The sequence below is a fragment of the Streptomyces sp. M41 genome (assembly GCF_043673425.1).
In the GTDB taxonomy this organism is placed as follows: domain Bacteria; phylum Actinomycetota; class Actinomycetes; order Streptomycetales; family Streptomycetaceae; genus Streptomyces.
In genome coordinates this window covers 57672-159169 of sequence record NZ_JBIMKE010000020.1, presented here as the reverse complement: position 1 = coordinate 159169, position 101498 = coordinate 57672, and the positions used below count along the sequence as shown (strand labels likewise).

General features: G+C 70.7%; 86 protein-coding genes, 1 tRNA gene and 1 pseudogene (1 of these 88 only partly in view). 33 read left to right on the top strand and 55 right to left on the bottom strand.

Annotation, left to right across the window (positions count from 1 at the left end; all coding sequences use genetic code 11):
- Nucleotides 1-80: 80 nt before the first annotated feature.
- The 4 genes from ACHBTE_RS23795 to rpsA all read right to left on the bottom strand — a co-directional run bounded on the left by ACHBTE_RS23795 (nt 81) and on the right by rpsA (nt 3929).
- Nucleotides 81-461 carry a tetratricopeptide repeat protein gene (locus tag ACHBTE_RS23795; protein ID WP_394726074.1) on the bottom strand — a complete coding sequence of 127 codons (381 nt, stop codon included), beginning with the start codon at nt 459-461 and terminating at the stop codon, nt 81-83.
- Between the two features lie 82 nt (nt 462-543).
- Complete coding sequence (gene coaE / locus ACHBTE_RS23790; protein WP_394726073.1) at nt 544-1167, bottom strand: dephospho-CoA kinase; 624 nt, start codon at nt 1165-1167, stop codon at nt 544-546.
- 80 nt (nt 1168-1247) lie between these two features.
- Nucleotides 1248-2186: a PAC2 family protein gene (locus ACHBTE_RS23785; RefSeq protein WP_394726072.1), complete on the bottom strand. Its 939-nt coding sequence runs from the start codon at nt 2184-2186 to the stop codon at nt 1248-1250.
- Between the two features lie 249 nt (nt 2187-2435).
- Nucleotides 2436-3929, bottom strand: coding sequence for a 30S ribosomal protein S1 (gene rpsA, locus ACHBTE_RS23780; RefSeq protein ID WP_394726071.1), 1494 nt, complete (start codon nt 3927-3929; stop codon nt 2436-2438).
- A gap of 319 nt (nt 3930-4248) precedes the next feature.
- Between rpsA and ACHBTE_RS23775 the strand changes: the two genes are divergently transcribed.
- Both ACHBTE_RS23775 and hrpB read left to right on the top strand, forming a co-directional pair.
- Complete coding sequence (locus ACHBTE_RS23775) at nt 4249-5109, top strand: class I SAM-dependent methyltransferase (protein WP_394726070.1); 861 nt, start codon at nt 4249-4251, stop codon at nt 5107-5109.
- Nucleotides 5110-5185: 76 nt separating this feature from the next.
- The gene (hrpB, locus tag ACHBTE_RS23770) at nt 5186-7663 is read left to right on the top strand and encodes an ATP-dependent helicase HrpB (protein ID WP_394726069.1); all 2478 of its coding nucleotides are present in this window, start codon (nt 5186-5188) and stop codon (nt 7661-7663) included.
- On the opposite strand, the gene ACHBTE_RS23765 is transcribed toward hrpB, so the two are convergent.
- The 3 genes from ACHBTE_RS23765 to ACHBTE_RS23755 all read right to left on the bottom strand — a co-directional run bounded on the left by ACHBTE_RS23765 (nt 7653) and on the right by ACHBTE_RS23755 (nt 10735).
- The gene (locus ACHBTE_RS23765) at nt 7653-8645 is read right to left on the bottom strand and encodes a DUF3068 domain-containing protein (protein WP_394726068.1); all 993 of its coding nucleotides are present in this window, start codon (nt 8643-8645) and stop codon (nt 7653-7655) included. The genes hrpB and ACHBTE_RS23765 overlap by 11 nt on opposite strands.
- A 25-nt stretch (nt 8646-8670) precedes the next feature.
- Nucleotides 8671-8805 carry an SPW_0924 family protein gene (locus ACHBTE_RS23760; protein ID WP_394726067.1) on the bottom strand — a complete coding sequence of 45 codons (135 nt, stop codon included), beginning with the start codon at nt 8803-8805 and terminating at the stop codon, nt 8671-8673.
- Between the two features lie 163 nt (nt 8806-8968).
- A complete protein-coding gene (locus ACHBTE_RS23755; RefSeq protein WP_394726066.1) occupies nt 8969-10735 on the bottom strand; it encodes a lytic transglycosylase domain-containing protein in 1767 nt (588 codons plus the stop codon).
- Between the two features lie 319 nt (nt 10736-11054).
- Between ACHBTE_RS23755 and ACHBTE_RS23750 the strand changes: the two genes are divergently transcribed.
- A complete protein-coding gene (locus tag ACHBTE_RS23750) occupies nt 11055-11915 on the top strand; it encodes a DUF4184 family protein (RefSeq protein WP_394726065.1) in 861 nt (286 codons plus the stop codon).
- Here the strand turns inward: ACHBTE_RS23750 and ACHBTE_RS23745 are convergent.
- Together ACHBTE_RS23745 and polA are read right to left on the bottom strand one after the other, a co-directional pair.
- Nucleotides 11830-12267 carry a hypothetical protein gene (locus ACHBTE_RS23745; protein ID WP_394726064.1) on the bottom strand — a complete coding sequence of 146 codons (438 nt, stop codon included), beginning with the start codon at nt 12265-12267 and terminating at the stop codon, nt 11830-11832. The two genes, ACHBTE_RS23750 and ACHBTE_RS23745, sit on opposite strands and share 86 nt — an antisense overlap.
- Before the next feature lie 413 nt (nt 12268-12680).
- Entirely contained in the window at nt 12681-15407 is a 2727-nt protein-coding gene (polA, locus tag ACHBTE_RS23740; RefSeq protein WP_394726063.1) for a DNA polymerase I, read from the bottom strand.
- Nucleotides 15408-15578: 171 nt separating this feature from the next.
- Here polA and ACHBTE_RS23735 point away from each other — a divergent pair, with 171 nt between their 5' ends.
- The 7 genes from ACHBTE_RS23735 (at nt 15579) to ACHBTE_RS23705 (ending at nt 25219) form a co-directional block, all read left to right on the top strand.
- Nucleotides 15579-17858: an FdhF/YdeP family oxidoreductase gene (locus ACHBTE_RS23735; RefSeq protein ID WP_394726062.1), complete on the top strand. Its 2280-nt coding sequence runs from the start codon at nt 15579-15581 to the stop codon at nt 17856-17858.
- Between the two features lie 70 nt (nt 17859-17928).
- The gene (locus tag ACHBTE_RS23730; protein ID WP_394726061.1) at nt 17929-18417 is read left to right on the top strand and encodes a PaaI family thioesterase; all 489 of its coding nucleotides are present in this window, start codon (nt 17929-17931) and stop codon (nt 18415-18417) included.
- Between the two features lie 1100 nt (nt 18418-19517).
- A complete protein-coding gene (locus tag ACHBTE_RS23725; protein WP_394726060.1) occupies nt 19518-20747 on the top strand; it encodes a branched-chain amino acid ABC transporter substrate-binding protein in 1230 nt (409 codons plus the stop codon).
- A gap of 116 nt (nt 20748-20863) precedes the next feature.
- The gene (locus ACHBTE_RS23720) at nt 20864-21793 is read left to right on the top strand and encodes a branched-chain amino acid ABC transporter permease (RefSeq protein ID WP_394726059.1); all 930 of its coding nucleotides are present in this window, start codon (nt 20864-20866) and stop codon (nt 21791-21793) included.
- Between the two features lie 23 nt (nt 21794-21816).
- Entirely contained in the window at nt 21817-23628 is a 1812-nt protein-coding gene (locus ACHBTE_RS23715) for a branched-chain amino acid ABC transporter permease (protein ID WP_394726081.1), read from the top strand.
- A gap of 5 nt (nt 23629-23633) precedes the next feature.
- Nucleotides 23634-24506, top strand: a complete 873-nt coding sequence (locus tag ACHBTE_RS23710; protein ID WP_394726080.1) for an ABC transporter ATP-binding protein — start codon at nt 23634-23636, stop codon at nt 24504-24506.
- Nucleotides 24503-25219, top strand: coding sequence for an ABC transporter ATP-binding protein (locus ACHBTE_RS23705; RefSeq protein WP_394726058.1), 717 nt, complete (start codon nt 24503-24505; stop codon nt 25217-25219). The genes ACHBTE_RS23710 and ACHBTE_RS23705 overlap by 4 nt, the downstream gene beginning before the upstream one ends.
- A gap of 75 nt (nt 25220-25294) precedes the next feature.
- On the opposite strand, the gene ACHBTE_RS23700 is transcribed toward ACHBTE_RS23705, so the two are convergent.
- Nucleotides 25295-25951, bottom strand: a complete 657-nt coding sequence (locus ACHBTE_RS23700) for an ANTAR domain-containing response regulator (protein ID WP_394726057.1) — start codon at nt 25949-25951, stop codon at nt 25295-25297.
- A 97-nt stretch (nt 25952-26048) separates the two neighbouring features.
- Here ACHBTE_RS23700 and ACHBTE_RS23695 point away from each other — a divergent pair.
- Both ACHBTE_RS23695 and ACHBTE_RS23690 read left to right on the top strand, forming a co-directional pair.
- Nucleotides 26049-26135: transfer RNA gene (locus ACHBTE_RS23695), tRNA-Leu, on the top strand.
- Nucleotides 26136-26213: 78 nt separating this feature from the next.
- Nucleotides 26214-27002 (top strand): helix-turn-helix domain-containing protein, encoded by a 789-nt coding sequence (locus ACHBTE_RS23690; RefSeq protein ID WP_394726056.1) that lies wholly within the window; start codon nt 26214-26216, stop codon nt 27000-27002.
- A gap of 46 nt (nt 27003-27048) precedes the next feature.
- Here the strand turns inward: ACHBTE_RS23690 and pyk are convergent, their stop codons facing one another.
- Nucleotides 27049-28485: a pyruvate kinase gene (gene pyk / locus ACHBTE_RS23685; protein WP_394726055.1), complete on the bottom strand. Its 1437-nt coding sequence runs from the start codon at nt 28483-28485 to the stop codon at nt 27049-27051.
- A gap of 167 nt (nt 28486-28652) precedes the next feature.
- Nucleotides 28653-29360, bottom strand: coding sequence for an SIMPL domain-containing protein (locus tag ACHBTE_RS23680; RefSeq protein WP_394726054.1), 708 nt, complete (start codon nt 29358-29360; stop codon nt 28653-28655).
- Between the two features lie 137 nt (nt 29361-29497).
- Between ACHBTE_RS23680 and ACHBTE_RS23675 the strand changes: the two genes are divergently transcribed.
- Entirely contained in the window at nt 29498-31303 is a 1806-nt protein-coding gene (locus ACHBTE_RS23675; RefSeq protein WP_394726053.1) for a bifunctional metallophosphatase/5'-nucleotidase, read from the top strand.
- Nucleotides 31304-31324: 21 nt separating this feature from the next.
- On the opposite strand, the pseudogene ACHBTE_RS23670 reads toward ACHBTE_RS23675, so the two are convergent.
- The 13 genes and pseudogenes from ACHBTE_RS23670 to ACHBTE_RS23610 form a co-directional block, all read right to left on the bottom strand.
- Nucleotides 31325-32058 (bottom strand): annotated as a pseudogene (locus ACHBTE_RS23670) (IS630 family transposase).
- Between the two features lie 134 nt (nt 32059-32192).
- Nucleotides 32193-32567, bottom strand: coding sequence for a hypothetical protein (locus tag ACHBTE_RS23665; RefSeq protein ID WP_394726052.1), 375 nt, complete (start codon nt 32565-32567; stop codon nt 32193-32195).
- A 4-nt stretch (nt 32568-32571) separates the two neighbouring features.
- The gene (locus ACHBTE_RS23660; RefSeq protein ID WP_394726051.1) at nt 32572-34272 is read right to left on the bottom strand and encodes a hypothetical protein; all 1701 of its coding nucleotides are present in this window, start codon (nt 34270-34272) and stop codon (nt 32572-32574) included.
- Between the two features lie 69 nt (nt 34273-34341).
- Nucleotides 34342-34656: a hypothetical protein gene (locus ACHBTE_RS23655; RefSeq protein WP_394726050.1), complete on the bottom strand. Its 315-nt coding sequence runs from the start codon at nt 34654-34656 to the stop codon at nt 34342-34344.
- 5 nt (nt 34657-34661) lie between these two features.
- Complete coding sequence (locus ACHBTE_RS23650; RefSeq protein ID WP_394726049.1) at nt 34662-35387, bottom strand: VWA domain-containing protein; 726 nt, start codon at nt 35385-35387, stop codon at nt 34662-34664.
- Between the two features lie 78 nt (nt 35388-35465).
- Nucleotides 35466-36554 (bottom strand): hypothetical protein, encoded by a 1089-nt coding sequence (locus ACHBTE_RS23645; protein ID WP_394726048.1) that lies wholly within the window; start codon nt 36552-36554, stop codon nt 35466-35468.
- Complete coding sequence (locus ACHBTE_RS23640; RefSeq protein WP_394726047.1) at nt 36551-37807, bottom strand: protein phosphatase 2C domain-containing protein; 1257 nt, start codon at nt 37805-37807, stop codon at nt 36551-36553. The genes ACHBTE_RS23645 and ACHBTE_RS23640 overlap by 4 nt, the downstream gene beginning before the upstream one ends.
- Before the next feature lie 159 nt (nt 37808-37966).
- Nucleotides 37967-39547: a lysine N(6)-hydroxylase/L-ornithine N(5)-oxygenase family protein gene (locus tag ACHBTE_RS23635; RefSeq protein WP_394726046.1), complete on the bottom strand. Its 1581-nt coding sequence runs from the start codon at nt 39545-39547 to the stop codon at nt 37967-37969.
- Complete coding sequence (locus ACHBTE_RS23630) at nt 39544-41037, bottom strand: pyridoxal phosphate-dependent decarboxylase family protein (RefSeq protein WP_394726045.1); 1494 nt, start codon at nt 41035-41037, stop codon at nt 39544-39546. The genes ACHBTE_RS23635 and ACHBTE_RS23630 overlap by 4 nt, the downstream gene beginning before the upstream one ends.
- 240 nt (nt 41038-41277) lie before the next feature.
- Nucleotides 41278-43785, bottom strand: a complete 2508-nt coding sequence (gene pepN, locus ACHBTE_RS23625; protein WP_394726044.1) for an aminopeptidase N — start codon at nt 43783-43785, stop codon at nt 41278-41280.
- Between the two features lie 56 nt (nt 43786-43841).
- The gene (locus tag ACHBTE_RS23620) at nt 43842-44399 is read right to left on the bottom strand and encodes a two-component system response regulator (RefSeq protein ID WP_394726043.1); all 558 of its coding nucleotides are present in this window, start codon (nt 44397-44399) and stop codon (nt 43842-43844) included.
- Nucleotides 44400-44540: 141 nt separating this feature from the next.
- Complete coding sequence (locus ACHBTE_RS23615; RefSeq protein ID WP_394726042.1) at nt 44541-44891, bottom strand: chorismate mutase; 351 nt, start codon at nt 44889-44891, stop codon at nt 44541-44543.
- Nucleotides 44892-44917: 26 nt separating this feature from the next.
- Nucleotides 44918-45805, bottom strand: coding sequence for a helix-turn-helix domain-containing protein (locus ACHBTE_RS23610; RefSeq protein ID WP_394726079.1), 888 nt, complete (start codon nt 45803-45805; stop codon nt 44918-44920).
- Nucleotides 45806-46009: 204 nt separating this feature from the next.
- Here ACHBTE_RS23610 and ACHBTE_RS23605 point away from each other — a divergent pair, with 204 nt between their 5' ends.
- The gene (locus ACHBTE_RS23605) at nt 46010-47785 is read left to right on the top strand and encodes a beta-galactosidase family protein (protein WP_394726041.1); all 1776 of its coding nucleotides are present in this window, start codon (nt 46010-46012) and stop codon (nt 47783-47785) included.
- Between the two features lie 55 nt (nt 47786-47840).
- Here the strand turns inward: ACHBTE_RS23605 and ACHBTE_RS23600 are convergent, their stop codons facing one another.
- Nucleotides 47841-48638, bottom strand: a complete 798-nt coding sequence (locus ACHBTE_RS23600; protein ID WP_394726040.1) for a S1 family peptidase — start codon at nt 48636-48638, stop codon at nt 47841-47843.
- 162 nt (nt 48639-48800) lie between these two features.
- Here ACHBTE_RS23600 and ACHBTE_RS23595 point away from each other — a divergent pair, with 162 nt between their 5' ends.
- Nucleotides 48801-49694, top strand: a complete 894-nt coding sequence (locus ACHBTE_RS23595; protein WP_394726039.1) for a hypothetical protein — start codon at nt 48801-48803, stop codon at nt 49692-49694.
- Between the two features lie 84 nt (nt 49695-49778).
- On the opposite strand, the gene ACHBTE_RS23590 is transcribed toward ACHBTE_RS23595, so the two are convergent.
- The 5 genes from ACHBTE_RS23590 to ACHBTE_RS23570 all read right to left on the bottom strand — a co-directional run bounded on the left by ACHBTE_RS23590 (nt 49779) and on the right by ACHBTE_RS23570 (nt 59609).
- Nucleotides 49779-51425 carry a cytochrome bc complex cytochrome b subunit gene (locus ACHBTE_RS23590; protein ID WP_394726038.1) on the bottom strand — a complete coding sequence of 549 codons (1647 nt, stop codon included), beginning with the start codon at nt 51423-51425 and terminating at the stop codon, nt 49779-49781.
- A 108-nt stretch (nt 51426-51533) separates the two neighbouring features.
- The gene (locus ACHBTE_RS23585; RefSeq protein ID WP_394726037.1) at nt 51534-52256 is read right to left on the bottom strand and encodes a vWA domain-containing protein; all 723 of its coding nucleotides are present in this window, start codon (nt 52254-52256) and stop codon (nt 51534-51536) included.
- Nucleotides 52257-52455: 199 nt separating this feature from the next.
- Nucleotides 52456-53916 (bottom strand): glutamate synthase subunit beta, encoded by a 1461-nt coding sequence (locus tag ACHBTE_RS23580; RefSeq protein WP_394726036.1) that lies wholly within the window; start codon nt 53914-53916, stop codon nt 52456-52458.
- The gene (gene gltB / locus ACHBTE_RS23575) at nt 53909-58507 is read right to left on the bottom strand and encodes a glutamate synthase large subunit (RefSeq protein ID WP_394726078.1); all 4599 of its coding nucleotides are present in this window, start codon (nt 58505-58507) and stop codon (nt 53909-53911) included. Before gltB ends, ACHBTE_RS23580 begins: the two co-directional genes overlap by 8 nt.
- Nucleotides 58508-58877: 370 nt before the next feature.
- Nucleotides 58878-59609, bottom strand: a complete 732-nt coding sequence (locus ACHBTE_RS23570; protein WP_394726035.1) for a VIT1/CCC1 transporter family protein — start codon at nt 59607-59609, stop codon at nt 58878-58880.
- 273 nt (nt 59610-59882) lie between these two features.
- On the opposite strand from ACHBTE_RS23570, the gene ACHBTE_RS23565 reads away from it, so the two are divergent.
- The 7 genes from ACHBTE_RS23565 to ACHBTE_RS23535 are packed head-to-tail and all read left to right on the top strand — an operon-like array spanning nt 59883 to nt 67991.
- Nucleotides 59883-60974: an ADP-ribosylglycohydrolase family protein gene (locus ACHBTE_RS23565; protein ID WP_394726034.1), complete on the top strand. Its 1092-nt coding sequence runs from the start codon at nt 59883-59885 to the stop codon at nt 60972-60974.
- Complete coding sequence (locus tag ACHBTE_RS23560) at nt 60971-62482, top strand: ADP-ribosylglycohydrolase family protein (protein WP_394726033.1); 1512 nt, start codon at nt 60971-60973, stop codon at nt 62480-62482. The genes ACHBTE_RS23565 and ACHBTE_RS23560 overlap by 4 nt, the downstream gene beginning before the upstream one ends.
- A gap of 8 nt (nt 62483-62490) precedes the next feature.
- A complete protein-coding gene (locus ACHBTE_RS23555) occupies nt 62491-63666 on the top strand; it encodes an ADP-ribosylglycohydrolase family protein (protein WP_394726032.1) in 1176 nt (391 codons plus the stop codon).
- Nucleotides 63654-65057, top strand: coding sequence for an ADP-ribosylglycohydrolase family protein (locus ACHBTE_RS23550; protein ID WP_394726031.1), 1404 nt, complete (start codon nt 63654-63656; stop codon nt 65055-65057). The genes ACHBTE_RS23555 and ACHBTE_RS23550 overlap by 13 nt, the downstream gene beginning before the upstream one ends.
- A complete protein-coding gene (gene rbsK / locus ACHBTE_RS23545; protein WP_394726030.1) occupies nt 65054-65947 on the top strand; it encodes a ribokinase in 894 nt (297 codons plus the stop codon). Before ACHBTE_RS23550 ends, rbsK begins: the two co-directional genes overlap by 4 nt.
- Nucleotides 65944-67164 carry a CaiB/BaiF CoA transferase family protein gene (locus ACHBTE_RS23540; protein WP_394726029.1) on the top strand — a complete coding sequence of 407 codons (1221 nt, stop codon included), beginning with the start codon at nt 65944-65946 and terminating at the stop codon, nt 67162-67164. The genes rbsK and ACHBTE_RS23540 overlap by 4 nt, the downstream gene beginning before the upstream one ends.
- The gene (locus ACHBTE_RS23535) at nt 67161-67991 is read left to right on the top strand and encodes an HpcH/HpaI aldolase/citrate lyase family protein (protein ID WP_394726028.1); all 831 of its coding nucleotides are present in this window, start codon (nt 67161-67163) and stop codon (nt 67989-67991) included. The genes ACHBTE_RS23540 and ACHBTE_RS23535 overlap by 4 nt, the downstream gene beginning before the upstream one ends.
- Before the next feature lie 53 nt (nt 67992-68044).
- Here the strand turns inward: ACHBTE_RS23535 and lgt are convergent, their stop codons facing one another.
- The 11 genes from lgt to hisI form a co-directional block, all read right to left on the bottom strand.
- Nucleotides 68045-69058, bottom strand: coding sequence for a prolipoprotein diacylglyceryl transferase (gene lgt / locus ACHBTE_RS23530; protein WP_394726027.1), 1014 nt, complete (start codon nt 69056-69058; stop codon nt 68045-68047).
- A gap of 76 nt (nt 69059-69134) precedes the next feature.
- Nucleotides 69135-69911: a DsbA family protein gene (locus ACHBTE_RS23525; protein ID WP_394726026.1), complete on the bottom strand. Its 777-nt coding sequence runs from the start codon at nt 69909-69911 to the stop codon at nt 69135-69137.
- Between the two features lie 86 nt (nt 69912-69997).
- Nucleotides 69998-70816: a tryptophan synthase subunit alpha gene (gene trpA / locus ACHBTE_RS23520; protein WP_394726025.1), complete on the bottom strand. Its 819-nt coding sequence runs from the start codon at nt 70814-70816 to the stop codon at nt 69998-70000.
- Entirely contained in the window at nt 70813-72099 is a 1287-nt protein-coding gene (trpB, locus tag ACHBTE_RS23515) for a tryptophan synthase subunit beta (protein WP_394726024.1), read from the bottom strand. Before trpB ends, trpA begins: the two co-directional genes overlap by 4 nt.
- A 131-nt stretch (nt 72100-72230) precedes the next feature.
- Nucleotides 72231-72398, bottom strand: coding sequence for a tryptophan biosynthesis modulator TrpM (gene trpM / locus ACHBTE_RS23510; protein WP_164932276.1), 168 nt, complete (start codon nt 72396-72398; stop codon nt 72231-72233).
- 21 nt (nt 72399-72419) lie between these two features.
- The gene (gene trpC / locus ACHBTE_RS23505; protein WP_394726023.1) at nt 72420-73229 is read right to left on the bottom strand and encodes an indole-3-glycerol phosphate synthase TrpC; all 810 of its coding nucleotides are present in this window, start codon (nt 73227-73229) and stop codon (nt 72420-72422) included.
- A gap of 137 nt (nt 73230-73366) precedes the next feature.
- Nucleotides 73367-73813 carry a DUF2752 domain-containing protein gene (locus ACHBTE_RS23500; protein ID WP_394726022.1) on the bottom strand — a complete coding sequence of 149 codons (447 nt, stop codon included), beginning with the start codon at nt 73811-73813 and terminating at the stop codon, nt 73367-73369.
- Nucleotides 73814-73891: 78 nt separating this feature from the next.
- Entirely contained in the window at nt 73892-74143 is a 252-nt protein-coding gene (locus tag ACHBTE_RS23495) for an HGxxPAAW family protein (RefSeq protein WP_394726020.1), read from the bottom strand.
- Nucleotides 74144-74325: 182 nt separating this feature from the next.
- Entirely contained in the window at nt 74326-74967 is a 642-nt protein-coding gene (locus ACHBTE_RS23490) for a TIGR02234 family membrane protein (RefSeq protein WP_394726018.1), read from the bottom strand.
- A gap of 112 nt (nt 74968-75079) precedes the next feature.
- On the bottom strand, nt 75080-76567 hold the full coding sequence (locus ACHBTE_RS23485; RefSeq protein ID WP_394726017.1) for an anthranilate synthase component I: 1488 nt from the start codon (nt 76565-76567) through the stop codon (nt 75080-75082).
- Between the two features lie 11 nt (nt 76568-76578).
- Nucleotides 76579-76980 carry a phosphoribosyl-AMP cyclohydrolase gene (hisI, locus tag ACHBTE_RS23480; RefSeq protein ID WP_394726016.1) on the bottom strand — a complete coding sequence of 134 codons (402 nt, stop codon included), beginning with the start codon at nt 76978-76980 and terminating at the stop codon, nt 76579-76581.
- Nucleotides 76981-77062: 82 nt separating this feature from the next.
- Here hisI and ACHBTE_RS23475 point away from each other — a divergent pair, with 82 nt between their 5' ends.
- On the top strand, nt 77063-77698 hold the full coding sequence (locus tag ACHBTE_RS23475; protein ID WP_394726014.1) for a TIGR03085 family metal-binding protein: 636 nt from the start codon (nt 77063-77065) through the stop codon (nt 77696-77698).
- 31 nt (nt 77699-77729) lie between these two features.
- On the opposite strand, the gene hisF is transcribed toward ACHBTE_RS23475, so the two are convergent.
- The 8 genes from hisF to hisD are packed head-to-tail and all read right to left on the bottom strand — an operon-like array spanning nt 77730 to nt 83459.
- Nucleotides 77730-78485, bottom strand: coding sequence for an imidazole glycerol phosphate synthase subunit HisF (gene hisF / locus ACHBTE_RS23470; RefSeq protein WP_394726013.1), 756 nt, complete (start codon nt 78483-78485; stop codon nt 77730-77732).
- A complete protein-coding gene (locus ACHBTE_RS23465; protein ID WP_394726011.1) occupies nt 78482-78904 on the bottom strand; it encodes a RidA family protein in 423 nt (140 codons plus the stop codon). Before ACHBTE_RS23465 ends, hisF begins: the two co-directional genes overlap by 4 nt.
- Entirely contained in the window at nt 78901-79626 is a 726-nt protein-coding gene (priA, locus tag ACHBTE_RS23460) for a bifunctional 1-(5-phosphoribosyl)-5-((5-phosphoribosylamino)methylideneamino)imidazole-4-carboxamide isomerase/phosphoribosylanthranilate isomerase PriA (RefSeq protein ID WP_062719041.1), read from the bottom strand. The genes ACHBTE_RS23465 and priA overlap by 4 nt, the downstream gene beginning before the upstream one ends.
- 4 nt (nt 79627-79630) lie before the next feature.
- The gene (gene hisH / locus ACHBTE_RS23455) at nt 79631-80275 is read right to left on the bottom strand and encodes an imidazole glycerol phosphate synthase subunit HisH (RefSeq protein ID WP_394726009.1); all 645 of its coding nucleotides are present in this window, start codon (nt 80273-80275) and stop codon (nt 79631-79633) included.
- Nucleotides 80266-80430, bottom strand: coding sequence for a hypothetical protein (locus tag ACHBTE_RS23450; protein ID WP_394726007.1), 165 nt, complete (start codon nt 80428-80430; stop codon nt 80266-80268). Before ACHBTE_RS23450 ends, hisH begins: the two co-directional genes overlap by 10 nt.
- A gap of 4 nt (nt 80431-80434) precedes the next feature.
- The gene (hisB, locus tag ACHBTE_RS23445) at nt 80435-81028 is read right to left on the bottom strand and encodes an imidazoleglycerol-phosphate dehydratase HisB (protein ID WP_394726006.1); all 594 of its coding nucleotides are present in this window, start codon (nt 81026-81028) and stop codon (nt 80435-80437) included.
- The gene (locus ACHBTE_RS23440; protein WP_394726005.1) at nt 81025-82137 is read right to left on the bottom strand and encodes a histidinol-phosphate transaminase; all 1113 of its coding nucleotides are present in this window, start codon (nt 82135-82137) and stop codon (nt 81025-81027) included. The genes hisB and ACHBTE_RS23440 overlap by 4 nt, the downstream gene beginning before the upstream one ends.
- Nucleotides 82134-83459, bottom strand: coding sequence for a histidinol dehydrogenase (gene hisD / locus ACHBTE_RS23435; RefSeq protein WP_394726003.1), 1326 nt, complete (start codon nt 83457-83459; stop codon nt 82134-82136). Before hisD ends, ACHBTE_RS23440 begins: the two co-directional genes overlap by 4 nt.
- A 188-nt stretch (nt 83460-83647) precedes the next feature.
- Between hisD and ACHBTE_RS23430 the strand changes: the two genes are divergently transcribed.
- The 4 genes from ACHBTE_RS23430 (at nt 83648) to ybaK (ending at nt 87891) form a co-directional block, all read left to right on the top strand.
- A complete protein-coding gene (locus ACHBTE_RS23430; RefSeq protein WP_394726002.1) occupies nt 83648-85225 on the top strand; it encodes an oxidoreductase in 1578 nt (525 codons plus the stop codon).
- 218 nt (nt 85226-85443) lie between these two features.
- On the top strand, nt 85444-86487 hold the full coding sequence (locus ACHBTE_RS23425; RefSeq protein WP_394726000.1) for a hypothetical protein: 1044 nt from the start codon (nt 85444-85446) through the stop codon (nt 86485-86487).
- Nucleotides 86488-86498: 11 nt separating this feature from the next.
- A complete protein-coding gene (locus tag ACHBTE_RS23420) occupies nt 86499-87236 on the top strand; it encodes an LON peptidase substrate-binding domain-containing protein (protein WP_394725999.1) in 738 nt (245 codons plus the stop codon).
- 148 nt (nt 87237-87384) lie between these two features.
- The gene (gene ybaK / locus ACHBTE_RS23415) at nt 87385-87891 is read left to right on the top strand and encodes a Cys-tRNA(Pro) deacylase (protein WP_394725998.1); all 507 of its coding nucleotides are present in this window, start codon (nt 87385-87387) and stop codon (nt 87889-87891) included.
- 376 nt (nt 87892-88267) lie between these two features.
- On the opposite strand, the gene ACHBTE_RS23410 is transcribed toward ybaK, so the two are convergent.
- From ACHBTE_RS23410 to ACHBTE_RS23395, 4 genes are all read right to left on the bottom strand, one after another.
- A complete protein-coding gene (locus ACHBTE_RS23410; protein WP_394725996.1) occupies nt 88268-89047 on the bottom strand; it encodes an AAA family ATPase in 780 nt (259 codons plus the stop codon).
- A gap of 34 nt (nt 89048-89081) precedes the next feature.
- Nucleotides 89082-89906: an ABC transporter permease gene (locus tag ACHBTE_RS23405; RefSeq protein ID WP_394725994.1), complete on the bottom strand. Its 825-nt coding sequence runs from the start codon at nt 89904-89906 to the stop codon at nt 89082-89084.
- Nucleotides 89907-89967: 61 nt separating this feature from the next.
- Nucleotides 89968-90942 (bottom strand): ABC transporter ATP-binding protein, encoded by a 975-nt coding sequence (locus ACHBTE_RS23400; protein WP_394726077.1) that lies wholly within the window; start codon nt 90940-90942, stop codon nt 89968-89970.
- A gap of 214 nt (nt 90943-91156) precedes the next feature.
- Nucleotides 91157-92377 (bottom strand): NYN domain-containing protein, encoded by a 1221-nt coding sequence (locus tag ACHBTE_RS23395; protein ID WP_394725993.1) that lies wholly within the window; start codon nt 92375-92377, stop codon nt 91157-91159.
- Between the two features lie 245 nt (nt 92378-92622).
- Between ACHBTE_RS23395 and ACHBTE_RS23390 the strand changes: the two genes are divergently transcribed.
- The gene (locus ACHBTE_RS23390) at nt 92623-92790 is read left to right on the top strand and encodes a hypothetical protein (protein ID WP_394725992.1); all 168 of its coding nucleotides are present in this window, start codon (nt 92623-92625) and stop codon (nt 92788-92790) included.
- 103 nt (nt 92791-92893) lie between these two features.
- Here ACHBTE_RS23390 and dnaE read toward each other — a convergent pair whose 3' ends face one another.
- Nucleotides 92894-96433 carry a DNA polymerase III subunit alpha gene (gene dnaE / locus ACHBTE_RS23385; RefSeq protein ID WP_394725990.1) on the bottom strand — a complete coding sequence of 1180 codons (3540 nt, stop codon included), beginning with the start codon at nt 96431-96433 and terminating at the stop codon, nt 92894-92896.
- Between the two features lie 255 nt (nt 96434-96688).
- On the opposite strand from dnaE, the gene ACHBTE_RS23380 reads away from it, so the two are divergent.
- From ACHBTE_RS23380 to ACHBTE_RS23360, 5 genes are all read left to right on the top strand, one after another.
- Nucleotides 96689-98014, top strand: coding sequence for a DUF2252 domain-containing protein (locus ACHBTE_RS23380; protein WP_394725988.1), 1326 nt, complete (start codon nt 96689-96691; stop codon nt 98012-98014).
- 87 nt (nt 98015-98101) lie between these two features.
- Entirely contained in the window at nt 98102-98800 is a 699-nt protein-coding gene (locus tag ACHBTE_RS23375; protein WP_394725986.1) for a hypothetical protein, read from the top strand.
- 77 nt (nt 98801-98877) lie between these two features.
- Nucleotides 98878-99717 (top strand): thioredoxin domain-containing protein, encoded by an 840-nt coding sequence (locus ACHBTE_RS23370; protein WP_394726076.1) that lies wholly within the window; start codon nt 98878-98880, stop codon nt 99715-99717.
- 143 nt (nt 99718-99860) lie between these two features.
- Nucleotides 99861-100253, top strand: a complete 393-nt coding sequence (locus ACHBTE_RS23365) for a hypothetical protein (protein WP_394725985.1) — start codon at nt 99861-99863, stop codon at nt 100251-100253.
- A gap of 106 nt (nt 100254-100359) precedes the next feature.
- Nucleotides 100360-101498: the 5' portion of an alkaline phosphatase D family protein gene (locus tag ACHBTE_RS23360; RefSeq protein ID WP_394725984.1), read on the top strand. Its footprint extends 523 nt past the window's final position; only the first 1139 of its 1662 coding nucleotides appear in the window; it begins with the start codon at nt 100360-100362; its stop codon lies beyond the right edge, outside the window.

The following is a 101498-nucleotide window of genomic DNA, read 5'->3' as shown; positions in this document are numbered from 1 at the left end:
GGTCTGCGCCCGGTGCGGCGAGAGTGCGTGCATGGCGTCGCACGGCAGGCGGGAATTTGACGACAGGGCCTAGGCCCCGTTCACGTGTCGAACCGTGCCGCCTCGAGGTACTCCGGTTTCGGGTCGAGCGCGGCGGCCAGCCGGAAGTGCCGCTTGGCCTCGTCGGGTCTCGCCTGGCGCTCATAGGTCCGGGCGAGCGCGAAGTGCGCGAACGCGTTGTCCGGCTCACGCTCCAGGACGATGGTGAACTCCAGCTCGGCGGGCCGCAGTTGCGCGGCGGCGAAGAAGGCACGTGCGCGCAGCAGCCGGGCGGCGGTGTTCTCCGGGTGCGCGGCGATGACACCGTCCAGCAGCTTCACCGCGCCCCGGGGGTCCCGCGCGGCGAGCAGGTGTTCGGCCGCACGGAAGTCGATGACATGTGTCTGAGGAGTACGTCCGGTAGAACCGCTGGTGTCGGGCACGGCAAAGTCCTTCCCTCGCTGGGAGAGTTCAACGCGCGAACGCCGAGCCGCTATTCCTGGGACGGCCGGGGTGAGGAACCGGTCAGGGGCCCTCTTGGGTCCCCTGAGCACCCTGGGCCCGGCGCACGAGGTCCGCCCATACGTCCTTCACCCGGCGCTGAAGCACTTCCAGCGGGACGTCGTTGTCGATGACGATGTCCGCGATCTCCAGGCGCTTGTCACGGGTGGCCTGCGCGGCCATACGCGCGCGTGCGTCCTCCTCGGTCATGCCGCGCAGCCGGACCAGCCGGTCGAGCTGCGTCTCGGTACTGGTGTCGACGACGATCACGACGTCGTAGAACGGGGCCAGTCCGTTCTCCGTGAGGAGCGGGACGTCGTGGACGACCACGGCGTCCTCGGCGGCGGCCTCTTCGAGCGCGCGGGAGCGGGCTCCGACGAGGGGGTGCACGATCGAGTTCAGTACGGCGAGCCGGTCGGCGTCGGCGAAGACGATCGAGCCCAGTCTCGGCCGGTCCAGGCTGCCATCCTCGGCGAGCACGTCCGCGCCGAAGGCCTCCACGACGGCGGCGAGCCCGGGGGTGCCGGGCGCGACGACCTCGCGCGCGATGCGGTCCGCGTCGATCAGCACGGCCCCGCACTCTACGAGCAGCCGCGACACCTCGCTCTTGCCGGCACCGATGCCGCCGGTCAGGCCCACCTTCAACATGTGCCGAAGCTTAGGCCCTGCCACTGACAGCGGGCCCGGCAGGACCGGCCCGGCCCTTGCCCGGACCCTGTGCCCTGCCGTCAGGCGTCGCCCTCGCGTTCCGCCAGGAATCGCTCGAACTCCCGGCCGATCTCGTCCGCCGACGGAATGTCCACCGGCTCGGCGAGCATGTTGCCGCGGGTGTCGGCACCGGAGATCGCGTCGTACTGGTGCTCGAGACCTTCGACGAGGTTGGTGAGCTCCTCGTCGCCCTCGCGGATCTGGCGGTCGATCTCGTTCTGTGTGCGGTGGGCCTCGGCGCGCAGGGAGTGGGCGATGCCGGGCAGGACCAGTCCGGTGGCGGCGGTGACGGCCTCCAGGACGGTCAGCGCGGCGTCCGGGTACGCGGAGCGTGCGATGTAGTGCGGGACGTGCGCGGCGACGCCCAGGACGTCGTGCCCCGCCTCCATCAGCCGGTACTCGACGAGGGACTCGGCGCTGCCGGGCACCTGCGCCTCCTCGAAGGGGCTGCGATGGCCGGGGACGAGCTCGGTGCGGTTGCCGTGCGGGGTGAGGCCGACCGGGCGGGTGTGCGGGACGCCCATGGGGATGCCGTGGAAGTTCACCGCCAGGCGGACGCCGAGCCGCTCCACGACCTCCTTCACGGCCGCCGCGAAACGCTCCCACTCCACGTCCGGCTCGGGCCCGGACAGCAGCAGGAAGGGCGCCCCGGTGGCGTCCTGGACGAGTCGCACCTCGATGGCAGGGTCCTCGTAGGAGGCCCAGCGGTCCCGCTTGAAGGTCAGCAGCGGGCGGCGGGCGCGGTAGTCCACGAGCCGGTCGTGGTCGAAGCGGGCGACGACCTGGTGGGGCAGCGAGCCGAGGATGCCGTCGACGATCTGGTCGCCGGTCTCGCCCGCGTCGATGTATCCGTCGAAGTGGTAGAGCATGACAAGACCGGCCGACTCCTGGGCCAGCGCCATGTCGACGACGGCCAGTCCCTTCGGCTCCCACGCGTACAAACCCTGCGGATCAAGCACTGTGACCGCTCCTCCTCGTGTTCATACGTCTCAACACCCGTACGGGCGTGGGCATTCCCAGAGGGAGCTCCATGATCACGCCGGATGGACAACCCCCGGGGAGCGCGAGGAACTGCGCGACCAGCCCCCACCGGCCGGCAGCCGAAGGACAAGCCCTCCGGGCAGCACTGAGGGGCCGCACCTCGAAAGGTGCGGCCCCTCAGTCAACTACTAGGCCTCAGCGAGCTGGGGGTACCCCTCTGGGGGAGTTCAGCTCTGGCCGCCGGCCAGCTTCTCGCGGAGCGCGGCAAGCGCCTCGTCCGAGGCCAGCGCGCCGGAGTTGTCCGGGCCCTCGGAGGAGTACGAACCGCCACCCGAAGCGGCCGGAACGGCAGCCTCGCCACCCTCGGCGGCAGCGGCAGCGTCGGCCTCGCGGCTCTTGATGACCTGCTGCTGGTGCTGCTCGAAGCGGGTCTGCGCCTCGGCGTACTGGCGCTCCCACTCCTCGCGCTGCTTCTCGTAGCCCTCGAGCCAGTCGTTGGTCTCGGGGTCGAAGCCCTCGGGGTAGATGTAGTTGCCCTGGTCGTCGTAGGACGCGGCCATGCCGTACAGGGTCGGGTCGAACTCGACCGAGGCCGGGTCGGCACCGAAGGACTCGTTGGCCTGCTTCAGCGAGAGGCTGATGCGACGACGCTCGAGGTCGATGTCGATGACCTTGACGAAGATCTCGTCGTTGACCTGGACGACCTGCTCCGGGATCTCCACGTGACGCTCGGCCAGCTCGGAGATGTGGACCAGACCCTCGATGCCCTCGTCCACGCGGACGAACGCACCGAACGGAACCAGCTTGGTGACCTTACCCGGGACGACCTGACCGATCTGGTGGGTCCGGGCGAACTGCTGCCACGGGTCCTCCTGCGTCGCCTTCAGCGACAGGGAGACACGCTCGCGGTCCATGTCGACGTCGAGGACCTCGACGGTGACTTCCTGGCCGACCTCGACAACCTCGGACGGGTGGTCGATGTGCTTCCAGGACAGCTCGGAGACGTGGACCAGACCGTCGACGCCACCCAGGTCCACGAAGGCACCGAAGTTGACGATCGAGGAGACGACGCCGGAACGGACCTGACCCTTCTGGAGGGTGGTGAGGAACGTCTGGCGGACCTCGGACTGGGTCTGCTCCAGCCAGGCACGGCGGGACAGGACCACGTTGTTGCGGTTCTTGTCCAGCTCGATGATCTTGGCCTCGAGCTCCTTGCCCACGTAGGGCTGGAGGTCGCGAACGCGGCGCATCTCGACCAGGGAGGCCGGGAGGAAGCCACGGAGGCCGATGTCGAGGATGAGACCACCCTTGACGACCTCGATGACGGTACCGGTGACGATCCCGTCCTCTTCCTTGATCTTCTCGATGGTGCCCCAGGCACGCTCGTACTGGGCGCGCTTCTTCGAGAGGATCAGGCGGCCTTCCTTGTCCTCCTTCTGGAGGACCAGGGCCTCGATCTCGTCACCGACGGCGACGACCTCGTTGGGGTCGACGTCGTGCTTGATCGAGAGCTCGCGGCTCGGGATGACACCTTCGGTCTTGTAACCGATGTCGAGCAGGACCTCGTCCCGGTCGACCTTCACGATGACGCCGTCGACGATGTCGCCGTCGTTGAAGTACTTGATCGTCTCGTCGATCGCGGCGAGGAAGGCTTCCTCGTTACCGATGTCGTTGACCGCTACCTGCGGGGTGGTGGCGGTGGTCTCGGTGCTGCTCGTCATGTGGGAAAGGGCTCCGGTACGGACATTGAAGTCGTAGGTACTGCTACGCCGGGAGCCCGTATCGCTCTGAAGAAGCCGGACAGCCAAGGAAGCGCCCCACCGGAAATCCGGTGACGGCGCCTCGAGAACCGAGGGGACATACAACAGATGCGAGCGCAGCCTGCTACGTCTGAGGTGCGCAGGCCCGCAGCGCAACTTGTAGCATACGGGGGCAGCCGGACAGGGTCAATGCGCGAAGCCGCCCACGCGGGGCGGATCGCCGCATAACCGGCACAATTCCTGTCTACCGAGGCCACGCAGAGGCCAAGGCGCCCCTTTCGTGGCACCTCCGGGACGGGATGGACGGAAGAGTACGACGAGGGAGCCGATCATCCAAGAGCCCGAAGCGTCCGAACCCGAGGCCACCCGGCGCGGCGCCGGTGCCGTGGAGAGCTCCCGGGCGAACCGGGGCTGGTGGGACCGCAACGCGGACGAGTATCAGGTCGAGCACGGCACGTTCCTCGGCGACGACCGGTTCGTCTGGGGACCCGAAGGCCTCGACGAGGTGGAGGCCGAGCTGCTCGGGCCGCCGGAGGACCTCAAGGGCAAGGACGTCCTGGAGATCGGCGCCGGCGCGGCCCAGTGCTCGCGCTGGCTGGCCGCGCAGGGCGCCCGCCCGGTCGCCCTGGACATCTCCCACCGTCAGCTCCAGCACGCCCTGCGCATCGGCGGCGCCTTCGGGCTGGTCTGCGCCGACGCGGGCGCGCTCCCCTTCGCCGACGCCTCCTTCGACCTGGCGTGCTCGGCGTACGGCGCGCTGCCGTTCGTCGCCGACCCGGTGCTGGTGCTGCGGGAGGTGCGGCGGGTGCTGCGCCCCGGCGGCCGGTTCGTCTTCTCGGTGACGCACCCGATCCGCTGGGCGTTCCCGGACGAGCCGGGCCCGGAGGGCCTGTCCGTCTCGGCCTCCTACTTCGACCGCACGCCGTACGTGGAGCAGGACGAGGAGGGCCGCGCGGTCTACGTCGAGCACCACCGCACGCTGGGCGACCGCGTCCGGGACGTCGTGGCGGCGGGCTTCCGGCTGGTGGACCTCGCGGAGCCGGAGTGGCCGGCCTGGAACTCCGCGGAATGGGGCGGCTGGTCTCCGCTGCGCGGCAACCTGATCCCGGGGACGGCGATCTTCGTGTGCGAACGGGACTGAACCGAGCGATACGGCGCGATGCCGAGCGATCACGCGCGCGTAAAGAGCGCCCGCGGGGCCGTACGACACTAGGGGCGTGATCCGTTACGACGCCTTGGACTCCCTTCCGGTACGCGGTGCGCTGCCCGCCCTGACCGATGCCCTGGACGGGCACGGCACGGCGGTTCTGGTGGCGCCGCCGGGGACGGGCAAGACGACCCTGGTGCCGCTCGTGCTGGCGGGGCTGCTCGGGGGCGGCCCGGCCCGCCGGGTCGTCGTCGCCGAGCCCCGGCGGATCGCGGCCCGGGCCGCGGCGCGGCGCATGGCATGGCTGCTGGGCGAGAAGACCGGCGACAGCGTCGGGTACACCGTGCGCGGGGAACGCGTCGTCGGGCCACGCGCGCGCGTGGAGGTCGTCACGACCGGTGTGCTGCTCCAGCGGCTCCAGCGCGACCAGGAACTGGCGGACGTGGATGTGGTGGTGCTCGACGAGTGCCACGAGCGGCATCTGGACGCGGACACGGTGGCGGCGTTCCTGTGGGACGTACGGCAGACACTCCGTCCCGAGCTGCGGCTGGTGGCCGCGTCGGCGACCACGGACGCGCAGGGCTGGGCCCGGCTGCTGGGTGACGCGCCGGTGGTCGAGGCCGAGGGCGCCTCGCACCCCGTGGAGACGGTGTGGGCGCCGCCGCCGCGTCCGGTACGGCCGCCGCACGGGATGCGGGTGGATCCGGCTCTGCTGACGCATGTGGCGTCGGTGGTGCGGCGGGCGCTGACGGAGCGGGCCGGGGACGTGCTGTGCTTCCTGCCGGGTGTGGGCGAGATCGCGCGGGTGGCCGGGCAGCTGGGGGACCTCGGTGACGTGGAGGTGCTCCAGGTGCACGGACGGGCGCCGGCGGCCGTGCAGGACGCGGTGCTGTCGGGCGCGCAGCGGCGGCGGGTGGTGCTGGCGACGTCCGTGGCGGAGTCGTCCCTGACGGTGCCCGGGGTGCGGGTCGTCGTCGACTCGGGGCTGGCGCGGGAGCCTCGCGTGGACCACGCGCGCGGGTTGAGCGCGCTGACGACCGTACGGGCCTCGCAGGCGGCCGGACGGCAGCGGGCGGGGCGGGCCGGGCGTGAGGCGCCGGGCGCGGCGTACCGCTGTTGGGCGGAGGCGGAGGACGCGCGTCTGCCGCGTTTCCCGGCACCGGAGATCAAGGTGGCCGACCTGACGGCGTTCGCGTTGCAGACGGCCTGCTGGGGCGATCCGGAGGCGTCGGGGCTGGCGTTGCTGGATCCGCCGCCGGGTGGGGCGATGGCGGCGGCGCGGGGCGTGCTGAGGGCGGTCGGGGCGGTGGATCGCGACGGGAGGGCCACGGAGCGGGGCGCCGCGCTGGCCCGGCTGGGCCTGCATCCCCGGCTGGGACGGGCGCTGCTGGACACCGCCGGCGCGGGTGCCGAGGTGGTGGCCCTGCTGAGCGAGGAGGCACCGAGGGAGTACGGGGACGACCTCGCCGCGGCTCTGCGTGCGGCCCGGCGCGGGGGTGACGCCTATGCGGGGCGGTGGCGTGCGGAGGTGCGGCGGTTGCGGTCGGCCGGCGGGAACGAGCCGGCGCGGGGCGTGGACGACCGCACCGTGGGTCTCGTGGCCGCTCTCGCCTTCCCCGAGCGGGTCGCCAGGGCCGACGGCGGTTCCTACCTCATGGCCTCCGGCACTCGTGCCGAGCTCGCCGACGGCAGCCCGCTGCGCGGTGCCCCGTGGATCGCCGTGGCGGTCGCGGACCGTCCCGTCGGCAAGGGGCACGCGCGCGTGCAGCTCGCCGCGGTGGCGGACGAGGACATGGCCCGGTCGGCCGCGGCCACGCTGTACTCCGAGAGCCAGGAGGTCCACTGGGCGGCCGGGGACGTCGTCGCGCGGCAGGTCGAGCGGCTCGGGGCGATCGAGCTCGCGGAGCGGCCGTTGCGGGACGCGGATCCCGTACTCGTGCGGGGTGCGCTGCTCGAAGGGCTGCGGCAGGAAGGGCTCGGCCTGTTGCGCTGGTCCCCCGACGCCGGTGCACTGCGGCAGCGGCTCGCCTTTCTGCGTCTGCATCTCGGCGATCCCTGGCCCTACGTCGGCGACGACGCACTGCACGCGCGCGTGGACGAGTGGCTGGAGCCCGAGCTGAGCCGGGCCCGGCGCCGGGCCGACCTCGCGCGGATCGACGCCGGGCAGGCGCTCACGCGGCTGCTGCCGTGGGCCTCCGGTCAGGCCGGGCGGCTCGACGAGCTCGCGCCGGAGCGGATCGCCGTACCGAGCGGGTCCAGGATCCGGATCGACTACGGCGATCCGGAACGGCCTGTCCTCGCCGTGAAGTTGCAGGAGATGTTCGGACTGCACGAGTCGCCGTCCGTCGCCGGGGTGCCGCTCCTCGTCCATCTGCTCTCCCCGGCGGGGCGGCCCGCCGCCGTCACCGCCGACCTCGCCTCCTTCTGGAGGGAGGGTTACAAGGGCGTACGGGCGGAGCTGCGCGGCCGTTATCCCAAGCATCCGTGGCCCGAGGACCCCGCCACGGCGGAGCCGACCCGGTACACCAACGCCCGGCTCAAGCGGTGACCGGCTCCGGCTCGCCGGCCTGGGTGGGCTTCGGGTCGCCGGGGCGGCGGCCACGGGCCTCCAGGTAGAGGGACAGCGCCAGCAGCAGCACACCGAGGACCGCGAAGCCCCACGGCAGGTACGACGTCATCAGCAGGACCAGGGTGCGGTTGGACTTGACCAGGTCGACGGTGTGGTGGATGTAGTCCTCGCGCATCTTCACGTGACCCGCGAACGCCGTCACCTTGTCGCGGTCGCCGAGCAGGGTGCCGCCGCGCAGTTCCTCCTTGTGGATCTCCTCGCCGTAGACGGGGGCGCCGGTGAGCGGTTCGACCCAGAACTTGCGGACGGTGGTGTACCAGCGGGTCGTGCCGGTCTCGGCGACCGACTCGGGGGTGATGCCCTCGACCGGCATCGTCTTGGGGAACTTCACCTCGGTCCACGGGATGGTCTGCTCGAAGTAGTAGACCTCGACACCGCGGAAGTCCTGCGTGCCCTTGTAGTGGATGGGGGCGGTGACGCGGGCCTGGGCGTCGAAGTACTCGTAGTCCCGTTTCTCGGTCAGGAACGGCCATTTGAACTCGATGCCGTCCCGCCGCACCGGGTCGCCGTCGACCATCTCTCCGGTGGCGTGGACGGGTTCCTGGGTGTGCGCGTCGAAGATGTAGCGCTCGGGGATGCGGGAGACCATCTTGCCGTCGGGGCCGACGACGTACGACAGGCCGTCCCAGACGACGACGTCCTTTCCGGCCGTCTTCTCGATCTTCTCCGACTCCTCGACGTTGCCCTTCAGCGTCTGCACGATGGTGATCTTCGGGACCTTGCGTGCCTTCATCGTGCCGTAGTCGAGAAGGGTCGCGTCCTTGGCCTCCAGGACCATGGCCTGGTACTGGTTCGCCGGGATCTTGGCCAGGCGCGGGAAGGCGTACCAGCGCAGCAGCGGGGACAGGGCCGCGAAGAACACGGCGAGGGCGAGCAGGATCAGGCCGGCCTTGCGGCGCATCTCGGCCTCCCTCCCGAACGGGCGGTCACGGGTGTGCGGGCACCGTCGTCAGCAGTGGCTTCGGGGAGGTCCCGCCCGCCGGGGAGCCCATCGCGGTGAGCGCGAGGACCAGGGCGAGCGCGGCGGCGAGACCGGTCACGGCGGCGATCAGGGCGCGCATACGGGCCTCCCGGAACCTCTGAGCTGATACATCGTCAGGTTCGGCACCGTAGCAACGAGCGCGCGAGATGAGAACACGTCGCACACGGAGCGCACGGACGAGGGGCGCCCGGTCCGCCGTGGCGGAAGGGCGCCCCTCGGGTGCGCGGGGTCCGGCGCGATGTCTACGCGGACGGGCTCGGGGACGCCGACGGCGACCCGGAGGCCGACCCGGACGGGCTCGGGCTCGGCGATGTCTCGACCGCGACCTTCAGCTCCACGGTCAGCGTCGCGCCCCCCGCGGTGCTGATGCGGAGCAGGAACGTGCCGGTGGTGTCGTCGGCGTACAGCTTCGGCAGTTCGAGCAGGCCCCTGGCGTCGGTGGTCAGGCCGGTGAGGGTGCGTACCGCCTTGCCGTCGGCGTCCTTGAAGTAGGGGCCCTTGTCGTTCTCGGCCGGGTCGTCGGTGGACTTGATGAGCGTGGCGGTGGCGGCGACCTTGTCCGCGACGGCGCCCTTGTAGGTCGCCTTCACCTCGACCCGGTCGGCGAACTCGCCGCCCGGGGTGCAGGTCAGCGCGGTCTCGCTGGTGCGGGTGAGGGCGTCGGCGGCGCGCTCGGTGACGGTTGCCCTGTAGTCGAGACCGGCGATGCCACGGCCGACGACGGTTGCCCGTACGACGAACTCGCCCGTGTCCTCGCCCGCCTCGAGCGCCGGCGCCACGGCTCGGCCGTCCTTGTCGGTGAGGGTGCTGGCGTACTTCTCGCCGGTGCTGAAGGTGGCGTCGGTGGTGCCGACGATGGTGAAGCGGATCCGGACCTTGGCGACGCCCTTGCCGCTATCGGTCTCGGCGCGCGTGCCGATCCTCTCCTTGAAGGTGTCGCCCGCCATCGCGGTGAGCTTCGCGGTGCCCGTGTCCTCCAGGTGGTCCACCGTGTCGGTGGGCGTGGGCGGCGTGGTGGGCGGCGGAGTGGTGGCCGGCGGCTTCGGGTCGGGGCTGCTGGAACCGCCGCCGTTGCCGCCGGGCTTGGTGCCGCCCGGCTTCGACGGCGAGGGCGGTGTCGTCGGCTTGGTGGGTCCGCCCGGCCTGGTGGGCGAGGTGGGCTCCGGGCTCGCGCCGGCCGTGTCGTCGCTGCGGTCGGAGGGGAGGGTGCCGGTGCCGTCGGGGATCTCGTGGGTGCCCTTGCGGTAGTACTCCAGCCACGACAGGACGAGGTTGAGGTAGTCGCGGCTGTTGTTGTAGCTGAGGATCGCCCGGTCGAGGTCGCCCTGGGTGGACAGGTCCCAGCCGAACCGGCACAGGTAGTGCCCGGCGGCGAGCGCGGCGTCGTAGACGTTGTTGGGGTTCTTCTCGCCGTCGCCGTTGCCGTCGCGGCCGGCCCAGGCCCAGGTGGACGGGATGAACTGCATCGGGCCGACGGCACGGTCGAACCGGCTGTCCCCGTCGTACGCTCCGTCGTCGGTGTCGCTGATGTTCGCGAAGCCGTTGCCGTTGAGCTGCGGGCCGAGGATCGGGGAGTTGGTGGTGCCGTCGGCGCGGACACGGCCACCGCGGGCGTGCCCGGACTCGACCTTGCCGATGGCGGCGAGGAGCTGCCATTGCACGTTGCAGCCGGGCTTGGCCTGCTGGAGCGCGGTCGCGGCCTTCTTGTAGGCGTCCAGGACGGTCGCGGGGATGCCCGCTTCTGTGGCGCCCGGGTCGACGGGAGTGCCGGCCGAGGGCGAGGGGTTGGGGCTGTTGAGCGGCGGGAGGTCCGTGTAGTACGGCGAGTTGCCGGTCGCGCTGTCCTCGGCGGCCGCCTCCGGTGACGGCTGCGTCCCGGTGGTGATCTTTCTGCCGGCGTCGTCGGTCGTCACTCCCGGAGCCTGGGAGGCGGCCAGTGCCGCGACCACGACCGCGGCCACTGTGGTGTTCACCGCCCCTTTGCGCAGCCTGCCGAATTGCGCCGCCATAGAGTGAACCCCTCCCGTGGACGCCCGAGCGCCCGTCTCTGTCTCCCGGGCCCGTCGTGTGGAGCCCGTGACTGTTGTGACGATCGGCCCGCCGCGACAGTTGCCCTCACGGCGCGATTTCCTACGTGCTCATGCGTTCGACCGCACACGGGCACGTGACCCAGGCGACCCTACGACAACTTCCTTTGCCAGGGCACCCGTTGCTGCCCGTTTTTTACCGATTGGCCATGCGCGGTCTGCTCATCGGACGTCCCGCATACTGACAGCCGTGACCCATGGGGCCGACCGGTCCCGTCAACATCGCACGCGAGGAGCCCTGTTGCCGTTCACGCTGAGCCACGCGGCGGCCGTCCTGCCCGCCGTACGCACCGACGGAACCGGCCGGGGCGCGCTCGTGCCGGCCGTTCTGGTGGCGGGCTCCATCGCTCCTGACTTGACCTATTACGTGGCGAGTGTCCTGCCCGAGGCGATGGCGTTCGGGGATGTCACGCACTCGTTCACGGGTGTGTTCACCGTCGATGTGCCGATCGCCTGGGCACTGGTGGGCCTGTGGCTCCTGTTGCGTGAACCCCTGGTGGCGCTGCTGCCGGTGCGGCGACAGGCACGGGTGGCCGCGCTGGTGCGCTGCGGTGCGCCACGCGCGCGTGTCCGGCCGTCGCTGGTGGTGCGGTGGTACGCCTCGGCCGCGCTCGGCGCGCTGACGCATGTCGTGTGGGACGCCTTCACGCATCTCGACCGCTGGGGGATGCGGCTGTTTCCCGTCCTGGGCGAGGAGATCGCGGGGTCGCCGCTGTACTGGTACCTCCAGTACGGCGGTTCGGCGGTCGCCGCGGCCGTCATCGGCGCCTTCGTGCTCGCGGCGCTGCGGCGTACGCCCCCGCTCGCCACGGCCGCCGTCCCGGTCCTCTCGGTACGGGACCGGTGGCTGGCCGGTGCGGTCGTCGGCGGGCTCGCCGCGGTGGCGGCGGTGCAGCGGGCGACGCGCTGGTGGGAGTACTGGGGGGCGACCGCGAAGTACTGGGAGCTGATCCCCACGCTGTGCTTCGGGGCGGGCGCGGGGCTCACCCTGGGGCTGCTCCTCTACGCCGTGGGGGTCAGGGTGTGGCGTCCGGTCCGGGACCCTCGCAGTGCGGGTGCCGGTGGGGCCGGTCGGGAGCCGAGCCGCCCGGCGGCGCGCTGAGGGTGCCGGGGGCCGTGCCGCTCGGGGGCGCGCTGAGGATGGCGGGGGCCGCGACGAACACGGTGATCGTGCGGGTGGGGCGGGAGCCCGGGAGCAGGGTGCGGGCGCGGGCCAGATAGCCGCGGCCGGCCTCGGTCCAGCCCTGGGTCCGGTTCGCCAGGCGGCGCCGGAGGGTGGCTGTCTTCCGGTGCAGGGTGCTCAGCAGGTCGGCGGGGATGCGGGCCGGGATGCGGGCGGTGCTTGCGCCGGGGGCGAAGGGTGGGGCCGAGGGCCGCGCTGCGGAGGGGGCGCCTGCGGTGTTCACGTTCGCCGGTGCCGGGGCCGTCCGGCGGTGGAGCGTGCGTATACCCATGCCCGCATCCTTACGGGCGGTGGGGGGTGGGGGCGTGTTTGTGGGGGCCACGCGAGTGACGGGCCCTCCGGGGGTTGGGGGGTGAGGGGCTGAGGGGTTGGGGGGTGAGGGGTTGGGGGGTTACGGGGAGTGGGCGACTACAGGTTGTGGGGGGCTTGGCGCGCAGTTCCCCGCGCCCCTGGGGGCACTGCCGTACCGGCCCTCAAAAACTCGCCGTCGGAGCAGTGGGCGATCGCGCAGTTCCCCGCGCCCCCAGGGGGCGCTGCCACCCCGTCCGCTGGAAAGCTCGGCGTCGGAGCAGTGGGCGATCGCGCAGTTCCCCGCGCCCCGGAGGGCGCTGCCATCCCGCCGGTGAGGAGTTCAGCGGCGGGGTGGTCGGGGGCGGGGCTGAGGGGTGGGTGTGTTGTCGGGGGCTAGTGTGCTGCGGACTCCCAGTCGGGGCCCGCGCCGACCGAGACGCCCAGGGGGACCCTGAGGGCGACCGCGGTGGCCATTTCTCGGCGGACCAGTTCCTCGGCCGCGGCGCGTTCGCCGGGGGCGATCTCCAGGACGATTTCGTCGTGGACCTGGAGAAGCATGCGGGAGGTGAGGTTCGCCTCGCGCAGGGCACGGTCCACATTGAGCATGGCGATCTTGACGATGTCCGCCGCCGTGCCCTGGATGGGGGCGTTGAGGGCCATGCGCTCGGCCGCCTCGCGGCGCTGGCGGTTGTCGCTGTTGAGGTCGGGGAGGTAGCGGCGGCGCCCGAAGAGCGTCGCCGTGTAGCCCGTGGCCCGTGCCTCGTCGACCGCGCGGCGCAGGTAGTCCCGGACGCCGCCGAAGCGCTCGAAGTACGCGTCCATCAGGGTGCGGGCCTCGGACGCCTCGATGTTGAGCTGCTGGGAGAGGCCGAAGGCCGACAGGCCGTACGCGAGGCCGTACGACATCGCCTTGATCTTGCGGCGCATCTCCGCGTCCACCGCGGCCGGTTCGACGGCGAACACCTGGGAGGCGGCCGTGGTGTGCAGGTCCTCCCCCGAGGTGAACGCCTCGATCAGGCCCTCGTCCTCGGACAGATGGGCCATCACGCGCAGCTCGATCTGGCTGTAGTCCGCCGTCATCAGGGACTCGAAGCCCTCACCGACGACGAAGCCCCGGCGGATCGCCCTGCCCTCGTCCGTGCGGACCGGGATGTTCTGCAGGTTGGGGTCCGTGGAGGACAGCCGGCCCGTCGCCGCGACCGTCTGGTTGAAGGTGGTGTGGATGCGGCCGTCCGCGGCGATCGTCTTGATCAGGCCCTCGACGGTGACGCGCAGCTTCGCCTGCTCGCGGTGGCGGAGCATGATGACCGGCAGTTCGTTGTCGGTCTGGGTGGCGAGCCAGGCCAGGGCGTCGGCGTCGGTGGTGTAACCCGTCTTCGTCTTCTTCGTCTTGGGCAGGGCCAGTTCGCCGAAGAGGACCTCCTGGAGCTGCTTGGGCGAGCCGAGGTTGAACTCGTGCCCGGCCGCCGCGTGCGCCTCCTTCACGGCCTGCTGCACGGCGCCCGCGAACATCTGCTCCATGGCCTCCAGGTGGGCCCGGTCGGCGGCGATGCCGTGCCGCTCCATGCGGGCCAGCAGGGCGGAGGTCGGCAGCTCCATGTCTCGCAGCAGGTCGGCCGCGCCGACCTCCTCGAGACGGCTCTCGAAGGTCTCGCCCAGGTCGAGGACCGCGCGGGCCTGGATCATCAGCGCCTCGGCCTCGGCGCCGTCGTCCGTGCCGAAGGCCAGCTGACCGTCGGCCGCGGCGGCCGGGGCCAGCTCGCGGTGCAGGTACTCCAGGGACAGCGCGTCCAGGTCGAAGGAACGGCGGCCCGGCTTGACCAGGTAGGCGGCGAGCGCGGTGTCCATGCGCACGCCCTCGATGCTCCAGCCGTGCTCGGCGAAGACCCGCATCGCGCCCTTGGCGTTGTGGAACACCTTCGGCTTGCCGGCGTCGGCGAGCCAGGCCGCGAACGCCTTCTCGTCGGCCTCGTCCAGCTGCGACGGGTCGAACCAGCCGGCCGCTCCGTCGGCCGCGGCGAGGGCGACCTCGGCGACCGAGCCGGTGCCCAGCGCCCAGGCGTCGACGGTGGCCACTCCCAGGGCCTCGCCGGCGTGCTCCGCCAGCCAGGGAGCCAGCTCGCCGGTGCCGAGCACCGAGCCGTCCAGCTCCACGCCGTCGGTGGAGATCGGGGTGGCCTCCGCCTCCTCCGCGCCGGGGTCGACGGCGAAGAGCCGCTCGCGCAGGGACGGGTTACGGATCTCCAGGGTGTCCAGGATCATCGCGACGGCCTTGCGGTCGTACGGCACGCGCGTGAGGTCGGCGACGGTCCTCGGCAGCTCGACGCCCCGCTCCAGCTCGGTCAGCCGGCGGTTGAGCTTGACCGACTCCAGGTGATCGCGGAGGTTCTGTCCCGCCTTGCCCTTGACCTCGTCGACCCGCTCGACCAGCTCGGCGAACGAACCGAACTGGTTGATCCACTTCGCGGCCGTCTTCTCGCCGACGCCCGGGATGCCCGGCAGGTTGTCGGACGGGTCGCCGCGCAGGGCCGCGAAGTCGGGGTACTGCGCGGGCGTCAACCCGTACTTCTCGAAGACCTTCTCCGGGGTGAACCGGGTCAGCTCGGAGACGCCCTTCGTCGGGTACAGCACGGTGGTGTGCTCGCTGACCAGCTGGAAGGAGTCGCGGTCACCGGTGACGATCAGGACCTCGAAGCCCTCGGCCTCGGCCTGGGTGGCGAGTGTGGCGATGACGTCGTCCGCCTCGAAACCGTCGATCGCGAAGCGCTGGGCGCCCATCGCGTCGAGCAGCTCACCGATCAGCTCGACCTGGCCCTTGAACTCGTCGGGGGTCTTGGAGCGGTTCGCCTTGTACTCGGTGAACTCCTCGGAGCGCCAGGTCTTGCGGGACACGTCGAAGGCCACGGCGAAGTGCGTGGGCGCCTCGTCACGCAATGTGTTGGCCAGCATCGACGCGAAGCCGTAGATCGCGTTCGTCGGCTGGCCCGTCGCGGTCGTGAAATTCTCCGCGGGCAGCGCGAAGAACGCGCGGTAGGCCAGCGAGTGCCCGTCCATGAGCATCAGGCGGGGCCGGCTGCCGCCGGGGTTGGTGTCGGTCTGCTTCGCTGCTGTCTCTGCCACGCCCCCGATCCTGCCACGCCCCACTGACAGTCGGTCCTCCTCGGGGGTACGGCCGCAGTGAGGGGGGCGCGGCGGGGGTGGGCGGGCCGGTACCCCATCACCCCCCGTTGTCCGTGCCGCGTGCGAGGATCGGAGACCTAGCTCACACGTGTACACGAAGGAGAGTGCGCGATGGCCACCAAGCCGCCCAAGGGTGATCCGGTCCAGGACGCGCCCCAGGTAGCCGAGCCGAAGCACGCGGCGGCGGGGCTGCCGGCCATCGGGCACACCTTGCGGATCGCGCAGCAGCAGATGGGCGTGAAGCGCACCGCGCTGACCCTGCTGCGGGTCAACCAGAAGGACGGCTTCGACTGCCCGGGCTGCGCCTGGCCGGAGCCCGACCACCGGCACAAGGCGGAGTTCTGCGAGAACGGCGCGAAGGCGGTGGCCGAGGAGGCGACCCTGCGACGGGTCACGCCGGAGTTCTTCGCCGCGCACCCGGTGGCCGACCTGGCGAACCGGAGCGGCTACTGGCTGGGGCAGCAGGGGCGGCTCACCCACCCCATGTATCTGCCGGAGGGCGGCACCCACTACGAGCCGGTGACCTGGGAGCGCGCCTTCGACATCATCGGCGAGGAGATCACCGGCCTCGGCTCCCCCGACGAGGCAGTCTTCTACACCTCCGGGCGCACCAGCAACGAGGCGGCGTTCCTCTACCAGCTGTTCGCGCGCGAGCTCGGCACGAACAACCTGCCGGACTGCTCGAACATGTGCCACGAGTCGTCCGGATCCGCCCTCTCCGAGACCATCGGCATCGGCAAGGGCAGCGTCCTGCTGGAGGACCTCTACAAGGCGGACCTGATCATCGTCGCCGGGCAGAACCCGGGGACGAACCACCCGCGCATGCTCTCCGCCCTGGAGAAGGCCAAGGCCGGCGGGGCGAAGATCATCACCGTGAACCCGCTGCCCGAGGCCGGCCTGGAGCGGTTCAAGAACCCGCAGACCCCGCAGGGCATGCTCAAGGGCGCCGCGCTGACCGATCTGTTCCTCCAGATCCGCATCGGCGGCGACCAGGCCCTGTTCCGTCTGCTCAACAAGCTGGTCCTTGAGACCGAGGGCGCGGTCGACGAGGAGTTCGTCCGCGAGCACACGCATGGCTACGAGGAGTTCGCCGAGGCCGCCCGCGCGGCCGACTGGGACGAGACGCTGACGGCGACGGGTCTCACCCGCGAGGACATCGACAAGGCCATGACGATGGTCCTCGCCTCGCGGCGCACCATCGTCTGCTGGGCCATGGGCCTGACCCAGCACAAGCACTCCGTGCCGACCATCCGCGAGGTCGTCAACTTCCTTCTGCTGCGCGGCAACATCGGCCGGCCCGGCGCGGGCGTGTGCCCGGTGCGCGGCCACTCGAACGTGCAGGGCGACCGCACGATGGGCATCTTCGAGCGGCCCGCCCCGGCGTTCCTGGACGCCTTGGAGAAGGAGTTCGGCTTCGCGCCGCCGCGCGAGCACGGCTACGACGTCGTACGGGCCATCCGCGCGCTGCGCGACGGTGAGGCGAAGGTCTTCTTCGCGATGGGCGGAAACTTCGTGGCCGCCACACCCGACACCGACGTCACCGAGGCGGCCGTGCGGCGCGCCCGGCTGACCGTGCACGTGTCGACGAAGCTGAACCGCTCGCACGCCGTCACCGGCGCCCGCGCGCTGATCCTGCCCACCCTCGGCCGCACCGAGCGCGATCTCCAGGGCGGCGGCGAGCAGTTCGTGACCGTCGAGGACTCCATGGGCATGGTGCACGCCTCCCGTGGCCGGCTGGAGCCCGCGAGCGCGCATCTGCTGTCGGAGCCGGCCATCGTCTGCCGGCTGGCACGCCGCGTGCTGGGCGAGAACAGCGCCACGCCCTGGGAGGAGTTCGAGAAGGACTACGCGACGATCCGGGACCGTATCGCGCGTGTGATCCCCGGCTTCGAGGACTTCAACGCGCGCGTGGCCCGCCCCGGCGGCTTCACGCTCCCCCACGCCCCGCGCGACGAGCGGCGCTTCCCGACGGCCACCGGCAAGGCCAACTTCACCGCGGCGCCGGTGGAGTACCCCGAGGTCCCCGAGGGCCGGCTGCTGCTGCAGACGCTGCGCTCGCACGACCAGTACAACACCACGATCTACGGCCTGGACGACCGTTACCGGGGGATCAGGAACGGCCGCCGGGTCGTCATGATCAACCCCGAGGACGCCCGGCGGCTGAACGTCGCCGACGGCTCGTACGTCGATCTGGTCGGCGAGTGGAAGGACGGCGTCGAGCGGCGCGCGCCCGGCTTCCGGGTGGTGCTCTACCCGACGGCGAGGGGCTGCGCAGCCGCCTACTACCCGGAGACCAACGTCCTGGTCCCGCTGGATGCCACCGCGGACACCAGTAACACCCCGGCCAGCAAGTCCGTGATCGTGCGTCTGGAACAATCGGCGACCGACTGAGCGTTTGCTCAGTCGACGTCACTCCGCTGACGACGACACCGAGTGATCACGACGAACGGAGCCGGGCCCCATGGGCGAGCAGCAGCACGTGAAGTTCCCGCAACAGGTCATCGACGAGTACGCCGCGCTCGGCGTCGACCTCCAGGCCCTGTTCTCCGCCGGACACCTCGGGACGCGCATGGGCGTCCAGATCGTGGAAGCCTCCGCCGAGCGCGTCGTCGGGACCATGCCGGTGGAGGGGAACACCCAGCCGTACGGGCTGCTGCACGGCGGCGCCTCGGCCGTCCTCGCCGAGACGCTGGGGTCGGTGGGGTCGATGCTGCACGGCGGCACCTCCAAGATCGCGGTGGGTGTCGACCTCAACTGCACCCATCACCGGGGCGCCCGCTCCGGCCTGGTCACCGGCGTGGCCACACCGCTGCACCGGGGCCGCTCGACCGCGACGTACGAGATCGTGATCAGTGACGAGCAGGAGCGGCGCGTGTGCACCGCGCGGCTGACCTGCATGCTGCGGGACGTGAACCCGAGCGACGAGGAGCGCGTCCGTCCGGCGAACTGAGGCCGGCACCGGGACCCCGGGGGTCGCCGCACCGGGACGACGGAGGTGTCGCCGCCCCGAGCGTGGGGCGGCCGGCGCGGACCGGTCAACTCCCGTACACCACCCCGGCGTTGAACCCGAGCGCCCGGCGGCATACCGTCAGGGCATGACTACGGCAGGAGCGCGCCGGACGGGGGCCGCACCCGCACCGGCCCTGCCGGCCGCCCCCTCGGCGGCCGGCCGCGGGGACCAGGGCACGAGCGGCGCCGCTGCCCGACCGCGGGCGAGCGCCAACCCCCCTCACTCGTCCGCCACTTCACCGTCCCGGCCACGCACGAGCGTCGTACCGTCCCCGCCACACACGAACGTCGCACCGTCCCCGCCACACACGAACGTCGTAGCGGACCGCCGGCACGGAAAACCGACCGGCGGCATCCGCATCGACCACCGGTCGACGGACCCGTCCGTCCGGCCAAGCGCCGTATCACGCAAGGCCGTTGAGGCCGCCCGGGCCGGGCGTGGGGGTGCGGACGACGCGGCGGCCGGCGGGCGGATCGGCCGGCTGATCGGCCACAGGCCACCTGAGTTGCGCGTGGAGCGCCACAGAAACGGCGAGCCGACCGGGGGTCCATGGGACTGAGTCCGACAATCGGCAATTCCACTTTCGTGCCCCCTACACGAAAAAGGGGAGGCGCGCCGAACTCCTTTCACTCGCGTAACTCTGTGTAATGCGGCTGCAATGAAAGCGGCCGACTCTCCCTCGATGATCACCTTTCCCGCAGGCCCCGGGAGCGCCCCTGGTAACCTCCGGCGGCGGACCCGGTAATCACCAAAACTTGTGAACACTCGTGAAGAAGCTACGCGCGAACGCTGCGAGTTCTCACTATGTGGACAGGGCGAATCGGCTGGAAATCCTCCGTTCCCCCCACGGAGTACCGCTCAGGAATACGTCGTGTCATAACAAGAGCGTCACAGCCTTGGTCAGAGCCTCCTCCATGTTCCCCACACACGCTTAGAGTCACGGCCAGTCACCGAGCCATCGGATTCGAAGTCACTTCGGCCCAGCGCTCGACTCGGCGCGTTCCACGGGGAACCGCCGTGCCAGGGAAAGGACCTGATTCGTGCGTCAACGTTCGATCATCGCCATAACCGCCGCGCTCGCGGCGGGATCGCTGACACTCACGGCATGTGGGTCGCGTGACGACGACGGCGGCAGCAGCAACGGCGACAAGACCACAGTAGTGATCGGCCTCGACGCCCCGCTGACCGGCGACCTGTCGGCCCTCGGCCTCGGTATGAAGAACTCCGCCGACCTGGCCGCCAAGACGGCCAACAAGAAGGAGTTCGTCAAGGGCGTCGAGTTCAAGATCGAAGCCCTCGACGACCAGGCGCAGCCCTCCGTCGGCCAGCAGAACGCCCAGAAGTTCATCAGCAACAAGGACGTCCTCGGCGTCGTCGGCCCGCTGAACTCCAGCGTCTCGCAGCAGATGCAGAAGCCGTTCAACGACGCCGGCCTGACCCAGGTCTCCCCCGCCAACACCGGCACCGAGCTGACCCAGGGCGACGGCTGGAAGACCGGCGACTCGGTCCGCCAGTTCAAGACCTTCTTCCGCACCGCCACCACGGACGAGATCCAGGGCGCCTTCGCGGCCGACTACCTGTACAACAAGGCCAAGCTCAAGAAGGTCTACCTGATTGACGATCAGAAGACCTACGGCGCCGGCCTCGCCGCCTCCTTCAAGACGAACTTCACCAAGTTCGGCGGCCAGATCGTCGGCACCGACCACATCAACCCCGACGACCGCGACTTCAACGCCGTCGTCGCCAAGATCAAGAAGACCGGCGCCCAGGCCCTCTACTACGGCGGCGAGTACCCGGCCGCCGGCCCGCTCAGCCAGCAGCTCAAGGACAGCGGCCAGAACATCCCGCTCATGGGCGGCGACGGCATCTACTCCGGCGAGTTCCCGAAGCTGAACAAGAAGGCCGAAGGCGACCTCGCCACCTCCGTGGGCAAGCCCGTCGAGCAGCTCGACTCCGCCAAGACGTTCATCAAGGACTACGAGGCGGGCGGCTACGAGGACGACTACGAGGCCTACGGCGGCCTCACCTACGACGCCACCTGGGCCATCATCGAGGCCGTCAAGCTGGCCGTCGAAGGCAACGACGGCAAGGTTCCCTCCGACGGCCGCAAGGCCGTCCTGGACGCCATGGCCAAGGTCAAGTTCGACGGCGTCACCGGCACCATCTCCTTCGACGAGTTCGGTGACACCACCAACCACACCATGACCGCATACAAGGTCAAGGACAACGCCTGGGCGCCGGAGTTCAGCGGCGAACCCAAGCTCGGCTGACGAAGGACGAGTCAGAGAAGCCCATCCCACTCACACATTGATCCAGGCCGCGCGGGAAGTGCCCACCAGCGCTCCCGCGCGGCGCCATATCCGAACCACTCCACGGAGGCCCTGCGGTGAACGAACTGCCGCAACAGCTGGCCAATGGACTCATCCTCGGCGCGATGTACGGACTCATCGCGATCGGCTACACGATGGTCTACGGCATCGTCCAGCTCATCAACTTCGCCCACGGCGAGATCTTCATGGTCGGAGGCTTCGGGGCCCTCACCATCTGGTTGGTCCTCCCCGACGGCTTCGGCCTCGGGGCAGCAGTCCCCCTCATGATCATCGGTGGCGTCCTCGTCTCGGTCGCCGTCGGCACCGCGGCGGAACGCTTCGCCTACCGGCCACTGCGCACAGCGCCACGACTGGCACCACTCATCACCGCCATCGGCCTGTCCATCGTCCTCCAGCAGGCCGTATGGATGTGGTACCCGGACGCGAAGAAGGACGTCCCCTTCCCGCAGTTCCACGGCGACCCCATCGAAATCCTCGGCGCCAACATCCAGCGCGGTGACCTCTTCGTCCTCATCGCCGCCCCGCTCTGCATGATCGCCCTCGGCCTGTTCGTCACCAAGACGCGCTCCGGCCGCGGCATGCAGGCCACCGCCCAGGACCCCGACACCGCAAAACTCATGGGCATCAACACCGACCGCATCATCGTCATGGCCTTCGCCATCGGTGCCGCGTTCGCCGCCATCGCCGCCGTCGCCTACGGCCTGAAAAACGGCCAGGTCGGCTTCCGCATGGGCTTCCTGATGGGCCTCAAGGCCTTCACCGCAGCCGTCCTCGGCGGCATCGGCAACATCTACGGCGCCATGCTCGGCGGCATCGTCCTCGGCGTCGCCGAATCCCTCGCCACCGGCTACGTCGGCGACATCCCCGGCATGGAACTCTTCGGCGGCGGAGCCTGGAAGGACGTGTGGGCGTTCAGCCTCCTCATCCTCGTCCTGCTGTTCAGACCACAAGGCCTGCTCGGCGAACGCGTCGCGGATCGGGCGTGATACCCATGACCACCGAAATCCCCATGGACAAGACCACCGACACCCCCAAGGTGTCCACCGCCCCGGCCACCCCCATCATCCCGCTGCCGCACGCCGCGGCACGCGGACTGACCGTCGCCGGCTCCGCCCTTGCCCTCATAGGCACCTTCCTCGCCTGGACCTGGACCGAGGAATTCCCCGGCAACCTCACCGTCACCGGCTACCCGGGCGGCCTCCAGGTCCTCACCCTCTTCGGCTCCCTGCTCACCCTGCTGTTCGCCCTCTCCGGCTACGGCATCCGCGGCCTCGGCTGGCTCACCCCCGGCGGCAAGAACAGCCCCGTCCTGCTCGCCGCCCTCGGCGTGTTCGGCACCACGGGCTACGCCATCGGCGCCATCACCCAAGAACTCGGCGGACTCGTCAACCTCGAGCCCGGCGCCTGGGTCTCCGGCATCGGCGCCCTGGTCGCCCTCATCGGCGCCCTCGGCCTCCCCGTCGACAAGCCCTACGACGCCTCGGACCCCACCCCCGGACTCTGGGGCCGAATCCGCCACTCACTCACCGCCCCCGAACCCGGCCGAGCCAAGGAACTGCCCTCCTGGGTGGAAATCCTCATCATCGCCGCAGGCTTCGGCGTCGGCCTGTACGTCTTCTCGTACGGCATCGGCACCGAATACTCCGAACTGTTCATCGGCTTCCTCATCGTCGCCGCATTCGGCTTCACCGCCGTCACCCGCGCCGGCCTCCTGAAGCGACTGTCAGCACTGACCGCCAAGCACCGCAACGTCACCCTCGGCGCGGCGTTCGCAGCAGCGATCTGCTTCCCCTTCACCCAGACCAACGACCAGTTCGCCCTCATCGGCGCAAACATCCTCATCTTCGCCACGGTCGCCCTGGGCCTCAACGTCGTCGTCGGCCTCGCCGGCCTCCTCGACCTCGGCTACGTCGCCTTCCTCGGCGTCGGCGCCTACGCCGCCGCACTGGTCTCCGGCTCCCCCGCCTCCACCATCGGCGTCAAGTTCCCCTTCTGGGCAGCCGTCCTCACCGGCGCCCTCGCCTCGCTGATCTTCGGCGTGGTGATCGGTGCCCCCACCCTGCGACTGCGCGGCGACTACCTCGCCATCGTGACGCTCGGCTTCGGTGAGATCTTCCGCATCACCATGAACAACCTGAACGGCAACAGCGGCCCCGACGTCACCAACGGCTCCAACGGCATCCCCCAGATCCCCGACCTGGAGATCTTCGGATTCAACCTCGGAGTCCCACACAACGTCCTCGGCCACGAACTCACCCGTTCCGCCAACTACTACCTGCTGATGCTGCTGTTCACGGCAATCGTCGTCATGGTCTTCCGCCGCTCCGCGGAATCCCGCATCGGCCGCGCCTGGGTCGCCATCCGCGAAGACGAAACCGCCGCCACCGCCATGGGCATCAACGGCTTCCGCCTCAAGCTCCTCGCCTTCGCACTCGGCGCCGCCCTCGCCGGCCTCGCCGGCACCGTCCAGGCACACGTGTCCTACAGCGTCACCCCCGAGCAGTACCAGTTCGCCGGCTCCGTACCCCCGAACTCGGCCTTCCTGCTCGCCGCCGTCATCCTCGGCGGCATGGGCACCATCAGCGGCCCGCTCATCGGCGCCGCGCTGCTCTACCTCATCCCGGCCAAGCTCCAGTTCATGGCCGAATACCAACTGCTCCTCTTCGGCATCGCGCTGATGTTCCTGATGCGCTTCCGCCCCGAGGGCCTGGTCGCCGACCGCAGGAAGCAGCTCGAATTCCACGAGACCGGACAGCTCGACGTACCGGAGGACAAGCCATTGCCCGAAGGCGCGACCGGCGTCGCGAAGGCAGGGGCGTGACCGCCATGACCACCACCACAACCGCACCCACCACCACAACGGTGCTCGACGCAAGCGGCGTCACCATGCGCTTCGGCGGCCTGACCGCCGTCCGCGACGTCGACCTCACCGTCAACACCGGCGAAATCGTCGGCCTCATCGGCCCCAACGGCGCCGGCAAGACAACCTTCTTCAACTGCCTCACCGGCCTCTACGTGCCGACCGAAGGCAAAGTCGCCTACAAAGGCACCGTCCTGCCACCCAAGCCACACCTCGTCACCCAGGCCGGCATCGCCCGAACCTTCCAGAACATCCGGCTCTTCGCCAACATGACCGTTCTGGAAAACGTCCTGGTCGGACGGCACACCCGCACCAAGGAAGGCCTCTGGTCAGCCCTCCTGCGCCTGCCCGGCTTCAAAAAAGCCGAAGAGGCGTCCCGCGCCCGCGCCATGGAACTCCTGGAGTTCACCGGCCTCGCCGCCAAGGCCGACCACCTCGCCCGCAACCTGCCCTACGGCGAACAGCGCAAGCTGGAAATCGCCCGGGCCCTCGCGAGCGAGCCCGGCCTGCTCCTCCTCGACGAGCCCACCGCCGGCATGAACCCGCAGGAAACCCGGGCCGCCGAAGAACTCATCTTCGCCATCCGGGACCAGGGCATCGCCGTCCTCGTCATCGAGCACGACATCCGGTTCATCATGAACCTCTGCGACCGGGTCGCCGTGCTCGTCCAAGGCGAGAAGATCGTCGAGGGCCCCGCCGAGGTCGTCCAGGCCGACGAGCGCGTCATCGCCGCCTACCTCGGTACGCCCTTCGAGGGCGCGCCGGGCGCGGCGGAAGCCGCCGAAGTCGAGGCTGCGGAGGCCGACGCGCAGAGCACCACGGAAGGGGACGACAAGTGACCGCACTGCTCGAGGTCGAGGACCTCAGGGTCGCCTACGGCAAGATCGAGGCCGTCAAAGGCATCTCGTTCAAGGTGAACGCAGGCGAGGTCGTCACCCTCATCGGCACCAACGGCGCCGGCAAGACCACCACCCTGCGCACCCTGTCGGGTCTGCTCCAGCCGCTGTCCGGCGAGATCAAGTTCGACGGCAAGTCGCTGAAGAAGATCCCCGCCCACAAGGTCGTCTCACTGGGACTCGCCCACTCCCCCGAGGGGCGGCACATCTTCCCCCGCATGACGATCGAGGACAACCTCCGCCTCGGCGCCTTCCTGCGCTCAGACAAGGAGGGCATCGAGAAGGACATCCAGCGCGCCTACGACCTGTTCCCCATCCTCGGGGAGCGCCGCAAGCAGGCCGCGGGCACCCTGTCCGGCGGTGAGCAGCAGATGCTCGCCATGGGACGGGCGCTCATGTCCCGCCCCAAGCTGCTCATGCTCGACGAGCCCTCCATGGGCCTCTCCCCGATCATGATGCAGAAGATCATGGCGACCATCCAGGAGCTCAAGTCCGCGGGCACCACCATCCTGCTCATCGAGCAGAACGCCCAGGCCGCGCTCTCCCTCGCCGACCACGGCCACGTCATGGAGGTCGGCAAGATCGTCCTCTCCGGCTCCGGACAGGACCTCCTGCACGACGAGTCGGTACGCAAGGCGTACCTCGGCGAGGACTGATCACCCTCTGCAACGAATGAGGCCCGTGCCCCCCCGGTCAGGGGCACGGGCCTCACTCAAGCCACTCGCGCGAAATCAGCCCTTGGCAGCCTTCTTCTCCTCGGCATCCTGAATGACCGCCTCCGCGACCTGCTGCATCGACATCCGACGATCCATCGAAGTCTTCTGGATCCAGCGGAACGCCGCCGGCTCGGTCAACCCGTACTGCGTCTGAAGAACCGACTTCGCCCGGTCCACCAGCTTGCGCGTCTCCAGGCGCAGGGTGAGGTCAGCGACCTCCTTCTCCAGCTCCTTCAACTCCGTGAAACGCGAGACGGCCATCTCGATCGCCGGCACGACATCACTCTTGCTGAACGGCTTCACCAGGTACGCCATGGCACCCGCGTCCCGAGCCCGCTCCACCAGATCCCGTTGCGAGAACGCCGTCAGCATCAGCACCGGCGCGATGCTCTCCTCAGCGATCTTCTCGGCCGCGGAGATCCCGTCCAGCTTCGGCATCTTCACATCGAGGATGACCAGGTCAGGGCGGTGCTCACGGGCCAGCTCGACGGCCTGCTCACCGTCACCGGCCTCACCGACGACGGTGTAGCCCTCTTCCTCGAGCATCTCTTTGAGATCGAGCCGGATCAGTGCCTCGTCCTCGGCGATGACGACACGGGTCGTCAGCGGAGGCACGTGCGACTTGTCGTCGTCGGGCGCGTCTACGGGCTGGGGCGACTCGGGGGCGGTCACGGGGGCTCCTCGTTCAGGGGCAGGGGTGCTGCTGACAAGAGCCTACCTAGCTGCAGGTCGCTACAGTGACCCGGTATGCTTCCGTGCAGCCACTCTCGCCGGGTTGGCGCAACTGGTTGACGCGGAGGTCTCAAACACCTCTGTCCGCAAGGACGTGTGGGTTCGAATCCCATACCCGGCACCAAGAAAGCGGATGTTCACGTTCTCGTGAACATCCGCTTTTTACTGCATGTGGTCACGATCGGTGACTCAGAGTGGCCGCATGACCTTCCATGGCACTGAAGTACGACAGAAGGCACTCGCGCTCCTACGCGGCGGCGTCAGGAACGCAGAAGTCGCTCGCACACTTGATGTCCCACCGGGCACCATCGCGTACTGGAAACACCTGGACCGTGCGAAACGCGGCGAGTGCCCAGGGAAGCACGATCCGAAGTGCCCGCGATGCGATGGCCGAGACCTCGACACGGTGGCGTACAGCTACTTGCTCGGTCTCTACTTGGGCGACGGCCACATCAGTCACTACTCCGAGCACCGGGCACCCAACCTTATGATCGCGTGCGACGAATCGTGGCCCGGGCTGATGAACGCCTGCGAGCAGGCCATGCGCGCGGTCTTCCCCGACAACTCCGTCTGCCGGGTCCGCAAGATCGGCTGCCGCAACGTGAAGGTGTACTCAAAGCACCTGCACTGCCTGTTCCCTCAGCACGGGCCAGGCAAGAAGCATGAGCGCACCATCACCCTCGACCCCTGGCAACAGGACATCGTCGACGCGCACCCCTGGGAGTTCATCCGCGGCCTCATCCACTCCGATGGCTGCCGTATCACCAACTGGACCACTCGACTGGTCGCCGGTGAGCGCAAGCGCTACGAGTATCCGCGCTACTTCTTCACCAACAAGTCATACGACATCAGGAAGCTCTTCACGGACGCCCTCGACAAGGTCGGCGTCGAGTGGACCACCCTCGCCCGCGGCAGTGACCCGTTCAACATCTCCATCGCCCGCAATGCCTCCGTAGCCCTCATGGACACCCACGTAGGCCCCAAGCACTGACCACCACAAAGGGCCCCTCCTCAACTTCAAGAGGGGCCCTCGCCCGCTACTTCGGGCTGTCGTCCTCCCCGATGTGATGCACTCGCACCATGTTCGTCGAGCCCGACACTCCGGGCGGTGAGCCCGCCGTGATGACGACCGTGTCGCCCTTCTTGCAGCGGCCGTACTTCAGGAGCAGTTCGTCCACCTGATCGACCATGGCGTCCGTCGAGTCGACGTGTGGGCCGAGGAATGTCTCCACGCCCCAGGTCAGGGTCAGCTGGGAGCGTGTGGCGGGTTCCGGGGTGAAGGCGAGGAGTGGGATCGGGGAGCGGTAGCGGGACAGGCGGCGGGCGGTGTCGCCTGACTGGGTGAAGGCGACGAGGAAGCGGGCGCCGAGGAAGTCGCCGATTTCGGCTGCCGCGCGGGCGACGGCGCCGCCTTGGGTGCGGGGTTTGTTGCGGTCGGTCAGGGGTGGTAGGCCCTTGGTGAGGATGTCTTCCTCGGCGGCTTCGACGATCTTGGCCATCGTCTGGACCGTCTCGATGGGGTATTTGCCGACGCTTGTCTCGCCGGAGAGCATCACGGCGTCTGTGCCGTCGATGACGGCGTTGGCGACGTCGCTCGCCTCGGCTCTGGTGGGGCGGGCGTTGTCGATCATGGAGTCGAGCATCTGGGTGGCGACGATGACCGGTTTGGCGTTGCGCTTGGCCAGTTTGATGGCGCGTTTCTGGACGATCGGGACTTGCTCCAGTGGCATTTCGACGCCGAGGTCGCCTCGCGCGACCATGATGCCGTCGAAGGCGGCCACGATGTCGTCGATCGCGTCGACGGCCTGCGGTTTTTCCACCTTGGCGATGACCGGGAGGCGGCGGCCTTCTTCGTCCATGATGCGGTGGACGTCTTCGATGTCGCGGCCGGAGCGGACGAAGGAGAGGGCGATGACGTCGAAGCCGGTGCGCAGCGCCCAGCGGAGGTCTGTTTCGTCCTTCTCGGAGAGTGCGGGGACGGATACCGCGACGCCGGGGAGGTTGAGGCCTTTGTGGTCGGAGACCATGCCGCCTTCGGCGACTGTGGTGTGGACGTGGGGGCCGTCGATGGAGGTGACTTCGAGGGTGACTTTGCCGTCGTCGACGAGGATGCGTTCGCCGGGGGTGACGTCGGCGGCGAGGCCGGCGTAGGTGGTTCCGCACTGGTGGCGGTCGCCTTCGGCCTCTTCTTCGACGGTGATGGTGAAGGTGTCTCCGCGTTCAAGGAGTACGGGGCCTTCGGTGAAGCGGCCGAGGCGGATCTTCGGGCCTTGAAGGTCGGCGAGGATGCCGACGCTGCGGCCGGTCTCGTCGGAGGCCTTGCGCACGTGTTGGTAGCGCTCCTCGTGTTCGGCGTGGGTGCCGTGGCTGAGGTTGAATCGGGCTACGTCCATTCCGGCGTCGACCAGTGCCTTTATCTGGTCGTAGGAGTCGGTGGCGGGGCCCAGGGTGCAGACGATCTTTGCTCGGCGCATGTTTCGACTCTATGACTTACCGGCGGGTAGAGAATTGGTGGCGTGTGACTGCCCAACGACCTTTGCATGAAGGGCCATTGACAAGTGTTGAGTTGTGCGGTGGGGCGCTCCTTTGAGCAATTCGGGGTACCCCGCCGGGGGGATGCGCTTTGTGGGGGGCTTGGCGGTCATAGTTGGGGTGGCGTCATGGTGAATCGGGCGTTCACCTCGGCGTGGACGTGCTGGCGCTGGGGTTCGAGGTCGAGCGGGGTGGCCGTGGTGTCTTCTGGGGTGCCGTAGGCCATGGAGCGCATTCGGCCGCCGGCGGGGGGTGGTGGGGGGTTCTCGGTGCCGGTGTCGGCGAGTTCCACGAGTGCGGCCAGGGAGGTTCCGAGTGCTTCGGCGTATTCCCGGGCGCGTTGTACTGCTTCTCGTACGGCTTGCTGTCGTGCTTCTCGGTGGGCGGGTGAGTCGGGGCGTAGTGCCCACGAGGGGCCGTCTACTCGGGTGAGTTCCAAGTCGGCCAGGCGGGTGGTGAGTTCGCCGAGGGCGGTGAAGTCGGTGAGTGCGGCGGTGATGTGGACGTGTCCGTGGTAGGCGTGGACGCGTTCGCCGCGGCCTTTGTCTTTTAGTTCGGGGCTGAGGGAGAGGGCGCCGGTCTCCAGTCGTTCGACGGCGTCGCCGTAGGTCTTGATGAGGTCGAGGACGCCTGCGTTGCGGCGGGTGAGGTCGTCCAGGGCGGTGCCGCGGTCTTTGCCGCGGGAGGTGACGGTGATGCCGATGCGGGCGATTTCGGGGTCGACTTCGAGGTGGGCTTCGCCGCGGACGGCGATGCGGGGGGCGTCGGGGGTGCCGTAGGGGGTGGGGGGCGGTTGTTCCTGTGAGGGCGCGGTCATACGTCCCACTCTGTCATTGCTTGCTTGGTTACGGCCCCTACTGGTCATCAGATCGAAACCTGCGGGGGCTGTTGCTGCTCGCCATGCTCAGGTCAGAATCTACGCGCGTTGTTGGCCGTTCCCCGTGGGAGATGCACATGCCGTTGGACCGCCGGAAGTTCCTGAAGAAGTCTGCCGTGACCGGAGCGGGGGTGGCTGTGGCCGGTGCGGTGGGTACGCCGGCGGCCCAGGCGGCCGAGCCGGCGAAGGGCTCCCGCCCGCGGAAGCGGTACGCGCTGACGGTGATGGGCACGACCGATCTGCACGGCAACATCTTCAACTGGGACTACTTCAAGGACGCGGAGTACTCCGATGCCAAGGGCAATGCGAAGGGCCTGGCGCGGGTCTCGACGCTGGTGAATCAGGTGCGGGCGGAGAAGGGCCGCCGCAACACGATGCTCATCGACGCGGGCGACACCATCCAGGGCACCCCGCTGACCTACTACTACGCCAAGGTCGACCCGATCACCGCCAAGGGCGGTCCGGTCCACCCGATGGCGGCGGCGATGAACGCAATAGGGTACGACGCGGTGGCCCTCGGCAACCACGAGTTCAACTACGGCATCGAGACGCTGCGCAAGTTCGAGGACCAGTGCCACTTCCCGCTGCTGGGTGCCAACGCGCTGGACGCGAAGACGCTGAAGCCCGCCTTCCCGCCGTACTTCATCAAGAAGTTCCGGGTGCCGGGTGCCCCGCCGGTCAAGGTCGCGGTCCTCGGTCTGACCAACCCCGGCATCGCGATCTGGGACAAGGCGTACGTCGAGGGCAAGATGGTGTTCCCCGGTCTGGAGGAGCAGGCCGCGAAGTGGGTGCCGAAGCTGCGCTCGATGGGCGCGGACGTAGTGGTCGTGTCGGCGCACTCGGGTTCGTCGGGGACGTCGTCGTACGGTGATCAGCTGCCGTACATCGAGAACTCGGCGGCGCTGGTGGCTCAGCAGGTGCCGGGCATCGACGCGATCCTCGTGGGGCACGCGCACACGGAGATCGCGGAGCTGCTGGTGAAGAACGAGAAGACGGGGAAGACCGTCGTGCTGTCGGAGCCGCTGTGCTACGCTCAGCGGCTGTCCCTGTTCGATTTCGAGCTGGTTCTCGACAGGGGCTGCTGGAAGGTCGAGGCGGTCAAGGCGTCGGTGCGCGACTCGAAGACGGTCGCCGACGACCCGAAGATCTCCAAGCTGCTGAAGGACGACCACGACATCGTCGTGGAGTACGTCAACCAGGTCGTGGGCACGGCGACCGAGAAGCTGACGACGGTCGACGCCCGCTACAAGGACGCCCCGATCATCGATCTGATCACCAAGGTTCAGGAGGATGTGGTGAAGGCGGCGCTGGCGGGCACGGAGCATGCCTCGCTGCCGGTGCTCTCCCAGGCGTCGCCGTTCTCCCGGACCTCCGAGATCCCGGCCGGCGATGTGACCATCCGGGATCTGTCGAGCCTGTACGTGTACGACAACACGCTGGTCGCGAAGCTGATGACGGGCGCGCAGATCAAGGCGTACCTGGAGTATTCCGCAGAGTACTTCGTGCAGACCGCGCCGGACGCTGCCGTCGACGTGGAGAAGCTGACGAACGCGGGCAACCGCCCCGACTACAACTACGACTATGTGTCGGGGCTGTCGTACGAGATCGACATCGCGTCGGCGGCGGGTTCGCGGATCAAGAACCTGGCCTTCGGCGGGGCCGCTCTCGACGACGCCCAGAAGTTCGTGTTCGCCGTGAACAACTACCGGGCCAACGGCGGTGGCGCGTTCCCGCATGTCGCGTCGGCTCAGGAGCTGTGGTCGGAGTCGACGGAGATCCGGACCCGGATCGCGGAGTGGGTGACCGCGAAGGGTGTGCTGGACCCGAAGGACTTCGCGTCGGTGGACTGGAAGCTGACGCGCAACGGTACGCCGGTGTTCTAGGCCCTGCCGTTCTGATCAGGACTAGTGTCCTGAGTCAGGAGTACGGTTCAGATATCCGGCGAGGCGTTCGAGGATCTCGTCCGCGGTCTTCGTCCAGACGAAGGGTTTCGGGTCTTGGTTCCAGGTCCTGATCCAGGTGCGGGCGTCCTTCTCCAGGGCCTGGACGTTCTTGTGGACGCCTCGCCGTATCTGCTTCGTCGTCAGCAGCGCGAACCACCGCTCGACAGAGCACCAGCGCATGCTCGGGCGGGGCGAGATACAGCCCGACCACGTCACGGACCTTCTCGATGAACTGCGGATCCTTCGAGAGCTTGAACGTGCCCACCAGGTGCGGCTTGAGAGCCGAAAGTGTGCCAGATCCGTGCGATGGCCGACTGCGACAGCCCTACTTCCCTGGCCATCGACCGCGTCGACCAATGCGTGGCGTCCTTGGGCGTGGCCTCCAGCGTCTTGACGACCACTTCCTCGACCTGCTCGTCGGTGATCTTCCTGGGGCCGCCCGGACGCGGCTCGTCGGTCAGGCCCTCCAGCCGGCCCCGCACGCACCGGGTCCGCCACCGGCTCACCGTATGCGCCTCCACGCCCAGCCGGGCCGCAACATCCCTGTTCGAAGCGCCCGTTGCACTCTCCAGCACAATCCGGCACCGCAGAGCCGGCGCCTGGGAGGACGTCCGGCGTCTCGCCCAGCGTGTCAACGTCTCGCGCTCGTCATCGGTCAGCACCAGCTCGGCCTTCGGCCGTCCCGTCCTCGCCAACCGGCCATCATGCCGAACCACCCTCGACTTACGCAGCGAATCCTCGGCTCAGGACACTAGGGGTCGGGTCCGGGGCGAAGGCCGGTGGGTTTCTCCACCGGCCTTCGGTATGCCCGCCTGCTCTGCGACGGGCGTCAGAGCAGGCTGTTGACGCTGGTCTGGATGGCGGCCACGTCGCCGGCGACGGCGGCGGTGGCCTGCACGCCGGGGGCGATGAACCCGAGCCAGCGCAGCAGAACGTTGCGGCGCGGCTCTTCCCGGGTGAGTTCCGCCTCGACTCGTTCGGCGGCGTCGACGAGTTCTGCGCCGTCTTCGTAGGTGTCCTGGTTGTCGTGGATCTGCTGGCGCAGCAGGCGTGCGGCTTCGCGGAGTTCGCAGATGGCGGCCTCGCGGTCGGTGTCGGCGGTGGTGCCGACGGTGGCCGTCGAGTGGTCGAGGGCGACCGCGCTGCTGTCGATGCTGATGTCTCCGCCGGCGCTGATGCCGCTGTTGTTTCCAGTTTCTGACATGTCGTCACCTTCTTCTGTTGACGGGTGGGGGGGTCGGGGCGGTGGCAGGTCCTGCGGGCCCCTGGGGCGCAGAGGCGCCGCCCTGCTGGCCGCCGCGCCGGAACCTCTGGGCGATGCTGCCGCCGACGCCGACGGCGGAGTCGCTGACCGTCACGTTCCCGCCGGCGTAGAGGCCGGAGTTGTAGATGGTGGTCTGGCGTTGGACGAGGTCGCTGGAGTCGATGTTGTGGTCCTCCATGAACTCCACCAGTGCGGCCAGCACCCGGTGTTCGACCGTCTTGGCGTACAGTTCCCGGTCCAGTTGCTGGAAGTAGCGGTAGTACAGCTGGTCGCTGGCCGCGTCCCGGATGCTGAAGGACGCTCCGTAGTTGAACTGGCGGTGGCGGATCTCCCGGGCCTGGCGGCGTTGTTTGCGGTGTTCGATGAGGGGTGAGAACAGTCCGGCGACGGCCGAGAAGGGTGCCCCGAAGAGCAGGCCCGGCGTACGCCGCCCGGCGCCGGAGACCAGGGCCACCCACTGGCGCAGGGTGGGGGCGTCGAGGAGCTGGTCCGCGATGCGGTACTGCTCGCGCACCGGGGCGAGCAGGGAGCTGCTGCCTTCGATGAAGAGCATTTTGCCGTCGGAGAGCAGCGCGCACCGCAGGAAGAGGGTGGTGGCCAGTTCGCCGCTCCAGCCGGTGACGCGGATGGCCAGGTAGGGGCGGGCTCGGCCCTTGCCGTCCTCACGCAGGTCGCGCAGGAGGTCCGGCAGTACCTTCTCCTTGGGTGGCCCGTCGGTGTCGGGCAGCAGGTGCGCGCGGGTGCGGTCGTCGACTCCGTAGAGCAGGTCGCCGCCATTGACCAGCAGGAGGTTCTCGACGTGCACGCCGGGCAGTTTGAGGTCCGCCACCTGGGCGGCGAGATGGTCGTTGAGCTCGTGGACGGTGAAGGGCACGATCTGCTTGCCCTCTTCGGGGCGTGCGGTGTCCACGGCGAACGACCAGGTGCTGGTCACCGGTCCGTAGCCGACGAAGGGGGCGTAGAGCGAGAAGACGACGACGTTGCCCCGGTCGCGTCGCTCGATCTCCTGGATGCGCTGTCGTTGCTGGGGGCTGACCGGTTCGGGCGCCTGGTCGGGCACGAAGTTCTCGCGTCTGAGCTGCCGGGCGACGACGCCGTAGTGCACGGTGAGGGATTCGACGGCGACGATGAACCATGCGGCGAGGAAGCCCAGGAACAGCGAGGCGCCGAAGGAGAAGGGCAGTGTGATGAGGATGGCCAGGAGCAGCAGCGCGAGCACGGTGTCCCGGCGGGCCTGACGGCGGCGGGCGGCCAGGGCGTGCCGGAGTACGCAGCCGAGATCGACGCCTGGTGACGAGGCGACGGCGCGGCGCGGTTCTTCGACGATCTGCTCCACGGCTTGGCGGGCGAACTTGGTGTCCGTGTGGACGGCGGTGCACAGATACCTGGTGACGTCGCGGGCGAAGCGTGGTGCGGACGTGGGTGGTGGGGCGGGTGCGGGTGCTGACGGCACGGTGACGACGGGGCGTGTCACGGCGACCGGGGGTGGCGCTGAGCGGGCCGGCGGTGGTGCGGCGCGTCTGGCGGGCGGGGTCGTGCCGCTCATCGGGTCGAAGACGCGTACGGCGCCGCAGGTGCTGCAGCTGGTGAAGTTGCGGTCGTTGGCGGCTCCGCAGCGCGGGCACTGAGGACTGGGTGCGGTCATGGTCTTCTGCCTCCTCTCGGAGAGCGCGGGTGTACGGTGGCCGGCGCCGTGCGGGTTCACGGGCGTCGGTCAGTGGCCGGGCGGCAGGTTGTCCGGGGGCTGCTGCGGGTGCCGGGACGTCTTCGGGTCGGGCTGCTCGGTCGGTTCGGTGGGTGCCTTCTTGCGCGGGGTGACGCGTTCAGCCGGCTCGTCCGGCTGCTCGGACGGTTTCTTGTGCTCCTTGAGGTGCGGGGAGCGTTCCGGCGATGTGCTGTGCGTCGGGCGGGGTCCGGCGTCGGCTTCGACGTCCGGGGACAGCAGGCGCAGCAGGACGGCGCATGTCGCGAGGGCGGTGGCGGTGAGCAGGAGCCGGTGGGGCTGCCTGGTGGCATGGTGGGCGGGCACGGTGATCAGTCCATGTACTCGGCCGAGACGGTCAGGTATTCCTCGCTGACCGGCTGCGGGGTGAAGCCGGGCGCGGAGCGGGGGATCTGCATCTCTCCCGCGCGTGAGGAGGCGACCAGCGAGTTCAGCAGGCTGCCGAGTGCCTCGAGAAGCGCGTGGTCCTGGTGGGTGCCGGCGTCGGCGAGGAAGGCGGCCTTGGTGGCGACCTTGCTGAGCACATCCGGGTTGGCGGCGCCGAAGCCGTAGCTGATGACGTGCGGGTAGCGGGGCCAGGAGCGGTCGACCAGGCGGCGGAACGCGTCGTGCCAGCCCTCGTCGGTGGGGGCGCCGTCGGTGAGGAGGAACATGACCGGCCGCAGGACGGACATGCCCAGGGAGCGCAGTTCGTCGACGTCCGTCTCGATGCGGCCTCGTACGAGGTCGAAGGCCGCGGAGTAGTTGGTGAGTCCTTTGCACACGACTTCCGGCATGACCGGGATCCGGTCGAGGTCCGTCATTTCGATGATCAGGTGTGCGTCGCTGGAGAAAGCGATCAGGGACATGTGGGCGAATTCCGAGACGCGGGGGCTCTCGGAAATCGCGGCGTGCAACTGCGAGAGGGTCTGGTTGAGGGTGTTCTGGTGCGGCGCCATCGAACTGGAGGCGTCGATCACGAGATAGGTCGGCAGGCATTTCTGCCGCATCTGGTAGACGTTGGGGTCCTGGCCGGGCACGGCGTCGTCGTAGGTCATCTGCATTCCTCTTCTGCTTCTGCGGTTCGCGTGGGAACGGGAAATTCGGCCGGGCAGGCGCTCGGTCGGGGTCCTGTCTCAGTTCGCCGCGATGATCACGATCACGAGGACGACGAGGAACAGGGCCGCCAGGGCCCAGGCCGCCTGGTACTGCGGGGCCGGGGTCTGCGCCGGGGGCCGGGTCGGTGTGTCCACCACGCGGGTGGTGCTGTTGGGGGTGTCGAAGGGCTGCTTCGCGGTCGTGCGCCGGGCGGCGGGCCGGGCGGGCAGCGGGGATCGGGCGACGGGTGAGCGGACCACCGGTCCGTCGTTCAGTGCGGCGAGCAGCGCCGAACTGCGGGGCCGGCTCCGGCGGTTCTGGGCCCACAGCATGTCGAGCAGCAGGTCGGCGACGCCGGCCGGGACGCCGTCCGGGGGGTCGGCGAGGGTGTGGAGCACTTCGGCGAGGTTGCGGGTGCCGGTCAGGCAGCGTGCGGTGAGCAGGGCGACCCGGTAGCGGTCGGTGCTCAGGTCCGCGGGCGTGTCGGGCCGTGCCAGCGGGTCCTCCCAGCCGGGCTGGTGGACGTCGGTGCCGGTGCCCTGGGCGCAGCCGTCCATGTCGATGAGGTAGACGGAGTGGTCGGCGGGGTTCCAGAAGGCGTTGGCGTAGTTCCAGTCGGCGTAGACGAGCCTGCGTTCCTCCAGTGCGGCGGCGATGCCGACGAGGCTGCGGCAGGCGGTGAGCCGCTGCGCGGGGGTCGGCGGGGTGCCGTTCCTGGCGAACCGCTCGTTCGGGCGGGCCAGGGTGTCGATCTCACGGAAGCCGCCGCCGGGCAGCCGGAAGGCGTCCGGTGCCATGGGGATGAGGCAGCCGACGGTGGCGGAGGTGTGGTCGGTGACGCGGGCGACAGGCCAGGAGGTGCGGGCCAGCAGGACTTCGAGGGACGGGCGTCCGGCGGCTGTGTCGGAGCGGCCGAAGGTGACGAGCCGGTCGAGCCGGTCGGCCTCGGTGTCGTCCAGTGGCCTTTTGTAGCACTTGAACAGCAGGTCGGATCCGGTGCGGGGGCCGCGGACGCGGGTCACCGCGGAGCTTTGGCCGTTGTTCGTGGCGATCTGTTCGCCGAGGTCGCCCAGCGCGGTCAGCGGGGTGACCGGTGGCAGGGCCCACTTCGACGGGCTGGCGGTCACGACGGCCATCCGTCGGGTCCGGCGAACGGTTCGCCCGCCGGGTCGGCGCCCGGCCCCTGAGGTCCGCCGGTGTTCGTCGCGAGCGGCGTGGTGTGGGGGGCGGGGTCGATCCACACAGTGATCGACGTGCGGTCGTCCAGGAAGCGTTCGGCGTCGAAGCCGACGTCGTTGAGGTAGGCGGCGACGGGCAGCGGTTGCCGCCAGCGGCCGGCCAGGTAGGTGTTGAGGTCGTCGATGGTGGCGAGGCCATCGCCGAGCCCGTCGGTGACGAGCGAGATCACGTCTCCGGGGCGCAGGGTGAGCCGGGTCTCGGTGGCCGCGTGCGGGTCGGCGGGGAGGGTGTGGGCGACGGCGTTGGAGTCGTAGCCGGGCGTGGCGCCCTTGCGGTCACCGGCGGCGTACTGCCAGCGCTTGTCGTCGAGCCGCCACAGGGAGGCGTCGCCGAGCCAGGCCGCCCACATGGTGCGCTCGCCGAACTCGTGGTCGGGGCGGGTGGGGATGAGGGCGACGAGGAGGACCGCGCAGACGTCGGCGGCTTCCAGTCCGCGTCGGGCGGCTTCGCGGAGCATGGCGGTGGCGGCTTCGTCGAAGAGTTCGGTCGGGGACAGCGGCGCCGCGTTCGCGTCGTCGAGGCGGCGGCGCAGGTGGTTGACGGCCGTGCCGGCCGCCACTGCGGCGCCGAGTTCGGCGTGCGCACTGCTGGAGACGCCGTCGGCGACGGCCAGGAGCAGGTGCCGGCCGGACGCGTCCCGTGCGATCCGGTAGGCGTCCTGGCGGGCGGTGGCGGGCTCCTGGCAGCGGTGTCCGGGGCCGACGAGTGAGGCGGCCCGGACGGCGAGGTCGCCGAGTTGCGCCTCGTCGGCCGCGACCCCGGAGACAGCCGGCCGCGGCGGCAGCAGCCAGGGGAAACGCTGGGCCTTGGAGCCGCCTCCGAAGCAGGGCACGGGCGTCGGGGCCGGTGCCCGGGAGGTGAGCGCGAGGCCGGTTGTGGGTGCCGGGCGGGCGCTGGGCGGCAGGCGGTACTGCCCTTCCGGTACCGGGGAAGGCGCCGGCGTGACCGGTGCGGCGGCCACGGCCGGTTCCAGGCCGCGGTCCGCCATGGCCAGGGCCGTGAACAGTAATCCGGTGGCCAGCAGGACCAGTAAATCGATCACCAAGCGAAAGAAATGATCGTCCGCCGGGAAATAGATCACGAGGAACATGCCCCCGAAAATCCCCATCGCCCAGACCAGACGCCCCCGTTGCAGCGACATGCGGCGACGCTATCAGCGCTTCCGGGTATATGAGAGGCACATGGAGTTTTCCGATGGTCCTTTTTATATCGAACAGATTTTCCGTTGGATATATGCAGGACGGCGCACGGAGAAATAGGCGCCGCCCTGCATGTGTATCGGCCATTCTTACGGGTTCCGCTAACGCCCCTCGACCAGTGGCGTGAGTACCAGTGGGCGGCGGGCGCGCGGGATCTGCGGCTGTGCCGCCAGGCCGAAGCTGGTGAAGGCGGTTCGGGTGGGGAGGGCGTAGGTCTCCTTGCCGGTGATGGAGTTGAGGATGCTGGCGCTGCGCCAGGCGGCGAGGCCGAGGTCGGGGGTGCCGATGCCGTGGGTGTGGCGTTCGGCGTTCTGGACGTGGACGTGGCAGCCGGCTCCGCTCACGGAGGGGTCCATGACGAGGCGGTACTGGTCGTCGATGCGGGGGCGTTCCTGGCTGTCGCGGCGCAGGTAGGGGTCGAGGCCGGCGAGGAGGCGGTCCAGGGGGCGTTCGCGGTAGCCGGTGGCGAGGACGACCGCGTCGGTGGTCAGCCGGGAGCGGGTGTTCTGGTGGATGTGCTCGAGGTGAAGTTCGATCTTGGTGGTGGCGATCCGGCCGCCGGTGCGGACGTTGACGCCGGGGGTGAGGACGGTGTCGGGCCAGCCGCCGTTCAGGGTGCGGCGGTAGAGCTCGTCGTGGATGGCGGCGAGGGTGCCGGCGTCGATGCCTTTGTGGAGTTGCCACTGGGAGGCGACGAGCTGGTCGCGTACGGGCTCGGCGAGGGCGTGGAAGTAGCGGGTGTAGTCGGGGGTGAAGTGCTCCAGGCCGAGCTTGGAGTACTCCATGGGTGCGAACGCTTCGGTGCGGCCGAGCCAGTGGAGGCGCTCGCGTCCGGCGGGGCGGCGGCGGAGCAGGTCGAGGAAGACTTCGGCGCCGGACTGTCCTGAGCCGATGACGGTGATGTGCTCGGCGGCGAGGAGGGTCTCGCGGTGGTCGAGGTAGTCGGCGGCGTGGATGACGGGGACGGTGGGCGCCTCGACGAGGGGCCCCAGCGCGTCGGGGACGTGGGGTTCGGTGCCGATGCCCAGGACGATGTTCTTGGTGTGGGTGCGGCCGAGGGCCGTGGCCTCTCCGTCCGGGTCGAGCTGGGTGAAGTCGACCTCGAAGACGTCGCGTTCGGGGTTGAAGCGGACGGCGTCGACCTGGTGGCCGAAGCGTAGTTGGGGGAGCTGCTCGCAGACCCAGCGGCAGTAGGCGTCGTACTCGGCGCGCTGGATGTGGAAGCGCTCGGCGAAGTAGAAGGGGAAGAGCCGGTCGCGGGTCTTGAGGTAGTTGAGGAAGGACCAGGGGCTGGCGGGGTCGGCGAGTGTCACCAGGTCGGCGAGGAAGGGGACCTGGATGCGTGCGCCGTCGATCATCAGGCCGGGGTGCCAGACGAAGGAGGGGCGCTGTTCGTAGAAGACGGCGTCGAGTCCGGCGAGGGGGTGGGCGAGGGCGGCGAGGGAGAGGTTGAAGGGGCCGATGCCGATGCCGACCAGGTCGCGGGGGGCGTCGGGGTCGGGGGGTGCGGGGTTGCCGGCGGGCGTGGGGCTGGAGTGGTCGGCGGGCGTGGGGTCGAGGTGTGCGGGGTGGGCGTGGGCGCCCTCGTGCGGGCCTGTGGGCGCGTCGGCGTCGGGGCCGGCGTGGGCTGCGGTGCGGGGGCCGGTCCGAGGGCCGGTGCGGGGGTTGTGCTGGGGGCTCATCCGGGGGTGTTTCCTTCCACCAGTTTCAGGAGGGCGGCCAGGTCGTCCGGGCGGGTGCGGGGGTTGAGGAGCGTGGCCTTGAGCCACAGGCGCCCGTCTGTCCGGGCCCGGCCGAGGACGGCGCGGCCGTCGGTGAGGAGCTTGCGGCGTACGGCGGCGACGGCCTCGTCGGTGGCGTGTGCGGGCCGGAACAGGACGGTGCTGAGGGCGGGCGGGCCGTGCAGTTCGAACCCCGGGTGGGCGTGGACGAGGGCGGCGAACTCCCGCGCGCTGTCGCAGACCTGTTCGACGAGCCGGCCGAGGCCGCCGCGGCCGAGGGTGCGCAGGGTGACGGCGATCTTGAGGGCGTCGGGGCGGCGGCTGGTGCGCAGGGAGCGGCCGAGCAGGTCGGGCAGGCCCGCGTCGGTGTCGTCGTCGGCGTTGAGGTAGTCGGCGCGGTGGTGGAGCACGGCGAGGTCGCCCGTGTCCCGGACGGCGAGGAGGCCGGCGGCGACGGGCTGCCAGCCGAACTTGTGCAGGTCGAGGGCGACGGTGTCGGCGGCGTCGAGCCCGGTGAGCCGGTCGCGGTACCGGTCGCTGAACAGCAGGCCCCCGCCGTAGGCGGCGTCGATGTGGAGTCGGGCCCCGTGGGCGGAGCACAGGGCCACGATGTCCGGGAGGGGGTCGATGAGTCCGGCGTCGGTGGTGCCCGCGGTGGCGGCGACCATGACGGAGCCCCGTGGCCCGGCCAGCTGCGCGAGGGCCTCGTCGAGGGCGACGGGGTCGAGCAGACCGGCCGGGGCGGGCACGACGACGGGTTCGGGCATACCGAGCAGCCAGGCGGCCCGGGACAGCGAGTGATGCGCGTTCGCCCCATGAACGAGCCGGACCCCGCCCCCGTGGGCCTCCCGGGCGAGCAGCAGGGCGAGTTGGTTGGACTCGGTACCGCCGGTGGTGACCAGCGCGGCGGGACGGTGCTGCACGGCCCCGCTCCTCGGCTTACTCCCCTGCCCGGCCCCAGTCCCTCTCCCCGGCCCACTCCCCTGCCCGCCCCCCGTCCCTCCCCCCGGCCGCGCCCCCTCCCCCCACTCGCCCCGGAAAACCTCCCGTGCGAGCGTGTCCGTCACCAGGGTTTCCAGTTCTGCGGCGCTCGGGGCCTGGTCCCAGGAGTCGAGGGAGGGGTTGAGGGCGGTGGCGGCGAGGTCGGCGGCGGTGGCGAGGGCCAGGGGCGGGCAGTGGAGGTGGGCGGTGCACAGGGGGTCCGCGGGGTCGGCTGCGCCTTCGGCGAGGGCCCGTACCAGGCGGTGCAGGGCGTCGGGGTCGCCCTGGTCCGGCAGGACCTCCCCGACGGCGTCCCACATCCGTGCGGCGACCTTGTCCGGGCCGCCCGCCGGCAGCGGGCCTGAGCGTGCCCGGGTGCCCTCGTCCAGCGCGTCGAGCACGGTGTCGAGCAACGGCCGTAGAGCGTGCGGGCCCTCGGGGCCTGAAGCGAGCGACGGCGGTGTGCTCATCGTGTCCTCCCGGGCGCTGGGCAAGAAGGACTTCCAGCTTGTACCCGGATGGGGGGTGGCGCCCGAAAAGCCCAATGATCGGAACCCGAAAGGGGGAACTCGCGTGCGGGGAAAGCGTGTCGGGGGCGGACCGGCGGGAGTCTCGCAGTAGAGGAGCCGGGCGAGGCTGGGGCGGGCGCGGACGGAGGTAGGGCGCCCACCGGCGACTGCCGGGGGCGCCCTACGTCGTCGTGCCCGGACCTATCGGCCGTCCCGCACGCGCAACGCCCGTGTCAGGTCGTCGAGTTGGTCGACGAGTTTGCGGCGCAGTGCCGGGATCGGCTCGCCGTCGGCGAGGCACTCCTCACCCAGTCGCAGGGTTTCGGCGTCGACGGCGTGCGCGGGGAAGGCGTAGCGGCCGGCGGCGTCGGCGATGGCGGGGCCGCGGCGGGCTGCGACCAAGACCGCGTCCTGGTAGTAGCGGGGCACGTACTGCCGTACCAGGTCGGCCTGTTCGGGTTGCCAGAAGCCCTGGGCGGTGGCGGTGAAGAGGTAGTTCGACAGGTCGGTGGTCTCGTCCGTGGCGAACATGGCGTCCCATGCCTTCGCCTTGGCCTCCTCGTCGGGGAGTGCGGCCCGGCAGCGGGCGGCTCCTTCCTGGCCGGTGGCGCTCGGGTCGCGCTCCAGTTCGGCGGCGATCGCGGCCTCGTCGACGGCGCCGAGGACGGCGAGCCGGCCCAGGACGCGCCAGCGCAGCTCGGGGTCGAGTTCGGGTCCGCCGGGCACGGTGCCGTCGGCGAGCCAGGCGGCGATGGTGTCCGGGTGGGCTGCGACGTCGATGAAGTGCCGTACGGCGATCAGCCGAAGACCGGGGTTGTCGCCGTCCTCGGTGCGGCGGATGAGGTCCCGGCACAGGGCGGACAGCGTGGCCAGCGCGGCGGGCCGCTCATCGGCGGGGAGGTAGCGGTCGGTGATCTGGGCCGCGGCGAACGCGAGGACGCCCTGGACGATGGCGAGGTCTCTCTCGTGCGGCAGATGGGCGCGGGCGGCCTCCAGGTAGGCGCCTGCGGCCAGTTCGCCGTCGCGGACGGCGTCGCGCAGCGCGTTCCAGACGACCGCGCGGGTCAGCGGTTCGGGCAGCCCGGACAGGCAGGTGCGGACGGTCTCGAAGGACTCGGCGTCGAAGCGGACCTTGGCGTAGGTCAGGTCGCCGTCGTTGAGCAGCAGCAGTGCGGGGCGTTTGCCGATGGGCTGCGGGGTGGTGAGGGGTACGTCGAGGCCGAGGCGTTCGCGCAGGACGAGGTGGCCCGCGTCGCCGCCGAGGTCCAGGTCGTAGAGCCCGACGTTGATGCGGTGCGGGCGGCTGCCGGCGCGGTCGACGCTCAGTGTGTGGGTGCCGTTGTCGCCGCGGGTGACGGCCGGGGTGAGGGTGTCGACGCCGGTGGTGCGCAGCCAGGCGTCGGCCCAGGCGTGGACGTCGCGTTCGGTGGACGAGGCGAGGGAGTCGATGAAGTCGGCGAGGCTGGCGTTGGCGAACTTGTGCCGGGTGAAATGGGTGTTGATGCCGGCGAGGAAGTCCTTCTCGCCGAGCCAGGCGACGAGCTGGCGCAGTGCCGAGGCGCCCTTGGCGTAGGAGATGCCGTCGAAGTTGAGCAGTGCCGAGGCGGTGTCGTCGACGGCTTCGGGGGCGACGGGGTGGGTGGAGGGGCGCTGGTCGGCGTCGTAGCCCCAGGCTTTGCGGGCGACGCCGAAGTCGGTCCAGGTGTCGTTGAAGCGGGTGGCTTCGGCGCAGGTCTGGTAGCCCATGTACTCGGCGAAGGACTCGTTGAGCCAGATGTCGTCCCACCAGCGCAGGGTGACGAGGTCGCCGAACCACATGTGGGCCATCTCGTGGGCGATGACCATGGCGCGGGTCTGGCGCTCGGTGTCGGTGACGGCGGAGCGGTAGACGAACTCGTCCCGGAAGGTGACGAGTCCGGGGTTCTCCATGGCGCCCGCGTTGAACTCGGGGACGAATGCCTGGTCGTAGGAGTCGAACGGGTAGGGCTCGTCGAACTTCTCGTGGAAGCGGTCGAAGCACTGCCGGGTGACGTCGAGGAGTTCGTCGGCGTCCGCGTCGAGGTAGGGGGCCAGGGAGCGGCGGCAGTGGATGCCGAAGGGCAGGCCGCGGTGTTCGGTGCGTACGGAGTGCCAGGGGCCGGCGGCGAGCGCGACGAGGTAGGTGGAGATCAGCGGGGTGGCCGCGGCCTGCCAGCGGCCGTCGCCCTGCTGTTCGGTGATGCCGTTGGCGAGGACGGTCCAGCCCTCGGGGGCCTTGACGGACAGGTCGAAGACGGCTTTGAGGTCGGGCTGGTCGAAGGCGGCGAAGACGCGCTGGACGTCGTCCATGAACATCTGGGTGTAGACGTAGGTCTCGCCGTCGCTGGGGTCGGTGAAGCGGTGCATGCCCTCGCCGGTGCGGGAGTAGCGCATGGCGGCGTCGACGCGCAGTTCGTGCTCGCCGGGAGTGAGGTTCTTCAGGGGCAGCCGGTTGCCGTCCAGGGTCTGCGGGTCGAGGGGCTGTCCGTCCAGCGTGACGGAGCGCAGTTCGGCCGGCTTGATCTCGACGAAGGTGTCCGTGTCGGTGCGGTCCGCGCGCGTGGTGAACCTGATGACGGTGCGGGAGTCGAAGGTCTCGTCACCGGTGGTCAGGTCGAGTTCGATCGTGTACCGGTGGACGTCGAGGAGCTGGGCACGGATCTGCGCTTCGTCGCGCGTGAGTACGGACATGCAGGACATGCTGCCTGATGGCGTGGACGGCGCACAGGGGTGGATCAGTACGTACGTTATGTCCGGTCCGGGGTCGACGTCTGCGCGGGGCTGTCGCGTTGGGGAGGGCAGCGGACGTCGGGGTGGGGGCGGGGCTGGGGGCGGGCGAGGGGCGGGGCGGGTCTGCGGGCCCGGGGTTCGTCCTTGACCAGGGCGCGCAGTTCGCGGACCTCCTGCTCCAGAGCGCGGTGGCGCTGGTGGGCGTCGTACAGGTAGCGGACCTTGGTGCGCAGCGCCCAGGGGTCGGTGGGCTTCATGACGAGGTCGGCGACGCCGAGTCGGAAGGCGGCGGAGGTGAGCTCGTGGTCGGCGCCGAATCCGGTGAGCAGGATGACGGGTATGTGCTGGGTCTGTTCCAGGCGCCGCATGTAGCGCACGACGTCCAGTCCGCTGACGCCGGGCATGCGCACGTCCAGGAGCAGGAGGCCGACCTGTCCCCGGAGCACCTGCTTGAGTGCCTCCTCGCCGCTGGTGGCGCGGGCGAGCCGGTAGCCGAGCGGGGTCAGGGCGCTCTCCAGCGCGTACAGGGTGTCCTCGTGGTCGTCGACGATGAGGATCTTGGCATCCGACGGCATGGCCCGACGTCCCTCCCGCGTGGACATCCGGAGTATGTCCGGGGGCGCTGACGGGGAGTGCGTGTCAGCTGACATGGAGTGCACAGCGCAGCATGCCCGGCACGGGCCGCCGTGTCACTCCCTCGGGAGGGGCTGTCCGGTTCAGTTCGCCGTGGGCGCAGCGCCGTTGACGGCGTCCTCGGCGATGCTCTCGTGGTGCCTGATCACCTCGGCGATGATGAAGCCGAGGAATTTCTCGGCGAAGGCCGGGTCGAGCTTGGCGTTCTCGGCGAGGGTGCGCAGCCGCGCGATCTGCCGGGCCTCGCGGGCCGGGTCGGCGGGCGGCAGCTGGTGTTCGGCCTTGAGGTGGCCGACCTGCTGGGTGCACTTGAAACGTTCGGCGAGCATGTGGACGACGGCCGCGTCGATGTTGTCGATGCTGTCGCGCAGCCGGGCGAGCTCGTCACGGACGGCGGGGTCGACGTCGCCGCCGGACGTGTTGCTGGTGGTCATGGGGGTTCACCCTACGGGAGGCGTCGTCAGGTGATCGTCGGCTCGATGACGGGCGGATCGTCGGGGTCGGGGACCTCGTCGCTCCAGCCGCCGGGCACGGTACGGCTCTGCTGGGCGCGGAAGCGGACGGGGGCCATGCCGACCCGGCGGGTGAACAGGCGGGAGAAGTAGGCGGGGTCGTCGTAGCCGACCCGGCGGGCGACGGCGGCGACGGGGAGTTCGGTGGCGGCGAGGAGTTCCTTGGCGCGGCCGAGGCGGATGCCGAGCAGGTAGTCCTTGGGGCTGCATCCGGCGCCGCGCCGTACGGCGGTGCGCAGTTCGGCGACGGTCATGCGGTGCCGGGCGGCGTGGTCGGCGACCGTCAGCGGCAGGCAGGCGTCCCGGGCGAGGGCCTTGAGGACCTGCTCGCCGCCGGGGGCGAGGTCGGCGCGGGCCCGGCGCAGGGCGACGAGGAGCTCGTGGACGGCGGCGCCGGTCTCCACCTCCAGCAGGGGGTTGTCGCGGCGCGCGGCGCGGGCCATGCGCCGGATGACGGCACGGGGGCCGGAGGCGTCGGAGAGGGGCACTACGGGGCGGTCGGGCTCGATGTAGCCGAGTTCGGTGTACGAGGCGGTGGCGGGCCCGGTGAAGTCGACGAAGCCCTCGTCCCAGCCGGTGCCGGGGTCGGGCGCGTAGTGGTGCGGGACGCCGGGTGTGAGCCACAGCAGCGCGGGCGCGGTGACGGGCGTGCGGCGCCCGTCGGGGTCGGCGTACCAGCCGGTGCCGCTGCTGATCACTACGGCGACGTGATGGTCCAGGACTCTCGGGCCGACGGTGGGCAGAGCGCCGTACTGGAGGCCGACGCCGAGGCAGACCAGGCCGAGGCGGTGATGGGCGGGTCCGGGCGTGAAGAACCGCATCCAGGTGCGATACATCGGCGCGGCCACCTCCCTTCCACCGCGTTCCGGCCCGATCGCGCGGGGTTCGGCCATTTTTGTCCGTCTGTCGGGTCCGTCCGTCTGTCCGGTCCGTCCGTCCCGGCCCGGTCTCGGGGCCTGCTCCTCCCGGTCCGGTCCGTCCAACCAGCGCCGATATTTGTCCATGGACCCCGCTCGGCGCCAGAGCTGAGGGTGGGGCGTATGAGCGAGTTCGTGGTGGGGGACGAAGACTTTCTGCTGGACGGCCGGCCCGTGCGGCTGCTGTCCGGTGCGCTGCACTACCCCCGGGTGCATGAGTCCCAGTGGGGGCACCGGCTGGCGATGCTGCGGGCGATGGGTCTCAACTGTGTGGAGACCTACGTGCCGTGGAACCTGCACGAGCCGAGGCGGGGGCACAGCCGGGACGTGGGGGCGCTCGGACGGTTCCTGGACGCGGCCCGGGAGGCGGGGCTGTGGGCGATCGTGCGGCCGGGGCCGTACGTCTGCGCCGAGTGGGAGAACGGCGGGCTGCCGTACTGGCTGACGGCCGAGGTGGGGGCACGCGTGCGTACCCGTGACGAGCGCTATCTGGGGTATGTGGCGAGCTGGCTGCTGCGCCGACTGCGGCACGAGATCGTGCCCCGGCAGATCGACCGGGGCGGCCCGGTGATCATGGTGCAGGTGGAGAACGAGTACGGCAGCTACGGCTCGGACGCGGAGTATCTGCGCCGGCTGGCGGACCTGCTGCGGGAAAGCGGCGTCACGGTCCCGCTGTTCACCTCGGACGGCCCCGAGGACCACATGCTCTCCGGCGGCTCGGTGCCGGGGATCCTCGCGACGGTGAACTTCGGCTCCCACGCGCGTGAGGCGTTCGAGACGCTGCGCCGGCACCGGCCCGACGGTCCGCTGATGTGCATGGAGTTCTGGTGCGGCTGGTTCGACCACTGGGGCGGCGAGCATGTCGTGCGGGATCCCGGAGACGCGGCGGCGGCCCTGCGGGAGATCCTGGAGTGCGGGGCCTCGGTCAACCTGTACATGGCGCACGGCGGCACGAGCTTCGCCGGATGGGCGGGCGCCAACCGGGGCGGCGCGCTGCACGAGGGGCCGCTGCAGCCCGATGTGACGTCGTACGACTACGACGCCCCGATCGACGAGTACGGCCGCCCGACCGGCAAGTTCTGGGCCTTCCGTGAGGTCCTCGCCGAGTACGCCGACGGCCCGCTGCCCGAAGTCCCGCCCGCCCCGGCACCGTTGGGCGCGGCGGCCGAGGCGGCCCTGACCGACTGGGCGCCCCTGGCCGCCGTACTGGACGCGCTGGGTGATCCGGAGATCTCCGGCCCCGTCCCGCCCACCTTCGAGGAGCTGGGCGTCGAGCGTGGCCTGGTGCGCTACGAGGTGACGGTGCCGGGGCCGCGGCGGCCGTATCCGCTGAGCGTGCGCGGGCTGCGGGACCTGGCCGTGGTGTACGTCGACGGGGAGCGGGCGGGGGTGCTCACCGAGGACGAGGCGTGTCTGAAGGAGCCGGTCGCCGGGCACGCGCGCGTGGAGCTGTGGGTGGAGTCGCTGGGGAGGGTCAATTACGGGCCGCGCCTGGGTGAGCCCAAGGGCATCACCGGGGGTGTCCTGCACGAGCGGCAGTATCTGCACGGCGTACGCGCGCGTGGGCTGCGGCTGGAGGCGCTGGACGACGTGGCGGCGGTCCGGGCGGTGCCGGGGCGGGAGCCGGCCGAGGACGGTGCCCCGGGGCTGTACCGGGGCACCGTCGTGGTGCGGGGCGCCGGTGACGCCCGTCTGGAACTGCCGGGCGGTACCCGCGGGTTCGCGTGGATCAACGGCTTCTGTCTCGGCCGCTACTGGTCCGCGGGTCCGCAGCGCTCGCTGTACGTCCCGGGGCCCGTGCTGCGGGAGGGAGTCAACGAGGTGTGGGTGCTGGAATTGCAGGAGACGGCCCGGTGCGGGGCCGGCGAAGCCGGTGCCCCCGTCCTCCGGGCCGTCTGAACGCACCCCTGGTGCGGCGCTCGCCCGTAAGGGCGCTCACCTACGAGGCGCTCGCCTACAGGGCGCTCGCCGCGCGGGCTATGTCCTTCGCGAAGTGGCTCACCTCGGTGTAGACGCCGGGCACGCCGGTGCGGGCGCAACCGTCGCCCCAGCTGACTATGCCGACCTGGATCCACTTGTTCGCGTCGTCCTTGCGGAACATGGGTCCGCCGGAGTCGCCCTGGCAGGTGTCGACGCCGCCGCGCTGCCAGCCGGCGCACAGTTCCTCCTTCGACACCAGCCGGTTGCCGTAGTGGCGCTTGCAGGTGCGGTCGGCGACGAAGGGAACGGCGGCCTTGCGGAGCTTGGTCGTGCCCGTGCCCGCCCCCTCCTGCGTGTCGCCCCATCCGGCGATGGTGAACATGCCGCGGTTGTAGCGGTCCGTGGTGGCGATCTTCAGCGTCGGCTTGTCGATCGGCCGGGCGAGCTTGATCAGCGCCCAGTCCTTGCCGGTGCCGTCGTACCCCGGGGCCAGCTTGACCTTGGTCGACTTGACCTTGATCGCGGAGGAGGAGTTCAGGTCGTTGACGCCGGCGGTGACCGTGATGCTGGTGTTGTTGCCGGAGCCGGGCAGGCAGTGCGCGGCGGTGAGGACGACGTCCTTCTTGTAGAGCGCCCCGCCGCAGCCCATCGAGAGATGGACCATGAACGGGAACTCGTTCTGCGCGGCGGGCGTTCCACCGACGACACGGGTGGACGCGGCGTTCGCGCTGAGGGGCTGGAGGGAGGCGACCGCGAGCGCGACCGCGCCGACGGCAGCCGCTCTGACGGCCAGGGTCTTGCCGCTTCTCTTCGGCAGGCTGTGTGTCAACATACGTCCTTTCATGGCGTGTTGAGCGGCCCGCAGTATGAAGATCAGGTGGCATGTCTGGCAAGGACGGATCTCACGTTCCGAATGTGGAACCTCGCCGGGGAATTTCCCCTCACATCCCCGTAGAGTGGAATCGGGGGTTCAAGGCGTCTTGGGGGTACGGACGTGGCGAACGGCGGACCGGTCCAGCACGGATTCCCGCACCTCGAGACGGTGCGGGCCTCGATCACCGCGCTCTACCGGCGGCTGTCGTGGGACACCGTCCGGACGTTCGAGACCAGCGTGGCGCCTGCCGACGTGGCCTTCTGCGACACGGACGAGCTGTATCTGGGCGCGCAGCGGGTGGCTCACGAGCTGGTGCGGCACTATCGCCTGCCGGACGCCCGGCTGATCGTGAGTTTCCGGGAGATGACGCATGCGGCGAACGTCGAACTCGCCGCCGGACCCGAGTACTTCGTCGAGCTGAACGACCGCTTCCGCACCCATCGCCGGGACATCGGCGCGGCGCTCGCGCACGAGGTGATGCATGTGTATCTGCACCGCCTGGGCCTATCGTTCCCCGGCACCCGGGACAATGAGATCCTCACGGACACGGCGACGACGTATCTGGGCGCGGGCTGGCTGCTGCTCGACGCCTACCGGGAGGACGCGGCGTCCTCGCAGAAGCTGGGGTATCTGACGCCGGAGGAGTTCGGCTACGTCCTGGCCAAGCGGGCGCTGGTCTTCGCCGAGGATCCGTCGGTGTGGTTCACCAGTGCGCAGGCGTACACGGCGTACGGGAAGGGCATGGCCGAGGCCCGCCGGGACGCGGAGCAGCCCCCGCTGACGGCGGCAGGCTGGGCGGGCCGGCGCCGCTACGCCCGCGACCGCCGCCACGCCCAGGACCACGGCACCGGCCCGCACCCTGGGGCGCCGTACGCCTTCGTCCCGGACGGGCGGGGCCCGCTGCGGGTGTCGTTCCCCTGTCCGACCTGTCAGCAGCGGATCCGGGTGCCGGTGCGGGGGCGGGTCAGGGCGCGGTGCGGGTTGTGCCGGACGGTGCTGGAGTGCGACACATAGCCGACATAGCCGGGGCATCTGGACGGGACGCCTGGGCGGAGCACCTGGGCGGGGGCGCACCATGGGGGGCCGGTGGCCACGGGGTCAGTGGTGGTCGCCGCTCGTGAGTTCGCGGTACTCCTGCTCCGTCGGCTTGGGGATGTGCGCCGCCGAGCCGAACATCGCCCGCGCCAGCCTGGCCCGCACCCGCTGGGACGCCTTGATCCGGCGCCGGACGCCGTTCGCGTCGACCTCGGGGCCGGTCTCGTACGGCGGTGGCTGTTCGTGCTGGGTGAGGGTGAACAGCTGCGCCTGCGAGAGCTGCTCGTGCACCTCGATGTACTCGCCCTGTGGCAGCCGTTTGATGACGCCCGTCTCCCTGCCGTGCAGCACCTTGTCGTGGTCGCGGCGCTGGAGCCCGAGGCAGATGCGCTTGGTCACCATGAAGGTGACGACCGGCACGACGAAGACCGCGATCCGTACGAACCAGGTGATCACGTTGATGGACAGATGCAGATGGGTGGCCACGATGTCGTTGCCGCCGCCGATCAGCAGCACCGTGTAGAGGCTGAGCCAGGCGGCGCCGAGGCCGGTGCGCACAGGCATGTTGCGCGGCCGGTCCAGGATGTGGTGCTCCCGTTTGTCACCGGTGATCCATGCCTCGATGAAGGGGTACAGGCCGAGCGCGAGCAGGATCAGCGGGAAGAGCGAGAAGGGGATGAAGACGCCCAGTTCCAGGGTGTGGCCCCAGGCGTTGAGCTCCCATCCCGGCATCACCCGGATCAGTCCCTCGGAGAAGCCGAGATACCAGTCGGGTTGGGCGCCCGTGGTCACCAGGTCCGGCCGGTAGGGGCCGAACGCCCATACCGGGTTGATGCTGGCGATGCCGCCCATGAGGGCCAGCACACCGAAGACGAGGAAGAAGAAGCCGCCCGCCTTGGCCATGTACACCGGCAGGAAGGGCATGCCGACGACCGTCTTCTGGTCGCGGCCGGGGCCCGGGTACTGGGTGTGCTTGTGGTAGAAGACCAGGATCAGATGGGCGACGACCAGGCCCAGCATGATCCCGGGCAGCAGCAGGATGTGGATCGGGTACAGCCGGGCGATGAAGTCCTCGCCGGGGAACTCCCCGCCGAAGAGGAAGAACGCCACGTACGTCCCGATGATCGGGATCGACAGGATCGCGCCGTGGGCGAACCTGAGGCCGGTGCCGGAGAGCAGGTCGTCGGGGAGGGAGTAGCCGGTCAGTCCGGTGATGATGCCGAGCATCAGCAGGGTCCAGCCGAACACCCAGTTCATCTCGCGGGGCTTGCGGAAGGCGCCGGTGAAGAACACCCGCATCATGTGCACCAGCATGCCGGTGACGAAGACCAGTGCCGCCCAGTGGTGGATCTGCCGGATGAGCAGCCCGCCGCGCACGTCGAAGCTGATGTCGAGGGTGGACTCGTACGCCCGCGTCATCAGGACGCCGTTGAGGGGCTCGTAGGTGCCGTTGTAGACGACCTCGTTGGTGCTCGGGTCGAAGAACAGGGTGAGGTAGACACCGGTCAGGATCAGGACGAGGAAGCTGTAGAGGCAGACCTCGCCCAGCATGAAGGACCAGTGGTCCGGAAAGACCTTGCGCATGTTGGCCTTGGCGAGCGCGTACAGGCCGAGCCGCCCGTCGGCCCAGTCGGCCACCTTCTCGCCCCCGCCGGGCGGCGCGGAGCGCCGTGCTGCCGTGGCCTCGTTCTCCGATCGTGCGCCGTGCATACGTCGTCGCCTCCCCGCCGGATCAACCACAGGGTGACATGCCGGTACCCCGTCGGCCAACGGGGCGAGCACTGGGGTGAGCTCCCGGCGCGGGCCCGAGGGCGGGCGCTACGGCCGTACGATGCCCTGTGCCCGGGCCGCCACCAGCCACTTCGGGAACTCGCCGAGGAGGCGGTCGTACAACTCGGCGTCGGGCATCTTCCGTGGCTGCGGTCCGGCGTGGAAGAACCCGGCGTTGTCGACGGCCCGCTTGTCCGGCACGGACAGCTCGTCGAGCCCCCGCAGATACTCGAACTGCCGGCTGTCCGGATCGCCGAACCCGATGAACTGCCAGAACAGTGGCAGCCGGGCCGCCTTGCACAGATACCGCTCGGCGGCGAGCTTGTTGATCGGGCCGCCGTCCGTCTGGAACACGACGAGGGCGGGCTCGCGCGCGCCGCTGTCGAGGTAGTGGTCGATGACCGCGTCCATGGCCAGGTGGTAGCTGGTCCTGCCCATGTGCCCGAGCCCGGCCACGATCCGCTCGATGCGGCCCTGGTGGTCGGCCAGCGCGATCTCGGTCTCGGCGTCGACGTCGGTGGAGAAGAACACCACGGGCACGATCCCGTCGTCGTCGAAGTGCGCCGACAGCCCGAGCACCCGGTCGGCGAGCGCCTGCACGCTGCCGTCCTTGTAGTACGGCTTCATCGAACCGGAGTAGTCGACCACCAGATAGACGGCCGCCCGCACCCCGTCCAGCCCGTTCTTGCTGAGCGACACCCCGGCGCTCTGGTACAGGCCGGCCAGCGCGGGCGCGGTCTCCTCGATCTTGCTGAGACTGATCGCGGCCATACGGCTCCCCCTCACGCGACGCAACGGATGCCGAGATTACGTCACGCGCTCAGGTGGCGTCGCACACCGGTCTGGCCGGCGTCGGGCGGCGCGGTGAAAAGGCGACGGCGCCTGCCCAGTCGTCCGGTCGGGGACTGTGGGCAGACGCCGTCTGTGTTCCGCACGCCGTTGTACGGGACGTTCTCGGTGATCCTCCGGATCAGACCATCAGGGCGCGGTCCGTCGGGCGGATCGGGGCCGGCAGGTCGCTGGCGCCGGTCAGGAAGCGGTCGCAGCCGCGGGCGGCCGAGCGGCCCTCCGCGATCGCCCACACGATGAGCGACTGGCCGCGGCCCGCGTCACCGGCGACGAACACGCCCGGCACGTTCGTCTGGAAGTCGGCGTCGCGGGCGATGTTGCCGCGTTCGTCGAGCTCCAGGGCGAACTGCTCGACCAGGCCGTTCTCCCGGTCGGTGCCGGTGAAGCCCATCGCCAGCGTGACCAGCTGGGCGGGGATCTTGCGCTCCGTGCCCGGCTTCGGGGTCAGCTTACCGTCGATGAACTCGACCTCGGTCAGGTGCAGCCACTGGACGTTGCCGTCCTCATCGCCCTCGAAGTGGGTGGTCGAGACCGAGTACACGCGCTCGCCGCCCTCCTCGTGCGCGGAGGTGACCTTGTACAGCATCGGGAAGGTCGGCCACGGCTGGTGCGGCGCACGGTCCTCGCCCGGGCGGGGCATGATCTCCAGCTGGGTGACGGAGGCCGCGCCCTGGCGGTGGGCGGTGCCCACGCAGTCGGCGCCGGTGTCGCCGCCGCCGATGACGACGACGTGCTTGCCCTCGGCCGAGATCGGCGTGGTGACGTAGTCGCCCTCCTGCACCTTGTTGGCCAGGGGCAGGTACTCCATCGCCTGGTAGATGCCCTTGAGCTCGCGGCCGGGGACCGGGAGGTCACGGGCGGTCGTGGCACCGGCGGCGATGACGATCGCGTCGTACCGCTTCTTCAGGTCGGTCGCCTTGAGGTCACGGCCGATCTCGATGCCGGTACGGAAGCGGGTGCCCTCCGCGCGCATCTGCTCGATACGGCGGTTGATGTGCCGCTTCTCCATCTTGAACTCGGGGATGCCGTAGCGCAGCAGGCCGCCGACGCGGTCCGCGCGCTCGTACACCGCCACGGTGTGGCCGGCCCGGGTCAGCTGCTGCGCGGCGGCCAGGCCCGCGGGGCCCGAGCCGATGACGGCGACCGTCTTGCCGGACAGGCGCTCGGGCGCCTGCGGGGCGACGTCACCGGTCTCCCACGCCTTGTCGATGATCGAGACCTCGACGTTCTTGATGGTGACGGCGGGCTGGTTGATGCCCAGCACACACGCCGACTCGCACGGGGCGGGGCACAGCCGGCCCGTGAACTCCGGGAAGTTGTTCGTCGCGTGCAGGCGCTCGGAGGCCGCCGCCCAGTCCTCGCGGTAGGCGTAGTCGTTCCACTCGGGGATCAGGTTCCCCAGCGGGCAGCCGTTGTGGCAGAACGGGATACCGCAGTCCATGCAGCGGCTGGCCTGCTTGCTGATGATCGGCAGCAGGGAGCCGGGGACGTAGACCTCGTTCCAGTCCTTCTTGCGCTCCTCTACGGGGCGGGACCTGGCGACCTCGCGGCCGTGGTTCAAAAAGCCCTTGGGATCAGCCATTGGTCGCCGCCTCCATCATCTTCTCGGTGATCTCGGTCTCGGAGAGACCGGCTCGCTCGGCGGCGTCCTTGGCGGCGAGCACTGCCTTGTACGTGCTGGGGATGATCTTGCTGAAGCGGTCCACGGCGGTGTCCCACTCGGCGAGCAGCTTCTCGGCGACCGTGGAGCCTGTCTCCTCCGCGTGGCGGCGCACGACGTCGTGCAGCCACTGCTTGTCGGCCTCGTCCAGCGCCTCCACGGCGCCGGCGTTGCCGACGTTGACGTTGTCGACGTCGAGGTCGATGACGTAGGCGATGCCGCCGGACATGCCGGCCGCGAAGTTGCGGCCGGTCTCGCCGAGGACCACCGCGTGACCGCCGGTCATGTACTCGCAGCCGTGGTCGCCCACGCCCTCGGAGACGACCAGGGCACCGGAGTTGCGGACACAGAACCGCTCGCCGGTACGACCGCGCAGGAACAGCTCGCCGCCGGTCGCGCCGTAGGCGATGGTGTTGCCGGCGATCGTCGAGAACTCGGCGAGGTGGTCGGCGCCCCGGTCGGGACGGACGATCACCCGGCCGCCGGAGAGGCCCTTGCCGACGTAGTCGTTGGCGTCGCCCTCCAGGCGCAGCGTGACACCGCGCGGCAGGAAGGCGCCGAAGGACTGGCCGGCGGAGCCGGTGAAGGTGATGTCGATGGTGTCGTCGGGCAGGCCCGCGCCGCCGAACTTCTTCGTCACCTCGTGGCCGAGCATGGTGCCGACCGTGCGGTTGATGTTGCGGACCTTGACCTGGGCGCGCACCGGCTGGGCGTCGGTCGCGGAGTCCGCGGCGAGGGCGTCGGCGGCGAGCTTGATGAGCTCGTTGTCGAGCGCCTTCGCCAGGCCGTGGTCCTGCTCGGTCAGCTGGTGGCGCACCGCGCCCTCGGGCAGCTCGGGCACGTGGAACAGCGGCTCCAGGTCCAGGCCCTGGGCCTTCCAGTGCTTGACCGCGCGGGTCACGTCGAGGGCCTCGGCGTGGCCGACGGCCTCCTCGATGGAGCGGAAGCCGAGCTCGGCGAGGATCTCGCGGACCTCTTCGGCGATGAACTGGAAGAAGTTCACGACGTACTCGGCCTTGCCGGAGAACCGGTCCCTGAGGGTCGGGTTCTGGGTGGCGATGCCGACCGGGCAGGTGTCCAGGTGGCAGACGCGCATCATGACGCAGCCGGAGACGACGAGGGGCGCGGTCGCGAAACCGAACTCCTCGGCGCCGAGCAGCGCGGCGATGACGACGTCGCGGCCGGTCTTCAGCTGGCCGTCGGTCTGCACGACGATGCGGTCGCGCAGGCCGTTGAGCAGCAGGGTCTGCTGGGTCTCGGCGAGGCCGAGCTCCCAGGGGCCGCCCGCGTGCTTCAGCGAGGTGAGCGGCGAGGCGCCGGTGCCGCCGTCGTGACCGGAGATGAGCACGACGTCCGCGTGTGCCTTGGAGACACCCGCGGCGACGGTGCCGACGCCGACCTCGGAGACCAGCTTCACGTGGATGCGGGCCTGCGGGTTGGCGTTCTTGAGGTCGTGGATCAGCTGAGCCAGGTCCTCGATGGAGTAGATGTCGTGGTGCGGCGGCGGGGAGATCAGACCGACACCCGGGGTCGAGTGCCGGGTCTTGGCGACCCACGGGTAGACCTTGTGGCCGGGCAGCTGGCCGCCCTCGCCGGGCTTGGCGCCCTGGGCCATCTTGATCTGGATGTCGTCCGCGTTGACCAGGTACTCGCTCGTCACGCCGAAGCGGCCGGACGCGACCTGCTTGATGCTGGACCGGCGCGCGGGGTCGTACAGGCGCTCCGGGTCCTCGCCGCCCTCACCGGTGTTGGACTTGCCGCCCAGCTGGTTCATGGCGATGGCGAGGGTCTCGTGCGCCTCCTTGGAGATGGAGCCGTACGACATGGCGCCGGTGGAGAAGCGCTTGACGATCTCGCTGGCCGGCTCGACCTCGTCGATGGAGATCGGCTGACGGCCCTCGGACTTGAAGCCGAACAGGCCGCGCAGCGTCATCAGACGCTCGGACTGCTCGTTCACGCGCTCGGTGTACTTCTTGAAGATGTCGTAGCGGCCGGTGCGCGTGGAGTGCTGGAGGCGGAAGACCGTGTCCGGGTCGAACAGGTGCGGCTCGCCCTCGCGGCGCCACTGGTACTCGCCGCCTATCTCCAGGGCGCGGTGGGCGGGCGCGATGCCGCTGGCCGGGTACGCCTTGGCGTGGCGGGCGGCGACTTCCTTGGCGATGACGTCGATGCCGACGCCGCCGATCTTGGTGGCGGTGCCGTTGAAGTACTTCTCGACGAAGGCCTGGTCGAGACCGACGGCCTCGAAGACCTGGGCGCCGCGGTAGGAGGCGACGGTCGAGATGCCCATCTTGGACATGACCTTCAGGACGCCCTTGCCGAGGGCGTAGATCAGGTTGCGGATGGCCTTCTCGGCGTCCATGCCGGGCAGGAAGGTGCCGGCGCGGACCAGGTCCTCGACGGACTCCATCGCCAGGTACGGGTTGACGGCGGCGGCGCCGAAGCCGATCAGCAGGGCGACGTGGTGGACCTCGCGGACGTCACCGGCCTCGACCAGCAGGCCCACGTGGGTGCGCTGCTTGGTGCGGATGAGGTGATGGTGGACGGCCGCGGTGAGCAGCAGCGACGGGATCGGCGCGTGCTCGGCGTCGGAGTGGCGGTCCGACAGGACGATCAGACGGGCGCCGTTCTCGATGGCGGCGTCGGCCTCGGCGCACATCTCCTCGATGCGCGCGGCGAGGGCGTCACCGCCGCCGGAGACCCGGTACAGGCCGGAGAGGGTCGCGGCCTTCATGCCGGGCATGTCGCCGTCGGCGTTGATGTGGATGAGCTTGGCCAGCTCGTCGTTGTCGATCACCGGGAAGGGCAGGGTGACCGAGCGGCAGGAGGCGGCCGTCGGCTCCAGCAGGTTGCCCTGCGGGCCGAGGGAGGAGTTCAGCGAGGTGACGAGCTCTTCCCGGATGGCGTCCAGCGGCGGGTTGGTGACCTGCGCGAACAGCTGGGTGAAGTAGTCGAAGAGCAGCCGCGGACGCTCGCTCAGCGCGGCGATCGGCGAGTCGGTGCCCATCGAACCGATCGGCTCGGCACCGGCCTTGGCCATCGGCGCGAGGATGACGCGCAGCTCCTCCTCGGTGTAGCCGAAGGTCTGCTGGCGGCGGGTGACCGAGGCGTGCGTGTGCACGATGTGCTCGCGCTCGGGCAGGTCGGACAGCTCGATCTCGCCGGCTTCCAGCCACTCGGCGTACGGCTTCTCCGCCGCGAGCTGGGCCTTGATCTCGTCGTCCTCGATGATGCGGTGCTCGGCGGTGTCGACGAGGAACATGCGGCCGGGCTGGAGGCGGCCCTTGCGGACGACCTTGGCGGGGTCGATGTCGAGGACGCCGACCTCGGAGCCGAGGACGACGAGGCCGTCGTCGGTGACCCAGTAGCGGCCGGGGCGCAGGCCGTTGCGGTCGAGCACGGCGCCGACCTGGGTGCCGTCGGTGAAGGTGACACAGGCCGGGCCGTCCCAGGGCTCCATCATCGTGGAGTGGAACTGGTAGAAGGCGCGCCGGGCCGGGTCCATGGAGTCGTGGTTCTCCCACGCCTCCGGGATCATCATCAGCACGGAGTGCGGCAGGGAACGGCCGCCGAGGTGCAGCAGTTCGAGGACCTCGTCGAAGGAGGCGGAGTCGGAGGCGTCCGGCGTGCAGACCGGGAAGATCCGCTCCAGCTTGTCCTGCGGGCCGAACAGGTCGGAGGCCAGCTGCGACTCACGGGCGCGCATCCAGTTGCGGTTGCCCTTGACGGTGTTGATCTCACCGTTGTGCGCGACGAAGCGGTACGGGTGGGCGAGCGGCCAGCTCGGGAAGGTGTTCGTCGAGAACCGGGAGTGCACGAGCGCGATCGCGGAGGCGAAGCGGCGGTCGGACAGGTCCGGGAAGAAGGGCTCCAGCTGGCCGGTGGTCAGCATGCCCTTGTAGACGATGGTGCGGGCCGACAGCGACGGGAAGTAGACGTCGACCTCGCGCTCGGCGCGCTTGCGCAGCACGAACGCCTTGCGGTCGAGGGCCAGGTCGGTGCTGGTGCCGTCGGCCACGAAGATCTGGCGGAAGGCCGGCATGGTCGAGCGGGCGGTGGCGCCGAGCAGTTCCGGCGCGACCGGGACCTCGCGCCAGCCGAGGACGGTCAGGCCCTCCTCGTCGGCGATCGTCTCGATCCGCGAGACGGCTTCCGCCGTCCCCTCCTCCGGCAGGAAGGCGATGCCGACGGCGTACGCACCGGCCGCGGGCAGCTCGAATCCGGCCACCTCGCGCAGGAACGCGTCCGGCACCTGGGAGAGGATGCCCGCGCCGTCACCCGAGTCGGGCTCGGAGCCGGTGGCACCGCGGTGTTCGAGGTTGCGCAGAACGGTCAGCGCCTGCTCGACCAGCGCGTGGCTCGCCTCGCCGGTGAGGGTGGCCACGAAGCCGACGCCGCAGGCGTCGTGCTCGTTGCGGGGGTCGTACATACCCTGCGCAGCAGGGCGAGCATCCATGAACGACCAGTTCTGGCCATTCGCGGAATGCTGGGACGGCTGGCGCGGCGTACGCATCGGCTCTCCCGTCGTCGTCATGTGGCATGTGCAAGTGCCGAGGGACGACGTTGGCCCTCTGCGTGATCGCAAAATTTCGTGCAGGTTACATGATGGAACGGTTCTCGGGAACCGGGATACTCAGTTCCAACATGTGGACACCATGGGGTTGCGGCATGGGTTCCGCACACATGGCTCGAAGTATGTGGGGATCGATCGAGACAGGTCCATGTCTGTCGATCCGAGGGCGGAGCGGACGTCGTCGCCCGCCCCGCGAGTGCGCCCCAGGCGTCATTGCCCACAGCGCTTACGGCTCATGCCCGGTGGTCAGCCACTCGAAACCAGCGAGTAACGGCTACTTATACGGCCCAACGCATAAGTTCCAGTCGCACTATCCTACGGCCGTTCCGAACAAGCTGCCCAGGGCGTACGTCACACCGGCCGCGGCACCACCGAGGGCGAGCTGCCGCAGCCCGCTGTACCACCAGGTCCGCGCCGTCACCTTGGTCACGACGGCACCGCACAGGAACAGCCCGAGGAGCGCGAGCAGCACGGCCGGCCACAGCGCGGTGGCGCCGAGCAGATACGGCAGTACGGGCAGCAGGGCGCCCAGCGCGAACGAGCCGAACGACGACACGGCCGCGACGAGCGGGGACGGCAGATCGCCGGGGTCGATGCCGAGCTCTTCCCTGGCGTGTATCTCCAGGGCCAGCTCGGGATCACGGGAGAGCTGTCCCGCGACGGCACGCGCGAGCTTCGGCTCGACACCCCGGGCCTCGTAGAGCGCGGCGAGCTCGGCCTCCTCGTCCTCGGGGTGCTTTCTCAGCTCCCGCCGCTCGACGTCCAGCTCGGCCTCGACGAGTTCGCGCTGCGAGGCCACGGAGGTGTACTCACCGGCGGCCATGGAGAACGCGCCGGCCGCGAGCCCGGCGAGCCCGCTCAGCACGACGGTCTGGTGGCTGACCGCCCCGCCGGCGACACCGGTCATCAGGGCGAGGTTGGAGACCAGCCCGTCCATCGCGCCGAAGACCGCGGGGCGCAGCCAGCCGCCGTTCACATCCCGGTGGGTGTGGTTGTCGCGGTGCGCCTCGTGCAGCGCCGCTTCGGTCTCGATGATCGCCATCGGAGGTCTCCCGTTGAAAGTCAGGTAAGGCTGTCTTTAGACATGTTCTACTCTTGGACAACACCAAATCTACGTCGAAAGATCCCTCCGCGCCAGCAAGGAAAGGCTCCGCTAACCTGCGGTTTTCCTCTAGAACGCTCATTCGTGCCATGGGACGCACAAATGTCGACCGGGTGACAGTGGGGCCTCCGAGGCTCGGGTCAACCGCCGACGGTGGGACACATCGGCAAAGGGGTCCGCGCCCTGGGCGGAGCCCCCGGAGGAAGGCCGCGTATGGCATCGATCGCCCGCACCCCCTCGGTCCCGGCGCCCGGGGACGCCACCGAGCTCCGCGAACGGGCCCGCGGAGCGCTGCTGGGTCTCGCGGTCGGCGACGCGCTGGGCGCCCCCGCGGAGAACATGAAGCCCTCCGAGATCCGCGCCCGCTGGGGCCGCATCACGGGGTTCGTCACCGACAACCCCTCCGGCACGGACGACACCGAGTACGCGATCTTCTCCGGCCTGCTCCTCGCCCGCCATGGCTCGGCGCTCACCCCGGCCCATGTGGAGGCGGCCTGGCACGAGTGGATCGCGGACCGCGCGGAGGGCCCCTTCCGCGGCGCCGGCTTCAGCGAACGCGGCACGCTGGAGAACCTCCGCCGGGGCCTGGCCGCCCCCATCTCCGCCCAGCACCGCCACGCCTGGAGCGACGGCCTCGCGATGCGGGCGGCCCCGTTCGGCGTCTTCGCGGCGGGCCGCCCGGCCGAGGCGGCCCGGCTGGTGGCCATCGACGGTGCGGTGAGCCACGACGGCGAGGGCATCTACGGCGGCCAGGCGGTGGCGGCGGGTGTGGCGGCGGCGATGGCCGGTGCCCCCACGATCGCCGTGGTCGCCTCGGCCCTGGCGGTGGTACCGGACGACTCCTGGACGGCCCGCTCCCTGCGCCGCGCGGTCGCGGTGGCCCACCGCGGCGAACGGGCCGTCCGCTCCGCGGTGGTCATCGGCGGTTACCCCTGGACCGACCTGGCCCCGGAGGCGGTGGCCCTGGCCTTCGGGGCGTACGCGGCGGCCGACGGCGACTTCGTGCAGGCGGTGCTCACGGCCGTGAACATGGGCCGGGACGCGGACACCACGGCCGCGGTGGCGGGTGCCCTGGCCGGCGCGGCCCAGGGCGAATCGGCGATCCCCATGGAGTGGGCCTCGGCCATCGGCCCCGCCCGGGGCAGCTGCCTGCCCTCGATGGCCGGCCACCACGTACTCGACGTGGCGGAACTCCTGACACCGGAGGAGGGCGGCAAATGGACAGCGGACGGCCTCCGCCCCCCACCTCCCACCCTCGCCCCACCCCCCTCCCTCCCGACCAACCCCCCGGAGCCCCACCCATGACCCCACCGACCCCATGGGACGAGGGCGGCCCCCACCCGACCCCCACCCCGACGACGCCGGAGGACCCGACCGGCCCCCCTCAGGAGCCCCGCGACGACACAACAGCCACGCAGACCCTGGCCGGTACGACGGGCCCGGGGTCGGAGCCCACCGCCACAGTGCCGACTGCCCTCGCCACCGCAGCACCCCCCGAAGCCCACCCCCTCCCGTCCGTCCCGAACGCCCTCCAATCCCCGGCGCCCGAAGCCGCCGCAGCCCCCACACCCCCCGCACCCGCCGACGTCGAGCACCCCCCACCAGGGCCACCCGCAGCCGACAACGCAAGCCGCACGGACGATGCGGGTGGGAAACACCAGGCCGAAGGCGAAGGCGAAGCCGAGGCCGAGGCCGAGGCCGGTCAGCGGATCCTCGGCCTCCTCCTGGGCCTGGCCGCGGGCGACGCCGCCGGCTGGCCCGCCGCCCGACACAGAGCCACCCGCATGCCCGACTGGACCCGCCGCCTCACCCGCGAACTGGAGACCTTCGCCGAGCAGAACGCGACCACCACCCTCCCCGTCCCGATCGCCCTCAACCAGCCCCCGGAACCCCTCCGCCTGGGCCCCTCCGACGACGCCGAATGGGCAGCCTTCGCGGCCGAGGCCCTCCTGCGCGCCGGCGACGACACCGCCCTCGGCGACCTCAGCCGCGAGCGCCGTACCAGAGCCGCCATCGACCTCACCTGGAACGCCGTGGCGAGCGAGGTCGCCGCGGCGGCGGACCGCGCCCCCGAGATCGAGTCGGCGATCCTCCCCCTGCGCGCCCGCATCTCCGTCCGCGCCGGCCTCGGCAACCTCGCCACCGGCCTGCGCCCACCCGCCACCGGCCACGACAACCCGCACTACTTCGACGACGCCGCCTGCGTACGGGCCTGCGTCCTCGCCGTGGCCCACCCCGGCGACCCCCACCGCGCCGCCGACCTCGCCGAGTTCGACGCCCGTTACACCCAGGACGGCGACGGCGTACACGGGGCGAGGGCGATGGCGGCGGCCGTGTCCCTGGCTCTGGCCGGCGCGAACACCACGGCCTGTGTGACAGCCGCCCTCGCCGAGCTCCCCGCGGAGACGGAGATCGGCCGCAACGCCCACCACGCCCTGCAACTCGCCCGGGCCGCCGACAGCGCCTTCGCCCTGATCCCCCTCCTCGAGCACCAGATCGTCGACCACGTCTACAGCTACGGCATCGCCGCGGCCGAAACGGTCCCGGTCGCCCTGGCGCTCGCGGTCGCCGCGCACGGCCGTATCGCCGAAGCGGTCCCCGCCGCCGCATGTCTGTCCCGGGTCGCCGACTCGGCACCCGCCCTGGTCGGCGCGCTGACCGGCGCCCTCGGCGGCGGCGCCGCGATCCCGGCGACCTGGCGCGACACCTGCCGCACTCTCTCCGGCTGCGCCCTCCCCCGCCTCACCGGCACCGACCTGGTGGAACTCGCCGAACTCCTCGAAGCCACGCAACCGACCCGACCAGGAGGATGATTCGGAGCATGACGGCCAAAGCACACGAAACCACTGGTCCGCGGCTCGACGAGCGGATCACCGGCGCCCTGGTCGGCGCAGCGGTCGGCGACGCCCTCGGCGGCCCGGTGGAGGGCTACTCCCCCGATCAGATCCTCGAGCGCCACGGCGGCCGGGTGCACGGCATCGTCGGCCCCTGGAACGGCGACGACTGGCGCACGGCCCGCCCCATCGCGCCGTACCACAAGGGCGATGGCCATGTCACCGACGACACCTTGATGACGCACGCCCTGGTCCGCGTCTACGCGACCGTCCGCGACCACCTCGACGCGTACGCGATCGCCGACCACCTGGTGCCGGACCTGATGACGAACCCGCGCTGGATCCCGGAGCTGGAGGCGGAGGCCCTCCCCCTGCACCGGATCTTCCTGGCGGAGAAGTGGATGGTGGCCCGCCTCCACTACGGCCACGTGGACCCACGGGAGGCCGGCGTCGGCAACATCGTCAACTGCGGTGCCGCGATGTACATGGCCCCGGTCGGCCTGGTCAACGCGGCCGACCCGAGGGCCGCGTACGCGGAGGCGCTGGACATCGCGGGCGCCCACCAGTCGTCGTACGGCCGTGAGGCGGCGGGCGTCTTCGCTGCCGCGGTGGCGGCGGCGTGCACCCCCGGGGCGACACCGGAGTCGGTCGTCACGGCCTGTCTGTCCCTGGCGAAGGACGGCACCCGGGCGGCGATCGAGAAGGTCTGCGAAGTGGCGGGCGCACACCGGGACTTCGAGTCGGCCCTCGTCCCGCTCCGGGAGGCCGTCACCCCGTACGACACCGTCGGCCCGGACTACCGGCAGCCCACCCTCGGCGCCCGCCGCCCGTCCCGGCTGCACGCGATCGAGGAGTTGCCCGTCGCGCTGGGCATGCTGCTCGTGGGCGACGGCGACTACCGCGCCTCGGTCCTGGGCGCGGTGAACTACGGCCGCGACTGCGACTCCATCGCGACGATGGCCGGAGCGCTGGCGGGCGCTCTCGGTTCCCCCGCCCCCGAGGACTGGTCCAAGACGGTCGCGGAGGCCAGCCGCCTCGACCTGTGGGAAGCGCCCCGCGTCCTCACCGAGGTGGCCGTAGAGATCCACGCGCGGGACGTCCGCCGGCGCCGGGAGCACGAGGCGGCCTTCGCCGCGCTGGAGGACCGGCCATGCTCCGACTGACCTGGGTCCAGCCGGAGGACCTGATCGGCCATGAGCTGCGCCAGGCGGCCCTGGACGGCCGGGAGCCGTCGAGGATCGCGGCGAGGTGGACGGCGGCGGGCGGCGCCGAGGCTCCCCTGCGGGCGGGGGCATCGCCACGGCCGGCCTCGCGCTACCTGCGTCAACTGGCGGAGGACCTGCTGGATGAACTGGCCGACCTGCCGGGCCGGTTGCAGGACGGCGAGCCGACCGACCTGAGGCGTATCAAGGCGCTGTGCCCCGACTGGCCGGCCGGCGACGACCGGACTTCCGGCCGGAGCCCGGCTGCCACCCCGCCGGAGCCGGCGCGCTACGAGGCCGCCTGGCTGGGCAGGGCGGTCGGCTGCCTCCTGGGCAAGCCCGTGGAGAAGCTTCCCTTGGCGGCCATCAGACAACTGGCCGGGGCCACCGGCAACTGGCCCCTGAACACGTACTTCACAGCCAAAGGGGTCCCCGAGGAGCTGCTCGCCGCCCATCCCTGGAACCGCCGCTCGGCGAGCTGCTCCCTCGCCGAGAACATCGACGGCATGCCGGAGGACGACGACCTCAACTACCCCCTGCTCAACCTCCTCCTGCTTCGACGCCACGGCAGGGCCTTCACCACCGCCGACGTGGCCCGCCTCTGGCTCGACGAACTCCCCGCCGGCCGCACCTTCACCGCCGAACGCGTCGCCTACCGCAACCTCCTCACCGGCATCGAACCCCCGCACACCGCCCGCCACCGCAACCCCTTCCGGGAGTGGATCGGCGCCCTCATCCGCGCGGACGTCCACGGCTGGACCAACCCCGGCGACCCGGCCGCCGCGGCCGAGCAGGCCCACCGCGACGCCACCCTCACCCACACCGCCAACGGCGTCTACGCGGCGATGTTCACCGCCGCCGTCATCGCTCGGGCGGCGACGGCGACCGGCCCCCACGACATCCACGCCTGCCTGCGCACCGGCCTCACCGTGATCCCCCCGAAGTCCCGCCTGGCCCGGTCCGTCACCCACGCGATCCGGCTGGCCCACGACCACGCGGACTTCGACACGGTCGTCGACGCGCTGCACGCCGCCTACTCCCCCACCCACCACTGGGTCCACGCCGTCCCCAACACCGCGTTGACCGCCGCCGCGCTGACCCACGCGAACGGCGACTTCACCGGCTCCGTCTGCCGTGCCGTGTCGGGAGGCTGGGACACCGACTCCAACGGCGCGACGGCGGGCAGCATCGCCGCCCTGCTCACCGGCACTCCGGCCGCGCTGCCCGACCGCTGGACGGCCCCTCTGAAGAACCGCCTGTCCACTTCGGTGGCCGATTTCGACGGCACGGGCTTCGACACGCTCGCCCGGCTCACGCACGCACTCACCCCCAGGGAGGCCACTCGCCCATGACCGGCATCGTCGTCCTCGGCAGCACCAACATGGACCTCGTCACCTATGTGGAGAAGGCCCCGCAGCGCGGCGAGACCGTGACCGGAAGGGAGTTCCGTACGATCCCCGGCGGCAAGGGCGCCAACCAGGCGATCGCGGCGGCCCGCGCGGGCGGCGACGTCATGATGATCGGCGCCGTGGGCAACGACGCCTTCGGCACCCTTCTGCGCTCCACCCTGGAACACTCCGGCGTCGACACCGACGACCTCCGCACGGCCGAGGGGCCCTCCGGCACCGCACACATCGTCGTGGACGACGAGGGCGGCAACGCGATCGTCGTGATCCCCGGCGCGAACGGCACCCTCGACCACCTCAGCCCCGGCGACGAGGGCGTCATCGCAGCCGCCGACACGCTGCTGCTCCAGCTGGAGATCCCGCTCCCCGCCGTCCTGGCCGGCGCCGAGGCCGCCCGCCGCCACGACGTCCGTACGATCCTCACCCCGTCCCCCGCCCGGCCGCTCCCGGACCAACTGCTCGCCGCCGTCGACCTGTTGGTGCCGAACGAGCACGAGATCACCGCCCTCACCGGCCGCACCGACCCCCGCGAGGCGGCCGTCGCGCTGCTCGACCAGGTGCCCGAGGTGGTCGTCACCCTGGGCGCGAACGGCAGTCTGTACGCGGCCCGAGGCGCGGAGCCCGTGGCCGTCCCCGCGCCGAAGGTCACCGCCGTCGACACGACCGGCGCCGGTGACACCTTCGTCGGCGCCCTCGCGGTGGCCCTGGGCGAGGGGCGCGCGATGCGCGAGGCACTCGGCTGGGCGGCGGCAGCGGCGGCACTGTCCGTCCAGCGGGAGGGCGCCTCGGCGTCGATGCCGTACCGCCCCGAGATCGACGCACGGTACACGTCATGAGCGCGCTCGAGCACGGGCCCGGCACCACCGCACCGGCCCCCCTGACCGGCCTGCGGGTGCTCGACCTTGCGACTCTCTTCGCGGGCCCCCTCGCCGCCACGATGCTCGGCGACTTCGGCGCGGAGGTCATCAAGGTCGAGCACCCCGCGAAACCGGACCCCTCCCGCGGGCACGGCCCCTCGAAGGACGGCGTGGGCCTGTGGTGGAAGGTCCTGGGCCGCAACAAGCGCACGATCACCCTGAACCTGTCCAAGCCCGGCGGCCGGGCCACCTTGCTGCGCCTGGCCTCGACGGCGGACGTCGTCGTCGAGAACTTCCGCCCGGGCACGCTGGAGAAATGGGAGCTGGGCTGGCCGGAGCTGTCCGCCGTCAATCCCCGCCTGATCCTCACGCGGGTCACCGGCTTCGGCCAGTTCGGCCCCTACGCCCACCGCCCGGGCTTCGGCACCCTCGCCGAGGCGATGAGCGGTTTCGCCGCGCTCACCGGCGAACCGGAGGCACCGCCGACGCTGCCGCCCTTCGGGCTGGCCGACTCGATCGCGGGCCTCGCGACCGCGTACGCGGTGATGACGGCACTCGCCGCCCGCGAGCGCACCGGCGAGGGCCAGGTCGTCGACATGGCCCTCATCGAACCGATGCTGCTCGCCCTCGGCCCCCAGCCGACCTGGTACGACCAGCTCGGCTACGTCCAGGAACGCACCGGCAACCGCTCCGCAAACAACGCCCCGCGCAACGCCTACCGCACCGCGGACGGCACCTGGGTCGCCGTCTCCACCTCGGCCCAGTCGATCGCCGAGCGCGTGATGCACCTGGTGGGGCGCCCGGAGCTGATCGACGAGCCCTGGTTCGCGACGGGCGCCGACCGGGCCCGGCACGCCGACGTCCTCGACGAGGCGGTCGGCGACTGGATCGCCCGCCACACCCGCGCCGACGTCCTCGCCGCCTTCGAGAAGGCGGAGGCCGCGGTGGCCCCGATCCAGGACGTACGGGAGGTGATGACGGACCCGCAGTACGCGGCCCTGGACACCATCACCACCGTCGACGATCCCGAACTCGGCCCGCTGCGCATGCAGAACGTCCTCTTCCGGCTCTCCGCCACCCCCGGCACGATCCGCTGGGCGGGGCGCCCGCACGGCGCGGACACGGACGAGATCCTCGGCGACCTCGGTCTGACCCCGGCCGAGGTCGCCGCCCTGCGCGAGGAGGGCGCCCTGTGACGCCGTACCCGCTGACCTGGCTGTATGCCCCGGGCGACCGGCCGAAGGTGGTCGCGAAGGCCCTCACGGCCGGCGCCGACATCGTCGTCGTCGATCTGGAGGACGCGGTGGCCCCCGACCGCAAGGACTGGGCCCGTGCGGCGACGGCCGAGCTCCTGTCCGCCGCACAGCCCGTCCCGGTCCACGTCCGTGTGAACGCCCTGGACACCCCTTGGGCGGCGGCCGACCTCCGCGCCCTCGCCGCCCTGCCGGGCCTGTCCGGTCTGCGCATTCCCAAGGTGACGGCGCCGGAGCAGATCACCCACATCGCGCGGACGACACCGGCCGCGGACGACGGGGCACCCGCGCTGTACGCCCTGCTGGAGTCCGCCCTCGCCATCGAGCGGGCGTTCCCGATCGCGTCCGCGCACCCGGCCCTGCGGGGCATCTCGCTGGGCGAGGCCGACCTGCGCACCGACCTCGGCGTACGCGGCGACGCGGGCCTGGACTGGTCCCGCTCCCGTGTCGTCGTCGCCGCCCGGGCCGCCGGTCTGCCCCCGCCCGCCCAGTCGATCCACCCGGACATCCGTGACCTGGACGGTCTCGCCGCCTCCTGCGCCCACGGCCGCACCCTGGGATTCCTCGGCCGGGCGGCCGTCCATCCCCGCCAGCTCCCGGTGATCGAGCGGGTCTATCTGCCCACGGAGGCGGAGCTGGAACAGGCGGAGACCATCGTCAAGGCGGCCACCGCGGAGCAGGGCGCCCAGGCGCTGCGGGACGGGACCTTCATCGACGCGGCAGTGGTGGCGGCGGCCCGCAGAACCCTGGCCCTGGCCCACCGGACCTGACGCCGAAGGGCGCCCGCAAGTCCGGGCGCCCTTCGGTGACGTACGGGGGGGTCTCAGGTCTTCTTCGTCGACCCGGCCTCGTCCTTGACGTCTGCGGTCCCGACGCCGTCCCTCACCTCGTCCTCGGAACCGCCTTCGGCGGCCTCGTCCTCGGCGGCCCTGTCCTCGGCGACCTCTTCCTCGGCGATCTCGCTGTCGGAGGCCTTGTCGTGGTCCAAGGACTTGCTCGTGCCCTCGGGGTCACCGCCGGAGGCGCCCGGCTCGACGACAGGCTCCCGGCCGGGCCGCTTCTTCGCCGACACGACGAAGTACGTGACCGCCAGCAGGAGCACGATCAGCGCGGTCCAGACGTTCAGCCGCACGCCCAGGATGTGGTGGGCGTCGTCGACGCGCATGTACTCGATCCAAGCGCGGCCCGCGCAGTAGGCGGCGACATAGAGCGCGAACGCCCGGCCGTGCCCCAGCTTGAAGCGGCGGTCGGCCCAGATCACCAGCAGCGCGACGCCGATGCACCACAGCGACTCGTACAGGAACGTCGGGTGGTAGGTGCCCGGCACCCGTCCGTCCGTCGAGGACGTGATCTCCAGCGCCCACGGGACGTCCGTCGGCCTTCCGTACAGCTCCTGGTTGAACCAGTTGCCCCATCGGCCGATCGCCTGCGCGAAGGCGATGCCGGGCGCGACGGCGTCGGCGTACGCGGGCAGCGGGATGCCCCGGCGCCGGCAGCCGATCCACGCGCCCAGCGCGCCGAAGGCGATGGCGCCCCAGATGCCGAGGCCGCCCTCCCAGATCTTGAACGCGTCGACCCAGTCACGGCCCTCGCTGAAGTACAGCTGGTAGTCCGTGATCACGTGGTAGAGCCGGCCGCCGATCAGGCCGAACGGGACGGCCCACACCGCGATGTCGGCCACCGTGCCGGATCGCCCGCCCCGGGCGATCCAGCGTTTGTTGCCGAGCCAGACCGCTACGAAGACACCGATGATGATGCAGAAGGCGTAGCCGCGCAGCGGGATGGGACCGAGGTGGATCACCCCGCGCGACGGGCTGGGAATATAGGCAAGTTCCATGGCAGGGTCGACGCTACCCTGCCGGGCGGGACCGATGTCGGGCAGCCCGGCTACGGGTCCATAACAGGCGGCGAGCTCAGCTCTTGGCGGCCTCCTGCACCATCTGCTTCAGCTTGGCCGGGGTCATCGTCTGGTCCTGGTAGATGTTCTTGCCGTTCAGCAGGACCGTCGGCGTACCGCTGAAGCCGCCCTTCTTGAACGCGTCGTTGGACTTCGCCACCCAGCCGTTGTGCGTGCCGTCCTCGACACACTTGCGGAAGGCGGGTGTGTCCAGGCCCTTCACCTTCTTCGCGAGCTCGAAGAGCTTGCTGTTCTCGGCGAAGGCGTCGTCGACCTCCGGCGGCTGGTTCTGGAACAGCACGTCGTGGTACGGCACGAACTTTCCGGCGTCCTGGGCGCAGGCCGCCGCGTTCGCGGCGTTGCGGGAGCCGCTGCCGCCCATGTTGCCGTCGATGATCGTCGCCAGGTGGTACTCGACCTTGAGCTGGCCCGCGTCCGTCAGCTCGTGGATCGTCGACCGGTATGCCTCCTCGAAGGACTTGCAGGCCGGGCAGCGGAAGTCCTCCCAGACCGTGAGCGTGGACTTGGCGTTCTCCTCGCCCACCGGGATCGCGAGGCCGTCCTTGCCCTGCGCCCCCGAGGGTCCGACGACCGGGCCCGAGGACTCGCTGCTGTCGTCCTTGCCGGCGTTCGCCGCGACGACTCCGATGACCGCCGCGAGTCCGAGGACGCAGACGACGCTCGCGCCCACGATCAGCGCGCGGCGCCGCTTGTCGGCGGCCTTCTGCTTCTCACGCTCGACCGCCAGCCGCTCCCGCGCGGTCCGCTTTCCGTCACGATTCTTTTCGCTCACACCCGCAGAACGAACCGGGGAGGCGCAGCGCGCCTCCCCGGCCTCAGGTCCACCCTTACGAGGGACCGGTATGACATCCCGCCTGGTTACGCCTGTCCGCGTACGCCCTTGGCCAGGTCACCGGCGAGCGTGCGCACGGCCTCGACTCCGGCCGCGTCGTCCTGGGCGTCCAGCATTCGCTTGACGAAGGCCGAGCCGACGATCACGCCGTCGGCGAATCCGGCGACCTCGGCGGCCTGGCCCGCGTCGGAGACTCCGAGTCCGACGCAGACGGGCAGGTCGGTGCCGGTGGCACGGGTGCGCTCCACCAGGTCCTGCGCCTGTGCGCCCACGGACTCGCGGGTGCCGGTGACGCCCATCAGCGAGGCGGCGTAGACGAAGCCGCTGCCCGCGGCGGTGATCTGCGCGAGCCGCTCGTCCTTGCTGCTCGGCGCCACGACGAAGACGGTCGCGAGCCCGTGCTTGTCGGCGTGCTCCCTCCACAGCGCCGATTCCTGCACGGGCAGGTCGGGCAGGATGCAGCCCGCGCCGCCCGCTTCGGCCAGCTCGGCGGTGAAGCGCTCGACGCCGTAGCGGTCGATGGGGTTCCAGTACGTCATCACGAGGATCGGCTTGCCGGTGGCCTCGTGGGCCTCGCGGACCGTGCGCATGACGTCGGCGATCTTGACGCCGCCGCGCAGGGCGATGTCGTCGGCGGTCTGGATGACGGGGCCGTCGAGGACGGGGTCGCTGTGCGGCAGCCCCACCTCCATGACGTCGGCGCCGCCGTCGAGGGCGGCCTTGATCGCCTCGATGCCGCCGTCCACGGTCGGGAAGCCGGCCGGGAGGTAGGCGATGAGCGCGGAGCGGCCCTCGGCCTTCGCCGCGGCGAGGGTGTCGCTCAACAGCTGGATGTTGCCGCTCACTTGGCGTCCCCCTCGATCTCGGCGGCGTCGGCGTCCGCGTCGGCGGCGACCTCGGCGTCGGTGTCGTACAGGCCGAAGTAGCGTGCGGCCGTGTCCATGTCCTTGTCGCCGCGGCCGGACAGGTTGACGACGATCAAGCCGTCCTTGCCCAGCTCGCGGCCGACCTCCAGGGCCCCGGCGAGGGCGTGGGCGCTCTCGATCGCCGGGATGATGCCCTCGGTGCGCGACAGCAGACGCAGGGCCTGCATCGCCGCGTCGTCGGTGACCGCGCGGTACTCGCCGCGGCCGGAGTCCTTGAGGTAGGAGTGCTCGGGCCCGATGCCGGGGTAGTCCAGGCCGGCCGAGATCGAGTACGGCTCGGTGATCTGGCCCTCGTCGTCCTGGAGGACGTAGGAGCGGGAGCCGTGCAGGATGCCGGGCTCGCCGGCGGTCAGCGTCGCCGCGTGCTCACCGCTGTCCAGGCCGTGCCCGGCGGGCTCGCAGCCGATGAGGCGTACGTCCGTGTCGGGGACGAAGGCGTGGAAGAGGCCGATGGCGTTGGATCCGCCGCCGACGCAGGCGATGGCGGCGTCGGGGAGCCGGCCGGCGCGTTCCAGGAGCTGGCGGCGCGCCTCGACGCCGATGACGCGGTGGAAGTCGCGGACCATGGCGGGGAACGGGTGCGGGCCGGCGACCGTACCGAAGAGGTAGTGGGTGTGGTCGACGTTGGCGACCCAGTCGCGGAACGCCTCGTTGATGGCGTCCTTGAGGGTGCGGCTGCCGGATTTCACGGCGATGACCTCGGCGCCGAGCATGCGCATGCGGGCCACGTTGAGGGCCTGGCGCTGGGTGTCGATCTCGCCCATGTAGATGGTGCAGTCGAGGCCGAACAGCGCGCAGGCCGTCGCCGTCGCCACGCCGTGCTGTCCGGCGCCGGTCTCGGCGATCACCCGGGTCTTGCCCATGCGCTTGGTCAGCAGGGCCTGACCGAGCACGTTGTTGATCTTGTGGGAGCCGGTGTGGTTGAGGTCCTCGCGCTTGAGGAACACCCGGGCGCCACCGGCGTGTTCGGCGAAGCGAGGGACCTCGGTGAGGGAGCTGGGGCGGCCGGTGTAGTTGACCAGCAGGTCGTCCAGCTCACGGGCGAACTCGGGGTCGTGCTTGGCCTTGTCGTACTCGACGGCCACCTCGTCGACGGCGGCGACGAGGGCCTCCGGGATGAACTTGCCGCCGAACGCGCCGAAGTAGCCCTCGGCGCTGGGGACTTGACCCTCGGGGTCGGGGATGAAGAAGTCGCTGGGCATGCGGAAACCTCACGGTGAGTTTGGGAAATACCTAATCGCCGTGGGGGCGGGGCTTGTTCGATGGCGTCCGGCCGTCTGTGGCTGATCGCGCCCACGCGGCGGAGCCGCATATCGGGCACAGTCCCGCGCCCCTATAGGGCGCGCTGCCATCGACGGCCGTTTACCTGGCCAGGTTCGTCTCCGATGACGTATCGCACGCGACGGCCGTGCACTCGGCGTGCGGGCGCGCGGCAGCCACGGGGGCGGCAGCCGCGCGCGAGGCGGGCGTACCTGTCCGTGGTTGTCGTCGTCAGCGTCATCGGGGCAACTCTATCGGGTGATCAGCTTCGGCCGTGCCGCAATGCCGGGTGCTCGCCCGCCGCCACCAGGTCGGAGACCGCGGACTTCGGGTCCTTGCCGGTCACCAGGGACTCGCCGACCAGAACGGCGTCGGCTCCGGCGTTGGCGTAGGCGATCAGGTCGTGCGGGCCGCGGACGCCGGACTCGGCGATCTTGACGATGGTGTCGGGGATCTCGGGCGCGACGCGCTCGAAGGTGCCGCGGTCGACCTCGAGGGTCTTGAGGTTGCGGGCGTTGACACCGATGATCTTGGCGCCCGCGTCCACGGCCCGCTCGACCTCGTCCTCGTCGTGCACCTCGACCAGCGGGGTGAGTCCGATGGACACCGCGCGCTCGATCAGGGACTCCAGGGCGGGCTGCTCGAGCGCCGCGACGATCAGCAGCGCGAGGTCGGCGCCGTAGGCCCGGGCCTCCCAGAGCTGGTACGACGTGACGATGAAGTCCTTGCGCAGGACCGGGATGTCCACGCGGGCGCGGACGGCCTCCAGGTCGGCCAGCGAGCCGCCGAAGCGGCGCTGTTCGGTGAGGACGGAGATGACGGCCGCGCCGCCCGCCTCGTAGTCCGCGGCGAGCCCGGCCGGGTCGGCGATCGCGGCCAGCGCGCCCTTGGAGGGGCTGGAGCGCTTGACCTCGCAGATCACCTTGACGCCGTCGCCCTTGAGCGCGGCGACGCCGTCCTTGGCCGCGGGAGCCTTGGCCGCGCGCTCCTTGAGCTCGTCGAGGCTGACGCGCGCCTGCCGCTCCGCGAGGTCGGCACGGACTCCGTCGATGATCTCGTCGAGCACACTCACGCGAGCGGCCCCCTTTCAGACGGTCGACTGTGAAAGCGGTACGAAACCTATGGTCACTGCGATGGTATCCGGAGGTGGGCACAGGCCTCGCATCCGGTTGACGCCGGTCCCACCAGCTGGACTTTTCCCACGGTCGCTCATGGGTGCAGCCAGCCACCGAACGGCAGGTTCCGGACAACGGTGAAAACCAGCAGCAACGCGCCCGAGGCCCACAGCTGCGCGGGCCCGAGCTCGACCCTGAACGGCCGGCCGCGCACCGCACGGATCACCCAGACGGTCCACAGCGCGGCGAAGAGGACGTAGCCGAGCACGGCCAGGGCGTTGTCCTGGAGGGCCGCCAGGAGGTCCCCGTGGGCGATCGCGTGCGCGCTGCGCAGTCCGCCGCAGCCGGGGCAGTAGATGCCGGTGTACTGCAGGAGGGGGCAGGCGGGGTAGTGGCCGGGTTCGTTCGGGTCCACGGCCCCGACGTACGCGAAGGCTCCGACGACGGCCGCGAGGACCCCGGCCGGAAGAGCCAGGCGTGCCGTCACGGCGCCGGCACCGGGCCGCGTCGCCCGCTCACTGTCGGCGTTCACGTCAAGCATTGTGCCCCCGTACACGCCTGAGGGGCGCCCCGGGCACTCCATCGGTGCCGGTCGCCCCTCAGCGAAGTCCTGCGGTGCTCAGGCCTTGACGCTCGCCGTCTCGCGCTCATGCGCCATGAGCAGCGCCTTGTGAGCGTCCTTGGGCTGGCCCATGCCCATGGAGCGCATGATCCAGCCGATGATGCCGCCGAGGACGACGACACCCATGCCGGCCCAGAAGCCTGCGGGCTGGGCCAGCACCATGAAGGCTCCCGAGACGCAGAAACCGATGAAGGCGATCGAAACACCGGTCCAGGCGGCCGGGGTGTGACCGTGGCTGCTGCCCGCCATTGCTTGCTCCTCGTTGCTGATCTACATGTCCGAGCCGGACGCTCGCTGCCATTGTTCCGTATGCGTGAGCATGAGGTGATCGGGGGTGGCCTTCGCGGGTCGCCGCGGGGTGCGGCGCCGGGACACCGCCCGTGGGGCGCTCCTGCTGGGCGCGGGAACGCGGTGCGGAGCCGTCAGGCCGGTCAGGCCCCGGTGGGGTCCTCGCCCCGGTCGAGGGCCTTCCAGAGCTCCTCGGGGCGGTCGGGGTCGGCCGGCTGGGCCCTGCGGCGCGGACGGGGTACGCCGCCGCGCTCGTAGCGGCCGGACATCCCGGGCCACACCCGGCCGTAGCGCAGGGCGAGCAGCCCGGCGATCAGGATCAGCAGGCCGCCGACGGCAGCGACGTACGGCCAGGCCGTGTGGGTGAGGGCGTCGACGGTGGCCGAGGTGTCGCCGGAGGCCCGTGCGGCCTGCTCGTCGAGCGCGGAGCTGTCGGAGGCGCCGAGCAGGGCCGCGGCGACGATGCCGGCGCCGGAGAGCGCGAGCAGGCCGGCGACGACGAAGCGGCCGGCCTTGCGTACGGCGAAGACGGCGACGAGCGCGGCGAGCCCCACTATGGCCAGGGCCGCGGGGACGCCCGTGACGTCACTGCCCCTGGCGGTGAGCGGGAACGGGCCGCCGGCCACCGTCACGGTGCCCTCCGACCAGCGCTGCCGGGTGGCGAGCAGCGCGACGGCCGCGCCGAGCGCGCCGCACAGCAGGGCCAGGGCGAGACTCATACGGCCGGCCCGGGCGGAACCGGGGGCTTCGGGACGGGGGTGCGGTACGGCAGTCACGTACTCCACTATCACCCGAAGTCCGAACGATCAGTCACCCGGGGTTCGGTGATACCGGCCACCCGGGGTCCACGGAGCCGACCCGGGCCCACCCGAGTCCGCGCGAGGCAGCTGGCCGGCCTCAGCCGAGCCGGTTGGCCGTGTGGACCGCGCGCAGCACCGCCGCCGCCTTGTTGCGGCACTCGGTGTCCTCCGCGACCGGGTCCGAGTCGGCGACGATGCCCGCGCCCGCCTGGACGTACGCGGTGCCGCCGCGCAGCAGGGCCGTACGGATCGCGATGGCCGTGTCGGAGTCGCCGGCGAAGTCGAGGTAGCCGACGCAGCCGCCGTACAACCCGCGCCGCGACGGCTCGAGTTCGTCGATGATCTGCATCGCGCGGGGCTTGGGGGCGCCGGAGAGGGTGCCGGCCGGGAAGCAGGCCGTCAGGACGTCGAAGGCCGTACGGCCGGGTGCCACGCGTCCCGTCACGGTCGAGACGATGTGCATCACGTGCGAATACCGCTCGATGGACATGAAGTCGACGACCTCGACGGAGCCCGGCTCGCAGACCCGTCCCAGGTCGTTGCGGCCGAGGTCGACCAGCATCAGGTGCTCGGCGCGCTCCTTGGGGTCGGCGAGCAGTTCGTCGGCGAGGGCCTGGTCCTCCTGCGGGGTCGCCCCGCGCCACCGGGTGCCGGCGATGGGGTGGACCATGGCCTGCCCGTCCTCGACCTTGACCAGCGCCTCCGGCGAGGAGCCGACGACGTCGAAGCCGTCGAAGCGGAACAGGTACATGTACGGGGAGGGGTTGGTGGCCCGCAGGACCCGGTAGACGTCCAGGGCGCTTGCCGTGCAGGGCGTTTCGAAGCGCTGGGAGGGGACCACCTGGAACGCCTCGCCGGCCCGGATGCGCTCCTTGATGTCCTCGACGGCCTCCTGGAAGTCCTCGCCGCCCCACAGGGCGGTGCAGTCGGGGAGCTCGGAGGGCGGCAGGACGGCGGGCGGCTGGGCGACCGCGCGCGAGAGGTCGGCCTCCATGGCGTCGAGGCGGGCGACGGCGTCGGCGTGGGCCTCGTCGACACCGGTGTCTAGGTCGTTGTGGTTGATCGCGTTGGCGATCAGCAGGACGGAGCCCTCCCAGTGGTCCATGACGGCGAGGTCACTGGTGAGCAGCATGGTCAGCTCGGGCAGCTTCAGGTCGTCGCGCTCGCCGGGGCCGATCTTCTCCAGGCGGCGGACGATGTCGTAGCCGAGGTAGCCGACCATGCCGCCGGTGAAGGGCGGCAGGTTCAGGTCGTGGGCGAGGTCGCGCGGGGTGTGCAGGGCCTCGATGGTGGCGCGCAGCGCGGCGAGCGGGTCGCCCCCGGCGGGGACGCCGACGGGCGGGGTGCCCAGCCAGTGGGCGTGGCCGTCGCGTTCGGTCAGCGTCGCCGCGGAGCGTACGCCCACGAACGAGTAGCGGGACCAGGACCGGCCGTTCTCCGCGGACTCCAGCAGGAAGGTGCCCGGGCGCTCGGCGGCGAGCTTGCGGTAGAGAGCTACGGGGGTGTCGCCGTCGGCGAGGAGCTTGCGGGTGACCGGGATGACGCGCCGGTCGGTGGCGAGCTTGCGGAAGGTCTCGAGGTCCATGGCGGCTGACCCTACTGATCCGCGGACGGTGCGCCGGCATCGGCGCCGCCCTTGAACAGCACGTCCTCGTCGAAGCAGGTGCGCGCGCCCGTGTGGCAGGCGGCGCCGACCTGGTCGACCTGGACGAGCACGGTGTCGGCGTCGCAGTCCAGCGCGACCGACTTCACCCACTGGAAGTGGCCGGAGGTGTCGCCCTTGACCCAGTACTCCTGACGGCTGCGGGACCAGTAGGTGCAGCGGCCGGTGGTGAGCGTGCGATGCAGCGCCTCGTCGTCCATCCAGCCGAGCATCAGCACCTCTCCGGTGTCGTACTGCTGGGCGATGGCGGGCAGGAGCCCGTCCGCGCTGCGCTTGAGGCGTGCGGCGATCTCGGGGTCCAGCCGGCTGGGCCGACGGGGCGTACTGGTGGTCATGCAGCCATTGTGCCGCCTGCCACTGACAGTGACCGTCCCCCGTCCACTGGGCGGACCCGGTACGCGGTCGTAGGCTGACTACATGTCGACCTTCGCCAAGCGTGAACGACTTCTTCTGGCCGACCTCTTGGAGGCCGAGGGCCCCGACGCGCCCACCCTCTGCGAGGGCTGGACGACCCGTGATCTCGCCGCGCACGTGGTGGTGCGCGAGCGGCGCCCCGACGCCGCCGCCGCGCTGCTGATCAAGCAGCTCGCACCGCGCCTGGACAAGGCGATGGAGGAGTTCACGGCGAAGCCGTACGAGGAGCTGATCCAGCTCATCCGCACCGGCCCGCCGCGCTTCTCGCCGTTCCAGCTCAAGCCGATCGACGAGGCGTCCAACACGATCGAGTTCTATGTGCACACCGAGGACGTCCGCCGCGCCCGCCCGGACTGGACGCCGCGCGAGCTCGACCCGGTCTTCCAGGACGCCCTGTGGTCCCGTTTCGAGCGGTCCGCCCGCCTGGTGGGCCGCAGCGCCCCCACCGGCCTGGTGCTGCGCCGCCCCGACGGCCAGACGGCGATCGCCCACAAGGGCACCCCGGTCGTCACGGTGACCGGCGAGCCCTCGGAGCTGCTCCTGTTCGCCTACGGCCGCCAGAGCGCCGCCGACGTGGAGGTGGACGGCGACAAGGAAGCGATCGCCAAGCTGCACGAGGGGAAGCAGCTGGGGATCTGAGGATCACGGGTGAGCGGGGCCGACCCGGGTCTTACCTGACGGGGTGCCCCGCCCCCCGCAGCGTGTCCTTCACCTCGCCGATCCGCAGATCCCCGAAGTGGAACACGGACGCCGCCAGCACCGCGTCCGCCCCCGCCTCGACGGCGGGAGGGAAGTCGGCGAGCTTGCCGGCGCCGCCGGACGCGATCACCGGGATCGTCACGTGCTTGCGTACCGCCCGGAGCATCTCCAGGTCGTAGCCGTCCTTGGTGCCGTCCGCGTCCATCGAGTTGAGCAGGATCTCCCCCGCGCCCAGCTCGGCCGCGCGGTGCGCCCACTCGACGGCGTCCATGCCGGTGCCGCGGCGGCCACCGTGGGTGGTGACCTCGAAGGTGCCCTCGGGGGTGCGCCGCGCGTCGACCGAGAGGACCAGCACCTGCCGGCCGAAGCGTTCGGCGATCTCGCGGATCAGGTCGGGCCGGGCGATGGCGGCGGTGTTGACGCCCACCTTGTCGGCGCCCGCGCGCAGCAGCCTGTCCACGTCCTCGGCCGTGCGGACACCGCCGCCGACCGTCAGCGGGATGAAGACCTGCTCGGCCGTGCGGCGCACCACGTCGTACGTCGTCTCGCGGTTGCCGGACGACGCGGTGATGTCCAGGAACGTCAGCTCGTCGGCGCCCTCGGCGTCGTACACCTTGGCCATCTCGACCGGGTCGCCCGCGTCGCGCAGGTTCTGGAAGTTGACGCCCTTGACGACCCGGCCGTTGTCCACGTCCAGGCAGGGGATGACTCGGACCGCCAGGGTCATGAATCCACGGCTCCTCTAACGTCCTCTGAGCCTCTGAAGGCTTCTATTTCCACTTCGACCAGGATGCGTGAGTCCACGAAACCCTCGACGACCAGCAGCGTCGAGACGGGTCGTACCGCATCGAAGAGCTCCTTGTGGGCCCGGCCCACGGCGTCCACGTCACGCGCGTGGGTCAGATACATCCGGGTGCGGAGTACGGACCCGACGCCGAGCCCGAACTCGCCGATCGCCTCGATCGCGCTGGTGAAGGCCACCTTGGCCTGTTCGTACGGGTCGCCCTCGCCGTACAGCACATCGCCCTTGAAGGCGGTCGTGCCGCCCACCAGGACACGGTCGCCCGCCGCGACGGCGCGTGCGAACCCGAAGGACTCTTCCCAGGGACTTTTGCTCTGCACGCGCCGTACGGCATCGGACGTCATGACGAGACAACCTCCAGGGCCTCTTCCAGGGTGAACGCCTTCGCGTACAGGGCCTTCCCGACGATGGAGCCCTCGACACCGAGGGGGACCAGCTCGGCGATCGCGCGGAGGTCGTCCAGGGACGAGACCCCGCCCGAGGCGACCACCGGGCGGTCGGTGGCGGCGCAGACGTTCTTCAGCAGCTCCAGGTTCGGGCCCTGGAGGGTGCCGTCCTTGGCGATGTCGGTGACGACATAGCGGGCGCAGCCCTCGTTGTTGAGGCGCTCCAGCGTCTCGTAGAGGTCGCCGCCGTCGCGGGTCCAGCCCCGGCCGCGGAGCGTGGTGCCCCGTACGTCCAGACCCACCGCGATCTTGTCGCCGTGCTCGGCGATGACCTTGGCGACCCACTCGGGGGTCTCCAGCGCGGCCGTGCCGAGGTTCACGCGGGTGCAGCCGGTGGCGAGCGCGGCGGCGAGCGAGGCGTCGTCGCGGATGCCGCCGGACAGCTCGACCTTGATGTCCATCGCCTTGGCGACCTCGGCGATCAGCTCGCGGTTGTCGCCGGTGCCGAAGGCGGCGTCCAGGTCGACCAGGTGCAGCCACTCGGCGCCCGAGCGCTGCCAGGCGAGGGCGGCCTCCAGCGGGGAGCCGTAGGAGGTCTCGGTGCCGGACTCGCCGTGCACGAGGCGGACGGCCTGGCCGTCACGGACGTCGACGGCGGGGAGGAGTTCGAGCTTGGCCATGTCTCTACAGGGTTCCGATCCAGTTGGTGAGCAGCTGCGCTCCGGCGTCGCCGGACTTCTCGGGGTGGAACTGCGTGGCCCACAGGGCGCCGTTCTCCACGGCGGCCACGAAGGGCTTGCCGTGTGTCGACCAGGTGACCAGCGGTGCGGTCATCAGCGGGTTCTCGGTCTCCAGCGTCCAGTCGTGGACGGCGTAGGAGTGCACGAAGTAAAAGCGGGCGTCCGCGTCCAGGCCGGCGAACAGCTCGGAACCGGCCGGCGCGGCCACGGTGTTCCAGCCCATGTGGGGCACGATGTCGGCCTGCAACGGCTCCACCGAGCCCGGCCATTCGCCGAGGCCCTCGCTCTCGACGCCGTGCTCGATGCCGCGCGCGAACAGGATCTGCATGCCGACGCAGATGCCCATCACGGGCCGCCCGCCGGCCAGCCGCCGTTCGACGATCCAGTCGCCGCGGGCGCCCTTCAGCCCCTGCATACAGGCGGCGAAGGCGCCGACGCCCGGCACCAGCAGGCCGTCTGCGTTCATGGCCCGGTCGAAGTCACGGGTGATCTCGACGTCGGCCCCCGCGCGCGCGAGGGCGCGTTCGGCCGACCTCACATTGCCGAAGCCGTAGTCGAAGACGACGACGTCCTTGGTGCTCAATTCCACACCTCCAGCCGCATGACGCCGGCGACGAGACACATCGCGGCGGCGATCGAGAGCAGCACGACGAGGCTCTTGGGCATCTCCTGCTTGACGAAGGAGATGATTCCGCCGACGAGGAAGAGGCCGACGACGATCAGGATGGTGGACAGCCCGTTCATGGGATTACAGGGCGCCCTTCGTCGAGGGAAGGATGCCGGCCGCGCGCGGGTCGCGCTCGGACGCGTACCGCAGGGCCCGGGCCAGCGCCTTGAACTGGCACTCCACGATGTGGTGCGCGTTGCGCCCGTAGGGGACGTGCACGTGCAGCGCTATCTGGGCCTGGGCGACGAAGGACTCCAGGATGTGCCGGGTCATCGTGGTGTCGTACGCGCCGATCATCGGCGCCATGTTCTCGGGCTCGGTGTGCACGAGGTAGGGGCGGCCGGAGAGGTCGACGGTGACCTGGGCGAGGGACTCGTCCAGCGGGACCGTGCAGTTGCCGAACCGGTAGATGCCCACCTTGTCGCCGAGGGCCTGCTTGAAGGCGGCGCCCAGCGCGAGGGCGGTGTCCTCGATGGTGTGGTGGGAGTCGATGTGCAGGTCGCCCTCGGTCTTCACGGTCAGGTCGAACAGACCGTGCCGGCCGAGCTGGTCGAGCATGTGGTCGTAGAAGCCGACGCCTGTCGACACATCGACCTTGCCGCTGCCGTCGAGATCGATCTCGACGAGCACCGACGTCTCCTTGGTGACTCGCTCCACGCGTCCTACGCGGTTCATGTGCTCTGCTCCTTCTTGACTTCTCGTACCGCGTCGAGGAACGCGTCGTTCTCTTCGGGAGTTCCGGCGGTGACCCGCAGCCAGCCCGGCACGCCGTTGTCCCGGACCAGGACGCCCCGGTCGAGGATCCGCTGCCAGACGGCGTGGGCATCGTCGAACCGCCCGAACTGGACGAAGTTGGCGTCCGAGGCGGTGACGTCGTAGCCGATGGCGATCAGTTCGCTCACCAGCCGGTCCCGCTCCGACTTCAGCTGCTCGACGTACTTGAGCAGCGTGTCGGTGTGCTCCAGCGCGGCCAGGGCGGTCGCCTGGGTGACGGCCGACAGGTGGTACGGCAGCCGTACGAGCTGGACGGCGTCCACCACCGCGGGGTGCGCGGCGAGGTAGCCGAGGCGCAGGCCGGCGGCGCCGAACGCCTTCGACATCGTCCGGGAGACGACGAGATTCGGCCGGCCCTCGATCAGCGGCAGCAGTGAGTCGCCGTGGCTGAACTCGATGTACGCCTCGTCGACCACGACCATCGACGGCTTCGCCGCCTGCGCGGCCTCGTACAGCGCGAGGACGGTCTCGCCCGGGACCGCGTTGCCCGTGGGGTTGTTGGGCGTGGTGATGAAGACGACGTCCGGCCGGTGCTCGGCGATCGCCTTCTCGGCGGCCTCCAAGTCGATCGTGAAGTCGTCGTTGCGGGGGCCGGAGATCCAGCCGGTGCCGGTGCCGCGCGAGATGAGCCCGTGCATCGAGTACGACGGCTCGAAGCCGATCGCCGTGCGCCCCGGTCCGCCGAAGGTCTGCAGCAGCTGCTGGATGACCTCGTTGGAGCCGTTCGCCGCCCAGACGTTGGCGAGGCCGACCTGGTGGCCGGAGGTGTCGGTGAGGTACTCGGCGAGCCGGGTGCGCAGCTCCACCGCGTCCCGGTCGGGGTAGCGGTTGAGGTGGCGGGCCGCCTCACGGACGCGCTCGGTGATCCGCTCGACCAGCGGCTCGGGCAGCGGGTAGGGGTTCTCGTTGGTGTTCAGCCGTACGGGGACGTCCAGCTGGGGCGCGCCGTAGGGGGACTTGCCGCGCAGCTCGTCCCGCACGGGGAGGTCGTCGATGCGTACGTCGCTCACTTGCTCTCGGGTACCTTCCAGCCGAACCTTGCCTTGATCGCCGCGCCGTGCGCCGGCAGATCCTCCGCCTCCGCCAGCGTGACCACGTGATGCGCGACCTCGGCCAGCGCGTCCTTCGTGTAGTCGACGATGTGGATGCCGCGCAGGAAGGACTGGACCGACAGGCCCGAGGAGTGGCAGGCGCAGCCGCCGGTGGGCAGGACGTGGTTGGAGCCGGCCGCGTAGTCGCCGAGCGAGACCGGGGCCCAGGGCCCGATGAAGATCGCGCCGGCGTTCTTCACCCGGTCGGCCACGGCGGCGGCGTCGGCCGTCTGGATCTCCAGGTGCTCGGCGCCGTAGGCGTCGACGACCCGCAGGCCCTCCTCGACGCCGTCGACCAGGACGATCGCGGACTGCCTGCCCTTGAGGGCCGGCACGATCCGGTCGTCGATGTGCTTGGTGGCCGCGACCTGCGGCTCCAGCTCCCGCTCGACGGCGTCCGCGAGCTCGACGGAGTCGGTGACGAGCACGGCGGCGGCGAGCGGGTCGTGCTCGGCCTGGCTGATCAGGTCGGAGGCGACGTGCGCCGGGTCGGCGGTGGCGTCGGCCAGGACGGCGATCTCGGTGGGGCCCGCCTCGGCGTCGATGCCGATCTTGCCGGTGAAGTAGCGCTTGGCGGCGGCGACCCAGATGTTGCCGGGACCGGTGACCATGTTGGCGGGCGGGCAGGACTCGGTGCCGTACGCGAACATGGCGACGGCGGTGGCGCCTCCGGCGGCGTAGACCTCGTCGACGCCCAGCAGCGCGCAGGCCGCCAGGATCGTCGGGTGCGGGAGCCCGCCGAACTCGGCCTGGGCGGGCGAGGCGAGCGCGATGGACTCCACGCCGGCCTCCTGGGCCGGTACGACGTTCATGACCACGGAGGACGGGTAGACCGACCGGCCGCCGGGTGCGTACAGCCCGACCCGCTCGACCGGCACCCACTTCTCGGTGACCGAGCCGCCGGGCACGACCTGGGTGGTGTGCGTCGTACGGCGCTGCTCGCGGTGGACGAGCCGGGCACGGCGGATGGACTCCTCCAGCGCGGCGCGCACGGCCGGATCGAGCTCGGTCAGGGCCTTCTCGAGTGCCGCGGCGGGCACTCGCACCTGGTCGAGCCGCACGCCGTCGAACTTCTCGGCGAAGTCGATCAGCGCCCCGTCGCCACGATGATGCACGGCCTCGCAGATCGGACGCACCTTCTCCAGGGCGGCCTGAACATCGAAGTCGGCTCGGGGCAGCAGGTCGCGCAGGGCGGGACCCTCGGGAAGGGCGTCGCCGCGCAGATCGATTCGGGAGATCACGGGCTCAATTCTCTCAGACCCGCGTCGTGAGCCGTCCGCGCGTTCCAATGGCTGATACGAGAGCCCGCCGGGACCTGGAAGATCCAGCGGGGGACACAGCACGTCTAGTGTTCGGGGCGTTACTCAGCGGGCAGAACGGTTGTACGCAGGCAAGCGGCTCGCGAGTGGCAGGGGAGGAAGGAACAGCTGTGACCGAGGGGGCCGGTACCCCGGAGGGGGACCTGCCGGACGGTCTGACCGCCGCCGAGGCCGGCATGTGGCAGGCGTTCCGCAACGGCAGCGTGTACGACCTGAGCAGCGGGGACACGGTCGTCGACGATCCGCACGGCGGACACCCCTGGGGCGAGGAGCGGACGGTGCGCGCGCGCATCATCTGCTGGCTGCTGCTGGACGGGCCGCCCGCGCTGGCGGGCCGGGTCTCCTCGCTGAAGCTGGTCGGGGTGCGGATCACCGACGCGGTGGACCTCGCGGGCGGCACGGTGGTGCCGTACGTCGAGCTGCGCGGCTGCCGTTTCGACCGGGAGGTCCGGCTGCCGGAGGCCCGCTTCACGACCGTACGGATGGTGGACTGCGCGGTGCCGCGCCTGGAGGCCGCCCGGGTGCACACCGAGGGCGACCTGCATCTGCCGCGCTGCCGGTTCCACAACGGCGTCCGGCTGACCGACGCCCACATCGGCACGGATCTCATGCTCAACCAGGCGATCGTCTACCGCGACCGCAGTGGCCGCTCCATAGCCGCGGACGGCATCACCGTGGGCCAGGACCTCCAGGCCGAGATGCTCGAGGCGCACGGCGAGCTGAGCCTGCGCGGCGCGAGCATCGGCGTGTCGCTGAGCCTGCGGGGCGCGCGGCTGGTCAACCCGTACACCCGGCTCGCGCTGAACGCCCCGCAGCTGACCGTCGGGCGCACGCTGTATCTGACCCCGGCCGGTATCGGCAGTCCGCTGCTGAGCGGCCGTACTCCCGCGCGCGGGACGCGCATCCAGCGGTTCGCGTGCCAGGGCGGGGTGCGGCTGGACGACGGGCGGTTCGGGGACGCGGTGGACCTGGAGCGGGCCCGGTTCACCTTCACCGACGACCAGGAACTGTCGCTGCGCCGCATCCAGACGCCCGAGCTGCGCTTCCTCGGGGAGCAGCCGGAGCGCGGCGGGGTGGTGATGTCGGGGGCGCGGATCGTGAACCTGATGGACCGGGCGGACGCCTGGCCCGGCCCCGGCCGGCTGCACATGGGCGGCTTCACCTACGAGAACCTCGTGCCGCGCGGTCCGTTCCCGCTGGAGATGCGGCTGGAGTGGGTGGCCGCCGCGACCGCCGAGTACACCCCGGAGCCGTACGAGCTGCTGGCCACGGTGTTACGGGCCGGCGGTGAGGACGAGGACGCGCGCGAGGTGCTGCTCGCCAAGCAGCGCCGCCGCCGCGAGACGCTGCCGCTGGCGGCCAAGCTGTGGGGTTACGTGCAGGACTGGACGGTCGCCTACGGCTATCGGCCGGGCCGCGCGGCCGTGTGGATGGCGGTGCTGTGGGCGGCGGGCTCGGTGGCCTTCGCGAACGCCGCGCCTCCGCCGCTCAAGGGCGGCGAGCATCCGACCTGGGACCCGGCCCTGTTCACCCTGGACCTGCTGCTGCCGGTCATCGACCTGGGCCAGGTGGGGTTCTGGCAGCTGAGCGGGGGCTGGCAGTGGCTGTCCGCGGCGATGATCCTGCTGGGCTGGATCCTGGCGACGACAGTGGCGGCGGGGGCGACACGGCTGCTTCGGCGGAGCTGATGAGACCGGCGGTACCGAGGGACCGGCGGAGCTGAGAGGGCCGGCAGAGCCGAGAGGGAACAGCGGGGCTGAGAGGGATCAATGGGGCTTCTGAGGTGAACTTATGAATGTCGGACAGTTGTTGAACACTTGACCTTTACCCGTTCTTGACCCATCCGCGTACAACTTTCCATGGGTTGCCCGTTCCCTCTGGCGCGGGCCCGACCAGCCGTCTTTCAATGGTCGGCACCATGGCTCTGCTGCTCCCGTTCGGCCGCTCGCCCCGGACGCCAAGGACCGTAGATCACCCGGACGCCGGGCTCCCCGCCGACTCCGAGGTGCTGCTCGACGCGCCCGACGACCACCTGGGACCCGCGCTGGTCGCGGCCGGGCAGGGCGCCTACGACACCGCCGCCGAGCTGCTCGCCGCCACCCGACTCCAGTCCCGCTGGGAGTACCGGGACGGATACGTGCTGCGGCTGGCCGCCTTCGCGCGCTCGCGGCCGGAGTGGCTGCAGGCGTGGTGCGCCGCCGCCCCGCAGGACCCGGACGCGCTGCTGGTCAAGGCGCAGCTCGCGGTGGACCGCGCCTGGCAGTCGCCGGCCCGGGCGGAGCTGCTGCGCGGGGTGAGCCCGCTGATCACCGCCGCCGCCCGCGCCGACGACCGCGACCCGGTGCCCTGGCGCATCGCGCTGGACCACGCGCGCGGCTCCCGCGCCGGGCACATCTACTTCGGGGAACTGTGGGAGGCGGCGCTGCGCCGCGCCCCGCTGCACTACGGCTGCCATGTGGCGGCCCTGCGCTATCTGGCCTCGTCCTGGCACGGCTCCCACCGGGAGTGCTTCGACTTCGCCGACCGGGCCGCGCAGGACACCCCGGCCGACTCCCTCGTGCAGGCCCTGCCGACCCGGGCCGCCTTCGCCTACCTGACCGACGGCTGCGGTCCGGGCGTGCCGCCCGAGCGGCTGGACGCGGCGGCCGACCGCGCGGTCGCGCTGTCCCGGCGCTTCCCGGAGGCCGACCTGTGGGCGGCCGGGGTCCGCAACAAGCTGACGTACGTCCTGGCCAGGCTGGGCCGCTGGGAGGACGCCCTGGAGCAGCTGCGCCTGATCGGGCCGTACGCCACCTCGTTCCCGTGGAGCCGGTTCTCGGACGATCCACTAGGCCGTTTCCTGGACGTACGGGACGAAGTACGGCAGCGAGCGGGCGCCGCCGCCCCGCGAGCGCGTGCCCGCCATCCACGCAGTGGGCACCCTGAACGTGTTCACCCCGGTGACCACTAGGCTTTGACGCCGTGACCGTCCGCCTTCCGCTCTTCCCCCTGAACTCGGTGCTGTTCCCCGGGCTCGTGCTCCCGCTCAACGTCTTCGAGGAGCGCTATCGCGCCATGATGCGCCAGCTGCTGAAGACCCCTGAGGAGGACCCGCGCCGTTTCGCCGTCGTGGCGATCCGCGACGGCCATGAGGTCGCCCCGAGCGCGCCCGGCATGCCGGACCCCACGGCGCTGCCCGAACGCGGCCCCGCCGCCGGATTCGGCACGGACCCGGTCAAGGCGTTCCACGCCGTGGGGTGTGTGGCGGACGCGGCAACGATCCGGGAGCGGGCCGACGGCACGTTCGAGGTTCTGGCGACCGGAACCACGCGGGTACGCCTGACCTCCCTGGACACCTCGGGACCGTTTCTGACGGCCGAGCTGGAGGAGCTGCCGGAGGAGCCGGGGGACGAGGCGGGTGCCCTGGCGGAAGGGGTGCTGCGCGCTTTCCGGCAGTACCAGAAGCGGCTGGCGGGAGCCCGCGAACGCTCCCTGTCCACCACGACCGACCTGCCGGACCAGCCCTCGGTCGTGTCCTACCTGGTGGCCGCCGCGATGATGCTGGACACCCCGACGAAGCAGCGCCTGCTCCAGGCACCCGACACCGCGTCCCGGCTGCGCGACGAACTGAAACTCCTTCGCGCCGAGACGTCGATCATCCGTACGCTGCCGTCGCTGCCGGCGTCGGACCTGACGCGCGGGCCCACGAGCCTGAACTGAGCGGGCGTGGCGGGTGCGTGGCGGGGCCGTGGCGGGGTTGGGATGCCGAGCCCGCTGGGCGTGCCGGGGCTGCCGGGCCTGCCGGGCCTGCCGGGGCATCAAGGACACGGGATTCCGGGATATCGGGGAAGTCGCGAGGTTGGCGGACATGGCGAAGAAGTCGAAGAAGCAACAGCAGCAGTCGGGCGGCACGCCCGCGACAGTCGCCCTCACGGCCGCGGGCGTCGTGTACACGACCCACTCCTACGACCATGACCCCTCCCACCCGTCCTACGGCGAGGAGGCGGCGCAGGCCATGGGCGTGTCACCGGACCGGGTGTTCAAGACGCTGGTGGCGGACGTGGACGGAAAGCTGACCGTGGCCGTGGTTCCGGTGGCGGGCCAGCTCGACCTCAAGGCCCTGGCCGCGGCGGTCGGCGGCAAGCGTGCGGCCATGGCCGACCCGGCCCTGGCCGAGCGCACCACCGGCTATGTGCGGGGCGGCATCTCCCCGCTGGGCCAGCGCAAGAAGCTCCCGACGGTCCTGGACGCGTCCGCGTCCGCCCACGCCACGATCTGCATCTCGGCCGGCCGGCGCGGCCTGGAGGTGGAGCTCTCCCCCGACGACCTCGGCAAGCTCACGGACGCGGTCGTGGCCCCCATCGGGCGTGCGTGACCTCTCGACGGCGGGGGTGTCCTCGGCTAAGTACGAGGGACATGTCGAAGAAGACGCGGAAACGGAAGTGGCGCATCAAGAAGGGCCGTTCGAACCACGGACGCCGCCCGGCGTGACGGGCGACGTCCTGCACCGGCCCGCGGGTCCGGGCCCGTCGGGCTCTTGAGACCCGTGGGTCGGAGCCCGTCCGGCGTTTGAGAACCGTGGGTCGGAACCCGTCCGGCGTATGAGAACCGCGCGTCCGAACCCGTCCGGCGTATGAGAACCGCGCGTCCGAACCCGTCCGGCGTATGAGAACCGCGCGTCCGAGCCCGTCCGGCGTATGAGGTGGAGCAAGGAGGCCCGTCCAGGGCCGAACCGGGGATCCGAGGGGGCCTCAGGCCCCACCCGCGCCCTGCTGCGGCGGTGCCCCGTTCGGCCCGTGCCGCTCGCCCTCCCCCGGCTGCGCGTACGGATCCACGTCCCGCGGCCCGAACAGCGCCGTCAGCCCCAGATGCACCACCAGCGCGGCCAGCGGCCACGCCAGCCAGGCGCCCTTGGCCTCCAGCTTCAGCGGTGCCGAGAAGGTCACGCCCCGGCCAGCGTCCTTCGCCTGGGCGATCACATCCCCCGAAGGCCCGAGCCACACCCCGACCCGCCAGGCCAGCAGCGACCCGAGGAAGGCGCCGACGGCCAGCGCCACCACCAACGGCACGCCTCCGCGCCGCCGCCAGAGGAACGCGGCGACCGCGCTCACCAGGCCGAACGCGAGTGCGAGCAGGGTGAACGTGCCGTCCACCCCGATCGCCTGCTCCCCCTCGGTGTCCTTGAAGTAGACGACCCAGCTCTTGTCGACGACGTCCCCGACCAGCGGCACGCTCGGCGCCAGCCACCACCACAGCACCCCGAGCAGCGCGCCACCCAGCGCCAGCACCACCGTGACCACGGCGGCCTCTCGCAGTTCGGTCTTCATACCGGGACCGTCCTGTCCGTAGGAGCCGGGTATCCCGTACGCGCCGGGAGCGCCGTGCGCACCGGGCGGCGCGCCGTACGGGCCCGGTGCGCCGTACCCGGCGTCCTGCGGTGCGGATGCCGGATGCCCGGCCGCGGGCGGATGCCACGCCTGGTTGGAGGAGTGGTCGTGCGGCGGCGGAGGAGGAGTCAGCGGAGCGGTCACCCTGCCATCGTGCCAAACGGCCCTGTGCCGCGCGTCACCGGACGGCCGCCCGGCGGTACGCCCAGGTGGCGACGGCCAGCGAGACCACGCCCACCAGGGCGCACACGGCCAGGTCTCCGAGCACGAACGCCCAGTCGGGCCGCTCCCCGAAGGTCCGCGCGAAGGCCTCCACGCCGTAGGTCGACGGCAGCAGATCCCGCGCGAACCGCACCACGTCCGGCATCCGGTCGGCCGGCAGGACACCCAGCAGCAGTGCCGCCGACATCCCCAACTGGCCGAGCAGCGTGGCCAGTTCCGGCCGGGGCGCGAGCAGCCCGAGGGCCGCCCCCAGTCCGGCGAGCGCGGCCCCGGCCAGCGGGATCACCGCCACGAGCACCCACAGATGCGCCATCGGCAGCCCGAACAGCACGCACCCGAACACCGCCGTCACCACGGTCCCCGGCACGGTGAAGGAGGCGTACGCCCCCGCCGCGCCCAGCACCACCGCGGCGGGCGGCACCGGCAGCGTCGCGTAGTGGTCGAGCCCGCCGCTGGCCCGCAGCTGCCCGAAGTACTGCGCGAGCAGGTTCAGAGCGACGAAGGCGACCACGAGCACCGACGAACCGGCGACGACGGCCTGCGCCTCGGCGCCGCCGTCCACGACCCCGCGCATCAGGATCATGATCCCGATCGACTGGAAGGTCGCCACGAACAGCAACGGGATCCGCGCGACCCTCGCCCGGGACAGCTGCGCCCGGTACACGGCGCACAGCGACGGCCACAGCCGCGCACGCGGTCCGAGCTCGGCCGCGGCCGGAGCGGCCGTCTCGTCGACGGCCAGGGCGCTGCCCGGCAGAACCTCGGCGGGTACGACACTCACGTGGCGCTGCTCCCTTTCACACGGGGGTTCACTCCGGATACGGATGCGGCGGTCTGCGTGCTCAAGCCTTCACCAGTCCCTGCTGCGCGTCCCCGCCCAGCGCCAGATACACGTCCTCCAGGCTCGGCGTGGCGAGCGTGAAGTCGTCCAGCGCGGCGAACGCGGCACCGCCGGTCACGGTGGCGACGACCGCGCGGGCCTCCTCAGGGGCGAGCCGCAGCGTCCAGCGCCGGCCGGACTCCACGACCCGGTCCCGCAGCGCGGCGACCTCGGGCACGTCCAGCGGCGCCCGGTCCCGCCACAGCAGTTCCACGCGCACCTCGCCGGCGACCCGCTCCTTGAGCCCGGACGGCGTGTCGCAGGCGATCACACGGCCCCGGTCGAGCACCGCGACCCGGTCGAGCACGGTCTCGGCCTCGATGACGTTGTGGGTGACGAGCAGCACGGTCGTCCCGCGCTCCGCCCGCCGCCGGTCCACGGCCGACCACACGGCCCTGCGCGCCACCGGGTCCATCGCGGTGGTCGGCTCGTCGAGCACGAGCAGGGGCCGCTCCCCGACGAGCGTGGCGGCGAAGCAGGCCAGCCGCCGCTGCCCGCCGGACAGCTTCTTCAGGGGCCGCGCGGCGAGCGGTGTCAGCCCCAGCTCGTCGAGGACGGCGTCCCGCTCGTCCCTCGCCTGCCGTACGTCCAGGCCGCGCAGCCGCCCGGTCGTCTCGGCGGCGAGCGACACGGTCAGCTCGTCGAGGGCGGTCGACTCCTGGCCGAGGTAGGCGAGGATGCGGGCGGCCCGCTCCGGGTGCCGCACGATGTCGTGCCCGAGGATCTCGACGCTGCCGGCGTCGGGCCGCATCAGCCCGGTCAGCTGCCGTACGAGGGTGGTCTTGCCGGCGCCGTTCGGGCCGAGCAGTCCGAAGATCTCGCCGCGCCGGATGTCCAGCCGTACGTCGTCGGTGGCCCGCACCTCGGGCGTGGCGGGCGTGCCGCGGCGCCCTCGTACGGCCGGGTAGGTCTTGGTCAGCCCGCGCACGGCGCACACGACATCACCAGGGTGCCGAAGTGCCTGTGTCACGCGCGTACTCACAAGGGACGAGACTACGGGGTCCGGCCCCCCGCTCCGCTCCCGGGTCGGCCACTCGCCACAAATCGCCTGCTCACCGCCCGAAATCCACCGGCGCCCAGGAAACCACCGCAACGGCCCTCAACTCCGACGGCCCGTCCCGGCGGCTGCGGCCTCGCCGCGAGGGCCCGGTTCACTCGCCCGCGGATGCGTGCTCGGCGGCCGTCCGCACGTCGATCTCCCGCCAGAACCCGGCCCGGATCGCGTACCGGTCGTGCTCGTCGATCTGGTCGTCCTTGTGCGCGAGCAGCCCGAACCGGGCCGCGTATCTGAGCAGCTCGCCGTCGATCCGGTGCGGGATGCGCGGATACATGCCGGACAGCCGTTGCAGATGGCTCTGGTCCCCCAGCCGCTCCATCCACCGCCGTGCGAAGACCTGACCCACCTCGTAGGGGTCGCCGCCGACCGTGGTGATGTCCTCCTCCCGGTCTGCCCAGCGCTGCTCCGCCGTGGTCAGCTGGGCGAGCGTCGGCATCGAGGACGCGTCGGGCGGCTCGGCGGCGACGCCGGGCCGGTCCACCCACCCCTTGTCCGAGGACCAGCGCAGCGTGGCACTCGCCGGGGGCTGGGCCGGCTGGAGGCCGGGCGCGCGCAGGGCGGCGAGGTCCTTCGGGGTGGGGACGCCCTTGGGTGCCGGGACGCGCTCCTGCGCGCCGTTCTCCGACGCGGTGATCGCCGGGGCGTGCTCGCCCTCCTCGGCGGTCCGCTCGGGCGCCGAGGCGAGCGCGGACTCGGGCAGCGGCGCGGACAGGATCGCGGCGATCTCGGGCCGGGGCACGGGTGGCGGCGCGCACACCCCGGTGAGCTCCTTGGCGCGTACGGCCTTGGTGATCCACGTACGGTCCAGCACGCGCCGTTCGTCGGCCTCGGCGACCAGGTCCTCGGACTGGTTGTAGTCCCCGTCGGCGGCCTGCACGGCCCACAGATGTACGGCGACGCCGTGCTCCTTGGCGGCCATCATGCCCGGCAGCAGATCGCCGTCGCCGGTCACCAGCACCACGTCCGAGCAGGCGCGGTTGCGGGCCAGCTCGGTGAGCTCGGCGTGCATCGCGGCGTCCACGCCCTTCTGCGCCCAGCGGCCGTCGCTGCGGGTCAGCGCGCCCAGCCGGACGGTGACCCGGGGCATCACGCGCAGTCTGCGGTGCTCGGGCTGGGGGACGCGGTCGGGGGCACCGTCGAACCAGTAGATGCGCAGCAGGGGCTGCTGGGTGTCGGACTCGGCGCGTTCGCGCAGGCCCTGGATGAGGGCGGTGTGGTCGACAGTGATCCGGGACCGGGAGGGCTCCCCGGCGAGGAGGCTGGCGGCGGCCCCCAGCAGATACCCGGCGTCCACCAGGACGATGCAGCGGTCCACGCGACTCACCCTCTTCCTGGGAGGTTTGCTTGGGGCTTCCTTCGAGTCTGCCCGACCACGCGGGGGTTAACGGGCCGAACTCGATCTTCGGCGTGGCGTTTCGGGGCATCGGCGCCGAGGCGCGCCACGCCTCGCGCCCGGACAACCGCCGCTACACACGGTAATTATCCGACATGCACTCTTTATCAGCGTATGTGAATCTGGTCCCGGCCCTGGCCCCTAGATCCCCCACAGGAGGCATCACCATGGCCAAGAACAAGAAGCAGGACCGGAAGCAGCCGCAGTCCGCGCGTGGTCCGCAGCAGGCCCAGCAGTCTGTGCTGGAGCCGCAGCAGCCCGAGCAGCACGCCACGCAGGTCACTCCCGGCGACATGGCCCGCAAGGGCCGGCAGAAGCGCTTCGGTCACAACTGACATCTGCGTAACGGGTTGTTGAGACCCAGGCACACGAAGAGGGGCGCACCCGGTGCGGGTGCGCCCCTTGCGCGTGGGTGGGCTGTGCCTCTGTCTCCGGCGCTCAACCCGCCAGGCAGGACGGTCCGAGCAGCACCTTCAGGTCTCCGAAGAGCGCGGGGTCGGGCTTCACTCGGTGCCGGTCCAGCCGCAGTACGGTGGTCTTGGTCGGCCCCTGGAGCTTGATGCGGACCTCGCTCTCGCCCTTGTGGTGGCTGAGGATCTCGCCGAGGCGGCTGACCATCGGCGGGGTGACCCGGGTGGCCGGGATGGTGAGGATCACGGGCGCGTTGGTGCCCGCGTTGGACAGGTCGGGGACCTGGAGCTCCATCGCGACCAGCCGCGGCACGTCCTCGCGCTTGTCCAGGCGGCCCTTGACGAACACGACGGCGTCCTCGACGAGTTGGGTCGACACCAGCTGGTACGTCGCGGGGAAGAACATGCACTCGATGGACCCGGCGAGGTCCTCGACCGTGGCGATCGCCCAGGCGTTGCCCTGCTTGGTCATCTTGCGCTGGAGGCCGGAGATGATGCCGCCGATGGTGACGACCGCGCCGTCCGCGTGCTCGCCGCCGGTGAGCTGGGCGATGCCCGCGTCGGCCTTGTCGGACAGCACGTGCTCCAGACCGAAGAGCGGGTGGTCGGAGACGTACAGACCGAGCATCTCCCGCTCCTGGGCGAGCAGATAGGTCTTCTCCCACTCCTCGTCGGTGAACTGCACGTCGAGGCCGAACCCGGGTTCGTTGCTCTCCTCCTCGCCCATGCCGCCGAACAGGTCGAACTGGCCCTCGGCCTCCTTGCGCTTGACCGCGACCACGTTGTCGATCATCGGCTCGTACTGCGCGGTGAGGCCCTTGCGGGTGTGGCCCAGGGTGTCGAAGGCGCCCGCCTTGATCAGCGACTCGGTGGTGCGCTTGTTGCAGGCGGTGGCGTCGACCTTGTCGAGGTAGTCGGGGAAGGAGAGGTACTTCCCCTTCGCCTTGCGGCTCTTGATGATCGACTCGACGACGTTCGTGCCGACGTTGCGCACGGCCTCCAGGCCGAAGAGGATCACGTCGTCGCCCTGGGCCGCGAAGTTGTGCACCGACTCGTTGACGTTCGGCGGGAGCACCTTGATGCCCATGCGGCGGCATTCGTTGAGGTAGATCGCCGACTTGTCCTTGTCGTCCTTGACGGACGTCAGCAGCGCGGCCATGTACTCGGCGGGGTGGTTGGCCTTGAGGTAGGCGGTCCAGTACGACACCAGGCCGTACGCGGCGGAGTGCGCCTTGTTGAAGGCGTAGCCGGCGAACGGGACCAGCACGTCCCACAGGGCCTGGATGGCCTCGTCGCTGAAGCCCTTCTTGCGGGCGCCCTCCTGGAAGAGGACGAAGTTCTTCGCCAGCTCCTCGGGCTTCTTCTTGCCCATCACACGGCGGAGGATGTCGGCCTCGCCGAGCGAGTAGCCGGCGATGATCTGGGCGGCCTTCTGCACCTGCTCCTGGTAGACGATCAGGCCGTAGGTGACGTCCAGGACCTCCTTGAGGGGCTCTTCGAGCTCCTTGTGGATCGGCGTGATCTCCTGCTGGCCGTTCTTTCGAAGGGCGTAGTTGGTGTGGGAGTTCATGCCCATCGGGCCCGGGCGGTACAGGGCCGACACGGCGGAGATGTCTTCGAAGTTGTCCGGCTTCATCAGGCGCAGCAGGGAGCGCATGGGGCCGCCGTCGAACTGGAAGACGCCGAGGGTGTCGCCGCGCTGGAGCAGTTCGAAGGTCGTGGGGTCGTCCAGGGAGAGGCTGAGGAGATCGATGTCGATCCCCTTGTTGGACTTCACCATCTTGACGGCGTCGTCCATGATCGTCAGGTTGCGCAGGCCGAGGAAGTCCATCTTCAGCAGGCCGAGCGACTCGCAGCTCGGGTAGTCCCACTGTGTGATGGTCACGCCGTCGGTGTGCCGGACCCAGACGGGGACGTGCTCGGTGATGGTCTCGCTGGACATGATCACGCCGGCCGCGTGCACACCCATCTGCCGGACCAGGCCCTCCACGCCGCGTGCGGTGTCGATGACCTTCTTCACATCCGGTTCGTTCTCGTACATCCCGCGGACCTCGCCGGCCTCGCTGTAGCGAGGGTGCTGCGGGTCGGTGATGCCGGAGAGCGGGATGCCCTTGCCGAGGACGTCGGCGGGCATCGCCTTGGTGATGCGGTCGCCCATCGCGTACGGGTAGCCCAGCACGCGCGCGGAGTCCTTGATCGCGTTCTTGGCCTTGATGGTGCCGTAGGTGCCGATCATGGCGACCTTGTCGGCGCCGTACTTCTCCGTCACGTACCGGATCACCTCGACGCGCCGGCGCTCGTCGAAGTCGATGTCGACATCGGGCATCGAGATGCGCTCGGGGTTGAGGAACCGCTCGAAGATCAGGCCGTGCGGGATGGGGTCGAGGTCGGTGATGCCCATGGCGTAGGCGACGATCGAGCCGGCCGCGGAGCCTCGGCCGGGGCCGACCGCGATGCCGTTGTTCTTGGCCCACATGATGAAGTCGGCGACCACGAGGAAGTAGCCGGGGAAGCCCATCGAGATGATGACGTCCATCTCGTAGTCGGCCTGCTTCTGCCGGTCCTCGGGGATGCCGCCGGGGAAGCGGCGCTCCATGCCGCGGCGCACCTCCTCCTTGAACCAGGTGACCTCGGTGTAGCCCTCGGGGATGTCGAACTTGGGCATGAGGTCGCGCTTCTCGAACATGCCGGTGGTGTCGACCATCTCGGCGACCAGGAGCGTGTTGGCGCAGCCCTCCTGCCAGGCGTCCGAGGAGTCGATGGCGTACATCTCGTCCGTGGACTTCAGGTAGTAGCCGGTGCCGTCGAACTTGAAGCGGTCCGGGTCGGAGAGGTTCTTGCCGGTCTGGATGCACAGCAGCGCGTCGTGCGCGCCCGCCTCGTGGGCGTAGGTGTAGTGCGAGTCGTTGGTGACCAGCGGGGGGATGCCGAGCTTCTTGCCGATGTCGAGGAGGCCCTGCCGGACCCGGTGCTCGATCTCGATGCCGTGGTCCATCAGCTCCAGGAAGTATCGGTCCTTGCCGAAGATGTCCTGGTAGTCGGCGGCGGCCTTGAGGGCTTCCTCGTCCTGTCCCAGGCGCAGCCGGGTCTGCACCTCGCCCGAGGGGCAGCCGGTGGACGCCACGATCCCCTCGGACCACTGGGCGATGGTCTCCTTGTCCATCCGGGGCCACTTCTGGAGCCAGCCCTCGGCGTAGGCGTCGGAGGAGAGCCGGAAGATGTTGTGCAGGCCCGTCCGGTTGGTGGCCCACATCGTCTTGTGGGTGTAGCCACCGGAACCGGAGACGTCGTCGCGCTTCTGGTGCGGCTGGCCCCACTGGATCTTGCGCTTGTTGCGACGGGACTCGGGGGCGACGTACGCCTCGATCCCGATGATCGGGGTGATCCCGGCCTTCTGCGCGGTGTGGAAGAAGTCGTACGCCCCGTGGAGGTTGCCGTGGTCGGACATGGCGATGTGGGTCATGCCCATCTCGTTGCACGCGTTGAACATGTCCTTCAGCCGCGCGGCACCGTCCAGCAGCGAGTACTGGGTGTGGACGTGCAGGTGCGTGAACGGCGGCTTTGACACGGCTTGGCCTCCATGAATGTAACGCTGCGGCGCGAAGCGCCTCGTTGAGGGGCGGTGGTCGGGCGACGGGTGGGCGCTCGGTGACAGGCGGACGGACACTTCTGGGGACAGCGTCGAAGTCTATGCCTCGGGACTGACACTCGCGGGCGTCCCCCGCGTACCTTCACAGCGAGGGGCGCGGGCACTTTTGTGCGGGCCCGCGCGTTGGAAGCAACAGAAACGCTGTCGTACACATGCACCAGGAGGCACCCCGCGATGTCGGTCCCCCAGCTCAACGGCGAGCAGCGCGGCGACGAGATCCTCGCCGTCTTCGACACCGCCTTCGGCGACCTCCTGGCCGCCGACCCGGCCGCGTTCCGCGTGAAGTTCAGGAAGATGGCGGCCTCGGCCTTCGCGTTCTACCGCGGCACGGCGTGTCTCTTCTACCACGACCTCGACACGGAGAAGCGGGGCGGCCCGTACCTGGACGAGCGCACCTCCCGCGTGTGGATCCACGGCGACCTGCACGCGGAGAACTTCGGCACGTACATGGACGCCAACGGACGGCTGGTCTTCAACGTCAACGACTTCGACGAGGCCTACGTCGGCCCCTTCACCTGGGACCTCAAGCGCTTCGCCGCCTCCATCGCCCTCATCGGGTACGCCAAGGCCCTGGGCGACGACCAGATCACCGAGCTGGTGCGGATCTACGCCGCCGCCTACCGCGAGCGGGTGCACGCCCTGGCGACCGGCGCCAAGAGCGACGAGGTGCCGCCCTTCACGCTGGACTCCGCTCAGGGTCCGCTGCTGGACGCGCTGCGCGACGCCCGTGCGCTGACCCGCTTCGGGCTGCTGGAGTCGATGACCGAGATCCGTGACTTCGAGCGCCGCTTCGCCCCGGGCGGCGGCTCCATCGAGCTGGACGCGGCAACCCGCTACAAGGTGCTGGCCGCCTTCGACGGCTACCTGGAGACGCTGCCGGACGCGTCCCTGGCCCGCCCGGACTCGTACCGCGTGAAGGACGTCGTCGGCCGCCGCGGCATCGGCATCGGCTCGGCCGGGCTGCCGTCGTACAACATCCTGCTGGAGGGCCACACCGACGCCCTCGAGAACGACGTGGTGATCTACATCAAGCAGGCCCAGACCCCGGCCGTCTCCCGGCACATCACGGACCAGGCCCTGCGGGACTACTTCCAGCACGAGGGCCACCGCACGGTGATCTCCCAGCGCGCCCTCCAGGCCAACGCCGACCCGTGGCTGGGCTGGACCGAGCTGGACGGCGCCGGTCAGCTGGTCGCGGAGGTCTCGCCGTACGCCGTGGACCTGGACTGGGGCGACATCGACGACCCGGAGGAGATCGCGGCGGTCGTCGCCGATCTCGGCCGGGCGACGGCCACGATGCACGCGGCGGCGGACGACACCTCCGGCGAGTCGCTGGTGCCGTTCTCCACCGAGCGTGCCATCGACGCGGCGATCGCGGCCGACGAGGAGGGCTTCGGCGAGCTCCTGGTCTCCTTCGCCCATGACTACGGCGCACGCGCGCGTGCCGACCACCAGACCTTCGTGGACCTGTTCCGCAACGGCCGGATTCCGGGTCTGTGACGAAGTGCGTCACCCAGCCGCTTCCCGGCCGTTCGCAGGCAGCCTTTAGGAGTCTCTTACAGACTCACATGACAGACTCTGCACACCATGGACATATCCGGGACCCCGCTTCGCGCAGTACGCGCGGCGCTGTTCACGTCACTCGTCGTGACGCTCAGCGCCGCGTCGCACGTGCTGCTGTCCCGGGCTCCCCTGCCGTTGAACTCGGTGGCCCTGCTCGCGGTCGCCGTGTTCGCCCTGGCGTACGCGCTGGCCGGCCGTGAGCGGACGTTCGGGCGGATCGCCGCCCTGCTGATACCGCTGGAGCTGGCCGCCGACACGATCCTCACCACGGGCCAGCACGTCTGCTACGGCAAGGCGGGCGGGCCGGTCGCCGGCCCCCTGGCCTCGGTCGGCTGGGACGTGCTGTGCGGTGACGGCACCCGGGTCGGCACCCCGCTGGCCCAGGTCACCGGCGCCGACCCCGACGAGCTCGGCGGTCTCCTCGCCCATGCCGACCCGGCCACCGCCTGGCTCCTGCTCGGCGCCCACATCGGCGTCGGCCTAGTCGCCGCCGCCTGGCTGCGGCGCGGCGAGCGGGCCCTGGCCCAGCTGATGCGGGCCGTGACCGCGACGACGTTCCGGCCGCTGCTGCTGGCGGTCGCGGCGGTGACCGTCCGGCTCGCCCAGCCCGCCCTGCGCCTGCCGCGCCCCACCCCCCGTACGGCCGTCTCGCGCAGCCTTCTCCTCGCGCACTCCCTGGGACGGCGTGGACCGCCGTGCTCGCCCGCCGTCGCCTTCGCGTGAACGGCCATCGAGCACCCCAGTCCACTCATACGTAACCCGCACACACAGGTGTGCGCGTCCCCATGGAGATCACCAACATGAGCAAGCGGAACACCCAGGCGGCGAAGACGGCGGCCCGAGAGCGGCTGCGCGCCGAGCGCGAGCGCGAGGCGAAGCGGGCGAAGACCCGGCGGCAGATCGTCGTCGCCCTCTCGGTCGTCGGCGTCCTGGCGGCGGCCGGCGGCATCGGTTACGCGATCGTCCAGGCGAACAAGCCCAGCCATTGGGAGCAGCAGGTCGACGCCAAGGTCGTCGCGCCGGCCAACACCACGGGCAAGAACGGTACGACAGTCGTCATCGGCAAGGACAGCGCCAAGAAGACCGTCAAGATCTACGAGGACCCGCGCTGTCCCGTGTGCGCCTCTTTCGAGCAGGCAGTCGGCCCGACCGTCGACAAGGACATCGAGAGCGGGAAGTACAAGGTCCAGTTCATCGGTGGCACATTCCTCGACGGCGACCAAATGAAGAACGGCGAGATCGGCGCCAACGGCGAGGGCTCCAAGAACGCCATGAGCGCCATGGGCGCCGCGCTGAATGTCAGTCCGGAGGCGTTCCTCGACTACAAGGCCGCGCTGTTCTCGGAGAAGTTCCACCCGCTGGAGTCCGAGGACAAGTTCAAAGACGACGACTATTTGACCGAGATCGCGAACACTGTGCCGTCTCTGAAGGGCAACGCCAAATTCGAGAACGCCGTCAGGGAGGGCACCTACGACGCATGGGCTCTGGAGATGTCGAAGACCTTCGACACCAACCCGGACGACGTGAGGGGCACCCCGAGCTTCGTCGTGGACGGCAAGGTGCTCAAGACGTCCAACCCCAACGTGCCGTGGACCGCTGCCGAGTACACCAAGGCTGTGGACGCGGCCCTCAAGGGCTAGTCGAGCCGTCGCTTCGGCCACCTCCGCTGTTCGAGGTGGCCGAAGGGCACACCCTCCGATTGACCTTCTCCGTTCATCTGACATACACATGCCGATGCAAGCGATCTTCTGACCGAGGATCGATCGAATCGGGGAGAGTCAACGTGAAGTTACGAGTCAAGGCCCTCAGCAGCAGTGTCATAGCAGGCGCGGCCGCCGTCGTTTTCGCCGCAAGCCCGGCCTCCGCCGGCACTGATGTGTACGTCAATACGAGCGACCCGTGGAACGCCGCTGCCGCCGGCTTCGCGGCTAACGACGAGTTGTTCACCGTCTGCGACAACCGCGGCGACGGCATGCGAGCCAGCGGCCACATCGGCTGGCTCAGCCCGCAGATGTCCTACTGGGTGCCACTTCAGGACGCCAACGGCGCCCACAACTCGTGCGCACGAAAGAACCTGGACATTGCGGAGGGCACTACTGTGACCGTCCAGATCTGTATCAGGAATGGCGCAAACGGCGAGGACAGGTACTGCGAGACCAAGCGCGGCAAGGCCTAGACTCCGTCGCGCCCCGCCGATGACCGGGGTGCTGTGCGGCAAAGAGCGGGCGAACTTTCGCGAGTTCGCCCGCTCTTGTTCATACCGCTAAGTAACCTGATCGGCTGTGACCAGTCGATACAGATCATCCGAGCAGCTCAACTCCCTCTCCCCGCGCCGCCGTACGGTCGTCAAGGCCGCGGCGGCGACGGCTGTCCTGGCCGGTCCGCTCGCCGCGGCGCTGCCCGCCCGCGCCGCCGACGCGGCCCCGGCCTTCCTGCACGGCGTCGCCTCGGGCGACCCACTGCCCGACGGCATCCTGCTATGGACCCGGGTGACGCCGACACCCGAGGCCACGCCCGGCTCCGGACTCGGCCCGGACACCGAGGTCAGCTGGATCGTCGCCCGGGACAAGGCGATGACGGACATCGTCGCCAAAGGCTCGATCACCGCGACCGCGGCCTCCGACCACACCGTGAAGGCCGACATACGCGGCCTGGAGCCGGCCACCGACTACTGGTTCCGCTTCTCGTCCGGCGGCAGCGACTCCCCGGCGGCGCGTACCCGCACCGCGCCGGCGCCGAGCGCCGCCGTGTCGGGCCTCCGCTTCGGCGTGGTCTCCTGCGCCAACTGGGAGGGCGGCTACTTCTCCGCGTACCGCCATCTCGCGGCCCGGGGTGACCTGGACGCCTGGCTGCACCTCGGCGACTACATCTACGAGTACGGCACCGGCGAGTACGGCACCCGCGGCAAGGTCGTACGGCAGACCGAGCCCGCCCACGAGATCCGCACGCTCGCCGACTACCGCATCCGGCACGGCAAGTACAAGACGGACCCCGACCTCCAGGCCCTGCACACCACGGCCCCCGTCATCGCGATCTGGGACGACCACGAGATCGCCAACGACGCCTGGTCGGGCGGTGCCGAGAACCACACCGAGGGCGCCGAGGGCGCCTGGGCGGCGCGTCAGGCCGCCGCAAAGCAGGCCTACTTCGAGTGGATGCCGGTGCGCCCGGCGATCGCCGGCACCACCTACCGCCGGCTGCGCTTCGGCAAGCTCGTCGACCTCTCGCTGCTCGACCTGCGCTCCTTCCGCTCCCAGCAGGTCAAGGTCGGCAACGGCGAGGTCGACGACCCGGACCGCACGCTCACCGGCCGAGCCCAACTGGACTGGCTGAAGGCCGGGCTGAAGTCCTCCGACACCACCTGGCGGCTGGTCGGCAACTCGGTGATGGTCTCGCCGTTCGCCATCGGCAACCTCTCCGC

Excerpts from the sequence above, each read along its gene's own strand:
- ACHBTE_RS23605 (WP_394726041.1), top strand. The coding sequence starts at position 46,010 with ATGAGCGAGTTCGTGGTGGGGGACGAAGACTTTCTGCTGGACGGCCGG.
- ACHBTE_RS23675 (WP_394726053.1), top strand. The coding sequence starts at position 29,498 with ATGCCGTTGGACCGCCGGAAGTTCCTGAAGAAGTCTGCCGTGACCGGA.
- ACHBTE_RS23665 (WP_394726052.1), bottom strand. The coding sequence starts at position 32,567 with ATGTCAGAAACTGGAAACAACAGCGGCATCAGCGCCGGCGGAGACATC.
- pyk (WP_394726055.1), bottom strand. The coding sequence starts at position 28,485 with ATGCGCCGAGCAAAGATCGTCTGCACCCTGGGCCCCGCCACCGACTCC.
- ACHBTE_RS23600 (WP_394726040.1), bottom strand. The coding sequence starts at position 48,638 with ATGTTGACACACAGCCTGCCGAAGAGAAGCGGCAAGACCCTGGCCGTC.
- ACHBTE_RS23755 (WP_394726066.1), bottom strand. The coding sequence starts at position 10,735 with ATGGCGGCGCAATTCGGCAGGCTGCGCAAAGGGGCGGTGAACACCACA.
- ACHBTE_RS23375 (WP_394725986.1), top strand. The coding sequence starts at position 98,102 with ATGGACATATCCGGGACCCCGCTTCGCGCAGTACGCGCGGCGCTGTTC.
- priA (WP_062719041.1), bottom strand. The coding sequence starts at position 79,626 with ATGGCCAAGCTCGAACTCCTCCCCGCCGTCGACGTCCGTGACGGCCAG.
- ybaK (WP_394725998.1), top strand. The coding sequence starts at position 87,385 with ATGGCGAAGAAGTCGAAGAAGCAACAGCAGCAGTCGGGCGGCACGCCC.
- ACHBTE_RS23570 (WP_394726035.1), bottom strand. The coding sequence starts at position 59,609 with ATGGCGATCATCGAGACCGAAGCGGCGCTGCACGAGGCGCACCGCGAC.
- ACHBTE_RS23735 (WP_394726062.1), top strand. The coding sequence starts at position 15,579 with ATGGCCACCAAGCCGCCCAAGGGTGATCCGGTCCAGGACGCGCCCCAG.
- ACHBTE_RS23630 (WP_394726045.1), bottom strand. The coding sequence starts at position 41,037 with ATGAGCACACCGCCGTCGCTCGCTTCAGGCCCCGAGGGCCCGCACGCT.
- ACHBTE_RS23465 (WP_394726011.1), bottom strand. The coding sequence starts at position 78,904 with ATGACGTCCGATGCCGTACGGCGCGTGCAGAGCAAAAGTCCCTGGGAA.
- ACHBTE_RS23580 (WP_394726036.1), bottom strand. The coding sequence starts at position 53,916 with ATGGCTGATCCCAAGGGCTTTTTGAACCACGGCCGCGAGGTCGCCAGG.
- ACHBTE_RS23555 (WP_394726032.1), top strand. The coding sequence starts at position 62,491 with ATGACGGCCAAAGCACACGAAACCACTGGTCCGCGGCTCGACGAGCGG.
- ACHBTE_RS23730 (WP_394726061.1), top strand. The coding sequence starts at position 17,929 with ATGGGCGAGCAGCAGCACGTGAAGTTCCCGCAACAGGTCATCGACGAG.
- trpB (WP_394726024.1), bottom strand. The coding sequence starts at position 72,099 with ATGCCCAGCGACTTCTTCATCCCCGACCCCGAGGGTCAAGTCCCCAGC.
- ACHBTE_RS23660 (WP_394726051.1), bottom strand. The coding sequence starts at position 34,272 with ATGACCGCACCCAGTCCTCAGTGCCCGCGCTGCGGAGCCGCCAACGAC.
- ACHBTE_RS23680 (WP_394726054.1), bottom strand. The coding sequence starts at position 29,360 with ATGACCGCGCCCTCACAGGAACAACCGCCCCCCACCCCCTACGGCACC.
- ACHBTE_RS23640 (WP_394726047.1), bottom strand. The coding sequence starts at position 37,807 with ATGTCGCTGCAACGGGGGCGTCTGGTCTGGGCGATGGGGATTTTCGGG.
- hisB (WP_394726006.1), bottom strand. The coding sequence starts at position 81,028 with ATGAACCGCGTAGGACGCGTGGAGCGAGTCACCAAGGAGACGTCGGTG.
- ACHBTE_RS23370 (WP_394726076.1), top strand. The coding sequence starts at position 98,878 with ATGAGCAAGCGGAACACCCAGGCGGCGAAGACGGCGGCCCGAGAGCGG.
- coaE (WP_394726073.1), bottom strand. The coding sequence starts at position 1,167 with ATGTTGAAGGTGGGCCTGACCGGCGGCATCGGTGCCGGCAAGAGCGAG.
- ACHBTE_RS23765 (WP_394726068.1), bottom strand. The coding sequence starts at position 8,645 with ATGCGCCGCAAGGCCGGCCTGATCCTGCTCGCCCTCGCCGTGTTCTTC.
- ACHBTE_RS23590 (WP_394726038.1), bottom strand. The coding sequence starts at position 51,425 with ATGCACGGCGCACGATCGGAGAACGAGGCCACGGCAGCACGGCGCTCC.
- ACHBTE_RS23565 (WP_394726034.1), top strand. The coding sequence starts at position 59,883 with ATGGCATCGATCGCCCGCACCCCCTCGGTCCCGGCGCCCGGGGACGCC.
- ACHBTE_RS23495 (WP_394726020.1), bottom strand. The coding sequence starts at position 74,143 with ATGGCGGGCAGCAGCCACGGTCACACCCCGGCCGCCTGGACCGGTGTT.
- ACHBTE_RS23485 (WP_394726017.1), bottom strand. The coding sequence starts at position 76,567 with ATGGACCTCGAGACCTTCCGCAAGCTCGCCACCGACCGGCGCGTCATC.
- ACHBTE_RS23620 (WP_394726043.1), bottom strand. The coding sequence starts at position 44,399 with ATGCCGTCGGATGCCAAGATCCTCATCGTCGACGACCACGAGGACACC.
- hisI (WP_394726016.1), bottom strand. The coding sequence starts at position 76,980 with ATGACCACCAGTACGCCCCGTCGGCCCAGCCGGCTGGACCCCGAGATC.
- hisF (WP_394726013.1), bottom strand. The coding sequence starts at position 78,485 with ATGACCCTGGCGGTCCGAGTCATCCCCTGCCTGGACGTGGACAACGGC.
- ACHBTE_RS23585 (WP_394726037.1), bottom strand. The coding sequence starts at position 52,256 with ATGGCCGCGATCAGTCTCAGCAAGATCGAGGAGACCGCGCCCGCGCTG.
- ACHBTE_RS23610 (WP_394726079.1), bottom strand. The coding sequence starts at position 45,805 with ATGTATCGCACCTGGATGCGGTTCTTCACGCCCGGACCCGCCCATCAC.
- ACHBTE_RS23380 (WP_394725988.1), top strand. The coding sequence starts at position 96,689 with ATGTCGGTCCCCCAGCTCAACGGCGAGCAGCGCGGCGACGAGATCCTC.
- ACHBTE_RS23745 (WP_394726064.1), bottom strand. The coding sequence starts at position 12,267 with ATGGGTATACGCACGCTCCACCGCCGGACGGCCCCGGCACCGGCGAAC.
- rpsA (WP_394726071.1), bottom strand. The coding sequence starts at position 3,929 with ATGACGAGCAGCACCGAGACCACCGCCACCACCCCGCAGGTAGCGGTC.
- ACHBTE_RS23450 (WP_394726007.1), bottom strand. The coding sequence starts at position 80,430 with ATGAACGGGCTGTCCACCATCCTGATCGTCGTCGGCCTCTTCCTCGTC.
- ACHBTE_RS23760 (WP_394726067.1), bottom strand. The coding sequence starts at position 8,805 with ATGCGCGCCCTGATCGCCGCCGTGACCGGTCTCGCCGCCGCGCTCGCC.
- rbsK (WP_394726030.1), top strand. The coding sequence starts at position 65,054 with ATGACCGGCATCGTCGTCCTCGGCAGCACCAACATGGACCTCGTCACC.
- ACHBTE_RS23500 (WP_394726022.1), bottom strand. The coding sequence starts at position 73,813 with ATGCTTGACGTGAACGCCGACAGTGAGCGGGCGACGCGGCCCGGTGCC.
- ACHBTE_RS23710 (WP_394726080.1), top strand. The coding sequence starts at position 23,634 with ATGACCACCACCACAACCGCACCCACCACCACAACGGTGCTCGACGCA.
- ACHBTE_RS23650 (WP_394726049.1), bottom strand. The coding sequence starts at position 35,387 with ATGACCTACGACGACGCCGTGCCCGGCCAGGACCCCAACGTCTACCAG.
- ACHBTE_RS23715 (WP_394726081.1), top strand. The coding sequence starts at position 21,817 with ATGGACAAGACCACCGACACCCCCAAGGTGTCCACCGCCCCGGCCACC.
- gltB (WP_394726078.1), bottom strand. The coding sequence starts at position 58,507 with ATGCGTACGCCGCGCCAGCCGTCCCAGCATTCCGCGAATGGCCAGAAC.
- ACHBTE_RS23550 (WP_394726031.1), top strand. The coding sequence starts at position 63,654 with ATGCTCCGACTGACCTGGGTCCAGCCGGAGGACCTGATCGGCCATGAG.
- ACHBTE_RS23390 (WP_394725992.1), top strand. The coding sequence starts at position 92,623 with ATGGCCAAGAACAAGAAGCAGGACCGGAAGCAGCCGCAGTCCGCGCGT.
- ACHBTE_RS23475 (WP_394726014.1), top strand. The coding sequence starts at position 77,063 with ATGTCGACCTTCGCCAAGCGTGAACGACTTCTTCTGGCCGACCTCTTG.
- ACHBTE_RS23690 (WP_394726056.1), top strand. The coding sequence starts at position 26,214 with ATGACCTTCCATGGCACTGAAGTACGACAGAAGGCACTCGCGCTCCTA.
- trpM (WP_164932276.1), bottom strand. The coding sequence starts at position 72,398 with ATGACGCTGACGACGACAACCACGGACAGGTACGCCCGCCTCGCGCGC.
- ACHBTE_RS23425 (WP_394726000.1), top strand. The coding sequence starts at position 85,444 with ATGGTCGGCACCATGGCTCTGCTGCTCCCGTTCGGCCGCTCGCCCCGG.
- ACHBTE_RS23560 (WP_394726033.1), top strand. The coding sequence starts at position 60,971 with ATGACCCCACCGACCCCATGGGACGAGGGCGGCCCCCACCCGACCCCC.
- pepN (WP_394726044.1), bottom strand. The coding sequence starts at position 43,785 with ATGTCCGTACTCACGCGCGACGAAGCGCAGATCCGTGCCCAGCTCCTC.
- ACHBTE_RS23635 (WP_394726046.1), bottom strand. The coding sequence starts at position 39,547 with ATGAGCCCCCAGCACAACCCCCGCACCGGCCCTCGGACCGGCCCCCGC.
- lgt (WP_394726027.1), bottom strand. The coding sequence starts at position 69,058 with ATGGAACTTGCCTATATTCCCAGCCCGTCGCGCGGGGTGATCCACCTC.
- ACHBTE_RS23540 (WP_394726029.1), top strand. The coding sequence starts at position 65,944 with ATGAGCGCGCTCGAGCACGGGCCCGGCACCACCGCACCGGCCCCCCTG.
- ACHBTE_RS23615 (WP_394726042.1), bottom strand. The coding sequence starts at position 44,891 with ATGACCACCAGCAACACGTCCGGCGGCGACGTCGACCCCGCCGTCCGT.